We start from the raw sequence: 114506 nt of genomic DNA on the forward strand, positions 1-114506 counted from the left end.
ACTGCCTCAACTCCGTCTACAGCGCCACCCGCCAGGCGACCTTTGAGATCATTTTCGTCGACAACGGCTCGACCGACGATTCACTGGCTTTGGTCAAGGGGCAGTTCCCGGCGGTCAGGATCATCGCGAACCGGACCAACCTCGGCTTTGCCCCGGCCAACAATCAGGGGCTCAAGGTTTCCCAGGGCCGTTACGCCGTTCTGCTCAATACCGACACCGTCGTCCGCGACGGCGCCTTCGACCAGATGCTGAAGTTCCTGGACAAGTCGCCCAAGGCCGGCGCCTGCGGGCCGAAACTCCTGAACCGCAACGGGACGCCGCAGCACCAGGGGGGATTGTTCGCCCGCCGTTTTTGGCTGTCCGCCGAACCGGTCAAGGTCGATTACGTGATCGGCGCCTGCCTGATGGTCCGCCGCGAAGTGATCGACATCGTCGGCGGCCTCGACGAGAACTTTTTCTTCAGCAACGAAGACCTCGATTGGGGGCGCCGGATCAGAAAAGCCGGCTGGGACATCTATTTTCTGCCCGAAGCGGAGGTCGTCCACTACGGCGGGTTCACTATAAATAAGTTCGACCGCCGGCTCTTCGTCGAGGGGTTCCGCGGCGGCCTCTATTTTTGCCGGAAGCATTACGGCAACCTGGTTTACCAATTTTACCGCTGGCTTCTGGCGGCCACTATGGCGCTGTCCGTCCTCCTAGTCATACTGCCGTCCTTCCTCCCCGCCTACCGGGAAAAACTGGCCGCTTACTGGCAGATCTTCTGGTTAGCCGTCCGTAACGACCTCCTCCCCCCTTACCGGACGCGCCAAAGGGTCTTGCTGGTCAGCAACGGCCACGCCGAGGACCTGGCCGCGGCGGCGATCGGCGCCGGGCTCAAGGATTGCGAACTGGCAGCGCTCCCCCTGGTCGGACTGGGACAAGCTTACGACCGGGAGGGGATCGAGAATCTCGGCTTGAAAAAGATCCTGCCGAGCGGCGGCTTTGCGAAGGAAGGGACCTCCTTCCTCCTCAAGGACCTGCTGGGCGGGCTGCTCGGCTTGACCTGGAAACAGGCCGGCATTCTCCGCCGCGCAGGGCGGGACGCCGACCTCGTCGTCGCCGTCGGCGACGCTTACGTCGTCGCCCTCTGCGGCCTGTTCGCCCGCCGCCCGCTCATTTTTGTCGACGGGCCCAAGTCGGTCAAGATCGAAGGTTATCAGCCCCTGGAGCTCTGGCTAATGCGGCGGTACTGCCGGGAGATCGTGGTCCAGGACCGGGAAACGGCCGATTATCTCGTTGAGCAAGGGTTACCCGCCCGTTTTCTCGGCAACTGGGTCATGGACTACGTCCCGGTGACCGGCGAGAAGTTCGACCTGCCGCCGGCGGCGACGGTGATCGGTATCCTCCCCGGGACGCGGGGCGAAGCCTACGCCAATCTGGGGCTGATCCTGGAGATCCTGGAAAAACTTTACCAGACCGACCGCAACCTGGTCGGCCTGATCGCCTCCACCCTCGACCGCCACAAGATCAAGGTGCCGGGTTGGGAACTGGCGGGCGACAAATTGACCTCGGCCGGCGGTGCGACCGCCCTCTTGGTGGAAGGGAAGTTCGCCGACGTCTGCCTTAATTCCAAATTGATCATCGGCCTGGCGGGGATCGCCAACGAACAGGCGGTCGCGTTCGGCAAGCCGGTCGTCTGTTTTCCGGGGAGCGGCCCCCAGACAACGCTCCGCCGCTGGCAGGAGATCCAGAAGATCACCGGCCATTCGATGGAGATCGTCCAAGGGGACGCCGCGGCCAAAGCCGAGCAGATCGCGGCGCTGCTCCGCAATGAAGACCGCTTGAACGCCATGGCCGCCATCGGCCGGGCGAGTAAACCGCAATGGGGGGGCGTCGGCCGGATCACCGCGCTGGTCAAGGATGTTCTGGACCGGCAAAAATAAGCGGCTGGTCTGGCTGATCATCGTTTTCACCCTTTTCTTCGGGGCGTTCCGGCTGATGCAGCATTACACCTTCACCAACAACGCGCTCGACGACGGCTTCAACGATAACCTGATCTGGAACACCCTGCACGGCAACTTTATGCAGAGCGACATCAAAGGCTACGTAACGCTCGGCGACCACCTGGAGCTAGCCACCCTGATCTTCGTCCCGTTCTACGCCCTCGGGCTCGGCCCCTGGGTCCTGTTCCTCCTCCCGCCGCTCCTCACGGCGCTCGGCGCCCTGCCGCTTTACTGGCTGGCGCGGGAGCAGCTTGGCGACGATCACCCCGGCACCCGGCTGATCCCGGCCGCGTATCTTGGCTCGATCCCGATCGTCAACATGACCTTTCAGGGTTACTACCCGGTGGCGCTCTGCATGACCCCGCTCCTCCTGGCGTTCTATTATCTGACGCACGACCGGTACCGGCCTTTCCTTTGCTGGCTGGCAGCGGCCATGCTCTGCCAGGAGAATATCTACCTGGTCGCCGCCTTCTTCGGGCTGTACATCGCAGCGGTCAAGGAACGAAAGCTCTTCGGTCTCTCCCTGTTCGCCGCCGGGATCGCTTTGTTCATCCTGGCCGTTGCGGTCGTGATCCCGCATTTTAACGGCGGCGGCCAATACGCTTATTACGATCGTTACGCTTATCTGGGGAGCAGTATCCCGGCGATCGTCACCACCCTGGCGACCCGCCCGTTCTTTGTCCTGGCGCACGTTTTGACCGGCGACAAATTGCTTTACCTGTTCGGCCTGCTGCTGCCGGTCGCCTTTCTCGCCTGCCTCAGCCCGCTCGCGCTCCTCCCCGCCCTGCCGGTCGTCGGTTTAAATCTTTTAAGCACTTACCGCGACATGTACCAGCTCGGCACCCGTTATCCGGCGGCGATCGTTCCGTTCGTTTTCGCGGCCGCCGTTCTCGGCTGGCAGCGGTTGGGCCCGCGGGCGGACCTGCGCCTGATCAGGCGGACGGTCGTCTTTTGCCTCGCTCTTTCCCTGCTCTACTTTTTTCTCGGCTTCTTTCTCCGTTATACCTGGATCACGCCGGCTGTCCGGGAAGGGCATGAGCTGCTGCGGCTGGTCCCGCCGGACGCCGCGGTCTGCGCCGTCGGCAATATCTATCCGCACCTCTGCCACCGGCGGAACATCTGGCTCTTCCCGAAGAACCGGGAACGGGCGGATTACCTTGTCCTCTGCAAGCTTGACCCGGCCTGGCCGGTCGACGGCGACTACGCGCCGGCTTTAGCGCAACTGCGCGACCGAAAAGAATACGGCAAGATAATGGAATATATTTTTATCGGCGAGGCGCCGACCCCGGGCCCGATGCGGAAAAAGGACTATGCCCCACTGTACGAGCTGATCCGGCGTGACCGGCGCTTTCGGGTCGTGCGGGAAGGAAAACATTATCTGCTCTTGCGGCGGACGCCGTTAGGCTATTCAAACGCGTTATCCTTGAGGTATAATTAAAACATGGCCGAAACCCTGGGCAGCATCATCGATAAATTGATCATTAAAAGGATCCGTCTGCACCATCTGGAGCAGATGGCCCGGTCGCCCAAAGTCGCCCTGGCTATCCGCCTGGTCAACGGCCAGATCGCCGCTTATACGGCTGAGGTGGAAGATTTCCTGAAAAAAGCGGTTAAAGGGCGGGTCGTGATCAGGGAACCGAAAGTTAAGCTGTATAAAAATCCTCCGTCGCAACTGGCCTTACACCGGATCAACAAGCTTGGCCAGCTGATCGATGTCCTGGCCGCGACCAATCTCCACCTCTGGGGGCTGGAAGACCAGGTCCGGGTCAAGGGGACCAGCGACCGCCGGGTCGCGCAGCTCAAGCACGGTATCGACCGTGACAATCAGGAGCGGAACGACGCGATCGACCGGATCGACGAACTGTTGGCCAAGAAAATAAAACGGTGCCGGTCCTAGATCTCACCTCGCTCAAGAAGATCCTGGTGATCCGCCCCGACGCGATCGGCGACATGGTAACCGCTACCCCCGCGCTCGCCGCTCTCCGGGAAAAGTTCCCGCAAGCCGAGATCGTCGTCTGGGGCCGCCGCTATAACCGGCCGGTCATTGAGAACAACCCCGATATTGACCGGATCATCGAAGATGATCTTTATCCCCTGATCCGCCAGCGCCAGGCGATCGGCTGCGGCCGCTATTGGCGCTGGGCCCGGGCGATCAGGCAGGAGCGTTTCGACCTGGCGATCAACTTTAGCGGCGAGTTCGCCTATGCCCTGATCATGTTCCTCGCCGGCATCCGCTACCGGATCGGGGATAAAGGCCGCCTGCTCTACCGCTGGCTCTACAATTTCCCCGTGCTTCAGCGCTTTAACAGCTGGGCGATCCACGAAGTGGAGCATCATTTTGAATTACTGGCGCCGCTCAGGATCAAGCTCAAACCGGACGCGAAATTAAAAGTCATCCCGGCCGCCGCGTCGGTGCAGGCGGGACAACGGCTCATTGCCGCCAACGGCCTGACCGGCAAACCCCTGATCGCCTTTAACATCGGGACTAGCGGCAGCGACAAACCGTGGGCGATCGAGCAGTTCCGTGATTTGCTCAAGCTGGTGGCCGCACAATATCAGACCAAGGTCATCGTTCTGGGAGGGCCCAACGAACGGCCGCTGCTCGAAAAGATCGCCCCGCAGATCGCCGCTCAGGCCGTTATTTTGCTTGATCTCTCGCTGGCCGATCTGATCGGCCTGCTGAGCCAGATGCACGTTTATGTCGCCAATAACACCGGGCCGGCCCACCTGGCCGCAGCGTTGCAGGTCCCCTCGGTCATTCTTTACACGTCCAAATTCCAGAAACCGGGGCGCTGGGCTCCCTGGGCAAATCGGCACAAGATCATCAAAGCGATCTCCGCTTGCCCCTTCCCCTGCCATCCGCCGACCTGCCGGCGCGACCTCTGCACCAGCGAGATCAGCACGGCGCAGGTCGCGCAAGCGATCAGCGAGCTGCTTAGCGGACAAGGCGCGTTGACTGCCGTCGAGGAAAAAAGCGAGCGGCTCCGGCTAAGCCTTAATATCCTGGTCTGCGGAGATCATGAGCGGGCAAAGCAGGCGGTCAAGGTTTTACAAAGTCGGAATTGGCGCGTTTGGTATCTTTCCGAGGCGGAACTAAAACGCATGTCCCTCAGCGTGCTCCGGGATTACTATCACTTATACGACATCAACCTGATCCAGGCTTTCGCCAATACCCCGTTCAAGGTCAGGCTTTCGGCCCTGCTGACCAGCCTGACCATGACTTTTCCCGTCTACTATTTCACGGACGACGGCCGGGACCTGCCGGGCGGCGAAGCGCTGCTCGACTATTACTCCGGCATAGCTAACCGGCGCTCTTTTTAAGCTCGCGGTCGACCGCCCGGAAAACGCTCTCGACCGTCAGCTCGTCCATGCAGTTCGGCTGCCGTTCGCACCCTTTTTTATAACAGGCCAGGCAATCCAGTGGCGCGCTCAGTTTTGTGCCCAGGCCGTAGAGTTCGATCTCCGCGGCCGAGGTCGGGCCGAAGAAAACGACCAGCCGCTTGCCGAGCGCGATCCCAAAATGCATCGCCAGGCTGTCGCTCGACAGCAGTACCGGGCACTGGTCGATAACGGCGGCAAACCCGCGCAGGGAATGGAGGCCGGCGTCGGGCATACCGGTCTCTTTGGCGATCGCTAAATTCCGTTCCCGCTCGTCGCTCCCGCCCAGGATCAGGGAGGCCACGCCAAGCTCGTTTTTCAGCCGCTTGACCAGGTCGATCGTCTGCTCCGCTCTCCAGCTCTTCTGCGGCCAGCGGCGGCCGGCCCCGGTGTTGATCCCGACCACCTTTTCCCCCTTGCCGAGCCCCAGATCGCGGACCGTTTTGCGCCCCGCCTCGCTCTCGTCGGCGGTCAGTTTAAAAACATACGGGGAGACCTTGATGCCGAGCAGGTCGGCCATGTGCTGCTGATAGGTTTTTTTGTTCGTTTTTTTCAGCGCGTTGGCCCGCTCCAGCCCGAACTGCGAGATCAGCGCCATGTCGAACCAGGCGGACGGAGTATATGTCACCTTGCCATGGTCGAGATAAGCGCCGACGATCCGGTCGCTTTTCACCCCGGTCGCGAACCGGCAAACGTCCTTTTCGTCCTCCAGGCAGATCACCAGGTCGTAATCAGCGCCCTGGTCGCGCTCTTCCCAGGTCAACACCCGGTTCAGGTAGCGGTTCCAGTCCAGCAGCTCCCGGGAGGCGGCCGAGGTCAACCAATCAATGGCGGCCGGCTCGTATTTTTCGGCCAGGCCGGGGAGGAGCGACGTCGTGCGGAGCACGTCGCCGATCGCCCCGATCTTGACGATCAAGACCTTTACCATGTGATGTACTTATGCCCCCTCAACCAGCGGCGCAATAACGAACCCTGGTCCTTGATCTCGAACTCGTGGAACGAGCCGTCATACTTTCTCGCCTGTTTGTAGTTGGGCAGGATGTCGACGAAACAAGCGTCGGCGCCCGAGTATTTTTCGTAGCTCTCCGAGAATCCCGACCGGACGTTCTGCTCCTTTTTCCTCAGCATCTGCCGGACCGAGCGGTACGGATAATGTTTGTAGATCGGAAAATGCTTGTAGATCTGCCAGCCGATCCCTTTGGGAAGCGTTTCGTGCCGCTGCGCCAGCTCGTAATGGATCCCCGGCTTGTTACGGAACGAGCGGATCTCCAGGTAGCCGGGGCAATACCACAGGACCCGTTCCTGGACCGACTTGATCGCCGCCAGGTCGCGCCCCTTGTCCGAAGTATGGAGAAAAAAGTTCATGACGTACCAGTTGACCTTCTCCGCCCGCGCCTTTTCCGCCTGCGCGGCGACCCAGTTCGGGTCGTCGTGCCAGATCTCGTCGCCGTGCAGCAGGGTGAACCACCCTTCCACCGGGTACATTTCCTGCGCCTTGGCCAGCAGGAACTGCCGGGCGCCGTCCTCGAACTTGCGGCCGGGCAGCTTGTCGATGATCTCCCGGTCCTTGAGGAAATACTTGACGCAGTCGTAGCTCCGAACGATCTCTTCCGTCCGGTCGTCGGAACCGTCCAGGACGAGGATCTTGTCGAAATACTTTTTGTTGGCGTCCATGACCTCGGCAATGACGTCTTCCTCATTGCGGGTCAGCAGCAGGCCGATATTTTGGACGGCGGACATGTTATAATTTTACCATGTATTTCGTGATTTTCCTGGTCGCCATCAACCTCTTCAAGCTGGCGACCGCCCGCTTCTTCCCGCTGATCGGCGACGAAGCGTATTACTGGCTCTGGTCGCAGCATCTCGACCTTTCCTACGTCGATCATCCGCCCATGATCGCTTACGTCAACCACCTGCTGACGTTTTTGTTCGGCCAGAACGAAATGGCGGTCCGGCTGGGGGCGATCCTGATCGTTTTGCTGATCAGCTGGATCATCTACCTGACCGGCCGGGCGCTGCATGGCGAACGCTTTGGCCAGCTCTCCGCCGTCCTGTTCAACCTGGTGCCGACCTTTTTCGGCGGCGGGATGTTCCTGGTGCCGCAAACCGTCCTCTTCCTTTTCTGGTCGCTCAGCTTCTATCTAATGGTCAAGCTGATCAAGACCGGTAAAAGTTATTACTGGTACCTGCTGGGCCTGAGCGCGGGGCTCGGTTTACTAAGCGACTACGTTATGGCGCTCTTCTTCGTCGGCACGGTCGTTTACTGCGCCGTTAATAAAGAACAACGCTACTGGTTGACCCGCAAAGAGCCGTACCTGGCGGTCTTGTTATCCCTGCTGATCTTCTCACCGGTCCTGCTCTGGAATTTAAGGCTCGGCTTCACTCCCCTCTTCTACTGGGGCGGGAAAATGGGGGCCGGGCCGCGGATCGGCGACAATTTGCTCAATTTCTTCGGCTTGCAAATGCTCCTTTATACTCCGCCGGTCTTCTTTTTGACTTTTTATCTGATCTTTAAGGGGAAGGACCTGCTCGCCAAACTCTACGCGGCGGCAGTGTTCCTCCCCTTCCTCTTGATCAGCCCGCTGATCAACGTCGGCGGCCACTGGCCGTCAACCTCCTACCTGCCGGCGCTGATCGAGATCTCGCGCTCGAAAAAATGGGTGATCTGGACGATGGTCGGTTTCGCCCTGTTCGTCAACAGCGTCGGTTTCGCCTACTATCTCTGGCTCTACCCAACCCCGGCCGAGCTGAAAGGGAAAGAATTTACGATCAACCAGCAGCTGCCGCAATTCATCAAAGATTCAGCGCCTAAAACCGGCCGGACCTGGGTCTTCGCCAACGATCTTGGGATGGTCGGCCTGGTCACTTTCCACGGTAAAACCAGGGCTTACATGGCGCCGGGACGGCTAAAGCAAGTCGACCTGTGGGGTAAACCAGAGCTGCAAAAAGGGGATAACATCATCTATTTCGCGCTGAACGAAACGCCGCTTTATGATAAGCTCAAACTCTCATTCCGGAAAGTCTGGATCGAACCCAATAAAAGGATATTTAACAAGGACGCCAATCTCCCTACCCTGACACAGATCTACCACGCCGCAGGTTATAAAGGCGGATTGATCCCGTGACGCGAAAGTTACTTGCCGGCTTCCTCTTCCTGCTCATAATTGTCAGCTTCATCACCCTCCCGCGCAACCCGTTGCAGAACGACGACGCCGCGCTCTACGCGCTCGCCGCCAAGAACGCGGTCGTCCATAACATGTGGCTGGCGCAATTCATCACCCCGGGGGATCCCGACTCTTTCCTGGACAAGCCGCCGCTCGGCATCTGGCTCCTCGCCTGGCCGCTCAAGGTTTTCGGCGTCAGCGAGCTAAATATCCATATCCCGAACGTCCTTTATTTTGCGTTGCTGCTTTGGCTCATGTACTGGTCGCTTTTAAAGTTAGCCGGCAAAAAGCTGGCGTTCAACGCCACCTTGCTGGCGGCGTCCAGTTTGTGCCTGGTCGTCTACTCTCGTGCCCCCAAACTTGACGTTCTGCTGACGCTGTTCGTCTTCACTGCCCATATCTCGCTTTACGCTTTCCTGAAAAAGGACAAACCGGCCTATCTTATCCCCTTTACTTTGTCACTGGCCGCCGGGTTTCTCGTCAAAAGCGGTTTCGGTTTGCTGCTGCCGGCGTTAACCGTACTGTTCCTGCTCATCTTCAACGCTCAGGCCCGCCAAAAGTTGTTGGCCATTTTCGTTACCCGTTACTCGTTACTGAACGCCGTCCTATTTTTAGCGCTTATTGGCGGAGTGCTTGCCATGCAAAGCATTCCCCTCGGCCCCCAGTTCCTCCCCTACCTCAAGTCGATCACTATCCAGAGCAAGTACAATACCAGTTACACCGGCTTTGGCTTTTATTCGTCAGTTTTCGGTTACCTGCTGATCACCATCTTCCCCTGGACGCCGCTTTTCTTTTCGACGCTCAAGCTCCGCTGGCAAAAGATCAACCTGAACACCTTCTGCAACATCTGGTTCTGGTCGAACATCCTTTTCCTGCTGTTCTTTTACCGGCAGAACGACCTGCGGACCTTTACCGTTTTCGTCCCGCCGCTGGCGATCCTGGCCGGTTTGCGCCTGCTGAACCTGAAGCGTTCCGCCTGGTTGATCGGCTGGCAGCTCTTTTTTGTCGGCGTCTTTTCGCTTTTATTGGTCACGGGGATAATGAAGCCGGTCAATCAGGAGGGGTTCAGCCTGGCGGACGCGATCCTCCCTTTCGCCTTGTTCACCGCCGCCCTCATCCCGCTCACCTCATACCTGTGGCAGCCTAAGCGTTATAAATTCGTCGCCACATACGCCTTGATCGTTCTCGCTTATGGCGCCCTTTTCTATAACACCAGACCGATCGCCGACGCGTTCAATCCCGACGTTAAATGGCCGGGGATGATCAAACAGGAACAGGCAAAGGGGAAAAAGTTTTATATCTACCGGCCGCCGGACCGCCAGCTCTTCTACAGCCCCGACCTCTTCTGGGTCGACTTCCTGGCCGGCCCGGCTGACAGGTATTTCTGGAACGGTCAGGAGTTAAGGAAGATTTTAAAAGCAGGCAGTGCGGTCGTTTTAAGCGACACAAAAAGCTGGAAGAAGCTCGCGCTGACTGGCAAAGCTAAACTGCTGGCCAAAGATAATTATTCCGGATTATTTCTGGTCCGCTGAACGCCTTACGGCCAGACCCGGTGATCTTCGACCGGATATTTCCCTTCCAGATTAATGCTATCCATCTTCGCGGTCAGGTAGCTGATCGGCAGACCGAGCGGGCTCAATAAAGCTCTTAAGCCGACCAGCAGTTCGGCCTTGCGGCCGGCGCTGGCGCCGAAAGCGGTCAGCTTTTGGCCCGCTAAAGTCACGTTGATCTCCAGGAGTTCGCACTCGGTGGCTTTCTTCAGCAGCTGGTTGGTTTCCGCCAGTAGGTCCAGGTCGCGGCCCAAATTGACGTTGCGAGCGGCGACCGCCCGCAGGTCGAGGACGTCGAACTCCCAGGCAGCCAGCGGCTCATTGTCCTGGTGCCAGTCGACGATCTTTTCCAGGATCAAGCTGAGCGATTTCGGCGTCAGATCGGCGGACCGCAGCGACTCTTCCACCTGGCCGGAGCTCGCTTCGTGCAGCGTCCGGTTCCCCAGGCGCAGGGTCAAGCCGCAAGTGGTTTTCAGGCCGGTCGCCACTCTTTTCAGGTCGCTGATGCTCCCGCTGGCCTTGAAAACCTTTAAAACTGATTTAACCACGGACAAACCGGTAACTCCCATTTTTACTCCCCCTCTTTGGTCGAAAACGCACTCCCCATGTTCTCGGCGTTGTCGGCGGAGAATTTCAATGTTTTTTCCGGCAAAATGCCTTATAATGAAAAGGTCATGGAACGCAGAATGATCATCTTTTTAGCGGTCGCTTCGGCCGTCCGCCTCCTCCTGGCCTGGCTTTTCCCGCTCACCGCCGACGAGTCGTACTACTGGCTCTGGTCCAAGCACCTGAGCCTCTCTTACGTCGACCACCCGCCGGTGATCGCTTACGTCAATTATCTCTTCACCCTGGGGATCGCCAATTTGTGGACCCTCCGGCTCGGCGTGGTGCTGATCACCCTCGGCGTCAGCGTTGTCCTCTACCGGATCGCCCGGGAGCTGTTCAACGAACAGGTCGCTTTCTGGTCGGTCGTCCTTTTCCAGATCATCCCCCACTTTGTCGTGGTCTGGCTGACCCAGTTCGTCGAGCTCCCGCTCGCCCTCTGCTGGGTCAGCGCCCTCTGGCTCATGGTCCGGATCGTCCGGACTAAACAGGGTTACTGGTGGTACGCGCTGGCGCTCGCGATCGGCCTCGGGACCTTAAGCAAATACACGATGTTCCTCTTCTGGCCGTGTCTCTTGGTCTTCTTTTTCCTCTCCCCGGAGAACCGTTTCTGGTTAAAACGGAAAGAGCCCTATCTCTGCCTCCTCCTGAGCCTTGGCCTTTTCCTGCCGGTCATTATCTGGAACTACCAGCATGCTTGGGTTTCCTTTACTTTCCACGGCACCAAAGCGACCAGCGAACCGTGGGCCAAACACCTCCTCCCGTTCATCGCCGACCAGCTGGTCCACTTCACCCCGTTCCTGGTGTTCGCTCTGTACAACGTTTTCCGGTTCTCCCGGCGCAAGTCGACCGAGACCAAATTGCTTTATGCCTTCTCCGGGCCGATCCTGCTCTTCTTCTTCCTCCTCCCGCTCAAGATCAAGGTCTGGGCGCACTGGCCGTCGATCGGTTACCTGGCCGCTTATCCGCTGGCGGTCTATTACCTGCTGGAGAACGGCAAATCGCTGAAAAAGTTCCTTACCTGGATCGGCCTGTTCACCGGGTTGATCCTGGTCATTCTCTTCTTCGTTTCGCCGGGCGTGCTGCTGCACCAGGCCGATTACGCGAAAAACCGGCAACTGGCCAAATTGATCCCGTCGGAGTACAAGCTCTTTGCCAAAACGAACGTTGCCGCCTCCTTGCTTGAGTTCTACGCCGGCCGGCAGACATATCTGGCGACCGGCGCGATGAAGATCGGCCAGCCGTGGGGCGAAAAACAGTACGAGCTCTGGGGGATACCGACCGTGCAGAAGGGAGAAACGGTCCTCTATTTCGGCGACGACAATCCGCAGTTCGCGGAAAAAGCGGCCGCTAACTTCAACCTGGTCAGGGAGTTACCGAGCGTTAAACTTTACCTGGTCGAAGACTATATCACCAATAGCTACAAAATGTACCTGCTCGAAGGTTATAAGGGAACGGCCCCGCACCCCTAAGCCCAAACCCCGTCCGCCGCGGCGTCGCACTTGGGACAACGCCCGCTCTTCAACTGATTATCTTTGACCGTGAAACCGGACCGGACGATCAGCGGTTGCCGGCACTGGCCGCAATAAGTATCCTCCGCCCCCGGTACCAGCACGTTGCCGGTATAGACGTATTTCAGGCCGGCTTTCAGGCCGATCTCCCGCGCCCGGAGGAGGCTTTCCGGCGGCGTCGGCGGCCGGTCGGCCATCTTATATGTAGGGCGGAAAGCGGAAACGTGCCAGGGGGTATCCGCGCCAACCTCGTTCTTGATAAAACCGGCCAGTTCGGTCAACTCCTCAACCGTATCGTTCAGGCCGGGGATGACCAGCGTCGTCAGCTCGATCCAGACCTTCCGCTGCTTGAGCAGCTTGATCGTCTGAAGGACCGGCGCCAGCCGGCCGCCGCACACCTTTTGGTAAAACTCCTCCCGGAAAGATTTGAGGTCGATATTGGCCGCGTCGAGGTACGGGGCGATCTGCTCCGCGACCGGCGGGTTCATGTAGCCGTTGGTGACAAAGACGTTCTTTACCCCTTTTTCCCGGGCCAGCTTCGCGCAATCGTAAGCGAACTCAAAATAGATCGTCGGTTCGGTATAGGTGTAAGAGATGCTCCGGCATTCATTCTCCAGCGCCGCCGCCACCACCTGATACGGCAGCTGTTCCATGCCCGGCATCCCTTTCCCTCCCAGGCCCTCAGCCCCCTTAGCCCCTTTCCCCATCATCGAGATCTGCCAGTTCTGGCAAAAATCGCAGCGGAAATTGCAGCCGGCGGTCGCGATCGAGTAGGAAAAAGAACCGGGAAGAAAATGGAAGAGCGGTTTCTTTTCGATCGGGTCGATCGCCGAGGAGATCACCTTACCGTAAACCAGGCTATATAACTTGCCTTGCTGGTTCTCCCGCACGCCGCAAACCCCGCGCTGGCCGGCGGCGATCGTGCAGTTATGCGGGCAGAGGGAACATTGGACCTTGTCGTAGTTCAGTTGCTGGTAAAACGCGGCTTCTTTCATGCGCAGCGGCAGCCGTCATCAGAACAGCCGCAGGACGACTCGGATACGGCCAACAGCTGGTCGAACGGCACCTCTTTTTGTTCCGCGGTCCGCATGTTCTTGAGCAGGCCGGCGCCCTTTTTCAGCTCGTCTTCGCCGATAATGTAAACGTGGGCCGCTTTCTGCCGGTCGGCCGCTTTCAACTGGGCCTTGAGCGATTTGCCCAGGTAATCGAGATCGGCGCTCAACCCCTTGGCCCGCGCCTCGGCCAGCATTTTCACGCCGACCTTCCTCGCCGCGTCGCCGATCGTCGCGATAAAGAGCTCGACCCCCGTCTCGGGACGCTCCAGGTTCAGTTTGTTCATCACTTCAATGACCCGCTCGAGGCCCAGCGCGAAGCCGATCGCCGGCGTCGGTTTGCCGCCCAGCTCCTCCACCAGATTGTCGTAACGCCCGCCGCCGCAAAGCGCGTTCTGCGCGCCCAGCTGCCGGGAAACGACCTCAAAAGCGGTCCGGGTGTAGTAATCGAGCCCGCGCACCAGGCGGTCATTGACCCGGTATTTGACCCCCAGGGTATCCAGCCAGCCGGTCACCTGGTCAAAATGCGCTTTGCATTCCGGGTCCAGGGAATCGAGCGCCGCCGGCGCTTTCTCAATGTATTTCTGGCACGGCGCTTCCTTGCAATCGAGGATCCGGAGCGGGTTTGCCTCCAGGCGCGCGCGGCAATCTTCGCACATCGCGTTGCTATGCTGTTTAAAGTACTGCTGGATCGCCGCTTTATATTTAGGCTGGCAGTTCCGGCAGCCGACCGAGTTGATGTTGACCTCCAGTTCCTTCAAGCCGAGCGCCGTGAACAGGTCGACGCTTAGCTTGACGACTTCCGCGTCGAGCAGCGGGTCGCCGGAGCCGAACGCTTCGACCCCCGCCTGGTGGAACTGCCGCTGGCGGCCGGCTTGCGGCCGTTCGTAGCGGAACATCGGTCCGAGGTAATACAGCTTGGCCAGGTTATCGGTGGAGATCAGATTGTTCTCCAGCCCGGCCCTGACCACCGCCGCCGTCGCTTCCGGCCGCAGGGTCAGGCTCCGCCCCTTCCGGTCGGGAAAAGTGTACATCTCTTTCTTGACGATATCGGTCGTGTCGCCGATCGAACGGGTGAACAATTCGGTCGCTTCAAAAAGCGGGGTCCTGATCTCCTGGTAATTGTTGAGGGCGAAAAGATGGCGGCAGACTTGTTCGACCAGCTGCCAGAGCGCTGTTTCCGCCGGTAAAATGTCTTTCGTCCCGCGCGGGGCGGCGTATTTCATAGCGATTTAGTATAGCATATTTTCCGGTGTGATATAATGAACCCCAATGCGTTCAATCATGCTCTCCCTCGCCCTGGCCTCGCTCCTCTTCGGCGCGGCGCAAGCAGCTGACCCCGAAGTCCTGAAACAGCTCTGGGAGGTGCCGACCGGCGAGGTCAAATATCAGGTCGTTAAAGCTTACGAGCGCGGCGGCGTCCGGATCGAAGAAGTCCGTTACCAGAGCCGCTCTTTTAAACGGAAACCGGTCCAGATCTTCGGTTATTTCTGTTACCCTCAAAAACACCAGGCCAGGTTGCCCGGCATCCTGCTCTCCCACGGGGGCGGCGGCAGCGCCAGCCTCCCCCGCGCTTTCGGCTGGGCGAAAAAAGGGTTCGCCGTCCTGGCGATCGATCTCCCCGGCAAGGGGGAGAACCGCGCCGGCTCGCGCTCCAGCGGCCCCGACATGGACGTCGTCAACCTGCTCAGGACGCAGCCGGACCCGAGCTACAATTACCTGGTCCACGCGGTCGCCGCCGCCCGGAACGGGATCAGTTTTCTCGCCCAGCGGCCGGAAGTCGATCCCGACCGGCTCGGAATGATCGGCCTCTCCTGGGGCGGCGTCCTGACGCTCCTGACCAACGGCCAGGATAACCGGTTAAAGGCGGCGGTCAACGTTTTCGGCGCCGGCTACATCCCGGAAGGCTGTACCTGGGAAGACTGGTTCAATGCCATGCCGGCGCAGGACAAGGAGCTCTGGAGCGAATACCTCGACCCGAAGAACTTTCTTCCGACCCAGCACGCCCCGATCCTCTTTATTACCGGGACCAACGACCATTGCTACTATTTGACGATCTTCCAGAAAAGTTACGCGGCGGTCACCGCCCCGAAACATTATTACCTGATCCCCAATTTAAAGCACCGGTTCCTCGCTGCGGCGACCGATCCCGCGTTCGCCTGGCTAAACTTGTACTTAAAGAAGGGCAAACCGTTCCCGCAGATCGAGAACCTGACCCCTTACCAAAAAACGGCCGACCGGATCATTATCCCGGTCAAAGTCCGGTCCGCGGCGGCGATCAAGAGCGTCCGGCTCTATTACACGCTCGGCGGCCCGCAGGAATGGACCAAAAAGCGCTGGCTCGCCGTCAAGCCGCACCAGGCGGACGGTCTTTATTATTTCGCCCTGCCGGCCAAACTGCTCCAGCCCGACCTGCTGTTCTACTCTTCGGTGCTCGACGCGAACCGCGGGGCCGCTTCCACGCAGGTCCGCTCCCTGTTCGCCGTCCGGTATCCGGACGGGCAAAGGACGGTCGCCCTCTCTTCCCCGGTTTGCCAGCTTTACCGGCACAGTCCGCCCTTCTTCCTCCTCAACGGCCTGTTCAGCAACACGATCCGCTTCCAAAAGCTCCGGGCGGAAAAAGTCTACCAGCCGTACAATCTTGATTGACCGATGAAACATTTTATTTATGGCCTCTGTCTGGTCCTGTTCTCAACCGCGGCCGTTGCCGAAACGCTCCCCCAGGGGATCACCGCCATGAAACAGGCGGTACTCAAAGGTGATGTCGGCGCGTTTTACCGCCGGGTGGCCGTCGGCTCGATCGTCGCCGCCGAGGTTAACCGGGCGGTCTTCCCCCACTCGACCAATCTGGCGGCCAAAGCCGCCCGGCAAACGGTCAAGACGGCAGCCAATGCTTACCTGGCCTGGGAGATCAGGCGGATGTTCCGGACCGGCGCGGGGACCCGCCGGGCGGCGGTCAATAATTTCCGGGTCCACAAGTTAACGCAAAAAGGCCGGCAGGCGACCGCTTCGGCCTCCTATTCCGTCCCCGGCGCCGCCGAGACCGTCGGTCTCTTTTTAACGCAGAATAAACAGGCTGAGTGGGTGATCGTCGGGGTAAGCTCGCGCAACCTCCGCCGGGCGGTCGACCGTTTAGCCCGCCGCTGAAAAGGGGTCGTCTCTTCGGAAATCGGGTAAAAACACCTCGCTGCTCTCCAGTTCCTGGACGTAAACGTTGCTCAATCCTAAGCTTTCGGCCGCCGCGACGACTTGCCGGTATTCCTCCGGCTGGAGCGGCCGGGCGAGTTCGGGGCGCTCTTTGGCGCGGTGCTGCGGATTATATTGCGCCATTAAACTGATCCAGAGCTCGGTCGAGAGCGCGGCGAGAAAGCCGAGGATCTTGGCGCTGTCGGCCAGGCCGTTGGGCAAGACCAGCTGCCTGACCAATAATCCCTTTCCCGCTACCCCCTCGTCATCCAAAACAATATTGCCGACCTGGCGGAACATTTCGGTTATCCCCTGCCGCGCTACTTCCGGATAGTTCTCCGCCCGGGAATATTTGGCCGCGTTGTCATTATCCCAATATTTAAAGTCCGGCAAATAAATATCGATCAGGCCGTCGAGTTCGCGCAACAGCTCGAGGCTATCATAACCGCCGGTGTTATAAACGATCGGCAGCTTTAATCCTTGCCGCCTGGCCGATTTTAAAGCTTCTACGATCGGCGGCGCGTAATGCGTTGGCGAAACCAGGTTGATGTTGTGCGCTCCTTTGGCTTGCAACTCCAGCATGATCCTGACCAGCTCTTCTTTTCCGGCTTCCTTACCTTTGCCCTTTTGACTAATTTCGTAATTCTGGCAATAGACGCATTTCAGGCAGCAATTGGCAAAGAAGATCGTGCCGGAGCCGCGCGAGCCGGAGATCACCGGTTCCTCGCCCCAGTGCAGGCAAGAAGAGGCGACGACCGGTTCCCGCCCGGCCCGGCATTGCCCGGTTTGGCCGGCAGTCCGGTCGACGCCGCAGCGGTGGCCGCACAGAACACACGATTGCAAAAACCCGGAAAGCATAATATCATTATACCGTGGAATTGCAGCAGTTGGACAACACAGGCATACTCTACCGGCGCTGGGGGCCGTCCTCTCCCAAAGCGATCGTCTTGCTTGTCCACGGCCTTGGCGCCCACACCGCCCGCTGGGATTTTCTCGCCGATTTCTTCGCCGCCCGGGAGATCGCTTCTTACGCGATCGAGCTGAAAGGGTTCGGCCAGACGCCCGACCGGCCGCGCGGCCATATCGACTCATTTAACATCTGGCGCCAGAATATCCTGGCCCTCCTGGCGGCGATCAAGCGGCAAAACCCCGGCCTGAAGGTCTTTATCCTGGGGGAGAGCCTCGGCGGCCTGGTCTCGTTTCTCATCGCCGACAAGTTCGCCGGGCAGGTCCTGATCTCGCCCGCCTTCGCCAACGCCATGAAGTTCCCGCTCACGGCGTACCTGACGCTGCTCAACAATATTTTGTTCAATCCGCGCAAGACGATCCCGGTCCCGTTCACCGCCGAGATGTGCACCCGGGACGCCGCTTACCAAAAAGTCATGAACGACAACCCGGACGAGCTCCGCGTCGCCAGCGTTAAACTGCTGATCAACACCCTCTTCGCCCAGCTCGGGGCCAAGCGTTGGGGGAACCAATTAAAGACCCCGACCCTTTTCCTGCTCGCCGGCCATGACCTGCTGGTCGACGCGAACGCCAGCCGCGCCGCTTTCCGCGGCCTGGCGGCGCCGGACAAGACCAAGATCGAATATCCCGAAATGTACCACGCCCTGTCGATCGAACAGGGGCGGGAAAAAGTCTTTGCCGATATCCTCGCCTGGCTCGACAAGAGGATCTAAATGAAGTACATACTGGCGATCGACCAGGGAACGACCGGGAGCCGGGCGATCGTTTACGACCAAAAAGGGCGGCAGGTCGCCAGCGCTTACCAGGAATTCCCCCAGTATTTCCCCAAACCGGGTTGGGTCGAGCACGATCCGGCCGAGATCTGGCAGAGCGTTTACCGAACTATCCAGAAAGTCTTGACCAAAGTCCCTCCTTCGTCCATCGCGGCGATCGGCATCACCAACCAGAGAGAGACCACGGTCGTCTGGGACCGGAAAACCGGCAAGCCGGTCTACCGCGCGATCGTCTGGCAATGCCGGCGGACCGCCGCCCGCTGCGACCAGCTGAAGCGGCAATGGTGGGGGAACTTTATCCGCCGGCGGACCGGCCTGCCGATCGACGCCTATTTTTCCGCTACCAAGATCGAATGGATACTCCGCAACTCGCGACTCGTGACCCGCAACTCGCAACTCTGTTTTGGCACGACCGACAGCTGGGTATTATGGAACCTGACCGGCGGGAAAAGCCACGCCACCGATTACACCAACGCCTCGCGGACGATGCTCTTCAATATCAACAAACTTGATTGGGACCCGCGGCTCTTAAAGCTCTTTAATGTTCCCCGCTCCATCTTGCCCAAGGTCCAACCCTCTTCCAGCGACTTTGGCCGGACCGTTAAGCTCGGTAAGCTGCCGGCCGGTATCCCGATCGCCGGGATCGCCGGCGACCAGCAGGCGGCGCTCTTCGGCCAGGCTTGCTTTGAGCCGGGAACGATCAAGAACACCTACGGGACCGGCTGTTTCATTCTGCTCAACACCGGCCGCCAACGGGTCGCTTCCCGGCACGGGCTGATCACCACCCTCGCCTGCGGACCGGAGGGGAAAGTCGCCTACGCGCTCGAGGGCTCCGTTTTCATCGCCGGCGCCGCCATCCAGTGGCTGCGCGACCAGCTTGGGCTGTTAAAGAGCTCGGCCGACTCGGAAAAGATGGCGCTGGCCGTCAAGGATAACGGCGGCGTCTACTTTGTCCCCGCTTTTGTCGGCCTCGGCGCCCCCTACTGGGACCAGCACGCCCGCGGGACGATCGTCGGCTTGACCCGCGGCACCAGCAAGAACCATCTCGTCAGGGCGGCCCTCGAAGCGATGTGTTATGCGACCAAAGATGTGCTGGATACCATGACCCGCGACTCGCGACTCGCGACCCGCGACCTGAAAGTCGACGGCGGCGCGGTGGCCAACAACTTCCTCTGCCAGTTCCAGGCCGATGTTCTTGGCGTCAAGCTCCTCCGACCGAAGATCATCGAAACAACTTCGCTCGGGGCCGCCTATCTCGCCGGCCTCCGGGTCGGGTTCTGGAAGAACAGCGCCCAGATCAAGCGTTTCTGGTCGGTCGGCAAGGTCTTTAAGCCGCGCAAAGCCGACCCGCAGCTTTATCAAGGCTGGCTGAAAGCCGTAAAAGCATGCATGACGTTATAATCATCGGCGGCGGAGTGACCGGCGCCACCCTCGCCCGCGAGCTTTCCCGCTACCGGCTGAAGATCGCTCTATTGGAAAAAGAAGCCGAGCTCGCTTTTGGCGTTTCCAAATCCAACTCCGGCATCATCCACCCCGGCACGCAAAACCCGCCCGATTCGTTGAAAGGCAAGCTGTGCGTTGAGGGGAACCGGCTGACCAGAAAGATCGCCCGCGATCTCGGCGTCCATTTCGCGGAGGTCGGCGAACTGATCGTTATTTTTAAGGAAGAAGAGCGGCCCCGGCTGCAGCAGATCAAGGTCGAGGGGGAACGGCTCGGCGTCCCCGGCCTGCGGATCGTCGACCGCGCCTGGCTCCGCGCGCACGAACCGAACCTGAACCCGGACGCCCTCGCCGCCCTTTACGCGCCGACCGCCGGGATCATCTCCCCGTACCGCTGGGTCTACGACCTGGCCGAGAACGCCGCCCGGAACGGCGTGGAGATCAACCTCTCCTGCAAAGTGACCGGGATCAAACCGGCCAATGACGGGTTTGCGGTAACGGCCGGACAAAGAACGTTCCTCACCCGCTACGTCATCAACGCCGCCGGGCTTTATGCCGATGACATCGCCAAAATGGCCGGCATTACCGACTTCGCCGTCAAGCCGCGCAAAGGCGAGGAGTTCCTGCTCGATAAAAAGCGGGAGCATCTCGTCAACCATATCATCTTCCCCCTCCCTACCCCGACCACCAAAGGGGTGCTGGTCATCAAAACTTCGGACGGCAACCCGATGATCGGGCCGACGGCACAGGATATAGATGACAAAGAAGACCGGACAACTTCCGACGCCGGCCTGCAGCAAGTCTTAACGGCGACCCGCCAGCTTGTCCCCTCGCTTAACGAGAACGACATCATCGCCTATTTTGCCGGTCTGCGGCCGGTCGCCGGCCATGATTTTATTATCCGGCACGAAGAGAAAGTCCCGGGGATGATCACCGTTGCCGGGATCCAGTCGCCGGGGTTAACGGCCGGTCCGGCGATCGCTTTAATGGTCGTCGACCTCCTGAAAAAGAACGGACTAAAGCTGAAGAAGAAACTTCTCTTTCACCGTTTTCGGGCCAAGACCATTCACCTCTTCTCGTTTCCCGTTGCCCGCATACCAGCCTTGATCAAACGCGACCCCTCGTACGGCGAGATCGTCTGCCGCTGCGAAATGGTCTCGGCCAAGGAAGTTCGCGACGCGATCCGGCGCGGGGCGCGGACGCTCGACGGGGTCAAGTTCCGGACCCGGGCGCAGGCCGGCCGCTGCCACGGCGGTTTCTGCACCACGCGGGTCATGAAGATCATGGCGGAAGAGCTGAAAATAAAGCCGACCGGGATCACCAAACGCGGCCCGGGCTCGGAGGTAATAAAAGATGAGCGGGCGTGAGCTGGTAGTGGTCGGCGGCGGCCCGGCCGGCATGGCCGCGGCGCTGGCCGCGCAGAAAGCCGGCGTTAAAGATATCCTCCTTTTAGAGCGCGACCAGTATCTTGGCGGCATCCTCAATCAATGTATCCACCCCGGGTTCGGTTTGCATCACTTCAAGGCCGACCTGACCGGCCCGGAGTATGCCGACCGCTTCATCAAGCAAGTTAAGCAAACTAAAGAGATCGAGGTCAGTTTAAAATCATTCGTCGTTAAGCTGACGGCCGACAAAGAGCTCACCTACCTCAAGCCGGGAAAGATGGCAACGGTCAAGGCCAAGGCGCTGATCATGGCGACCGGCTGCCGCGAGCGGACGCGCGAGATGATCCACGTCGCCGGCACCCGGCCGGCCGGCGTCTACCCTGCCGGCCTCGCCCAAAAGATGATCAATATCGAAGGGTGGATGCCGGGGAAAGAGGTCGTCATCATCGGCTCGGGCGATATCGGCCTGATCATGGCGCGCCGGTTCACGCTGGAGGGGGCCAAGGTCAAGGCAGTTATTGAGATCCAGCCGGAATCGCGCGGCCTGGTCCGCAACGTCGTCCAGTGCCTGGAAGATTTCCAGATCCCGCTTTATCTTAAGCACCGGGTCGCTCTGATCCACGGGAAAGACCGGGTGGAAAAAGTGACGGTCGAGAATATTGAGACGAAAGAGACCTTTGAGCTCACCTGCGATACTGTCCTTGTTTCGGTCGGACTGATCCCGGAGAACGAGCTGATCGAGATGGCGGGAGTGCTCGACGTAACGAAGATCGCCCTCCCCGGTCTCTTCGTCTGCGGCAACTCGTTCAAGGTTTACGATCTGGTCGATAACGTGACGCGGGACAGCGAAAAGGCCGGCACCGCGGCCGCGGAGTACCTGAAAAATGCTTAAGAAGCTAACCTGCATCGAATGTCCGGTCGGCTGTCAGCTGGAGATCAATGAGGAAGGCGGTCGTGTTATCAGCCTAACAGGCAATAAATGTGAAAAAGGCCCTGTTTACGCTAAACAAGAGATCGAAAACCCAATGCGTGTCCTGACGACGACCGTTTTGGCCGAGGGGATCGAACCGAAGCTGGTCCCGGTCCGGACGAATAAACCGCTCCCCAAAGCGAGATTATTGGAAGCGATGGCCCTGATCTCCCGCGCCCGCCTCACCCACCCCGTTAAGGTCGATGATGTGGTGATCAAGGATCTGTTGAGCCTGGGAGTGGATTTGGTGGCAACCCGCGAGGCTAACTAAGCAGTTCTTTCAGCGCTTCGGCCCAGACAAAGGCGCTTTCAAAGCCGTTGGGGAGGACGCGTTTGCCGGCGACTTTCTTGAACAGTTCGTACTCTTCGCGCTGGATCGTTGTCGAAGTGACCTTTTCCCCTGCCAGCATTCTACCAACGATGAATCCCAGCACTTCGCGCCGCCGGGCAATGATCTCCGGTCCGCTCAAGGCCGCCCCTCTCGTGCCGACTTCAAACAACATCAGGCCGGAGAGCGCCGGGTTAACGGCGGTCAGCTCCTCATCGGTCAGGCCGGTAAACTCCCGCCAGACATCGTCAAAGCTCTTTTTGGCCGGCTGTTCCGGCTGGACCGCGGCCGAACGCTGCAGCGCGGCGATCGTGTCCTGCGCCCGCCGGAGCGACTCCCGCTGGCTGGCGTTCTCCCCCTCCAGCCGGGCGATCTCCTGCCGGTCCTTGCGCGCCTGTTCCTTTAACTTATCGATCTCTTTCTGCAGTTTGGCTGTCTCCGCGTTCTGGGTCAACGCCTTCAGCTTGGTCACCTGTTCGAGCAGCGCCTCCAGCGCGTCAATGGCCACATTGCCGGAGCTCCGGAACTTTAATCCGGCGAGGGTTGCAGCTGCATCATCATACTCCCCTTTCAGGATCAGCCCGCAAGCCTCGACCAATCCCCGCTCTTTAATGGTCTGGCGCCGGCCGACCTGGATCGTCTCGATCTTGACCACCCGTTTTCCCTGCGGCACGGCCTGCTCCAGTGGCTCGTAAGTCCGGCGCAGTTCATCCGCAATGGCCTGTAACCGTTGTTCTTTGTCATCTAATTCCCTGGTCCGTTCGGCCAATTGTCCGTTTAACCGCGCCAGTTCGGCCGCTCTTTGCTCCAGACCGGACGCTCTGGCAGCCAACTCTCCTTCTCTGGCAGTTAAAGCCCCTTCCCGTTGCGCCAGGCGTTCAGTCGGCGTCGGTTGCGGCGGAGCAGCCGGCGGGACCGGCTTGGGAGCGGCCGCCGCTTTGGCGCGCGCGTTCTCCCCCCGGGCGTCCATCATCTCCTTGAGGACCGCTTGCACCAGATTGGTACTGATCGAGGCCGCCAGGTCGCCGCGACCGCTGTTCCTGGCCGCTTTGAAAGCTCTGTCCGCCAGGTCGTGGGCTTCTTCCAGCAACCGGACCGCCTCCGGCAATTTCCCCTCGGCCCTCACAGCTTGCCCTTTTTGCCAGAGAAACCGGGATTTAAATTGCAGATAATCGTAATTTTTCAGCCCCGCCTCCGTCTCTGGTTTCTTCAAGAGCGCCAGGCCGTCGTCGAACCGTCCGACGTTAAAAAGCATGAACAAACGCATCTTGAGCGACGGCCGATAGAGCCGGTTCGTTTCGCCGATCGATTCGAGCCGGGCCAGTCCCTCTTCGTTCCTTTTCAGCTTGAAAAGGCAGATCGCTTCCTGGTAATCGAGCTCGGTCGTGTTATCCTGGGCAGAAAGTTTACCCCGCGCTTCCGCCAACATGACCAGCGCTTCTTCGTATCTCCCCAGCTCGACCAAAGCCGCGGTCAGCACGGACCGGGCCCGCGCCTCTTCCGGCACGATCGCCAGGATCGCTTTTGCCTGCCGCGCTCTTTCGGCGTGATCGTTGCCGGCCGACTCGAGCTCGCCGCAAAGTTGGCTTAAAACGCTGGTCAGCATCTTTTGGGCGGCCTTATTGGCGGGATCGATCTCGGTCGCCTGCCGCAGTTCCCGGAGAGCGCCAAGCCGATTTTTCAAGACGATCTCCTGCGCTTTTCTCAAGTGGTCCTGGAAACGCTGTTCGGCAGTCCGCGTATCGACCGGCTGGGCTGGCCGTTCCGCCGGTCTCGGCGCCGCCGCCGCCTGACGGGCCGGATTGGTCACCGGCACATTGGCGGAGGGGCGATAGATCGATCTCAGCAGCGCGAACCGGTTCCCCAGTTTTTCCGCCGCTTGCTCCGGCTTTTCCACGATCAGCGTCGCGATCTCTTCCGCCTTTATCCCCCACTGGTCGGCCGCGCCGGAAAAATGGTCGAAGGCGGCGTCGGTCTCGCCGCGCAGCAGGGCAAAAACGCCGGCGTAGAATTTAGCGTACGGGAAGTTTTCTTCGGCTTGTGCTACAGCGGCGGGATGAAGCTTGATCTCGCCCTTTTTCGCGGCGCCCAGCAGTTCGAAATAACCGTTAAAGGTCCGCTCCACCAGGGCCAGGGTCTCTTTATTGATCTGGCCCCCTTCCAGCATGCCGGCCAGGTGATCGTTCTCGCGGTAAAGGGAAACGAGCTGGAAATAAGCGCCGGCGCACTCCCGCGCGGGAACACCGGAAGCGACGATCTTGTGCATTTCTCCGATCGCCACGGTCAAGTTCATCCGCCGGTCGCCGCGTCTGGCCAACAGCGTGTTGACGGTCGTTATCAATTTTGGTATTTGCGCTCTATCGATGGTAGTTCGCATACAAATGTACTATCGGGGCGGATCGGGGCTGATTTCAACGTTTTTTCCCCGGCGGAAAGAGCCGGGCAAGCTCGTTGACCGAGGTGCCGTGCGACCAGCTCTCATTAAAAGCCCGGACCGGTATCCAGGCCAGGTCCGGCATGGTCAAACGGTCGCGCGGATGCTGTTCGATCCGTTCCTTGTTCTGCCGGCCGGAGACGAAATAGAACATCCCTTTCGGGAAGAACGCTCCCGAAACGGAGCGGACCCCGCGCAGGGTCAGCGCGACCTGCCATTCCGGCCCGTCGGAAAAGAGGAAATGGTCGTTCACCAGCGTCACCTTGAAGTCGTCGACCGTGCTGACGAACTGCGTCTCGGTCGCCTGGCAAAGCGTGGCGCCGGAGAGCGCGCTGTAGCGCTGCCCCGGCTCGCGGAACAACGAGAGAACCTGTTGTTTGAGCGGAGAATAATGCCGGTCGGCAAAAACGGGGTGTTTTTTCAGCGGGGCCGGTATCCGGTCCCAGGTCACGCAAGCCATCAGCCAGGCGGCGCTCTCCACCGGCAGGGAACGAAAAGCTTCTGGGTTGAGCGTCAACGACGCCTTGAGCAAGTCGAGCACTTTTGTTTCGGTCGGCCGGAAATATTGCGCGATGTAAGAGAAATATTTATCGCGCAGGATTTGGCCGTATAACGCTACCCGCTCCCGCGCCCGAAAATCCTGCAGCAGCCCCTCGGTGTCGGCCAGCACCAGCCTGGTCGTCAAGCCGTCGCCCCAGCCGATCATTTTCTTGATCAACGGTTTGCGCCGGTCGGGCGGCACCCTCTTCAGCCGTTTCAGCCCGGCCTCCGCTCCCGGAAAAGTACTCGACCGCGCGAAGCGGCTGTACGATCTCACCAGCAGGTCCATATGCCTGCTTATCGGGGAAGTTGTTTACTGATTTCAGTTTAGTATGGCGACCGCCAGGTTAAGGAACGAGGCAAAACTGACCCAGAGAATGTAAGGGACCAGCAGCCAACCCGCCGTCCGGTCCAGCTTAAAGAACCGGATAATGGTCAGCAGGATCAATAGCCAGAGGACAATTATACCCAGATAAGCGCCCCAGAGCGAGTGCCAGACAAAGAAGAGAAAAGACCAGAGCACATTGACCGCCAGCTGCGCCAGAAAAGCCAGCAAGGCGGATCTGACCTCTTTCTTGTTTTGGCCTTTCTCCCAGACCAGCCAGGCGGCTACCGCCATCATGGCATAAAGGATCGTCCAGACCGGGCCAAAGATCCAGTTCGGCGGATTAAAGAACGGTTTATTTATCCCCGCGTACCAGGTCGCGATCTGCGGGGCGGTAGCCAGGGAACCGAGGGCGGCAGCGCCAAAGCAGATGACCAGGGCAATGACCAGACTGATGTACTTTTTCATGGGAACCTCCTTATGGAACCCCCATTATATAACAAAAAGGCCCTGGTTTTCACCAGGGCCTTCTGTTGTTCAACGGTTCTTTTTATTAGAACCGGCTGAAATCGCGTCTGCCACCGCCGCCGCCATTGCGGTCGCGGCTTTCCGACTTGGGCTTGGCTTCATTGACGGTCAGTTCGCGGTCGCCCCATTTCTGCCCGGTCATCCCGGCGATGGCTTTTTCAGCATCCGCATCTTCCATGTCAACAAATCCGAAGCCGCGGGACTTGCCCGTGAACTTGTCGGAAACTACCCGGGCCGAGATCACGTTGCCGAATTCAGCGAACTTCGCTGAAAGCTCGGCGTCCGTGGTGGACCAGGGCAAATTACCTACGAATATGCTCTTCATGTGTCTGTTCTCCTTTTTTAGTATTTTTCTGCTTGATTTAATGGAGGGGACCCGTTGCGGGGACACACCTGAGAAAAAAGACGCAGAGACTTTTAACTGCTAAACCATTAAGTTCGACTGTTCTATCCTACACTGTTATCGCGCGGATTGCAAGCGGATTTCACTTTATTTTTTGGCCAGCTGGGCCTGCAGTTTTTCGATCCTGTCTTCCAGCTCGATCATCTTCAGCTCGCGGCCGACGGCCAGCTTATGGAAGTCCTCCAGCTCTTTGACCTTTTCCTGGAAGCGCGCTTCGGCCTGTTTCCGTTCGGTCACGTCGCGGGAGACAAAAAGGATCTCATCCTGCATCAGATTAACGGTGCTTTCCATGTAATGGTAGCTCCCCTGTTTGTCCCGAAACCGGAAATTAATGCGCTCCGTCAGGTCTACCCGTTTGCCGGTCAGAAGTTTTCTGGTCTGGCTCTCCAGATATTTCCCCATCAGCGGCAGCAGCCGGACCAGGTCATCGGGATGGATAAAATCGGCGCCGGCCTTGCCGACCAGCTCTGCCGGTTCGTAGCCGAACACCCCTTTATGCGAAGGGCTGATGTACGTATAGACCGGATTGGGCGCAAAGGTCGTTACCCCGATCAGCTCGCTGGTGTCCTCGACTATTGCCCGGTAACGCGCCGCCTCTTTTTCCAATTCGGCGCATTTCGCTGCTAATTCTTGCAGACGGCTATCGCTGGCATCCATCGCTTAGGCGATTATAGCAAATTCTGATATAATAATCAGCGATGTTCGACCCCAATCAGGTCCAGGGTTTGACCGAACAAGAAGCCCAAATCCGGCTCAAGGCGGAAGGCTTTAACGAGCTCCCTTCGCAGAAAAAGCTCGGCCTGCTGGTTATCCTCTGGAACGTGGTCCGCGAACCGATGCTCCTCCTCCTGCTCGGGACGGGCTTGATCTACATTATTTTGGGCGAAATGAAGGACGCCCTGATGCTGATGACCTTTGTTTTTGTGGTGATCGGCATCACTTTTTACCAGGAGCGGAAGACCGAACGGGCGCTCGAAGCGCTCCGCGACCTCTCCAGCCCGCGGGCCCTGGTGATCAGAGATGGCCGGCAAAAGCGGATCGCCGGACGCGCCGTCGTCCGCGAGGACATCATCGTCCTGCGCGAAGGCGACCGGGTCCCGGCCGACGCGACGGTGCTCTCCTGCGCCAACCTGTCGATCGACGAATCGCTGCTGACCGGCGAATCGATGCCGGTCCGCAAAACCGAGTGGGACGGACGGGAAGCGGAACGGCGGCCGGGAGGCGACGACCTCCCCTTTGTTTATTCCGGCACGATGATCGTCCAGGGGCACGGCCTGGCCCGCGTGACCGGCACCGGCGTCGGTACCGAGATCGGCAAGATCGGCAAAGCGCTGGAAGGGATCAAGGAAGAAGACACCTTGCTGCAAAAAGAGACCGGCAAGATCGTCCGCAATTTCGCGATTGGCGGCATCATTCTCTGCCTGCTGGTCATTGTCGTTTACACCCTGACCCGCGGCAATCTACTGCAAGGTTTCTTGGCCGGCCTGACCTTGAGCATGGCAATGCTGCCGGAAGAATTTCCCGTCGTCCTGATCATCTTTTTGACCCTCGGCGCCTGGCGGATCTCCAAGAGCCAGGTCTTGACCCGCAACCGGCCGGCGATCGAAACGCTCGGCGCGGCTACCGTGCTCTGCGTCGATAAGACCGGGACCCTGACCATGAACCAGCAGAAACTGACCGGCCTGTTCGCTCACGGCAGCTACCAGGAGATCGACCACCGCGCGAAGCAGGTCCCGGAAAATTTCCACGACCTGATCGAATACGGTATCCTAGCCAGCCAAAAGGACCCGTTCGATCCGCTGGAAAAAGAGGTCAAACAGCTGGGTGAAGAGTACCTGCGGGGCACGGAGCATATCCACCAGAACTGGAAACTGGTCAAAGAATACAACCTGTCCAAAGAACTGCTGGCCCTCTCTCACGTCTGGGAATCGCCGGACAAGGAAAATTACATCATCGCCGCCAAAGGGGCGCCCGAAGCGATCGCCGACCTCTGCCATTTTACCCCGGAACAGACCGCCGGTCTGCTGCGGGAGATCGAAGTGCTGTCCCATCAGGGACAGCGGATCCTCGGCGTGGCCAAGGCGGCGTTCCGCAAGAGCGCTTTGCCGGAAAAGCAGCATGATTTCCAGTTCGCATTCATCGGCTTGCTCGGTTTTATCGATCCGGTCCGGCCCGGCGTTCCCGGCTCGGTCAAAGAAGCGCATGCCGCCGGTCTGCGGGTGATCATGATCACCGGCGACTATCCGGGCACGGCCGAATACGTCGCCCGGGAGATCGGCCTGCATAATCCGGCCGCCAGCATCACCGGCCCGGAGCTGGCAAAGCTTACCGTCGAGCAGCTGGCGGAACGGATCAAAACGGTCAACGTTTTCGCCCGGGTGGTGCCGGAGCAGAAGCTGGCGATCATCAAGGCGCTCAAGGCGAACCGGGAGATCGTCGCCATGACCGGCGACGGCGTCAACGACGCTCCGGCCCTGAAGGCGGCGCACATTGGCGTGGCCATGGGCGAGCGCGGGACCGACGTCGCCCGGGAATCGGCCGACCTGGTCCTGCTGAACGACGATTTCTCTTCCATCGTCGCGGCGGTCCGGCTGGGGCGCCGGATCTTTGAGAACCTGAAAAAAGCGATCGCTTACATCTTTGCCGTCCACGTCCCGATCGCCGGCATGTCGTTTCTCCCGGTCCTCTTTAACCTGCCGCTCGTCCTGCTGCCGGCGCACATCGCTTTTCTGGAATTGATCATCGATCCCGCCTGCTCGACCGTCTTTGAGGCGGAACCGGAGGACCAGGATATAATGAAGCGCCCGCCGCGCAAGTTGCTCGAGCCGCTCTTCAACCGCCGCGCTTTTTTCCTCAGTTTGCTGCAGGGGGTCAGCGTCCTGGCGGTGGTCTTTATCGTTTTTATCTGGTCGCTCTACAGCGGCAAGGGAGAATTAGAGGCCCGCACCCTGTCGTTCACCACGCTGGTGTTCGCCAATATCATGCTGATCGTCAATAACCTTTCCTGGTCGCAATTGCTCTGGAAAACCTTGCAGTCGAAAAATCCGGCCCTCTGGTGGGTCGCCGGCGGCACCATTGCCGCCCTGTTCGCCGTGCTTTATCTCCCGTTCCTGCAATCGCTCTTCCACTTCGAGACGATGCACCTCAATGACGTCCTGATCGCCTTTTTCGGCGCGCTGGTCAGCCTGCTCTGGTTCGAGGGATTAAAGGCCCTGAACCGCGATAGAGCCGCCTGATTTTCCCTGAAATATCCCGCCCCGCCCGGCGATAATCAGTCATGCGGATCAGTTTTCCCCCAGTCCACCAGTTGCGGGCAACGTGCCGGGAGACCGGTTTTGTCGCCCGTTCCGCTTTGCACCACGGCGAGCGCCGGCCCGAACTGGAACTCGACCGGCTGAACAAGCGGCACGTCCTGACCCAGGACTTCGGCTACATCGCCGGTACGGCCGTGCACGTCAATCTCGGCCTGGAGCATTGCACCCAGGTCGCGCTTTTCGATCCGGCCAAAAAGATCGGCGCTTCGTCCCATCTCGAGACGATCCACTACACCGATTCTCTCGCCCATAAAGTGCCGACCCGGCAGGATATCCTGAATGATATCACCGACATGGTGAACACCCTTGAGCTGCTTGGGGCCAATACCAATAGATTGACCGGCTTTTGCGTTTTCGGCGTCGGCAGCGGCCAGCCTGCCGATCTCCCCTGGGTGATCAGGGTGCTGAACGGCCTCGGCATTAAGCTGCCGGCCGTTGCTCCCTGTTTTAATCCGGACGATGCCTACCGGACCGACCTGCAACGCGGGCTGGTCACCTTGAGCGCGGCGGAAGACCCCAAGCCGGTCACGCTCTTCCAGGTAGCCGCCAGGCAAACCGATCTCACCCCTCGGGTGATCGCGGTCCTCCAACAGGCGGAGGCGTACCACCAGCGGATCTGCGGCGTGTTCGGCAAAGAAGAATTCGCGGAATACACCATCCCCCGCTTGGCGGCGGTCCACTTTGATCAGCCTTACATATTATTGGCGGAATTGAAAAAAGCCGTTAAACAGGGGGCGGATCTTTCGCCGACCAGGATCGGGCCTTTTTTGCGGGAATACGGCCTGGCTAGATCAGGACCAGCAGCAGAATAAACGCGAGCAGGTTAAAACCGCCGATCCCCAGATAAGGGAGCAGCGTCCCAAAACTGAACAGCACGCCGCCGACCACCGGTCCCAGGATCCGGCCGAGACTGTCGACCGATTGCATCGCCCCCATCGTCGCCCCCTCCTCCAGCACCGTGTCCTTGGAAATGAGCGAAGCGAGGCTCGGCCGGAGCAATCCCTGCCCCAGCACGGCCAGACAGGCAAAAAACACGATCTCCGGCCGGTTGAACGAAAAGACCGTTAGGCCGCAGCCGAGCGCCGTACAGGCCAGGCCAACCTTGATCACCATTGCTTCGCCCAGCTTTTTGATCATCCGGCCGACCATTAGCCCCTGCACGATCACGCTGGCCAAGCCCATAAAAGTGAAGACGATCCCCATATCAAAAGCGTCGTAGCCGAGCCGCTCCTTGGCGAACAGGGAAAACGTCCCTTCGTACCCGCTGACCGAGAACGAGGTCAGGAAAACCAGGATAAAGACCAGCGCCATAAAGCCGCGCAGGGAGAGCAGGTGGCGGATATTGTTGTAGCGGACCTCGCTGGCAGCGTGCGGTTTCCGGGATTCTTGCAGGAAAAGCGCCGCAAAAATGAAGTTAACGGCCGCCAGGCCGGCGGAGATAAAGAAAGGCAGGCCGAAATGCCAGGCGGAGAACAGGCCGCCGAGCGCCGGTCCGACGATCATGCCGAGCCCCATTGCCGCCCCCATCATCCCCATCCCGTTCCCCCGCTCCTCCTCGCTGGTCACGTCGGCGACATAGGCCATCGCCGTCGGCAGGCAGGCGGAAGAGAGTATGCCGCCGGCGATCCGCGAAGCGAACAGGAGGAACATGTTGTCCGCCAGGCCGAAGAGGATAAAGGTCACCGTAAAACCGGCCAGGCCGACCAGGATGATCGGCTTGCGGCCGTATTTATCGGAGAGGCTTCCCCAGATCGGGGAAAAAATGAACTGCATCAGCGAATAGCTGGCCATCAGCAGGCCGATGTGGAGCGGGGTTGCTCCCAGCTTCAGGGCGAAGAACGGCATGATCGGGATCACGAGGCCGAAACCGGCCATGACCAGGAAGAGCGACGCGAACAATATCAGTACCGGGCGTAATTGCATGGGGTACTCATTTTATCATATAATGGACGGCGTGAGATATATCCTGGCCTCGGCCTCGCCGCGGCGCCAAGTGCTCCTGAAAAAACTGCTCAAAAGCTTCCGGGTCGTTCCCAGCCGGATCGACGAAAGCGCCGTCCGGGGAAAAAGCCCGGAGGCGATCGCCGTCAAGACGGCGCTGGCCAAAGCGCTCGACGTGGCTTGCCGCCACCCCCGGGCGACGGTGATCGGCGCCGATACGATCGTTATCCTCGGGAAAAAGGTCCTCGGTAAGCCGCGGAACGCCCAAGACGCCGTCCGGATGCTCCGCTCCCTGGCCGGACGCTCCCACCGGGTCGTCACCGGGCTGGCGGTGGTCGGCAAAAAGGCCGGCGCCACCTTCGTTACCACCACGGTCAGGATGAAAAAGGTAAGCCCCGGCACGATCCGCGATTATGTCGCCACCGGGCGGCCGCTCGACAAGGCCGGCGCCTACGGCATCCAGGAGATCGAGGAGATCTTTATTGACAGGATCGACGGCGACTACGATAATGTGGTTGGCTTGCCTGTCCAGGCCTTAAAAATACTGCTAAAGGAGTGCCGGAAATGAAAAAAATGCTCTTGCTCGCCGCCGCCTTTTTCGCCGCAGTCGCCCTGACCGGTTGCGTCTCCCTCGATCCCCCCAAGATCGCCCACACCGGGACCGATTTTACCCCGCTCTCTTTCCAGGAGGTCCGGGCTGATTCCCACTTTTCGATCAAGAACAGCAACCCGATCGCCCTGCAGGGAGAGATCGAGTATGAGCTGATCGTCAACGGGCAAAACTTCACGACCGGCCGCTCCTCGCGGATCGAGGTCGGCGGCTCCGGCCAGAACACGTTCACCCTGTCGACCCGGATCGACCTGGTCAAGGTCTTCGGCGTGGCGGCCGACCTGGCCAACGCGATCAGCGCCGGCCGGAAAAGCGTCCCTTACCGGCTCAACGGCAAATTCCGCTCCGAACTGCTGCAGGGGGTGGCCGTGGAAGCGCCGGTCTCGGCCAGCGGCGAGATCCCGCTCCCTAAATCGCCCGATAAAAAAGACGTTGAGGATTTTATCCGCCGGCTGATCAAATAAGCGGCAAGCGCGACTCGCCCATTAAATACTCGTCGACGGCCCGGGCGGCCCTACGCCCTTCCGCCAACGCCCACACGATCAATGATTGGCCGCGCCGCGCGTCGCCGGCGGCAAAAAAACCTTTTCGCGAGGTTTGGTAGTTCGCGTCGGTCTGGAAGTTGCCGCGCTGGTCGAGCGCGATCGCCAGCCCCGGGACCGGCTCCGGATGCAAAAAGCCGAGCGCGAGCAAGACCAGGTCCGCTTCGATCTCCGTCCCGGCTGCCGTTCTGAGTCCCGTGACCCGCGAGTCGCGACCAAGGAATTGCTCGGTCGTGACCGACCAGCGGCGCTCGCAGCCCTCTTCATGGCTGGTCGACGTCTTGAAGATCGCCGGGTATTTCGGCCACGGTTGGTGCGCCGGCCGGTTTTTCGGCGGTTCCGGCAGGAGCTCGATCTGGACAACACAGGCGGCGCCTTGACGATTGGCCAGGCCGACGCAGTCGGCCCCGGTATCCCCGCCGCCGATCACGACGACCTTTTTCCCCTTAGCGTCAATATTATTCGGCTTGATGAGATACTCCAGCGCAAAATGGATCCCTGCGAGCTCGCGACCCGGCACTTTCAGGTCGCGCGGCACGCGCGAGCCGCCGGCCAGCACAACGGCGTCGTACTCTTTTGCCAGCTGGTCGACGCCTATATCGACGCCGACATTAACGCCGCAACGAAACTCGATCCCCTCCTGCCGCCAGAGATCGAGCCGGCGGTCAAGGATGGACTTTTCCAGCTTGAATTCCGGTATCCCGTAACGCATCAGCCCGCCCGGCTGGTCGGCTCTCTCGCAGACCGTGACCAAATGGCCGGCTTTGTTCAGCTGGGCGGCGCAGGCCAGGCCGGCCGGGCCGGAGCCGACGACAGCGACCCTTTTACCGGTCCGCTTCTCCGGCGGCTTCGGCTTGATCAAGCCGTGCCGGAAACCGTGTTCGACGATCGCCAGTTCGTTCTCCCGGATCGTGACCGGATCGTCGTTGATCCCCAGCACGCAGGCGAACTCGCAGATCGCCGGACAGACCCGGCCGGTCACTTCCGGCAGGTTATTGGTCGCCTCGAGCAAATCTATGGCTCGCCGCCAATGGAAGTTATAAGCCAGATCGTTCCATTCCGGGATGTAATTGCCGAGCGGGCAGCCCCAGTGGCAGAACGGCGTGCCGCAATCCATGCAGCGCGAAGCCTGCTCGCGCGTTTGTTCATCGGCGCGCGGCCGCGCGACCGGCGCGTAATCCTTCACCCGTTCGCAGACCGGGCGGTATTCGGTCTTCTCCCTTTTGACTTTTAGGAAACCTTGCGGATTACCCATCGGACACTCCTAACAGGTCGAGCTCTTCCTGGTCCATCGCCGATTCGAGCAGGAGCCGGCGGTATTCGACCGGCATGACCTTGACGAAGCGGCGCTTTTCCCGGCCAATATCTTCCAAGATCGCCTGCGCAACCGTACTGCCGGTCAACTCATGATGTTTTTTCAGCATTTTAATGATCAGGACTTCGTCTTCCGATAACAGGCTTTCTAAGGCGACCATCCCCTGGTTGCAGCGGGCGGCAAAATCGCCGTCCCGGTCGTAAACGTAGGCGATGCCGCCCGACATCCCGGCGGCAAAATTGCGGCCGGTCGGCCCCAGGACGATCACCCGGCCGCCGGTCATGTATTCGCAGCCGTGGTCGCCGACCCCCTCGACCACCGCGTTCAGGCCGGAATTGCGGATGCAGAACCGCTCCCCCGCTTTCCCCCTGATGTAAGCTTCGCCGGCGATCGCGCCGTAAAAGGTCGTGTTGCCGATCACCACATCCTGGTCGTTCCGGCTGTGGACGACGATCTTGCCGCCGGAAAGCCCCTTGCCGACGTAATCGTTGGCCAAACCTGCGAGCTCAAAGGTCATCCCGCTGATCAGCCAGGCGCCGAAGCTCTGGCCGGCGACCCCGGTGAATTTCAGCCAGACCGTGTCTTCCGGCAGCCCTTTTTCCCCGAACTTGCGGCAGAGCTCGCCGCTCAGCATCGCCCCGGTCGTCCGGTCGGAATTCTTGATATTGAATTCGCCTTTGACCGCCGCGCCTTTCTCCAGGGCGGCGTGGCAGGCGGCGATCAGGTTCTTATCCAGCACTTTATCGATCCCGTGGTTCTGTTTGACAGTGCAGCGCTGCGGCGCCGGTTTCCAGAGCATCTTTGAATAGTCTAGGGCTTTTGCTTTCCAGGGGAGGATCGCGGTGTCGACCGCCAGCAGGTCGGTCCGGCCGATCAGCTCGTCGACCGTCCTGATCCCCAGCTCAGCCATGATCTCGCGCAGCTCCTGCGCGACAAAGCGGAGGAAATTGACCACGTACTCCGGTTTACCGGCAAAGCGCCGCGAGAGGCAGTCGTCCTGGGTCGCTACGCCGACCGAACAGTTGTTCAAATGGCAGTGGCGGAGCATGACGCACCCCATGGCGATCAGCGTCGCGGTGGCAAAACCGTATTCTTCCGCGCCGAGGAGCGCGGCAATGGCGACGTCCCGGCCGGTCCGGAGCTGGCCGTCGGTCTGCAGCCGGACGCGGCTGCGCAGGTCGTTGAGCACCAGCGTCTGGTGGGTTTCCGCCAGCCCTAATTCCCAGGGCAGGCCGGCGTACCTGATCGAGCTGAGCGGCGACGCCCCGGTCCCGCCGTCGCCGCCGGAGATCAGGATCATGTCGGCGTGCCCTTTGGCCACGCCGGCGGCGATCGTGCCGACCCCGACCTCGGAGACCAGCTTAACGGAGATCCGGGCGCGCGGATTGACGTTCTTCAGGTCGAAGATCAGCTGGGCAAGATCTTCGATCGAATAGATGTCGTGGTGGGGCGGCGGCGAGATCAGCGTCACGCCCGGCGTGGTAAAACGGGTCTTGGCGATGATTGCGCTCACTTTGTGGCCGGGCAGCTGCCCCCCCTCGCCCGGCTTGGCCCCCTGGGCGATCTTGATCTGCAGTTCGTCGGCGTTGACCAGGTAATTGGTGTTGACGCCGAACCGCCCGGACGCGACCTGCTTGATCGCGCTCCGCTTGGAATCGCCGTTGGCCAGCGGCTGGAACCGGTCGGGGTCTTCCCCCCCCTCGCCGGTGTTCGAGCGGCCACCGAGCCGGTTAAGGGCGACTGCCAGCGTCTCGTGCGCCCCGCGGCTGATCGAGCCGAAGCTCATCGCCCCGGTCGCGAACCGCCGGACGATGTTCTCGACCGGTTCGACCTGCTCCAGCGGGACCGGTTTCCCCGGCTGGAACTTCAGCAGGCTCCGGAGCGTCGTCGGATGCGCCGACTGGTCGTCGATCAACCGGGAGAACTCCTTAAAGCGCCCGTAATCTTCGTTCCTGACCGCGTCCTGCAGCGCAGCGATGCTCTCCGGGTTCCAAAGATGGAACTCGCCGTCGCGCCGCCACTGATAAACGCCGCCGGCCGGCAGCAGGCGGCCGTTGCCAAAGCCCTGCCGGTGCCGGAGCCGGACCTCTTCGGCGATAATGTCGAAACCGATCCCGCCCAGTCGCGAAACCGTGCCGGTAAAACAGCGGTCGATCACGGCCTGGCCGATCCCCACCGCCTCGAAGATCTGGGCGCCGCGGTAGCTGCGCAGCGTCGAGATCCCCATTTTGGAGAGGATCTTTTCCAGCCCGTGGTTAACGGCCGTCCGAAAGTTCCTGACGGCCGTCCGGGCGTCGATATTCAATTCCCGCTGGGTAACCAGCAGTTCGATCGCTTCGTAAGCCAGATAAGGATTGACCGCGTCCGCGCCGTAACCGAACAGGAGCGCGAAATGGTGGACCTCGCGCGGCTCTCCGCTCTGCAAAATAATGCTCGCCCTGGTCCGCAAGGCCTTCCTGATCAGGTGATGATGGACCGCGCCGACCGCCAGGAGCGCCGGCAGAGCGGCCTTTTCCGCGTTGACCCCGCGGTCGGTCAGCAGGAGGAACGTATTCCCCGCTTCGATCGCTTCTTCCGCTTCCTTACATATTCTGTCTAATCCTTCCTCTAGTCCCCCGGTCCCCAGTCCCTTAGCCCCGAAAAGCAGCGAGATCTCCTTGGTCTGGAAACCTTGCTTGTTGACCTGCCGGATCTGCTCCAGTTGAAGGTCGGTCAGGACGGGTTCGGCCAGCCGCAGCAGGCGGCAGTGCTCCGGCGTTTCCTTTAATATGTCCTGCTGCTGGCCAAGGTAACTGTCCAGGCTCATCACGATCTCTTCGCGGATCGGGTCGATCGGCGGGTTGGTGACCTGGGCGAAGAGCTGGCGGAAATAGTCGTATAGGACCTGCGGTTTTTGCGAAAGGACGGCCGGCGGAGTATCGTTCCCCATCGAACCGATCGGTTCCTTCCCCTGCTCCGCCATCGGCTTCAAAATCATCTTCAAGCTTTCCCTGCTGTACCCAAATGCCAGCAAGGCGGCGGCCAGGTCCGGCACCCTGTCCCCCGGTTCGGCAACCCGCGGCAATTCATCGGCCTCGATCAGGTTGGCGGCAAGCCAGGTGCCGTACGGCTGCTGCGCGGCCAGTTCGTTCTTGATCGTTTCATTATCGATGAGCTTCCCTTGTTCGGTGTCGATGAACAGGATCTTCCCCGGTTCCAGCCGGCCGGATTTGACGATCGAGGCCGGATCGATGTCGAGCACGCCGACTTCGGAAGCCATGATAACCTGGTCCTGATCGGTAACGATGAAGCGGGCCGGCCGCAAACCGTTGCGGTCGAGCAGCGCCCCGACCCTGATCCCGTCGGTGATCGCCAGCGCGGCCGGGCCGTCCCACGGCTCCATAAAGCAGGCGTGGAAACGGTAAAAATCCCTGAGCTCCTTACTGATCGCTTGGTCGTGTTCCCAGGCTTGCGGGACCAGCATCATCATGGCCTGCGGCAGGGAGCGGCCGGAGAGCGTGAGCAGTTCCAGGACGTTATCCAGCGCGGCCGAATCGCTCCCGCCGGGGAGAATAACGTCCAGGCCGCGCGCCTTCAGCCAGTTGATGTTGCCGCGCAGCGTGTTGATCTCGCCGTTGTGGGCCAGGCAGCGGAACGGCTGGGCCAGGTCCCAGGCGGGAAAAGTGTTGGTGCTGTAGCGGGAATGGACCAGCACCAGCGCGCTTTTGACCCGGGAGTCCTTGAGCTCGGGATAGAATTTCTCGACCTGGTCGGGCATCAGCAGCCCTTTATAGATCACCGTCCGGGCCGACAGGTTCGTAACGTAAAAACCGTCCACCTGGACCGTCCGTTCGATCTGGCGGCGAAGCTCAAAAAGCCGCAGCTCGAATTCTTCGGGCGAATTGACCTTGTTCCCCTTGCGGACAAAGAGCTGTTCGATGACCGGCTCGCTCTCGCGGGCGCTCTTGCCGATATCGGAATGGTCGACTTTGACCGCCCGCCAGCCGATCAGGTTCTGGCCGGCCTGGGCGACCGCTCCGGCCACAGCCGACTTGCATTTCTCCCGCACCTTTTTATCGCGGGGGAAAAAGATCAGGCCGGTCCCGTAGGAACCGGGCTTGGGCAGGTCCAAAAGCCCGGCATAATAATCGTGGGGGATCTGGATCATGATCCCGGCGCCGTCGCCGGTCTTCGGGTCGGCGCCGACCGCGCCGCGGTGCGCTAAACGCTTAAGGACTTCCAGCCCCTGTTCGACGATCTGGTGGCTGGGGCGCCCCTTGATATCCACGACAAAGCCGACGCCGCAGCTGTCGTGCTCGTATTCCGGATTATATAGCCCCTGCGCTTTCATTTTTGGATCCCCAACCTTTTAAGCTTGGTCCGCAAAGTGTTCCGGTTGATCCCCAGGATCCGGGCCGCTTCCAGCTGGTTACCCCCGGTAAAGTGTAACACTTTTTCCAGCAGCGGTCGTTCTACCGACTCGATCAGCAGCCGGTAAACGTGCCCCCGTTCTTCGGTCAATAACAGATCACTGATCTCTTGTTCCATTTTTTTCATCCTTGCCTAACATTTACGCAGCGCCTGGCAAAAAAGAAGGGAACCGCGGCTTTCGCCGGCAAGCCCCCCGCTCTTTCCCTTTACAAGATCGTTAACAGTTCCTGGTACTTGGCCATCGGCCAGAACTTGTCCGCGACCTGCGTTTCCGCCTGATCAACGCTCGCGCGCAGATCGGCCAAAGCGTTCGCCCCGTTCTTGGCGTAGAGTTTGGCCTTCTTCTCCAAGTTATCTTCCTGCTCGCAAACAACGATCGCTTTTTCCAGCCCCTTGATCGCCGCTTTGATATCGGCATAGAGGGCCGAAGCAACCTTCAGGTCGGCGGCCATGGCGCTGGCCTTGGAAGTTGCCCTGACCGCTTCGCCTAACACCGCGATCTGCTCCAAAACGGCAGGCAGGACCAGCGTTCTGGCAATGTCCAGGCCGGCCTTAAGCTCGACATCCTTGATCTTGATGTAGGCATCCAGCTTGATCTCCACTTTAGAATGGAGCTCGCGCTTAGAAAGGACGCCGTACTTCTCGAACAGCGCCGCGTTATCTTTCTCCAGCATCAGATCGAGCGCGTCCGGGGTGTTCTTGGTATTGGGCAGTCCCCGCTTGGCGGCTTCTTTGTGCCACTCCGCAGAATAATTGTTCCCCTCAAAACGGACCTGCTTGGTCTCTTTCAGGACATCCTTCATGACCAGGATCGCGTTTTCGTTGACGTTCTTCCCTTTTTTCGCGGCCAGCCGCTTGGCTATCTCGTCATAGCCGTAAGCCACGATCAGGTTGAGCGTGGTCGCCGCTTCCGAGCAGTTCTGGGATGAGCCGACGGCGCGGAATTCGAACTTGTTGCCCGTAAAAGCGACCGGCGAGGTCCGGTTCCGGTCGGAGGTATCCTTGGCCACCTTAGGCAAGTTTTTAACGCCCAGGTTAATATGGGAGAGGCTCTTTTCGTCAACTTTATTGCCGATCCCCTCGATGTCATCCATCAACCCGGCCAGATATTCCCCAAGATAGACCGACATGATGGCCGGCGGCGCTTCGTTCGCGCCGAGCCGGTGGTCGTTCCCGGCGTCCGCCACTGCCGCCCGCAGCAGGCCGCCGAACTTGTTCACCCCCAGCAGGATGGCGCCCAGGGTCAGCAGGAAATTGATGTTCTTGATCGGCGAATCGTCCGGTTCCAGGTAATTGGTCCCGCTGTCATCGCCGAGCGACCAGTTGAAATGCTTGCCCGAGCCGTTGACCCCGGCGAACGGTTTTTCGTACAGGATCGCGACCAGCCCATGCTTGTCGGCGACCTTGCGGATGATGTCCATCAATTGCAGATTATGGTCGATGGCCAGGTTAGCTTCCTCATAAAGAGGCGCTATTTCAAACTGGTTGGGGGAAACCTCGTTATGCCGGGTCTTTGACGGGATCCCGTGCCGGTAAAGCTCCATGTCAAAATCTTCCATGAACATCATCACTTTGTCCTTGATGGCGCCAAAGTAATGGTCTTCCAGCTGCTGGCCTTTGGCCGGGGCCGCGCCGAACAGCGTCCGGCCGGTTATTTGCAGGTCCGGCCTCGTGGCATACAGTTCCTTGGAGACCAGGAAATATTCCTGTTCGGGCCCGCCGTAAACTTTCATCTTCTTGACCGAATTGTTCCCCAACAATTTTTGCAGTTTGATCGCCGATTCGGTCAGGGCCTTCATGGAACGGAGGAGCGGCGTTTTCAGGTCCAGCACTTCGCCGGTCCAGGAGAGATAAACGGTCGGGATGACCAGGGTCTTGGTGTCCCCCGCTTCCAGCAAGAACGCCGAGCTGGTCGGGTCCCAGGCGGTATAGCCTCTCGCTTCAAAGGTGGAGCGGATCCCGCCGGAAGGAAAACTGGAAGCGTCCGGCTCCGACTGGATCAACTGTTTCGCGCTGAAACGCTCGATCATCTCTCCGTCCTTGCCGTAGCTGAGAAAGGCGTCGTGTTTTTCCGCCGTGCCGCCGCGCTGCGGCTGGAACCAGTGGGTAAAATGGGTGGCGCCGTTCTCGATCGCCCACTCTTTCATGGCATGGGCCACGTCGCTGGCAATGGTTTCGTCCAAAGGGGCCCCGCCATCCAAAGTGGCTACCAGCTTGGCGTAGACCTCTTTGCTTAATTTTTCCTTCATCACCTTTTTGCTGAAAGTGAGCTCGCCGAAAATTTGACTTGCGGTCTTTACCATGGTGATCATTCTCCTCTTTTTATTCGATCGGGGACCACGGACATATGGGAAATAGCAAGCTTATTGCCAAGGCGGGCAAGAGGGAAACATACAATATTGTAGATACTGCCTATTTTTTATACAATTTTGTGATTAAAAAGCGGGCAATCAGCTGTCGAGGAGGATTGCAGCCTGGTTATTTCTCACTATCAGGAAGCCGCCGGCGCAAGGGGTGCTCGCCTGCTCCCCCTCCTGGAAGCTGTAGACGATCTGGCCGGCCGCCAGCCGGGCTGCCAGCGGGGCGTGATCCGCCAGCACTCCCAAGCTGCCGTCGCTGGCCGGCACGGAGAGGCTGATCACCCGTTCGAGCAAGAACGCTTTTTCCGGCGACCTGATCTCCAAAGCGAAGCTTTTCATTGCTTGTTCCGGACCTCCGCCAGCGTGCCGGCCATGTAGAACGCTTGCTCCGGCAGGTCGTCGGCCTTGCCGGCCACGATCTCCGCGAAGTCGTTGATCGTGTCGGCCAGTTTGACGTAGCGGCCGGGGATCTGGGTGAACCGCTCCGAGACAAAGAACGGCTGGGAAAGGAACCGCTGCAATTTGCGCGCCCGGGAGACCAGGAGCTGGTCCTCTTCCGGCAGTTCGGAGACGCCGAGGATCGCGATTATATCTTGTAATTCCTTATAACGCTGCAGGATCTTCTGGACCGCGCGTGCCGTCGCGTAATGCTTTTCCCCCAAAATATGCGGGTCCATGATCCGCGAAGTGGACGCCAGCGGATCGACCGCCGGGTAGATCCCCATTTCGACCAGGGACCGGGAGAGCACGGTCGTGGCATCCAGGTGGGCGAAGGTAGCGGCGGCGGCCGGGTCAGTTATATCATCGGCCGGGACGTAAACCGCCTGGACCGAAGTGATCGAGCCTTTCTTGGTCGAAACGATCCGCTCCTCAAAGCGGCCGACTTCCGCGGCCAGCGTCGGCTGGTAACCGACCGCCGACGGCATCCGGCCGAGCAGCGTCGAGACCTCCGAGCCCGCCTGGACAAAGCGGAAAATGTTATCGACGAAGAAGAGGACGTCCTTCCCTTCGACGTCGCGGAAATATTCGGCCATCGTCAGGGCCGAGTTGCCGGCGATAAAGCGGGCGCCGGGGAGCTCGGTCATCTGGCCGAAGCACATCACCGTGTTCTTCATCACGCCCGATTCTTTCATCTCCAGCCAGAGGTCGTTCCCTTCCCTCGTCCGTTCGCCGACGCCGCCGAAGACCGAGGTCCCGCTGTGCTGGGCCGAGATGTTATTGATCAGTTCCATGATCAAAACGGTCTTGCCGACCCCGGCGCCGCCGAACAGGCCGGTCTTTCCCCCTTTGACAAAGGGAGCCAGCAGGTCGATCACCTTGATCCCGGTCTCAAAGATCTCGGTCTGGGAAACGATGTCTTCGAAAGGCGGCGGGTCGCGGCGGATCGGCATCCGCTCCGTCTGGCCGATGTCGCCGCCGTCGTCGATCGTCTCTCCCAGCACGTTAAAGACCCGGCCGAGCGTTTTTGGGCCGACCGGCACCTTGAGCGGCGCTCCGGTATCGGTAACTTCGGCCCCGCGGCGCAGGCCGTCGGTCGGCTGCAGGGCGACCGCCCGGACCACTCCTTCTTCCAGCAGCATCGAGACTTCGGCCGTGACCGTCGGGTTTTCGATCCGGAGCGCGTTCCTGATCGTCGGCACCTTATCGATCGGGAATTGGGCTTCGATCACGGCGCCGACCACGGAAACTACTATCCCCTTATTCATAAACACCCCTTACCGCTTCGGCGGCGGAAACGATCTCCAGCAGCTCCCTGGTAATGTTCGCCTGCCGCGCTTTGTTGATCGCCATCTTCAGGTCGCGAGACATGTCGCCGGAAGTATCGACCGCCCCCTTCAGGACCATGAACCGGGCGCCCAGCTCCCCCATTTGCGATTCCAGGACCAGTTTAAAGAACCGGCTCTCCCGGTAATGGTAATAAAGCTGGCCGGGCAGCTCGGCCGGCTCCAGCAGGAAATCGGCCGGATCAGTATCGGCCGGCAAATCATCCAGCGCGTCCACGCGCGGCTCCTGGACGATCGTGCTTTTAAAGGCATTGTAGGCGACGTAGACCTCATCGCCCAGCGCGGCGATCTGCCGGAATAACCGGGCCGCGCTCCGGAAAACCGGTTTCTCGACCGCTGTAACGTCGGTCAGGTCGGCCCGGCGGCCCTGCTTGCCGAACAGTTCTATCCCGGTTTTGCCCAAAACCACTAGTTTAGCGGCGGGATCGGCGCGCAAGAACTTCAGGGCGGCGTTAACGGCCGCCTTGTTAAAATTGCCGCACAACCCCCGGTTGGAAGTAATAACAATAAGTACTTTTTTCCCTTCTTGACCCGTAACCCGTGACCCGTGACCCGATAACACCTGTCGCATCGGCAGCAGATACCGTTCCATTCCGTGGTATTGCTCTTTGACCTTTTTCGTCCTGACCACGGTCACTACCTGCAGGGCGGCAAAGATCGAATGGAGGCTGTTGACCGTCTTTAAACGGTTGCGGAACTTAAGCAGCGACACCGTATGTCTCCTTGAATTGCAGGATCAGGCGCCCCAAACGCTCCTCGCTCTCTTTGCTGAGCTCTTTCAGCAAGGGGACGAGCTCCGGCTCGGTCCGGCGGACAAAGCCGATCAACCGTTTTTCAAAATCGGCCGCCTGGCCGATCGGGATGGTATCCATATAGCCTTGAGTGGCCGCGTAGATCGCGATCACCTGCTCCTCGACCGGCAGCGGCTGGTACTTGTCCTGTTTCAGGACCTCCATCATCAGCGCCCCCCGGTTCAGCTGCCGCTTGGTCTCTTCGTCGACCTCGGTGGCAAAGAGGGAAAACGCCTGTTTCTCCCGGTATTGCGCGAGGTCCAGGCGGAGCCGGCCGGCGATCTTGCGCATCGCCGGGACCTGCGCTTTGCCGCCGACCCGGGAAACGGAGATACCGACGTTAACGGCGGGACGGACCCCGGCGTTGAACAGGTCATTTTCCAAAAATATCTGCCCGTCGGTGATCGAGATGACATTGGTCGGGATGTAAGCGGTAACGTCTCCGAGCTGGGTCTCGATCAGCGGCAAAGCGGTCATCGACCCGCCGCCGAGCGCCTGTTTCAGCTTCGCGGCCCGCTCCAGCAACCGGGCATGCAGGTAAAAGACGTCGCCCGGGTAAGCTTCGCGGCCGGGGGGGCGGCGGAGCAGCAGCGAGATCATCCGGTATGCCTGGGCGTGTTTGGTCAGGTCGTCGTAAATGATCAGGACGTCGCGGCCGGAGAACATGAACTCCTCCGCCATGGCGCAGCCGGCGAACGGCGCCAGGTACTGCAGTGACGCCGGGTCGGAGGCGCCGGCGGTCACCACGATCGTGTAGTCGAGCGCCCCGTACTCTTTTAACGCCTCGATGAACTGGACGACGGTCGACTCTTTCTGGCCGATCGCCACGTAGACGCAAATAACGTTCTGCCCTTTTTGGCTTAAGATCGTATCGATCGTCATCACCGATTTACCGGTCGACCGGTCGCCGATGATCAGTTCCCGCTGGCCGCGGCCGATCGGGATCAGCGCGTCGATCAGTTTATAGCCGGTCTGGAGCGGCTGGGTGACCGGCATCCGGTCGACGACCCCCGGCGCGATCCGTTCCACCGGCCGGAACTTCGCCGTTTTGATCGGGCCCAACCCGTCGATCGGGTTGCCAAGGCCGTCCACGACCCGGCCGATCAGCGCGTCGCCGACCGGGACCTGCATGACGCGGCCGGTCGACTTGGCGGTATCGCCTTCGCGGACCGCGGTGTGCGGCCCGAGCAATACGGCCAAGACGTCTTCCCGCTCCAGGTTAAAGACCATCCCCAGGTACTTGTTGGAGAATTCGACCATTTCGCCGGCCATCGCCGAAGAAAGGCCTTCGATCCGGACAATGCCGTCGAGCGACTCGACGACCCGGCCGACCTCGCCGATCCGCGCCTTGGGCGAGAACGCTTCGATCCGTTTTTTAATTATCGCCGCTAGATCTTCAGACAAGTAAGGCCTCCTTCATTTCCGCCAGGTCGCCGGCCAGCGAGGTGTCGAAATAACGACCATCCTGCCAGCGGAGCCTGACCCCGCCGATCACCGTTTTATCGAGCACGAACCGGACGCGGCAGCCGCTCTCGATCAGGGAAAATATCCTGATCCGCTCGGCTTCGTTCAATTGGTGGGCGTGCCTGACCTCGACATAACAGGCGCCGATCCGCTCCGAGACGACCGCCGAATACCGTTCCGCCAGCCAGGGGAGCTTATTGACCAAACCTTCCCTGGCCAAAAGATCGAGCAGTTGCCGGAACAGCGGCGACGAATCGGTCATCACCGCCGCCAATATCTCTTTTTTCGCTTTCAGCGCCGCATTGCCGGCCAGGAACCGCCGCAGCTCCGGGTGCTTGAGCAGTTTTTCGGCAAAAACCTGGAGCTCTTCTTCCAGAGCGACCGACCTGGCGCCGGCTATTTCATACAGTTTAAGCGCGTCGATCTCTTTCATCCCCTGACCTCCCGCAGGCTTTTCTCGATCATCGCCCGGTCCTGATCGGCGGTCAGCTTTTGCCGCAGGACCTTGCCGGCGGCCGCCGTCACCAGGCCGACGATCTCCTGCTTGGCCTGGCTCATGACCTCTTTTTTCTCCCGCTCCAGATCAATCTTGGCCCGGGCGATCACCCGGTCCGCTTCGCTGTTCGCCTTGGCAACGATCTCGTCCTTCGCCCGGCGGCCTTCCGCCCGCGACTCCGAGAGGATCAGTTCCGCTTTCTGGTGGACCGCCGCCAGCTCCTTTTTATGCTCGGCCAGCACCTGCTCCGACCGCTTTTGGTTCTCCGCGGCCGTCGCCAGCTGGTCGGCGATCTGCCGTTCGCGCTCGGCCAAAAAAGCCAGGATCGGCGGTAAACCGATCTTGTACAAGAGGACAACCAGCAGCAAAAACGAGACCGTTGTCCAGATAAATAAGCCTGGTTCGAACTCGAGCATCGGTTATTAGGCCTTGGTCGCCAGGATCAGGCTGACGACGAGCGCGTAGAGCGCGATCGCCTCGACGAACGCGATCGCCAGGATCATCGCCGTCTGGATCTTACCGGCCGCTTCCGGCTGCCGCGCCATCCCTTCCATCGCTTTGGACGCTAACCAGCCGATCCCGATCGCCGTACCGAACGCCGCCCCCGCCATGCCGATCCCCGCCGCAAAAAACGCCGCTGTCTTTGGGTCCATTTACATCGACCTCCCTTAACTAGTGACCTTCGACCGCCGTCGCGATATACAATGTCGTCAGATAAGTAAAGATATACGCCTGGATAAAGGCAACGAACACTTCGAACAGCAAGACCGCCGTATTGCCGAGCACGGGCAGCGGCAGGATCAGGTAGCTTTTAAAGAGAAAGATCAGCGAGAGGAGCATCAGCATGACGGCGTGGCCGGCGAACATGTTGGCAAAAAGCCGGACCGCCAGGGAGAACGGCTTGGCAAATTGGCTGACGATCTCGATCGGCAGCATGAAAACGGCGATCGGCAGGGGCAAACCGGGCGGGATCAGCGATTTAATATAGCCCAGCGGGCCATGTTTGACGATCCCGGCCGACTGGACCACCAAAAAGACCGCGATCGCCAGAGCGGCCGTGACATTGATATTTCCGGTAGCGCTGGACAAGCCCGGGACCAAGCCGAGCAGGTTATTGGCCAGGATAAAAGAGAAAACCGCGATGATGAAAGGGAGCCAGGCGTCGCGCCCGTGGCCGATCTGCCCGGCGACCTCGTCGCGCAGGAAAAGGATAACGACTTCCGCCAGGTTCTGGACCCGGCCCGGGACCGTCCTCAAGCGGCGGGAAAGCCAAAAATAGAAAGCGCCCACCAGTACGGCGGATAACCAGAGAGTAATTACTCCATTGGTAATGGTCAGATCGACGCCGGCGATCTCCAGCGGGCAAACAGGCTGTTGTTCTAAATGTTCAAGGACGCTCATTGGTTACGGCGATCTTGTACGCGTTCCACATCCCGGCCGCCGCGCCGATCACCAGGCCGGCGACCATCAGCCAGGGCCCGGTTTGGTAACGACCGTCCAGCCAATAACCGAGGCCGGCACCCAGAAAGACCGCGACGGCGATCTCCAGACCGAGCGAAGCCGCTGTGAAATATGCTTTCGCCACTCCGGGCGTATTTTAGCAGGTCTGGGAATAATCGTCTACAAAGCTTTCCGTCATTAGGTTTTTGGCCGTATCTTTACGCCGTTTTTACCACTAAAGGATGAGTTTTTACAACAATTTTATTTGACATAGTAGTACCATTTATTGACCGTCGTTCGGGCGACTTCTGAAATATGGGGAGAGGAAGGTAAAACCATGGACTATCTGATCGGAATAACAGCTATCGCCCTGTTTTTTGGTGTATCATATTTCATATTCCTTGCCCTGGCGGGGCTGATCCAGCTGATCATCGTTAAAATCCATGGGATAAAAGGAAGGGACAAAAGGAAAGAAAGAAAATGGGATTTTTTATTGCGGGGATAATCGCGGGCCTGCTGTTGATCTATCTGGCCTACGCCATGTTCAACCCGGAAAAGTTTTAGGGGGAGGCGAGCCATGGAAGCGACCGATTATTTACAGATAATTATTTTTTGTTTAGCGCTGATCGGCCTGACGCCGCCGCTGGGGCTATACATGGCCAGGGTGTTTACCGGGAAAAAGACGATCGTCTCCCCGGCGCTTGGCTGGCTGGAAGGGGCCCTCTGCCGGACCTGCGGCATTGACCAAAACGAAAAAATGGATTGGAAGGCCTATACCAAATCCTTGCTCTTTTTTAATCTGCTCGGTTTTATCTTTCTCTTCGCCCTGCAGCTGGTCCAGAAGTTTCTCCCGCTCAACCCGGCCAACCTGGCAAATGTTTCCTGGGACTGCGCCTTCAACACCGCCGTGAGTTTTTCGACCAACACCAACTGGCAGTCGTATGCCGGCGAAACGACCATGAGTTACCTCACGCAAATGATCGGGTTGACCGGGCAAAATTTTCTTAGCGCGGCGACCGGCATCACCGTTTTTCTGGCCCTGACCCGCGGCCTGATCGCAAAATCACAAAGCTCGCTGGGGAATTTTTGGGTCGATCTGGTCCGCTCGCTGGTCTACGTTCTCCTCCCCTTGTCGATCATCCTGGCGGTCATTTTAAACAGCCAAGGCGTGGTCCAAACCTTCTCTTCTTACCGGGAAAGAACAACGCTCCAGGGAGCCAAACAAACGATCCCCTTGGGACCGGCGGCCTCGCAGATCGCCATCAAACAACTGGGAACTAACGGCGGCGGTTTCTTTAACGCCAACAGCGCTCACCCGCTCGAGAACCCCACGCCGCTGGCCAATTTTTTGGAGATGCTGGCCATTCTGCTGATCCCGGCGGCGCTGGTCTATGCCTACGGCGTGATGATCGATAACCGGAAGCACGGCTGGCTGCTCTTCTTCGTGATGTTCGTCATCTTCGCCGTCGGTCTGGGGGTCGCGCTCTTTTCCGAATATTCGGTCCCCGGCTCAATTCACGAGGGACAGGAAACCCGGCTCGGCCTGACCAACAGCGTGATCTGGATGACGGCCACCACCTGCGCCTCCAACGGCTCGGTCAACGCCCTGCATTCCTCGCTGACTCCGCTGGCCGGAGCGGTTGCCCTGTTCAACATGATGCTCGGCGAAGTGGTCTTTGGCGGGATCGGTTCGGGGCTTTACGGCATGCTGCATATCGTTTTATTGACCGTCTTTCTGGCCGGGCTGATGGTCGGCCGTTCGCCCGAATATCTCGGGAAAAAGATCGAGCGCAAGGAAGTGCAAATGGTCCTCCTCTCCATTCTGCTGCCCTCGGCGGCGATCTTGATCGGCGCGGGGACCGCCTGCCTCTTGCCGGCCGCTCTTTCGAGTTTATTGCACAAAGGGCCGCACGGCTTCAGCGAGATCCTCTACGCCTTTACTTCGGCCTCGCAAAACAACGGCAGCGCCTTTGCCGGGCTGAACGCCAATACCGCTTTTTATAATGTAACGCTCGGCCTTTGCATGCTCATCGGCCGGTTTGGCGTCATCGTCCCGGCCCTGGTGATCGCGGGAAATATGGCGGTTAAAAGGATCACTCCGGCTTCCAGCGGGACATTTGCCACCGATAATTTTCTGTTCGCCGCGCTGCTGGTCGGCGTGCTGGTCATTGTCGGCGTCCTGACGTTCTTCCCCGCCCTTTCGCTGGGGCCCATCATTGAGCATCTGCTCATGATCAAAGGAAGGGTGTTCTAAAATGACGAGAAAGATCGAAACGGACAACAACAAGATCATTTTGGTAGCCGTCAAGGATTCGTTCCTGAAACTTGATCCGCGGGAAGAAATGCGCAATCCGGTCATGTTCGTCACTCTGGTCTGCTCCGCCATTACGACGGTTTTCTTTTTCCGCCATCTGGCCGGCGGCGTCTTTTCCCTCTTTGAACTGCTGATCAGCGTTTGGCTCTGGTTCACCGTCCTGTTCGCCAATTTTGCCGAAGCGCTGGCGGAAGGCAGGGGCAAAGCCCAGGCGGAAAGCTTGAAACGGTCAAGAAAAGAAGTTACGGCCAGGCTGCTGGACAATAACCGGGAAACGGTCGTTCCGGCGGGAAGACTGAAGAAAAATGATGTTGTCGTCTGCGAAACCAACGACACCATCCCGGCCGACGGCGAGGTGATCGAAGGGATAGCCAGCGTCGACGAATCGGCGATCACCGGGGAATCCGCCCCGGTCATCAGAGAGAGCGGCGGCGACCGCAGCGCAGTGACCGGCGGGACCCGGGTCATCAGCGACCGGGTGGTCATCAGGATCACGGCCGATCCGGGCGGCAATTTCATCGACCGGATGATCCAGCTTATCGAAAGCGCCAAACGGCAAAAGACCCCCAATGAGATCGCCTTAAGCATCGTGCTCTCCGGCCTGACCATTATCTTTTTGTTAGCCGTTACGACGCTTAAATTTTTCGCCGATTACAGCGGCACGGCGGCCGGACAAGACCTTTCGTCGATCGTAACGGTGCCGGTGCTGGTCTCCCTGCTCGTGTGCCTGATCCCGACAACGATCGGCGGCTTATTGAGCGCGATCGGCATTGCCGGGATGGACCGGCTGATCCGGCGGCACGTTATTGCCAAAAGCGGCCGGGCGGTTGAGGCGGCCGGCGATATCGACGTCCTGTTGCTGGATAAAACGGGGACCATCACCCTCGGCAACCGGATGGCCGCCGATTTTATCCCGGCGGCCGGGATCGAACAACAGAAACTTGCCGAGGTCGCCCAACTCTCTTCTCTTTCCGACGAAACCCCGGAAGGCCGTTCGATCGTCGTCCTGGCGAAAGAGCGCTTTGCCTTAAGAGCGCAAAGCCTGCACTCCAGCGAAGCGACGTTCCTCCCTTTTTCCGCCGGCACGCAAATGAGCGGCGTTGATTTTCACGATCAAAACAAAAAAGTCTATCGTTCGATCCGGAAAGGGGCGGTCGAGGCGATCAAAAAGGAGGTGGCAGCGCGCGGCGGCCATTTCCCCGCCAGTCTTGAGGCGGCGGCAAAAACAGTCAGCAGCAGCGGCGGCACGCCGCTGGCCGTGGCCGACGGCAACACCGCGCTCGGCATCATTCACCTGAAAGATATCGTTAAAGGCGGGATCAAGGAACGGTTCCGGGAACTGCGCAAGATGGGCATCAGGACCGTAATGATCACCGGCGATAATCCGATCACCGCGGCGGCGATCGCCGCGGAAGCCGGCGTCGACGATTTTATCGCCCAGGCCACGCCGGAATCCAAGATGGAACGCATCCGCAGCGAGCAGGCGAACGGCCACCTGGTCGCCATGACCGGCGACGGCACCAATGACGCCCCGGCGCTGGCGCAGGCGGACGTCGGCGTGACGATGAACACCGGCACGCAGGCGGCGCGCGAAGCCGGCAACATGGTCGATCTGGAGAGCAATCCGACCAAGCTCATCGAGATCGTCGAGATCGGCAAGCAACTCCTGATGACGCGGGGGGCGCTGACGACTTTCAGCATTGCCAATGACGTGGCGAAGTATTTCGCGATCATTCCGGCGATGTTCGGCCTGCTTTACGCGGGGCCGCACGAAACGCAAGGTCCCCTGGCCGTTTTGAACATCATGCGGCTTCATTCCCCCCTCAGCGCTATTTTAAGCGCGGTCATCTTCAACGCGATCATTATCGTGATCCTGATCCCGCTGGCTTTAAGAGGGGTGGCTTACCACAGCGAGAGCGCGCGTAATTTACTTAAGCGCAACTTGCAGATCTACGGCCTGGGCGGCCTGCTCGCGCCCTTTATCGGGATAAAATTAATCGATCTGCTGGTCGTTTTCTTGCGGCTGGTGAAATAAGATGAAGAACATGATGATCGGCGCCCGGCTCTTTATCGCTTTAACGATCCTGACCGGCTTGTTTTACCCGCTGTTGGTCACGCTGATCGGGCAGCTCTTTTTCTCGCAAAGCTCTAACGGGCGCCTTGAGCTGATCGGCCAGAATTTCGATCAGGCAAAATATTTCTGGTCACGGCCTTCTTCCCAGGGTTATAATCCCCTGCCCTCGGGCGGCAGCAATCTTTCCCCGACCAGCCAACAGTTGGCGCAGGCCGTGGCGGAGCGGAAACAAAGATTGCTCCAGGCCGATCCAGCCAAGACTGAGCCGGAAATACCGGCCGACCTGCTCTACGCTTCCGCCTCCGGCCTCGATCCGCACGTCAGTCCCGCCGCCGCCCTTTTTCAGGTCGACCGGGTGGTCAAGGCCCGCGGGTTTGATTCAGCCAAAAAAGATGAGATAATCAAGCTGATCGGTAAACTAACGGAAGGCAGAGCGCTTGGGATTTTTGGCGAGCCGCGGCTTAATGTCCTGAAATTGAACGCCGAGCTGGATCACATCGTTAAATAATGAGGATTTAATTGGAAGACTTTGCAAGACGGCTCACTCCGGAAGAGGCCTTAAAGATCGCCTCGGAACATCCCCAGAAGGGCAAACTGAAGATCTTTATCGGTTATGCCCCCGGTGTCGGCAAATCGTTCACCATGCTCAACGAGGGCAACCGCCGCCATCAGCGGGGGGAAGACCTGGTCATTGGTTACGTGGAACTGCACGGCCGCCCGGAAACGGAGAAACAGATCGGCGACCTGGAAGTAGTTCCCCGCCAGATGATCGAGTACGGCGGCAAGATCATGGAAGAAATGGACACCGCCGCCATTATCAGGCGGCACCCCACCACCGTACTGGTCGATGAGCTGGCCCACACCAACGTTCCCGGCTCCAAGTACGCTAAGCGCTACGAAGACGTCGACGAAATCCTCCGGGCCGGCATCAACGTCATTACCACGCTCAATGTCCAGCACCTGGAGAGCCTGAACGATGTCATCAAACAGATCACCGGCGTCACGGTCCGGGAAACCATCCCCGACAGCATCGTGGAAAATGCCGATGAGATCGTCGCCGTTGACATCACCGTGGACGCCCTGTTGAACCGGTTAAAGCGCGGCGATATCTATAAAAAGGACAAGATCACGGACGCCCTGGGCAATTTCTTCCGCGAAGGCAATCTTAACGCGCTCCGCGAGATTTCTCTGCGGCAAACGGCCCAGGAAGTCGACGAAGAACTGGAAATGTACATGAAAGCGCACGGTATCAAGGAAAACTGGCAAACTACCGAGCGGATCCTGGTCTGCGTCAGCCCCAGCCCGAACGCGAAAAGATTGATCCGCCGCGGGGCGCTGATCGCCCGGCGGTACCGCTGCGAATGGTTCGTCGTCGCCGTGGAAAGCCCTCTGTTATTTTCGCAGAAATGGACGCAAAAGGAGAAGGAAGAGCTCGGGAACAATTTCACCCTGGCGAAACAGTTGGGCGCGGCGACAACGATCCTGTCCGGCCGGAACATTTCGGACGCGCTGGCGAAATTCGCCCGCGAAAAGAACATCACCCAGATAGTGATCGGGCACTCGGAAAAGAGCCCCTTCCAGGCGATCTTTACCGGCTCGACCGCCAGTAAACTGCTCAGTGGCACGAAGAACATCGCGATCCATGTCATCCCGACCGGCGGCGAGATCACGGCCACGGAAAGCTGGTTCAAATTGATCTTCGGCCCGGAAATACCGCTCAGTGATTTCTGGAAGACCCTCGGCACTATTTTCCTGGTTTCCCTGATCAATTATCTGCTGGCCCCTTTTATCGGTTATGAGGCGATCGGTTTTGTCTTTCTCTTTGCCGTCCTGGTCCTGAGCATGTTCGTCTCCTTCCTTTACATCGTTGTTTTCGCCGTTCTCAGCGTGTTTATCTGGAACTTCTTTTTTATCCCGCCGACCATGACCTTTGTGATCGCTAATTTTACCGACCTGATCATGAGCGTAGTTTATATTATTACCGCGGTCGTTACCGGTTATTTGACCAGCAAGATCAGGCGGGATGAAGGGCTGCTCGCTGTAAGAGAAGCCCGGACCGATACCATGCACCGGATCACCTCGATCATCGCCAACGCGGTCAACCGCTACAACTGCATCGCGGCGATCGAAAAAGAACTGGGCGTGATCCTGCCGGGGAAATGCAAGGTCATCGTCAAGAACGACCGGCAGAGCTTTGACGAGGTTCTGCGCCAGACCATTACCGGCGACGAAAAAGAGCTGTCGGTCGCGGTCTGGGCCTACGAAAAAGGCGAGATCGCCGGCTGGTCGACCGAAACCCTCTCTTTCGCGGGCGCCTTGTACGTCGCCCTCAAAGGTCCCTCCGAAAACATCGGCGTTCTGTTGTACCGCCCCGAACATTACCGCCAGTTGTCCCAGGACGAAAAAGATTTCTTGTACACGGCCGCCAACCAGCTGGCGCTCTACCTGGAGCGGGAGATCCTCAAAGAGCGGGCGCTCGAGTCGGACGAGCTCCGGAAATCCGAAGGGCTGTACCGGACGATATTGGACAGCGTTTCGCATGAGATCCGAACGCCGGTAACCTCGATCGTCGGCATTGCGGCGGCGCTTAAGGACGACCGGATCATCTGCGACCGGCGGAAATTGGCCGACCTGGCCAAGGAACTGTCCGATTCGGCCGAGCGCCTCGATCGGGTCGTCACCAATCTGCTCGACATGTCCCGGCTGGCCTCCGGCATGCTGTCGATCAAAAAGGACTGGCAGGACGTCAACGAACTGGTCCGGTCTAGCCTCCAGCGTTTCAGCCGTAATCTGGAGGGGCGCCGGGTTATCGTCGCAGGCGAAGAAAGCCTGCCGCTGATCAAGATCGATTTTCCCCTGATGGACCAGGCGCTGCAAAACATCATTTGGAACTCCCTCAATTACACCCCGGCCGGTTCGGCGATCGAACTGACGACCGCGCTGGAATACGGCCGCATCGCCCTGACGATCGCGGACAACGGTCCCGGCGTCGACGAGAACGAATTGCCCTATATTTTTGATAAGTTTTACCGCACCAAAGCGGCCTTGCCCGGCGGAACCGGCCTGGGCTTAGCGATTACCAAAGCGATCGTCGAGGCCCACAACGGGTCGATCGAAGCCCGTAACCGGAAAAAGGGCGGGCTGGAGATCAAGCTTACTCTGCCGATCGATACGCTGCCGGAGGTTAAAGCTTCCCCGTATGAATAAAGGCGCCAAAATCCTGGTGATCGACGATGAAAAGTCGATCCGCAAACTGCTTGATATCAGCTTGACTTCCGAGGGCTACAACGTTGCCCTGGCGAAAACCGGCCGGGAAGGATTGCTCCTGCTGGCCAATTTCCGTCCGGACATCGTCATTCTGGACCTGGGCTTGCCGGACCTGCCGGGGCTGGAAGTCATGAAAAAGATCAGGGCCAGAACGGCGACCCCGGTCATAGTTTTGACCGTTAAAGATTCCGGCCAGGATAAGGTTTCCCTGCTTGACGCGGGGGCCGACGATTATTTGACCAAACCCTTCAATATCTCGGAATTATCGGCCCGCATCAGGGTCGCGCTCAGGCACAGTCTGAACCTCAAGGAAGAACCCGTGTTCACCAACGGCCCGCTGAAGATCGATTTCCATCTGCGCGCGGTGGAAGTCTCCGGCGCACCGGTAAAATTGACCAATACGGAGTTTGACCTCTTAAAGCTGCTGGCCCAGCACGCCGGCAAGATCGTCACTCAAAAGCAATTGCTGCAGGAGGTCTGGGGACCGGAGGCGGTCGATCAGTCGCATTATCTCCGGATCTATTTCAGCCAGCTGCGAAAAAAACTGGAAAAACACGGCTTGGCGGACATTATTATCACGGAGCCGGGCATCGGCTACCGCTTAGCAATTTAATTACCGTTACAGCGCTTGCTGCCCGCGTTCGCCGGTCCGGATCCGGACAACTTCTTCCACCGGCGAAACAAAGATCTTGCCGTCGCCGACTTTATTGTTGGAGCAGACCGTCAGGATGATCCCGATCACCTTATCGACCGCTTCGGCATTCACGACCAGTTCAACCTTCACTTTGGGAATGAATTCGACCCGGTATTCGCCGACTCGCCACTCCAGCGTGATCCCCTTCTGCGCTCCCCGCCCCCTGACCTCGGTTACCGTCATCGCCGATAGACCCTGAGCGTCCAGCGCCTCGCGTAAGTCCTCGAGTTTTTCCGACCTGATTATCGCTTCGATTTTTTTCATTTCCGCCCCCCTAGGCAGTTTCCGCGTGCTGTGAGATATCGAGGCCGACCAGCTCCTCGTTCTCTTTGACCCGCAGGCCGACCAGTCCGTCGATCACTTTGGCGATCAGGTAAGTAACGGCAAAAGAAAAGAAAGCGATAAAACAAGCGGCGAACAACTGGACCCAGAATTGGTGCAGGTTGCCGAAGAACAGCCCGTCGGCCCCCGCCGGGTTGACCGTTTTGCTGGCGAACAGGCCGACCGCGACCACCCCCCAGAAGCTCCCCATCCCGTGGCAGGCAAAAACGTCGAGCGACTCGTCGATCCGCAGTTTCATCCGGAGCCAGATCATGTAGTAAGCGATCAGCGAAGCGACTGCGCCGATCAGCATGGCGAACAACGGGGAGACGTAGCCCGAGGCCGGGGTGATCGCCGCCAGGCCGACGACCGCGCCGGTCGCGACCCCCAGCACGCTCGGCCGCCGCTGCATCCAGCTCAAGATCATCCAAACAGCCGCGCCGGCCGCGGCCGAGGCGTTGGTGACGACCACCGCCGTTGTTGCCAAACCATTGGCCGCCAGCGCCGAGCCGCCGTTAAAACCGAACCAGCCGAACCAGAGCAGGACCGCGCCGATCAGGACCAGCGGGATATTGCTCGGTTCCATATTATCCTTACCGTAACCGAGCCGCTTGCCGATCACCAGGGCGATCGCCAGGGCGGAAAACCCGGCCGTGATATGGACGACCAAGCCGCCGGCGAAATCAAGCGCGCCCAGGGCCCGCAGCCAGCCGCCGGCCGACCAGACCCAGTGCGCGACCGGATCGTAAACCAAGGTCGCCCAGACCAGCGAAAAGAAAAGAAAAACGGAGAACCTGATCCGCTCCACAAAGGCGCCGACGATCAGCGCCGGAGCGATGATCGCGAACGCCCCCTGGAAGAACATGAACGCCAGAAAGGGGATCGTCGCCGCGTAAGCCGCGTTGGGCTGCCCTCCCACCCCGACCAGACCGAGCCAATCAAGCCGGCCGATCAGGCCGCGCAGTGACGGGGCGAATGAAAGGGTGAAGCCGACCAGGAACCATTGCAGGCTAAGGACGATCAGTACGGCGAAGCACATCATAACAGTGGATAAAATGTTCTTTTTCCGCACCATGCCGCCGTAAAAAAAGCCGACGGCGGGCGTCATCAGGATCACTAAAGCGGTGGAGATCAAAACCCAGGCGGTATCACCGGCATTTATCATTACGAACCTCCTTGATCAATGTTGCTGGCCAAGAAGGATGAGCAAGAATATTGCCACGCTGGACACAAGGCTACGCGGCCGGGAATTAATACGTTTTTGTATTTTCCAGCCCGATTATCTACAATATTATTGTTTTTCAGCCTATAAAGCGCCGTGTCCCTTTTCTTTTGTCCGGATCCGGATAACTTCTTCCACCGTTGAGACAAAGATCTTGCCGTCGCCGACCTTGCCGGACGAGCAGACCGACAAAATTATATTGATCACCTTATCGACCGCCTCGGCATTAACGACCAGTTCAACCTTGATCTTCGGGATGAACTCCACCCGGTACTCGCCGACCCGCCACTCCAGCGTGATCCCCTTTTGCGCTCCCCGCCCCTTCACTTCGGTCACCGTCATCGCCGATAACCCTTGGGCATCCAGGGCTTCGCGTAAATCCTCCAACTTTTCCGACCTAATGATCGCTTCGATCTTTTTCATGATGCTATCCCCCCTTTAAACGCTTTCCGCGTGCTGGGAAATGTCGAGGCCGACCAATTCCTCGTTCTCGCTGACCCGCAGACCGATAAACAGATCGATCAGCGTCGCCAGGACATAGGTAACGACAAAAGAGAAGCTGGCCGTGACCACGACCGTCACGATCTGGACCCAGAGCAGTCCGGGATTACCGAACAGCAAGCCATTATTACCAGCCGCGTTGATCGCCCGGCTGGCAAAGATCCCGGTCGCGACCGACCCCCAAACCCCGCCCATCCCGTGACAAGCGAAGACATCGAGTGATTCGTCGATCCGCAGCTTCATCCGGAGGACGATCATATAATAGGAGATCACCGCGGCGATCCCGCCGATCGCGAGCGCCGATAAAGGGTCGACAAAACCGGAGGCCGGAGTGATCGCGACCAAACCGACGACCGCACCGGTGGCGACGCCCAGGACGCTCGGTCGGCGGTGGAGCCAGCTCAAGATCATCCAGACCAGTGCCGCTGCCGCGGCCGCCGTGTTGGTCACCACGACGGCGGAAACAGCCAAGCCGTTGGCCGCCAGGGCGGAGCCGCCGTTAAAACCGAACCAGCCGAACCACAACAAAACGGCGCCAATGACGACCAGCGGAATGTTGCTCGGTTCCATATTATCTTTACCGTAACCGATCCGCTTGCCGATCACCAGGGCGACCGCCAGGGCGGCAAAGCCGGCCGTAACGTGGACCACGGTCCCGCCGGCAAAATCGAGCGCGCCCAAAGCCCGGAGCCAACCGCCGACTCCCCAGACCCAGTGGGCGACCGGATAATAAACCAAGAGCGACCAAAGACCGGTAAAGATCAGGAAGGCGCCGAACTTGATCCGCTCGACAAAGCTGCCGACGATCAGGGACGGCGTCACGATCGCGAAAGCGGCCTGGAAAAGCATGAACGCCAGCGCCGGGATCGTTGCGGCATAGTCCGGGTTCGGCGCTTGTCCGACCCCGAGCAAGCCTAACCACTGCAGCCCCCCGATCAAACCGGCCTTACTCGGGCCGAACGATAATGTATAGCCGATCAAGACCCACTGGACGCTGATCAGGAAAAGCGAGGCAAAACACATCATCACGGTCGAGAGCAGGCTTTTCTTCCGGACCATCCCCCCGTAAAAGAAACCGACGGCCGGGGTCATCAGAATGACCAAGGCGGTCGAGATCAGGACCCAGGCCGTATCACCGGAATTTATCATCACCGCACCTCCTGCCCGACAGGAGCAATCTTATTGCCATGAGGGAGCAAAGAAAAGGGGCTACATTTTTGTAACCCCTTTTAAATCTTGTCTACTATTTTGTAGCTATAAACTGGAGGCGACGTTCAGGCTGAACCAAAAAGTGTTTTCCGAGGTCGGCCTGGTGTCTTTGCCGACCACCGTATAGTTCACGGTCGGCGTGACCGTCAGGTTATTGACCGGCAGCGCGGTCGAAAATGCCAGGGTAGCGTCGCTAAAACCCGGTTTGGCCCCGTACTGGCCGCCGTCGTAGCCGGCCGTCAGGGCGGAGTCGATCTGCAGGGCGCCGACCGGGAACGAATTTTTCCCGCCCAGCGAAACGTACGATCCCTTCCCCTGGTCATTGTCGTAAGCAAGGGTCAGGGTCGGCGTCAGCGGCAAACTGTTGCCGGTCAGGGTCAGGAACAGCTCTCCCGTCCGGATGAACTGGCCGGCCGGGTAAGTGTACTGGGAAAAATAAACGGAATAGCTCCAGTCGTCGTTGAACGAGGCGGCGTAGGTCAGCGTGTAATCGATCTCGGTCAGTTCCCGGCCGATATTCCCGCCGGTACCGACGTTGAGATAGTCGGCCCCGATATTATAGTTCCCCCACAGCCCGAGCGAAAAGCCGGTATTGCCCAAATAAAGGGTCGCGCCCGGCTGCAGCGCCGGCTGCCCGCTATCCTGGTCCTGCCCCCGCCAAATATACTTGGAAACGTAAGCGACATTCACGTCCAGGAGCGCGGCCGAGGCGACGGAGACCAGGCAAACGAGGCCCAAAACTACACAAAAGACCTTTTTCATGATCATTCCCCCTTTAACGTCGGACTCAGCAAGGTTATTGCCAGGCGATCTTATATTTCTGGATCTTGTACCCGAGCATCCGTTCCGTCAAGCCGAGCGCTTTGGCCGCCTGACGCTGGGTTTTATAGCGTTCCAGGGCTTCTGTGATCCGCTGCTTTTCGATGCTTTCCACGATCTCCGGCAGGGAAGCCCCCTCGCCCGGCAGATCGAGGTCGGCGCCGCCGCTCAGGTTGGACGGCAGTTCCGCCGGCGTGATCAGCTCTTTCTGGCAGATGACCACCGCCCGCTCCATCGCGTTCTCCAGTTCGCGGACGTTACCCGGCCAGCGGTAGGCCATTAACCGCTCCAGCGCCGCCCGGTTGATCCCTTTGATCTTCTTCTTGTTCTCTAATTTATACTTATGGATAAAATGGTCAGCCAGCAGGGGAATATCTTCTTTCCGCTCCCGGAGAGGCGGCAAATGAACGGGAAAAACGTTGATCCGGTAATAAAGATCTTCGCGGAACTTCCGCTCCTTGATCAGTTCTTCCAGGTCCCGGTGGGTGGCGCAAACGACCCGGACATCGATCTTGACGGTCTGGGTCCCGCCCAGCCGCTCAAATTCTTTCTCCTGCAGGACGCGGAGCAGTTTGACCTGGGTCGGCAGCGTCAGGTCGCCGATCTCATCAAGGAAGATCGTCCCGCCGTTGGCCAGCTCAAAGCGGCCTAGTTTCTTTTCGGTCGCGCCGGTGAACGCCCCCCGTTCATAGCCAAAGAGCTCCGCTTCCAGCAGGTTTTCCGGCAGGGCGGCGCAAGCGACCTTGACGAACGGTTTACCGTTCCGGGGACTGGCATAATGGATCGCGGAAGCGACCAGTTCCTTGCCGGTGCCCGATTCGCCCAGGAGCATCACCGTCGCCTGCGTGTCGGCAACCTGCAGCACTCCTTCCAGCATCGTCTCCATCGCCCGGGAGCTGTAAACGATATTGCCGAATTTATACTTCCCCTGCAGCTCTCTTTTCAGCTTGATATTCTCGGAAACGACCGCCTGCTTGTCCTTTTCCGCCAGTTCGCGGATCCGGACCGCTTGCCCGACCATGGAGGCGATGATCGTCAGCAGCTTAATGTCCTCTTCGTAGGAAATATCGCCGCGAAAAAGATGGTCGACCGACAGCGCGCCGACCACCTTGTTCCCGACCTTGACCGGCACGCAGAGAAAGGCGTAGTTCCGTTCTTTCAATTCCTTGCGCGCTTGCGTCCGGTTCAAAAAGAGCGGCTCCGCCTTGATATCCTTGACGACCATCGGCTGGCCGCTCTCCACCACCTTGCCGGTTATTCCTTCGCCGATCTGGTAGCGCCCCCGTTCCTTTTCGGCCGGCGACAAACCCTGAGCGACCTCAATGTGAAGTTCATTGGTAGCCGGGTCGACAAGGGTGATCGTGCCACGCTGCATCTCCAGCCGTTCGGTCAGGATATTGAGAATGGCGTTAAGAGTGCTTTCGATGTCGAGCGAAGAGGCCAGCGCGCTGCTGATCTCGCTGAGAACTTTAACGGTAACATCTCTGGTCGGGCTCATACTACAATATTGTATCACTATCTACATATTTGTCAACTATGGCATTTGACTTGGTCTCTCCCTGGTGGGAAAATGTCTGGATGAAGCGTTTAGGGTTCCTGGCAGGCGGCGGCTTATTATTCCTGGTCCTGTCAATCGTCCTTACCGGCTGCCAGACGGCTTCTTCCGCCCCCGCCCTGCCCGATCTTTACGTCACCGTCACTTTCGTCAATAATTCAGGAATCGCCGCCAATCGGATCCATGTCGCCCTGCGGGGACAAGACAATGCCGGGGTGGAACGGAACCTCGATCTGACGCAGACCCCGGCTGCCTTCCTGAGCTCGACCAGCGCGGCGGCCGCGCCGGACGTGACCCTGGATACCCTGATCACTGCCGGACCGGTCACCATCCCTTATGTCGTATCCGCCCGGCTATATTTGGGGATCGACCGGCTGGTGGCGGATGAACTTGCCAACTTCACCGAACCGGGCGCGGCCGACGGAACGATCTACGACAAGGTCGAGTTGACCGTGAAAAGCACCGGCAACGTGGTCAACCTGACCCAGGTCGACTATTTTGCCCTGCCGCTCAAGCTCGCCGTCGGCGCCGAGACCCGCGGCTTCAACGACGGCATTACCCGCAAACAGATCTTGGACGCTTACGAAGCGGCGCTCAGCGGCGGCTGGGAAAAGGTCGTCTTGCGCGACGCGGCCGGTAACCGCTTGCGCATCCTCAATCCGGCCAAGATCGCGCCCGGTTACGCCGCCAGTTTCCCGGAGCTTTACGGCTACTGGGACAGTTTGATCAACGAATACTGGGCCGGCGGCAAGACCGTCACCATCCTGACCGACGAGACCGTCCGGCGGCAGATCAGCGGCACGGCCGACGGCAGCAAGCTCGACTTCGGCGCCGACGGCGTTTACCTGAAGCCGACGACCCTCCAGCTGTTCGGGCAGGAGGTCGCGGCCGGCAGCGACGCCAAACTGGTCAAATGGGTGTCCGGCGCGCTCAACCGCGGGGTGATCAAAAACCCGACCGTGACCGATCAGGGCGACAGCGATAAATTTTACACCGCCTCGGCCGCGCATAACGGCGGCGTCTTCAACAAATTCGCCGAGTTCTTCCATAACGGCCTCTACACGATCGACGGCCGGGCCTACGCCCTCGCTTTTGACGACGTCTTCGGGCGGGATTCCTCGCTGGGGGTTCCGAACAAAGGGAACGTCACGATCACGCTGCAGGCGTTCGAATAGGAGGTAATCATGAAAAAGCTAATGACCGGTCTCTTAATTGGTGCGGGGGCGGGATTGATCGATATTACCCCAATGTTGCTGGCCAAAATGAACTGGGACGCGAATCTATCCGCTTTTTCCCTCTGGGTGGTGGTCGGTTTCTTTGTGGCAGCAGTAGACCTGAATATCCAGCCTGTCCTTAAAGGATTATTGATCGCCTTTCTGACCCTGCTCCCCTCCGCCGTCCTGATCGCCGGTATTCAGCCGGTCAGCCTGATCCCGGTCACCGTCATGACGCTGATCCTGGGGAGTTTAGTTGGTTTTCTAGTCGGGAAATACGCCAAATAGTCGTACTGGTAATGTCGGGCGAGATGCTTAAACCGGGCGACAAGAATTATTTCCAGGCTTTGGCCATTGAGTCGGCCCGTTTGCTGAACAATAATAGTCGGGGAGAATACTTCAGCCTGGAACCTTGAAGATCGGGACCGGGCGCCGTTTATGTTCGCTGGCTTGCCGGCGCTGGTCAACGAGCGCCGCTTTCTGCTGGTCGCCGCCCTTGCCGGCTAAGATAGCATCAAGCTCTTCATAAGTGATCCCCATCTCGCCTTCGTCGGTCTGTCCCGCCCACAACCCGGCGCTCGGCGCTTTCTCAATGTATTCCTGGGGAACGGCTAACTCCCCGGCTAAAGCGCGGACCTCCGTTTTGAGCAGGTCGCCAAGCGGGAGGAGGTCGACGCCGCCGTCGCCGTACTTGGTAAAATATCCCATCTCGAGCTCCGACTTGTTGCCGGTGCCGACGACCAGGTAGTTCAGCTTGCGGGCGTAATAATAAAGAGCGGCCATCCGCAGGCGCGGCTTAAGATTGCAAGTCGGCAAGTCGGTTTGCCCGCCATAAGTTTCTCCTTCCAGCGCCTGGTAGAGCTGATCAAAGACCGCGGTAAGGTCGGGGCTGACGAATATCAGCTTAAACCGCTCGGCGAATTGGCGGGCGGAATCCATATCTGCGGGCAGACTATGGCACGGCAGCAGCAGCGTTAAAGTATCTTCAGGAAAAGCCTTCTGGCAGAGGAGCGCAACGACCGCGGAGTCGATCCCGCCGGAGAGGCCGACAACACACCCCTTAGCGCCGGCGCCGGCGACCTGGGCCTTGATCCAGCTTGCTATCTTAGCGGAGAGAGCCATACGGGGGCAATTCTACCACAATCGTCCGCGGGAATAAAACCGGCACCGGGTTAATCGACGATAATGGACCAAAGAGAATTGAGGATATTTCCGCCGGCGGCCGGCCGGCCGACGGCCGAGCAGCCGCAGCCGCCCGCCTGGTCATTATCGACCGCGGCGTCGGCGCCGGCATCATCGTCGCCGCCAAAGAGCCCCGGGTACCAGTAGAAAGTTTGGTCGGCGGTCGGCCGTGATTCGTTCGGGCCGTGGACGGTGACCGCTTTATAGAAATAGATCATCTGGGCGTCGGTCGGGAAACCGGTATCGGTGTAGCTGGTGGTCTGCGGGTCCTGAATATCCGCCAGCAGGGCGTACGGTTGGTTTAATTGCTGGTAGAGGTCGTATTCGCTCGCCCAGCCGCCGTAAGTATCGACCGGCAGCCGGTAGAGACGGTAACCGAGGACCGGAACGCCTTCCGGCCTAACCCAGGACAAAGTGACGCTGTTCCCATCATCGACAAGCGTGAACTCGGTCGGCGTCGCGTCGTAGAGACTGGTCAGGCCGCCGTATGCCCCCTGGTCGAGGATCGTCCCGTCCCGGTCGATCAGGTCCGGGTCCCCCGCATTGATACAGGGCGAAACCGGCACGTCGCCGACCGGCTCAATATTCAGGTTAAAATCATTATCAACATAAGTGAATTCGGTGAACTGCCAGTTGTCGTCAAAAAGCGCTTCCCCTTCCCCGATCAAGACCGGGCTTTGGGCGATATTGTCGAAGATATCCCAGCCGTCGGCGTTGAGTTCGAGCACCCCGGCGGCGCAACCTTCGCACCCCTTGTTGTTCCCCCAGATATCATTGAAGTTGACCGCGGCCTCGCCGGACTCGACCAGCACGCCATAGTAATTACCGGCAATAATATTGTTGGCGATCGCCACCGCGGTGGAATTGGCCACCTTGACCCCCGCGCCGCTGTTCTGCTTGTTATAAACAAGCGTGTTATTAACGACCGTAACGCCGGTGCTGTCACTGATCCGCAGCCCATCGCCCTCGCAGCGGGCGATGATCGTCGCGTTGACCGTGCTCCCGTCGGCGTTAAGCAGTTCGACGCCGGTCCCGGCAATATGGATGATCTTGCAGCCGGTGATCAGGACGTCCGTTCCGTCAAAACTGAGGCCGGCGTCGCCGCCGTCCACCAGCAGGTCGTTGACCGTGATGCCGTCCCCTTTCAGGAATACGGCCGGCGACCCGCCGTTAATGGCAAAATTAGAGATGGTCAGCTGGCCGGCGTCGCCGGAGATGACCGGCAGGGCGGCCTCGGCCGCGCTCAGAGTAGTTTGGTTGGCACCGGCGCCCCGCAGGCTGACACCGTCCTTTAAGATAATGTTTTCCTGGTAGTCGCCGGCCGCGAGAACGATGGTCGAACCGGCCGGAGCGCTGTCGATCGCCGCCTGGATCGATTCGCCCGGCGCGACCGGGATATCACCCGGCAGCGGTTCCGGAGCCGGCCTGACCGGCGGGATAATGACCGGCTGGTAAGAAACGTCGGGGAGGACGCTCTGCTTGGCCGGCGTCACGGTCTGGCGCCCGGGCTGGTAGAGCTCTTGCTTAAGGCTGCTGAGGCGGCTGGCGATCGCTTCTGTTGTCATAACCGATGTTTTATCGCCCCCGTTTCCGGATAATTTCACTTTTTAACATAATCTTCAGGCCAGTAAACTTGCCAGTTCCGGCGGCGGGGGGAAGTTAACGCGCCGGGCGGTGATAAAAGGCGCCGCCAACCGGGCTAATTCATCGAGACAATGCTGGTCGCAGAGCATTGACTCGCTCATTGCCTCGCCGATCAGCGGGCGGACGCGGTTTTGCACGAATTTTCTGGCCGCGTAGGCCTGGCTGTTATGCATCAAGGTGTTATACTCGCTCCGCAGCGTCTCTTTTAGCTCCCGGCGGGCATTCGGCGGCGCCGCCGCCAATAATTGAGCGAGAACTTCCAGGACCATCCGCCGGCTCGCTCCGGGCTTCGCTTCAAAGACCAGGTGGTTAGTGAACACGCCGAGCGTGTTCCCCGCGATATCAGGTAAGCCGGGGGCCAATCTGATCACCGGGTGGTCGTCGCAAGGAGTTAGTCCCGCTTGCCGCAACCGCTGCCACGAGCCGTCCCGGACGGTGTCGGCCCACTGCTGGCCGATGTCCCTGGTGTAGATAAAATAATCGACGTCGCTGGTTTCAACCGTCCCCAGCCCTCTGATCAAACTACCGCCCAGCGCGAGCGAGAGAAAATCGCCGCCCAGAAGCCGGGTCAATTCTTTGGCTTCCTGCGCCAGCGCGGTCAGCGCCGGTCCGGCGTGATCGAGGATAACGGCCTGATTGCCGTAGGTCCGCAGCCAGGAAACGAACGCCGGCTTGATCAGCGGGAGTTTCGCCCGGATCTCCCGGGAGCTGACCGACCAGGTCTTACCGTTATTATCAGGCGGGATCTTCATCGCTAATTGGTCGGCGAAAAGCGGCGGGGATTTCAGTTACTTTGCGAGCAGTTGGTGGATCGCCTTGGCCGCGGTCTTGCCGTCGCCCATGGCGGAGATCACGGTCGCCGCCCCGCGGACGATGTCGCCGCCGGCGTAGACGGCCGGCAGCGAGGTTAACCCTTCGGCGGTCACGATCACCCCGCCCCACTTCTCGGTCTTGAGGCCGGGGGTCCGCAGCGGGATCAGGGGATTGGGCGAGTTGCCGATCGCCACAATTACCGTATCAATTTGCAGTTTGAAGTTTGAGCCTGGGATTTCTACCGGTCGCCGTCTACCGGAAGAATCCGGCTCACCCAGTTGCATTTGTAAACATTCCGCATCCGTTACCCACCCCTCATTATTAGCGTGATAGGCGACCGGTAGTGTCAGGATCTTGAAAATGACCCCCTCCTCCACCGCCCGTTTGATCTCTTCGATCCGGGCCGGCATCTCTTCCTGCGTCCGGCGGTAGAGGATAGTGACTTCGTCCGCCCCCAGCCGCAAAGATACTCGGGCCGCATCCATCGCCACGTTCCCGCCGCCGACCACGGCGACCCGCTTGCCGATCTTGACCGGCGTCAGGCTTTCGGGGAACTGCCACGCTTTCATCATGTTGACGCGGAAGAGATATTCGTTGGCCGAGTAAACGCCGTCCAGGTTCTCCCCCGGGATCCCCATGAACTTGGGCAAACCGGCTCCGGAACCGACGAAAACCGCTTTGTACTCCTTGAGCAGCTCCTCGATCGTGTAGACATTGCCGATCAGCATGTCGGTTTTAACCTCGGCCCCGAGGGTTTTAACATATTCAACCTCCAGGTCGACGATCTTTTTCGGCAACCGGAACTCCGGGATGCCGTAGCGCAGCACGCCGCCGGTCACATGGAGCGATTCGAAGATCGTGACCTGATAACCGAGCCGTGCCAGATCACCGGCGCAAGTTAGCCCCGCCGGGCCAGACCCGATGACGGCGATCTTGTGTGATTTATTTATTGAGATCTTATCTTGAGGTTTGAGGTTGGATGTTTGAAGTTTAACGTTATCCCTCTCCCAGTCCGCCACGAAACGCTCAAGGGTCCCGATCGCCACCGGCTCGCCCTTAACTCCGAGCACGCATTTCAGCTCGCACTGTTCTTCCTGCGGGCAAACGCGGCCGCAAACCGCCGGCAAGGCATTGGTCTCTTTGATCTTCCGGCTCGCTTCGGCAAACTTCCCCTCGGCGACCAGCTTAATGAACTCGGGGATCTTGACCTCGACCGGGCACCCTTTGACGCAGAGCGGGTTCTTGCACTGGATACAGCGTTTTGCCTCTTCTATCGCCTCTTCCGGCGTATATCCGAGCGGCACCTCCTGGAAATCCCGGGTCCTTTCCGCGGCGGACCGTTCCTGCATGTGTAGTCTTTTCTTTTTCTCAGCCATAGTCCCTTAGCCCCCTAGCCCCTTAGTCCCTAGCAGCTTGCATACATGATCATGCGCTTTCTTTTCCACGTCCCGATACCCCTTTAACCGCGCTGTCAGCTCCGCGAAGTCGACCTGGTGCCCGTCGAATTCCGGCCCTTCGACGCAGGCGAACTTGGTTTTCCCCCCGACCGTGACCCGGCAGATGCCGCACATCCCGGTGGCGTCGAGCATCAGCGGGTTGAGCGACACCACGGTCTTGATCCCGTGCGGCCTGGTAACGTCGCAACAGACCCGCATCATCGGGACCGGGCCAACGGCGAAGACCAAGCCGATCTTCTTGCCGGAGGCAATAATATCTTTCAGCTCCTCGGAAACAAAGCCTTTGCGGCCGTAGCTTCCATCGTCAGTAGTGACCCGCAACTCGTGACTCGCGACCCGCAACTCCTGCTCATATATGAGCAAGCCCTTATCCCGCGCGCCGATGATCGTGATGACCTCGTTGCCGGCCGCTTTCAGCGCTTTGACCGCCGGGTAGATCTCGGCGATGCCGACCCCGCCGCCGATCACCACGACCGTGCCGAATTTTTCAATGTGGGAGGGAGCGCCGAGCGGGCCAAGCAGGTGGGCGATCTCCGCCCCCTCCGGCAGCGAATCGAGGACGGTGGTGGTGGCGCCGACGATCTGGAAGATGATCGTGATCGTCCCTTTGCCGGCGTCGGTGTCGGCAATGGTTAACGGGATCCGCTCGGCGTTCTCGGCCGGGATGATGACCACGAACTGTCCCGGCTTGGCGGCGCGGGCGATAGGCGGCGCGTCGACCGTGATCCGGCTGACGCTGGCGTTAAGTTTTTCTTTTTTCAGTATCTTAGACATTGGGCAAAATTATAGCACATCGGTCAAACAGACCAGCCGCTGGGCGGTCAGATCGGCCATCAGCCGGAGCGGCAGGTCGTAGACCCCGATCACCCCGGCGTATTCGCTTTCGTCCGGCAGCAGCGCGCCGAACAGGTTCGGCCGGCCGGCCAGCAGCTGCGGGTCCAGCCCGTCAAACAGGGCGGCGTAAAAGATGTTCGCTTCCACCAGGTCGAGAAAAAAGTGGGAGCCGAACGACAGCTCCGGCATGAAACCGATCGCCGGCACGGCGACTTCGACCAGCGCGGCAAAGTTGTTGATCTCGGCAAAGCTGACCGGCACGCCGAGCGTCGCGTCGCGCGTCCCCCAGCGCCCCGGCCCGATCAGGATCGTCGGCGTTTTTGTCCCGCGGTTAAGCTTGCCGATCAGGCGGGCGACCGTGTATTTCTTGCCGTGCAGCAGCTTGCCGTACGCCTGCGGATCGACGTAAATGACCCGCGGCAAGCGCAAATCGACGCTGCCGCCCATAAAATTCCCGGCGGTCTCGAACAACAACCGCTCCGGGTCGATCCGTTCCGGCAGCCGCACCCGCCCACCCGCCCCTTTCGCCTGCAGCGGCCGGCATTGGAGGAGATTGATCCGCATCTTACCGGCCGCGGTAAAGTTGACCGTGAACTCCACGTCGACCGGATACCGGTAGGTCGCGTCCAGCTTGGCCAGCAGCGCTTTCATCCGGGCGGTAAAATCGGTCCGGCCGAGCAATTGGTCGAAAGTGAGCACCCAATCCCCCTCTCTGGTGCCGGCCAGGTCCAGTTTCAGCTCCGGCTCCGCGGCAACCAGCTCCGCCAGGGGGACGCTCTGCAGCTCGTTGCTCTCGATGTTCAGCAGATCGACGTCGTGCTGGGAATATTTCCGGACGTCGTCGCCGGCGTAGGGGCGAAGGCGCGGCTGGTCAAGCGCGATGATCCGCGGGTAATCGCCTTCGACCCGGTTGACCGCCCGCGTTCCCAGGCCGAAGACCAGTCGGAGCATCCCCGCCTTCGGGTCCATCTCCTCGTGCCAGACGAACGTGTTGTAAGAAACGCCGACCCCGGCCAGGTACGGCAGGAAATTGTGCCGGTAGTGGGTGCCGGAAACGCGCTGGACCAGCAGGGCCATCTGTTCGTCCTGTTCCGCCATGCCGCGCTGGCGCCGGTAGGTCAGCGCGTCCTCGTTCATCGTGCTGGCAAAGACCTGGCGGACGGTCCGGTCGAAATTGGCGTAACGGACGTCGGGCGTCCCCTGGTTGACGCAGAAAATGCTCTCGTACTTGCCGGCAAAAGCGTTGCCGAAACCGTCCTCCAGCAGCGAGCTCGACCGGACAATGATCGGCGACTGACCAAAATATTCGAGCAGCTGGTTGAATTGCTCCTTGATCTCGTCGGGGAATTTCCCGCTCAACAGCTTTTCCTTCAGGTCGGCCGCCTTGGTAAAGAATCCCGCCTCCGTCTTCTGTTCCAGCCAGAGGTCCCACCAGCCGTTCTCCACGACGTAGGAATAGAAGACGTCCGAACCGATAAAGAACGAATCGTGCGGCTCCAGCACTTCTTCCCATTCCCGGCCCAATATTTTACGGGCCAGCAGCATGCCGAGCGCCTTACCGCCGATAAAGCCGGTGCCGATCATCCGTCCTTTGATCTCCAGCAGGTCTTCCAGCGTAATGTACTGCCGGACCAGCTCCAGCATCCGCGGTTCCCGCACCAGCATGATCCGGATCAGTTTATCGCGCATGTCGCCGACTGCCGCGCCCTTGTTCGGCTCCCTGGCCAGCTCTTCCGCCGCCAGGAACAACCGGTCCCAGTAATCCAGGTTGCGCCGGGCGCTCTCCTCGCCCCGGTCGGTCATGTGGGCAAAGAGCCGGGTGGCGTCGACGCTGTTGGTTATCGGCAGGTATTTGCCGCCGCTCTCCGTGTGCGGCAGGAACATCGTCGGGGAATAGCGGTTCCAAACCTTGAGCGGATGGACGTAGATATGCCCGTCGTAGTTATAGACGTCGAGCAGCAGCTGGGTCGTCTCCCTGATCCGGGCGATCGTCTTGTACGAATGGTTATTGCGCAGGATCGCGAAGTAAGCCAGCGTGTCCAGCTTGAAAAGATAGGGACAGGTGACCAGGAAGAAGTTTCCGATCATCAGATCGGTCGCCCAGGCGGAAAGCAGGTCGGAGAGACAGTCGAAAAGATAGAAGGCGCCGGCCCCTTCTTTGGTAATAATGTCATGGATCTGTTTGGAGAACGATTCAAAGCCGGTCGCCGCGTCAAGCTGGTACCTGGTGATGCCGGGCTCGCCTGCGACTACCGGGGGATGCTGCGCGAAGCGAATATAGATGATCCGGCGTTTATCGGCCTTCGCCTGTGCCAGATAAGGTTTGACGAACCGGCGGTAATCTTCCAGGTCGTCGACCTGCCAGACGACGTTGTCACCCAGCCGCAAACCCTGCAGGACCTGGTCCAAGCCGGGCAAGCCGGTACTGACGTAATTGACCGCGGTCATAGGTCGGTAAAGCCGACCAGCTGGTCGGCTTCGATCAGGGCGGACAAAGCCTTGCTGGCGGTCTCGATCCCCGCTTCCTCGACCGCGGCGATCGGGTTCAAGCCGCCCGGGACGACGATCCCGACCCGCTCGACGCCGATCGGGATACCGAGGATCGTCTGGCCCGGCTTGCCGATCACCAGGACACGCCCCAGGCCGGCCGATTCGATCTTGCGGATGATCGCTTCCGCCTCGTGGACCGTCGCGGCCGGGATCTCTCTCAGGCCGGCCAAGATCTTCCCCGCGCCGGCCGCCGCGGCGCTGACGCCGGTCATCCGGCTCTTGATAAAGATCTCGTGGGGATCGAGCGTGGTCCCTTCGTAATTGATGATCTCGGTAAAGCGGACCGGCCGCTCCCCTTCGATCTGCAGCAGGCCGCCCATTTTCGGCTCCAGGGCGATACCGTGCTTAAGCATGATCCCGTTCAAGTTGACGCTGCAGAGCGTGCCGAAACCGACCCAGCCGGCGGGGATCGTGAAAGCGCCAAAATCTTTGCCTGGTTCGACGAGCAGCACCTTGTTGCCGATCGCGAACTGCCGCGCGAAGACCGGGGCCATGATCTTGAGCGCCCCGGCCAGGTCGCTCTGTTTCAGCAGTGAGAGGTTCAGGATGACCCGGCCGCTCTTCTTGTCCAGGTCATAATCCATCTGGTAAGCCATATTGTCGATCCGGGAGTTCATGAAGCCAACTTTATCAAAGGCCATGGCATTGCCGAGCTCTTCGATCCCCTTGTTGGTAATGACCCGGCCCTCTTTCCACAGCCCCTTCATTAGCCCCTTTTCGCTCAGTTCCTTCAGGTGGTAGCGGACCGTCCGCTCCGGCATGTCAAAGCCTTGCGCCTTTAGCTTCTCGGCGATCTCCGCCGACCCGATCGGCTCCTTCGCCTCGGCGACCATCTTCAATATTGCGTTTATTTTTCTGTCTAATTCAGTCATATACTTGACATACGGCAACCACTTGCCGTATAATCTTACCCGGATTCCGAGATCAAATCAAGAGCAAGGAGGTGCGCCTCAAGTCCGACCGGCTCCCTACCCGTCCAATTATATATCATATTAAGAAGGTGTTCACAATGGTAAAACAGATCATCGACGAAGTCATTAAAAGAAACCCGGGCGAAGCCGAGTTCCACCAGGCCGTCCAGGAAGTCGCGGAATCGGTCGCCCCGGTCCTCGAAAAGCACCCGGAGTACAAGCAAGCCAAGATCCTGGAGCGGATCTGCGAACCCGAGCGGCAGCTCATGTTCCGCGTCCCCTGGGTTGACGACGGCGGCAAGGTCCACATCAACCGCGGCTTCCGCATCGAGTTCAACAGCGCGATCGGCCCGTACAAAGGCGGGCTCCGCTTCCACCCCTCGGTTTACATCGGCATCATCAAGTTCCTCGGCTTCGAGCAGATCTTCAAGAACGCCCTCACCACCCTGCCAATGGGCGGCGGCAAAGGCGGCGCCGACTTCGACCCGAAGGGGAAATCGGACGCCGAAGTGATGCGCTTCTGCCAGAGCTTCATGAGCGAGCTCTTCCGCCACATCGGCCCGGACACCGACGTGCCGGCCGGTGATATCGGCGTCGGCGGCCGCGAGATCGGCTACATGTTCGGCATGTACAAGAAGCTGCGCAACGAGTTCACCGGCGTGCTGACCGGCAAGGGGCTCGATTGGGGCGGCTCGCTGGTCCGGACCGAAGCGACCGGCTACGGCCTGATCTACTTCCTGCTGGAGATGCTCAAGGACCAGGGTAAGGAGCTCAAGGGAGCGACCGTCGTCTCGTCCGGCTCGGGCAACGTCTCGATCTACGCGATCCAGAAGTGCCAGGAGCTCGGCGCCAAGGTCGTCGCCTGCAGCGACTCCAACGGCTATATCTATGATAAGGACGGGATCAACCTCAAGACCGTTAAGCAGCTCAAGGAAGTCGAGCGGAAAAGGATCAAGGAGTACCTCAAGTACCATCCGAAAGCGACCTACGAAGAGGGCTGCGACAACATCTGGAAGGTGAAGTGCGACATCGCCCTGCCGAACGCCACCCAGAACGAGATCGACAAGAAGTCGGCCGAGAAGCTGGTGGAGAACGGCGTCTGGGCGGTTGCCGAGGGGGCCAATATGCCCTCCACCCCGGAAGCGATCAAGGTGTTCCAGAAGGCCAAAGTCGCGTTCGGCCCCGCTAAGGCGTCCAACGCCGGCGGCGTTGCCACCTCCGGCCTGGAGATGAGCCAGAACAGCCAGCGGCTCTCCTGGACGTTCGAGGAGACCGACAAGTACCTGAACCGGATCATGAAGGCGATCTACAAGCAGTCGAAAGAAGCGGCCGCCGAGTACGGCCAGGCGGGTAATTTGGTGGTCGGTGCCAATATCGCCGGCTTCCTCAAGGTTGCCCGCTCAATGTACGCGCAGGGGATCGTCTAACGCGGATCTACGGCCCTTATTGCCGCATGTCAAAGGAGCCCCGGGGAAACCCGGGGCTCCTGATTATAGATGTTTCTGCACTATCCCGGCCAGCTTCTCGAGATCGAACGGCTTGCAGACATATTCGCTGGCGCCCAACGCCAGGCCCCGCTCAACGTCCTCTTCCGCCACTTTCACCGTCACGATTATTACCGGGATCCCGGCGGTAACCGGGTCTTTCTTCAATTCCTGTAAAACCGTAAATCCATCCATTCCCGGCAGCATGATGTCCAGCAGGATCAGGTCCGCTCCCCTTTCCCGGGCCCGCCGCAAACCGGCATCCCCGTCATAAGCGCAGGAAACGTCATGGCCTTTTTGGCGCAGGACATTGGCGATCATTTCGGCCGTATCCTTGTAATCCTCGATCAGTAAGATCTTTTTGCCCATTACGTTATTTATATTTCTCCTCCCTCCCCAGCTCCTGCAGCAGCTGGTTCACTTCCTGTTCCAGCGCGATCATCTTCGTTTCCCGGCCGATCGCCGCGTCGCTGATCAGCTTCATCTCCGCCATTTTTTCGGCCAGGTCTTTCTCGATCTTCCGGCGCTCGGTGATATCGCGAATCGTGCCGACCAAGCTGACGACCCGGCCGTTCTCTTTGATCGCCCGGCCCAGGTCCTCGACCTCGATAAACCCGCCGCTCTTGCCGCGCAGGCGGAAAGCGGTCGGGAACTCCCGGCCTGTCTCCATGGTGACCTTAAAATCGGCCAGCACTTTCGGCAGATCGTCCGGGTGGATAAATTCCGCGATATTGCGGCCGACGACCTCTTTGGGCAGGTAGCCGTAGTCGGCAACGCGCTCGCTGACAAAAGAAACGGTCCCGTCCGGTTCAAATATGTAAGCCAGGTCGCGGATATTGGACATAACGCTCGACAGATCAAGATCGGTCATTTATATTTCGTCTCCCTTCCCAGCTCCGTCAACAGCTTGTTCACTTCTTGCTCCAGTTCGATCATCTTCAGCTCCCGGCCGACGGTGGCGTGATGGAATACCTCCAGCTCTTCGATATGCTCCTTAAGCTGCTGGTCCGCCCGCTGCCGCTCGGTGATATCCTCAAAGATCACGCAAAAACGGTCCTTGGTCTCAGAGGGGCGGTAAACCACGCAGTGGTAAAGCTTTTTGGTCGGGTCGTGGTACAGGTCGAACGTCTGGGTAACGCCGGTCACGGCGACCTCGCCGTATCTTTTGATCCATTCCGGCTCGGTCTTGGGCCAGACCTCCTGGACCGTTTTTCCTTTCACCTCTTCGTTCTTGACACCAGTGATCCGTTCATAAGCATCGTTGATATAAACAAAGCGATAGCTGATGAACTTGCCGGCGGCGTCAAAGACTGAGTCAAAGATGACAAAGGCGTTGATCATGCTCTTGAGCGCCATGCGCATCTCGTCCTCCAGCTGCCGGCGCTCGGAAATGTCGCGGATCGTGCCGATGATCATGGTCTCCCCGTTCTCTTTCACGACCGTCCGGCTCAGGTCCTCCACGTCGACGTAGGCGCCGTCCCGTTTCCGCAGCCGGAGGACGGTCGGAAAATCCCGGCCGCTGACCAGCATTTTCTCCATTTCTTTCCGCACCCGCGCCAGATCGTCGGGGTGGACGAACTCGGCCAGGTTGTGGCCGACAATGTCCTGCGGCTGGTAGCCGTATTCGGTCACCCGCTGGTTGATGTAGCTGATCTCGCCGTCCAGCGCAGAAACGTAAGCGATGTCGCGGATATTCTCGACCACGCTCGCCAGGTCGGGCTTGTTCATTTATACTTCGGCTCCCGGCCAAGCTCGGCCAGCAAAAGATTGACCTCTTTCTCCCGCTCGATCACTTTTAATTCGTTGCCGATCGCCACGCCGTTGACCAGCTTCAGCTGTTCCATCGTTTCCGCCAAAGCGTTCTCCGCCTCTTTGCGCTTGGTGATGTCATCGATACTGGACAGGATCCCGGCCCCCTGGCTCAATTGGATCGTCTGAGCGGAGAACAAGCCGGTGATGACGCGGCCGCTCTTCGTCCGGAATTGATACTCCCGGCCTACCACGGCCCGGCCGGCGCTCAGCTCGGCAACCACGCGCTGCCTTTCCGCTTCATTGGCCCACAACTTCAGCCCGACCGACGAGCCGGCCAGCGCTTCTTCTCGGCTGAACCCGGTTATCGAGATAAAAGCGTCGTTGACGTCGATAAATTGGCCGTCGGCCGCGCGGGTGATGGTAATGGCGTACGGCGAGGTCTGAAAAGCCTTGGAAAACTTGTCCTCGCTCTGGCACAGCTCTTCATGCAGCCGTTTGCGCTCGGCGACCTGCTTGCTCGCGGTAACGTCTTCAATGGCCAACAGGATCACGCGCGGCTTGGCCGGCGGCCTTGGTATCCGCCGGGCGTTCAGGAGCATTGTCCGTTTGCCGATAACGGGGAATTCATGTTCGACCTCATAATTATCGAAGCTTTCGTTCCCGGGGATGATCTCTTCCAGCAATTTCCGCAGCGCGGGAATATCCCATTGGCTGTTCCCCAGTTCATAAATGAACTGCCGCTCGGTCTCGGCGGGGTTTACTTTAAAGACCTGATAAAAAGAGCGGCTGGCTGACACCACTTTCAGCTCGCCGTCCAGGATGATCAACGGCTCATGGACGGCATTAATCGTGCTTTCGGCGATCTCTCTGGCGTCTTGCAGCTGCCGGTAATCATTATCCGCGATCTCGATCATGCCGTTCCCTCCTCATGATTCACCGATATTCCGGTCCCCGGCCCAGCTCTTTTAACAAGCCGTTGATCTCTTTTTCCCGCTCGATGATCTTCAATTCGTTGCCGATCGCCGCATTATTGACCAGCTTGAGCTCCTTCATTGCCTGCAACAATGCCTCTTCCGCTTTTTTCTGGTCGGTGATATCCCGGGCGGTGGAAAGAGCGCCGGCCACTTTCCCGTCCGCGTCCTTTAATGTCCGGCACCACCAGGCCAGCAGCCGCGGTTCACCATCGTGCCGTTTTTGCCAGCTTTCAACATAGATCACGTCCTCACTGCCGGCAAAGAGCGGATCAACGATCTGGTAAGTGCTCTGCGGCCCGGCAAAATAAGCGGCCGCCTCCTTACCTACCACCTCCGGCCCAAAGAACATTTTACCAGCTTCATTGGCCCAGGTGTAGACTTTATTCACATCGACTTCCATGATAATGTTCGGGACAGCTTTCAGGATCGCGTCATATTTGGCCGTTATCCCCCTCAGCTCTGCTTCCGTTCGCAGCTGTTCGGTCACGTCGCGCACGACCGCGATGATCCCGAGCGCGAGCCCCTTCGGGTCGTGAAAGATCGAGATCGACATCCGGCTGGGGAAGACCGCGCCGTTCCGATGGACGCGCCAGACGATCCCGCTAAACTTACCGGTCGCCTTGACCTGGCTGATCGCGGCGTCGACCTGGGGCTTTTGCTGGTCGTTGTGGAAAAGATAGACATGCTTGCCGAGCAGGTCGGCGGCCGGATAACCGTGCAGGTCGGCAAACGCCTTGTTCACGTAGAGGATATTTGCTTGCAGGTCGGTGAACGCGATCCCGTCGAGCGTCTGGTCGACCGCCGCCGCGAGCAGCTTAAATTGTTTCAATTCCTGGCCGGAAATCTCAACCATAGTACGCCTCCATTTATCCGGTGATCGGCAAAGTAAAGACGATCTTCGTTCCCAGGCCCAGGCCGGGCGATTCGGCCCGGATCCGTCCGCCGTGGGCTTCGACGATCTCCTTGGCGATCGCCAGCCCTAATCCTACCCCGCCGGTCGCCCGGGTATAGGTCCCGTCAACCTGATAGAACTTCTCAAAGATCCGGGACAGGTTCTCCGGAGCGACCCCGATCCCGTTATCGCGGACCTCGAGGACCACCTGATCGCCGTCCGGTCGGCCGCTGACCTTGACCCAGCCGCCCCGCGGGGCAAATTTCAACGCGTTCCCCAGCAGGTTGGTGAACAGGCGGTGCAGTTTGCTGCTGTCGCCGACGATCGTCGGAAAATCCGCCGGCAGGTCAACCTCTATCTTGATCTGCCGCGCTTCATAATCCGGCTTGAACACCTCCTGCAGGTCCGCCAGCAGCGCCCGGAGCAGGATCGGCTTTTTATCGAGGGACAGCTGGACGCCCTGCTCCAGCCGGGAAACGTCCAGGATGCTGTCGATCAGGCTGAGGAGATGTTCGCTCTCCTTTTTAATGATCCCGGCTTGCTGCAGATATTCCGGCGGCAATTTCCCGAACTGCTCGTTCAGGAACATCCCGACGTAACCGAGGATCGGGGTCAGCGGCGTGCGCAGTTCGTGGGAAATGACCGAGAGGAACTCGGTTTTCATCCGATCGACCGCCTTTAGCCCCTCGAGCGCCCGGGCGAGTTCCACCGCTTTGGCCTTGGCCTCGTCGCGCGCCGCGGTCGTGTCTTCCAGGATCGAGAGCATCCTGTCCTTGTTCTTGGTCAATTCCTCAACCAATTTCTGCTGTTCGGCCAGCAGTTTCTGTTCGGAAGAAATATCATGATAAATAACCAGGCTTCCCACTTCCTCGCCGGCGGAGTCCCTGACCACCATGGCGGAGACATTGGCCGGGACCACTACCCCATCTTTCCTTTTTAGCAAGGTTTGCTGCCCGGCGATCATTCCTTGCCGGGAAAGAAGCTCATGTAATTGTTGGTGGGCTTTTTCATCCGCGTGGAACAGGGAACACGATCGGCCGACTATCTCGTCATTGGAATAGCCAAGGGCTTTCCCGAAACCCAAGTTGACCATCGCAACTTGCTTGCTGGTATCGGCATAAACCAACAGATCGGGCATGGTTTTAACGATGCTTTCCGCCAGGGCGGATGGCGTCACCCTGAGCCCCCCGTATTTCACCATCGCGTAGGCAAAGATGATCACAAATATATTGATGGCCAGCGGGACAAGAGAGCGAATATCCATGCCCAAATACGGCAAGATCACGTCGGAAATAATCCCGAGCGAAAAAGAAAGCGCCAGGGCCAGGAAAATAACCCGCCCTTGTTCCCTTTCTCTTTTGCTTTTCGCTCCCCGCCAGATCGACCAGAGCAGCCACAGCTGCGCCAGCAGGAAACCGACGGTATGCAGGACGAATGCCCAGTAATATTGGCCGAAACCGGGAAAAAAACCAAAGGCAGTCATTTGGGGAATAGTGTAAAACCAGTGCGTGCCGACGCTTAAGCCGGACATGATCGGCAGGGAAAGATAAGCGATCGGCAGTATTATCCGCTTAATAAAGGGCGTTTCCCTGCGGGCAAATATAACGCAGAAATGGAAAAAAACCACGATAAACAGCACCCAAAAGACGTTCGATAACTGATAATATCGATCGGCGCTCAGCGGCCCCCTGCTGATTATCGACAAGAAGGTTAAAAGTTCATTAATGGAGACCGCCAGGGAATAAGCAAAAAAGAGCCGGTTAAGTTTTTCCCGGGGATCGCGCGCCAGGACATAGACCGCCAGGCCACCCGCGGCCAAAAATCCGCTGATCGAAATGACGGCAAAAATGTAATTCATTTGGCCTTGGGTCCCCGTTCCTTCAGGCGCGCTGGCCGCCGCCGGTCCGCCTGATCAGGCATTCCGGCCCTCCTTCTCCAGCGCTGCCAGCTTCCTCTTCAGTTCCAGGATCTTGTCTTCGCGGTCCATCGCCGCTTTGTAGAAGATCTCCGCCTCTCCCAGCTTTTTCTTGAGCTCCTTTTCCACCTGCTCGCGCTTGGCAATGTCATCTTCCAGCTGGACCATTTTATGTTCCAGCTGTTTCACTACCCGCTCATTATAGCCTTTCAAAAATTCCACGCTGGATTGATCAAGCTCTCGATGGCCGGCCACCCCTTCTTTTTTCGTCTTCTCCAGCACTTCGTTTATCGTTCGTATAAATTCGTCCGGCTCGATCGGCCAAACCACCACCTTGCCGGCCCCCAGTTGGAGGCAGAAGTTTTCATCACTTTTTTCGGTATAGGTCGCGGTCGTCATGATAAAAGGGATATTTTTCAGCTTTTCATCATCTTTGCACTTCAGGCAAAGCTGAAAACCGTCCATTTTCGGCATCAGGATATCGGAAATGATCAAGTCGACCGGCCCCTGCTGGAGAATGGCCAAGCCTTCTTCTCCGTTGCCGGCGCTGACCACTTCATACCCCGCATTTTTTAATATGGTTTCCAGCATATTAATGTTCTGCTTGTTATCGTCCACGGCCAATACCTTCATTTTATTCCCCCTTCACATCAAGTGTTTTTCGACCTCGGGGACAAACTTTTCCGGATCGATCGGTTTTTCGATATAGCCGCTGCAGCCCGCCGCCAGCACTTTTTCCCTGTCCCCGGTCATGGCGTAGGAAGTTATCGCGATGATCGGAACCTTACCGGCACTGCCGGAAGCCCTGATCCGCCTGGTTGTTTCATAGCCATCGATGCCGGGCAGCTGGATGTCCATTAAGATCAGGTCCGGCTTCTCCCGTCCGGCCAGCTCGACCCCCTTTTCGCCCGTCTCCGCCTTGACGACGGCATAACCCTTTTTTGTCAGGATAAAGTCCATCAGGTACATGTTCTTGGCATTGTCTTCTACGATCAAAATCTTCTTCACTTTTTACCTCCCTGACGATCTAACGGAAGAATAAAGGTAAAAGTACTCCCCTGCTTAAATTCGCTCTCCGCTTTGATCACGCCCCCCAGTATCCCGGCCAACTTTTGCGACAAGTAAAGGCCCAGCCCGGTCCCTTCCTGTAAAGGTTGGCCTTCCGTAAAGATCCGGCTGAATTGCTGGAACAGTTTGGGCATATCTTCAGCCCTGATGCCGTAACCGGTATCGCTGACCGACACCTCAACCTTGTTCCCCTTGACCGCCGCCCTGATAACGATCTCCCCTTTTTCCATGAACTTGGCTGCGTTGCTGACCAGGTTCATAATGATCTGCTTGACCCGCCGCTCATCGCTTTTGACCGGGAGCTTGGCCGGGATATCAAGCGTCAGCTTATGGCCCCGCTCCTCCAGCGTGGTCAGGAACGTGTCCCTGATCCCCTGAATGGTATCCGGGAGGTTAAACTCTTCGATCGAGAGCTGGATCTTTTCCGCCTCGATCTTGCTGACGTCGATCACGTCGTTGATCAGCGCCAGCAAGTGGCTGGCGCTGCTCTTCACCATGCCCAGCTGTTTCTTTTGCTCTTCGCTCAGCTCGCCGGTCATCCCCATTAACAATATGCCGGTAAAGCCGATGATGGAGTTAAGCGGGGTCCGCAGTTCGTGGCTCATGCTGGCAATGAACAGGCTTTTCATCCGGTCCAGCTCGCGTATTTTTACCAGTTCGATCTCCTTTTCCTCCGCCCGCTTGCGTTCGGTGATATCGGTCAGGAAAACAAGCGTGGCCGGTTTCCCTTGCCACTCGAACCTGACCCCGCTGACCTCGACCCATTTGGTCACACCCGGCGTGGCCATGACCCGAAAAGGATAGGCGGGCACGTTTTCGCCCCGCATCCGTTTAGCGTAATTTTCGGCTACCAGTTTCTGATCGGCCTGATCGACAAAGTCGATGAAAGGCCGGTTCAATACTTCTGCAGGCTGGCGGCCGAAGAGGTCCACGCTTCTGCCGTTGATATACTTGATCTGCGCGTCCTGCAGCACCATGATCAATTGCCCCGCGTTTTCGACCAGGGCGCGGTACTTCCGTTCGCTTTCTTGCAGCTCCTTCGTCCTCAGTTCGACCAGTTGCCGCAGCGCCCTGTTCCAGATCAGGCTGAACAGTCCGATCAAAACAACGACCCCGATCGAGATCAGGACAATCGTCCAGAACTGCCTGCTTGTATACCAGGGCTCGTAAAAACTAGTAATAAAATGCGCGTTGAGCGCCGCGCGTTCGCTCTCCGGGACAGCCGCCAGCGCTTTATTAAGGATAACGGCCAGGATCGGCCAGTCCTTGCGGACGCCGATCGTCAGCTCACTCGGCGGGATGCTCAACCTCCCCTCCAGATCGAGATTGCTGAGGACCTCCTTTTCGATCAGGTAGATCGCCACCGCCCGGTTGCCGGCATAGGCATCGGCCTCTTCCCTGGCCACCGCGTCCAGCGCGTCACCGGTCGAGCCGTACTCCCTGATCTTTACTTCGGGATAATTCTGGCGGAAATGGGTGATATTGTAGTAGCCTTTTTCCAGTGCCACTGTCTTCCCTTTCAGGTCATTCTCCGAGGAAAAATACGGGTCGCCTTTCCGGCCGACGATCACATGCGGGATGGCCAAATACGGCTTGGTGAATTCGAAAAACGCCAGCCGTTCCGGCTTGGGAGTAATATCCATCAGGGCGTCAAGCTGCCGGTTCTTGACCTTCTCGTAGTTATCCCTAAAAGGGGCAGGCTCAATGACCAGCGCGTTGTCAAGGCGCTGATTGATGGCCTTAAGATAATCAACGCCTAGTCCAGCAGGCTGGCCATTGTGAGCCAAATAATTAAGGGGCGGCCAATTGTTCATGATGCCGATCCTGATCGGCGCGTGAGCGGCCAAGAAAGCCTTTTCTTCGGCGGTCAGCTGGATGTTAACTTTGGCAGTATCGGTCTGGCATAAGCCAGCCTGGTTGGCCACTAATAATACGGCAAAGAGGACCACGGTTATTTTTACGATCGATCTCATCACAGGTCCGCCTTTACTTGCAAAAGCATTAAGCCATCCTTGTTCCCGCTGCAGTCCTGATATTCATAACCCGGGCTTACCGTAAGTTTAACCGCTTCGTTATCAACGGTGAGAAAATCAAAAAGGATCCCTATATCCGTCTCTTTGTGACTGCTCGTTAAAAAACTGTCGTACGCGTCATACTGGTAATAGACCTGCGTACAAAAGTTCACGTTTCCTGCTTGAACGGGTTTTTTCAGGGTGAGACGGGCTTTCCCCACACTGGGATCGGCATCCAGCCGGTCATCTTCCCATCTGATCAGCATGGTCGAAGTCAACCCCCACGGAAGCACGCCGGCAAAAGCTGCCGCACTGATGCTCAACAGGACAATAAATATCAGCGTATTTTTTCGCATCAGCATCCCCACCGTCCAAGCCCTGAAGGGATTATAATACTTGTGTAGTTATATTACAACGCTTCGAGATATTTATCGATTTCCCACGGGGTGATCTGCATCCGGTAGTCGTCGAACTCCGCCAGCTTGGCTTCGACGAACTTTTCGAGCGTGTGTTTACCGAGCGCTTCCTGGACGACCTTGTCCTTTTTCAGCTCTTCGACCGCCCGTTTGATGGAGAACGGCAGCATGTCGATCTTCAGTTCGGCCCGGCGCGTTTCGTCAAGCTCGTAAACGTCCTCTTCCACCGGCTTCGGCGGGGTCAGCTCGCGCTTGACGCCGTCCATGCCCGCCTTGAGCATCGCGGCGAAGGCGATGTACGGGTTGCACGACGGATCGGGACAGCGGAGCTCCATCCGGGTAGCTTGTTCGCGGCCCGGGGAGTAGCGCGGGATCCGGATCAGGGCCGAGCGGTTGATCTGCGCCCAGCAAATGTAGACCGGCGCTTCGTAGCCGGAGACCAGCCGCTTGTACGAGTTGACCGTGGGGGCAACGACCGCCGCTAACGCTTTGGCGTGATCGAGCTGGCCGGCCATGAACGAGTACGCCAGCTTGGAGAATTTATACTTATCTTTGGCGTCGAAGAAGAGGTTCTTCCCCTTCTTGTCGAACAGGCTCTGGTGGACGTGCATCCCCGACCCCGCCTGCTTATAGAGCGGCTTCGGCATGCAGGAGGCGAACAGGTCGTGCTTCTGGGCGATCGCCTTGATCGTATATTTGAGCGTAATGGCGTTGTCGGCCGCCGTCAGCGCGTCGGCGTAGCGGATGTCGATCTCGTGCTGGCCGGGTCCGCACTCGTGGTGCGACATCTCGGCCGTCATCCCCATCTGCTCCAGGGCGATAACGATGTCCTTGCGGACATTGCTCGCCATATCGCGGGGCGAATAGTCGAAATAACCGCCGGAGTCTTGCGGCTGCGTGGTGATCTTGCCGTCGACCTTCTTAAAGAGGTAAAACTCGACTTCCGGACCGCAGTTGTAGACATAACCGAGCTTGGCGACTTCGGCCAGGGTCTTTTTTAGGGTTGACCGGGGGTCGCCTTCGAACGGCTGACCGTCCGGGGTGTGCACGTCGCAGAGAAAGCGCGCCGACTTGCGCTCCGGCGGGGTCCAGGGAGTAACGGCGTAGGTCGCCGGATCGGGCCGCAGGATCATGTCGGACTCGCAGATCCGGACGAAGCCGAGGATGCTCGACCCGTCGAACCAGATCCCCTTATCAAGGACGTCGGCCAGGCGCTCGACCGGGATGGCGACCGACTTGATCGCCCCTAAAATATCGGTAAATTGCAGGTTGACGAACCGGACCCCGTCGGACTTCGCTCTCTCCAGAACTTCTTTAGCCGCCGCGCTTAATGCCATGATTATTTCCTCCCATGCTCAGGATTAATTGATTATAGCCGATGCCTAAAGTTTAGGCAAGGAAGGGAACCTACTCCGCCAGGTTGAACTCGAAAACGGCGATAGCGAACATGACCAGGGTGAAACTAACCATGACGGCAACCGACAGGAGGGGATTAAAGGTATTGATCCCGAGCATGACCCGGCGGAGCAGGTCGACGCCGTAGGTCAGCGGATCGATCCGGGTCAGGACCGCCAGCCAGCCGGGGAGCCGGTCGAGCGGGAACAGGGCGCCGGAAAGGAAAAAGATCGGCATAATGACAAAGTTGACGACCATCTGGAACCCTTCCATCTCCTTCATCCGCGCCGCGATAACGATGCCGAGGCCGGTAATGGCAAAAGCGATCAGGAACATCACCAGCACGCTCTGGACCACGATCAGGAGCGTCAACTTGACCCCCACCAGCGGGGCCAGGACCAGCATCAGACAGCCCTGGAGGACCGCGACGGTCGAACCGCCAAACGCTTTACCGATGACGATCGACCAGCGGGAGACCGGCGCGACCAGTACCTCTTTCAGGAAGCCGAATTCCCGGTCCCAAACGATGGAAATGGCGGAAAAGATCGAAGTAAAGAGGACCGTCATGCAGATGATCCCCGGAAAAATGAACTCGGAAAAGTTGATCCCCCCCGGCGTGGCGACCGACGGGCCCAAAGCGGTCCCCAGCACGAAGAGAAAGAGGATCGGCTGGCCGAGCGAAGCGAAGATCCGCGGCTTGTCGTACCAGTACCGCTTCAGGTCGCGCAGCCAGAGGATATAAATGGCCCAGAGATCGCCCATTATGACCGCCTCATCCACTGCGACCAGGCCGATTCCCCCGCCTGCTGGCGGATCTCGCGCCCGGTCACCTTCAGAAAGACCCCTTCCAGGGTCGTCTCGCCGTGCTTCTCCTTCAATTTGGCCGGGGTAGCGATATCGACGATCTTGCCGTGGTCGATGATCGCGATCCGGTCGCAAACCTCGGCCTCCTGCATGTAATGGGTCGTCATAAAGATCGTCAGGCCGTTCTCCTGCCGCATTTTCAGGATATAGTCCCAGATATGGACGCGGGTCTGCGGGTCAAGGCCGAGCGTCGGTTCGTCGAGGAAAAGGAGCTTGGGCTGGTGCAGCAGGCCGCGGGCGATCTCCAGCCGCCGTTTCATCCCGCCGGAGAACTTGCGGACAAATTCTTGCCGCCGGTCGAGCAGTTCGACCAACGACAGGACCGAGACGATCCGCTGCTCGATCTTTTGGTGGTCCATATTGTAGAGATAACCGTGGAAACGGAGGTTATCTTCGGCGGTTAACCGGTCATCGAGCGACGGGTCCTGGAAGATGATCCCGATCTCCTTGCGGACCCGGTTCGGCTCTTTGGCGACCTCGCAGCAGCCGACGCGGGCGGTCCCGCCGGTCGGCCGAAGCAAGGTGCAAAGCATGTTGATCGTCGTCGTCTTCCCCGCCCCGTTCGGCCCGAGGAAACCGAAGACCTCGCCCCGGTTCACCGCGAAGGAGATGCCGTCCACGGCGGTAAGATCGTTGAACTTGCGGGTCAGGCCGTCGACCCGGATGATCTCAGTGGCGGTGTCCATGCTCCCTTGCCGCCGGCTCGGTCCGGCAGATCAGCCCTTCCGGGCACGATTCGCATTCGGTCTGGAAGGTGGCGTGATTGATCTGGTATTTCGCCTGCAAGACCGCCTTCACTTCCGCGACGATCGCCGCCGCCTTGTCCGTCAGGGCGTCGGCAATGACCAGGTGGGCGGAGATCGCGTTCATTCCGGTGGTGATCGTCCAGATGTGGAGGTCGTGCAGGTCTTCGATCCCGTTGACCTGCCTGATCGCGGCCGCCACCTCTTCCAGCTTCGTATCGCGCGGCGTCGCTTCCAGCAGGATATTGACCGATTCCAGCACCAGTCCCAGCGCCCCCCGCAGGATCATGATCCCGATCACGATCCCCAGGAACGGATCGATATAATACCAGCCAAGATAGCGGATCAAGATCCCGCCGATGATGACGGCGACCGAAGAGACGAGGTCCGACAAGACGTGGAGAAAAGCGCCGCGCACGTTCAGGCTGTCGCGGGAGCTTTTCGCCAGGATGACCGCCGCCCCGACATTGGCCAGCAAACCGACCGTCGCCACCAGCAAGAGGATATCGCTCCGGACCGCCACCGGGTGCAGGAACCGGACGACCGCTTCATAGAAAATATACAGGGCGACCAGGGCCAGGAGCGAGCCGTTGAACAGGGCGGAGAGTATCTCCAGCCGGTAAAAACCGAAGGTCCGCTCCTTGGTCGCCGGCCGCGCGGCAAAGAGCGCCGCGAGCAGGGCCAGGCCGAGGGCCATGGTATCGGTCAGCATATGCCCCGCGTCGGAAAGCAAGGCCAAACTGTTGGAGACAAAACCGCCGACCAGCTCGACCAGGAAAATGATCAGGATAATGAACAGGGCCAGGGCTAAGCGGCGCTGATTGTTCATCTGTTTTGTCCTTTCTTCTCCGTCCGCAGATCGGGGACCAGGTATAAGAGGAGCGCAGTGGCAACCATCGCCAGCAGCGCCCCGTAGCCAAAAGCGATGACCGGGCCGTTGACCCGGCCAAAGCGGTCCCAAAGCAGGCCGGCGATCGCCGAAGCCGGCAGGGCGGTGACGCCGATCAGGGTGTAATAAATGCCGTAAGCCGTTCCCCGGACCTCGGGCGCCACCAGGTCGGAAACGATCGCCCGCGGAATGCTCTCGGTAATCGCCGAGACCAGGCCGTAAGCGGCGAAAAGCAGCCAGGCCTGCCAGGTTTGCGTCGCGAAAGCGAAACCGAACAGAATAAAAGCCAGCAGGAGAAACCCTTCGCCGAGCACTCTTTTACGGCCGATCAGGTCGGATAACCGGCCGAAAGGGATGGAAAAGTTGGCGTAGACCAGGTTATAGACCAGGTAAATGATCGGGATCAGGAAGGCGACGACCCCGAGGTCCGACGCCCGCAGGATAAAGAGCGCGTAAGAGAAATTCGCCAGCTGGAAGAACCCCATCACGAGCATGAAAGCGGTAAACCCGCGGCGGTACCCGCCGCTCGCCTTTTTCTCTTCGCACTGCTCGCATTTCCCGGGCAGGTCCTTAACAAAAAAGATGATCGTCAGGACCGACAAGATGCCGGGGATAACGGAGATCCAGAAGATCGTCCGGTACTGGGTCATGATATCCATCTTAAAGTGGGTGGAGAAAATATAAAGTAACAGGGAAGCGAGCAGCGCGCCGCCGACCGCGCCGGCGGTATCCATCATCCGGTGAAAACCGAACGAGACGCCGCGCTCGGACGGCTCGGTCGAATCGGCGATCAAGGCGTCGCGGGGGGCGTTCCTGACCCCCTTCCCGACCCGGTCGGTAAAGCGGACAAAGAGGACGAGCGGCCAGGTGTTGGCCAGGGCGACCAGCGGCTTGGTCAGGGTCGAAAGGCTGTAGCCGAGGCCGATCAGCAGCTTCCGCTTGCCGAGCTTATCGGAGACCCAGCCGGAGATGATCTTGAGAAAGCTGGCCGTCGCGTCGGCCACCCCTTCGATCAGGCCGATCGCCGCCCGGCTTGCCCCGAGCGAAGTGAGGAAAAGCGGCATCAGGACCATGATCATTTCGGAGCTGACATCGGTAAAGAAGCTGGTCAGCCCGAGGGCCCAGACGTTCCGCTTGATCTTGAGCATGATAGGTCAATTTTAGCTCATCTTGACCGGGAAGTAAAATCGTGGTATAATGATAAAAGAAAAGGACTGGAAAAGCCGTCTAGCGGGGCGACACCGGGTTAAGGTAGATCGATCCCACGAGTCACGAGCTCTCCAGTCCTTCTATTTATCGCCTCTTTTGACTAAAAATTTCACCCGTGTTATGCTTTTTACCGACCGGGGCGTAGCTTAGTTTGGTAGAGCGCGTGGTTTGGGACCACGAGGTCGCTGGTTCAAATCCAGTCGCCCCGACCAGTGTGCGGGAGTAGCTCAGATGGTAGAGCGCCACCCTTCCAAGGTGGATGTCGCGAGTTCGAATCTCGTCTCCCGCTTTTGGGCCCGTAGCTCAGTTGGATAGAGCAACAGATTTCTAATCTGTCGGTCGGAGGTTCGAATCCTCTCGGGCCCGAGTTTTTTTGGGCGAGTGGCGGAATTGGCATACGCGCATGACTTAGGATCATGTGCCGCAAGGCTTGGAGGTTCAAGTCCTCTCTCGCCCATTTTAAAAAAATGCGCTATAATAGCATTTCTGCCGCAGTTACGCGCCATTAGCTCAATTGGTAGAGCAGCTGACTCTTAATCAGTTGGTTGAAGGTTCAAGTCCTTCATGGCGCATTTTTATTATGAATCGCTTAAAGACCTTGTTCCGTCTCTGTTGCCCGCCGGTGATCTACGGATCGCTGAGCGCGGTCAAGCGCGCCCTGTTCTCTCCTCCGCCCAAAAGAAAACGCCGCCATTTCAGCAGTGCGTCATCAGGCGCAATGAACAGCCCGGAACATCAGGAACTTGGGATCTATTGGGACGACGACTTCGCCGCTCTTTTGGATACTTGGGGCGAAAAGACCGTCTGGCAAGAGATCCCCCTATTGCTGGCAGCTTGCCGCGGCCGCGTTCTGGACATCGCCTGCGGGACCGGCAAGGTGATCGAGATCCTCGCCCGCACCTCGCCGCAGCTCGAAGTCCATGGCTGCGATATCTCCGACAAACTGATCAAGCGGGCCATTGCTAAAGGGATTCCCGCGGAGCGCCTTAAGATTTGCGACGCGACCAACAGCGGATATACCGACAACGCTTTTGATCACGCGTATTCCATCGGCTCGCTCGAACATTTCACGGAAGACGGGATCGTTAAAACCGTCAAGGAATGTCACCGGACGGTCAAGGGAGCCTCGTTTCACCTGGTCCCGGTCTCGAAAAGCGGCCGGAACGAAGGCTGGTTCGTCACTCCGCTCCAATCGTATTTCAACAACAGCGTCGACTGGTGGCTGAACAAGTTCCGATCGGCTTATGCCACCGTCTATGTCGTCGATTCCGCCTGGGAATGCCCGACTCAGGCCGGCAAGTGGTTTGTTTGCCTCAAGCAGACAGCAAAAACCGACTAATTCTGCTATTATTTAACCCATGACGGTTTGGTCGGAACTGACCCACGAAGCGATCTATAGCGCGGTGGAAACCACGCTGGGCAAGAAGCTGAGCAACGTCCTGCGCCAGCGGAACAGCTACATCAACCGGGTCTATGAGTTGGAAGAGGACGATTCCCGCGAGCGGCTGATCGTTAAATTTTACCGGCCGGGGCGCTGGACCGACGTCATGATCCGTGAAGAGCACGCTTTCCTGCGGGAGCTGGCCGGTAAAGAGATCCCCGTTATCCCGCCGCTGGAGATCAAGGGTGAAACTTTGTTCTATTCCGGCCCTATTCCCTACTCCCTATTTCCCAAAAAGGGCGGCCGCGCGCTCGACGAATTCAGCCCGGACGGCTGGCAGGAGATCGGCCGGCACATCGCCCGGATCCACCAGGTTGGCGCCCTGCACAAAACGTCAACGCGGGTCACCTGGCGCCCGGCGATCGCCACCAAACAGCAGCTGGAAACGTTGAACGCCTCCTCTTTCCTTCTCCCCGATTTCCGTCCGGCCTTTGACCGGGTCATTAACGACTTCACGGCCAAAGCCGACCCGCTCTTCGACGGCCCGGAACAGATCTTATTACACGGCGACCTGCACAAAGGGAATCTGATCCACCGGCCGAACGAGGGGATATTCATCGTCGACTTTGACGACCTCTGCTGCGGCCCGGCCGTCCAGGACGTTTGGATGCTGCTGCCCGGCGGCCTGGAACACGCCGAACAGGAATTAACCTGGCTGCTCAAGGGGTACGAAACGTTCCGGTCGTTCGACCGTAAAACTCTCCGGCTGGTCCCCACCCTGCGCGGGATGCGGCTCGTCCATTTTGCCGCCTGGCTGGCGGTGCAAAGCGGCGAGCCGGACTTCCCGGTCCATTTTCCGGAATCGGGCAACGCGCGCTACTGGAAAGAGCTGATCACCGACCTGCAGGAGGTGACCGCGTCGTTATGAGCAAAAGCCTGTGGAAACCGGGGACGATGGTTTACCCCGTGCCGGCCGTGCTGGTCTCCTGCGGCGACGCGCCGGATAACTACAACCTCTTAACGATCGCCTGGACCGGCACGATCTGCTCGGAACCGGCCATGACCTACATCTCCGTCCGGCCGGAGCGGCATTCGCACGGGATCATTGAGCGGACCGGCGAGTTCGTCATCAACCTGACCACCAAAAAGCTGGCGTTCGCCGTCGACTACTGCGGCGTCAAGTCGGGCCGGGAGATCAACAAGTTCCGGCAGCTCAAGCTGACGCCGCTCACAGGGGCGCACGTTAAGGCCCCGCTCCTCAAAGAGAGCCCGCTCAACATCGAATGCCGGGTCGAGGAGATCAAAAAGCTCGGTTCGCACGACATGTTCATCGCCAGGGTCCTGGGGATCCAGGCGGACAAGGAATATATCGACAAAAAAGGGGCGTTCAACCTTGCCCGGACCGAGCCGATCTGCTATTCGCACGGTAAATATTATCTTTTAGGCAAGGAATTGGGCCGTTTCGGCTTTTCGGTCAAGAAGCGGAAGTGACATTCTGCTATAATTAGGCCGGGTGGTGGGTGTAGCTCAACTGGTTAGAGCACCAGATTGTGGATCTGGGGGTTGGGAGTTCAAGTCTCCTCACTCACCCCATTTTTCCTTCGTTCTCTCCGTCCGGCCACTCCGATCTTGCCGACCTCGCGCCGGTAAACGATGACGCCGTTCGCCGCGTCGGTCAACGACCGGTCCAGCCGATAGCCGTATTCCTGCAGCCGGGCCGCGGCATCAGGCGGCGCGTAATAGTCCGGCAGGTAAACGACATAGTATTTTGTCCGGTCGTCCGCCAGCGCGCGGTAAAAATCTTCGTCGATCGCGCGGACCATCGCCGGATCGCGCTGGAACAGCAGCGCTCCGGCGAACAATTGCCGGCCGAACAGAGAGATCTCCCCGATCCCGCCCCGGACCGTCAGGTAATTCCCCCCGGCCGGCAGCCGCCCGGCATAGAATACCGCGGAGAATAAGCTCTTGGTCAGGATCCGGTCGCGGGGCAAAGTGATCTCACCGAGCCTTGCCCCGAGCCGCCGGGCAAGCTCGTTGGCCGGCGTGCCGTACCGCTGCCGCGCGATCTCGGCGGGGGAATAAACGGTATAAAATTCATACTGGCTGGCGACGATCAGCAAGGTCAACGCGGCCAGCAGGACGCCGAACGCGGCCCGACCCCGCCGGGCGATCTTCAGCTCCGGCCAACCGGCGACCGCGATCCCCGCCAGCAATGACAAGCCGGGAATGAGCGGCAAATAGTAATGGCCGAACGAATAACCGGCGGCAAAAGCGCCGGCCAGCGCGGCCAGCGTCCAGGCCGCCAGCAGCAGCCGTTCTTTAAAAGCCAGGCAGAGGCCGAGCGCCGCCAGCAGCCACAATACCGAGTTCTCGAACAGCATCAGGTAAACGGTCTTGAACAGGAAATAACCAAGCCGGGGATTGACCATCCCCAGGCTGTAGAATAGGTTGCAGTTGATAAAGCCTTCCCCGGCGCCCTGGGACCAGAAATAAAGGAGCGTCAGCAGAGGGAGGCCGGCGCTGCCGGCCAGGAAGAGCGCCGGCCGCCGCCAGCCGGGCTTTCCGCCTGACCAGCAAGCAAAGCCGAGCAGGACCAGGAGCGGAAAAACCGCCACCGGCTTGAACAAAAGCGCCAGGCCGGACAATAATCCCGCCCAAAACAACGCGCCGGAGAAAAAAGCGAGCAGCGCCAACAGTAAGGGCAAGACCATATAGACTTCGGTGTTCGAGCCCGCCCCTTCCACGAACACGCCGCCGGAAAAGACCGCAAAAAACAACGCGGCCAGCAGTCCGGCCCGCTCGTCCCGGCAGCGGCGGCCGAGCAGAAAAACGGCCAGCGTGGATAACAGGCCGAAAAAAGCGGTGAACCACCGGAGCGCCGGCGCGCTCCAGCCGAACAGCTGGTAGACCGAGCGGTAAAGATAAAATATCCCGGGCGGCTTGTTGTCGATCAGGTCGCGGTAAAGCACGTCGCCGTGCGCCAGCCGCGCCGCCACGCAGGAGTAGATCCCTTCATCCTGGGAGAGCGGCTCCGCGATAAAAGGCAGCCGCAGGAGCAGCTGCAGCGCCATGATCAGCAGTAATATAAGCCAAGTCCGCTTCATGGCACCCGCCGGCGGGTCAAAGAACGCCACAGCAGCAGTCCGGCGGCCAGCGCGGCCGTTAAAGCGCTGATCAGGGCGCCGATCTTCAGGCTCCAGGGATCGTACGCATACTCGACCCGGTGGCGGCCCGGTTTTAGGGCGACGGCGCTGAAGACCCCTTGCGGATTAGGCGCGCCGGCGAATTTTCCGTCGACCAGGAACCGCCAGCCGGGATAACTGGCCTCGCTCAAGAAAAGGGTCGCCGCCGTTTCCGCCGTTGCCAGCAGCGTGATGCGGCCCGGCCGGTAAGAATCGATCGTGACCCGCCCTTGGCCGCTGAGCAGATAAGCGCGCGGCTTGGCCAGTTCGTTCCGGTAAAGGAAAAGGGCGTGGCCGTAGGCGTATTTTTGGCGCAATAACTTCAAGCCTCTCTGGCGGAGCGGCTGGTCGGTCAAAATATACCGGACGTTATACTCCCCGAGCGCCCGGATCTCGCCGCCGACCCTGGCGTCGGTAAATCTCTTTTCCATCAACCAGGTCAATTTCAGCGGCCGGATCGATTCGTAGCCGTAAAAATCGAACAAGTGCGCCGGGATATGCCAGTTAGCGGTAAAGTTATCCTTGGCGTTCAGCAGGGCGTCGGCGTAACTTTGGCCGAAGATCAGGCGGTTGTTCTCTTCGACCCGCCGGGTGTAATAGACCCGGCTAAAAGCGTCCTCCCGCTTGATCAACCGGAAAGTTTCCGTTTCCCTGCTGAACACCTCCGCCGTGACGCCAACGGCGATCGAACTGCCGTTGGCCAGCAGGTCCGCCGCCGTGATCAGGATCAGCGCGGCCAGCAGCACCGCCGGGCTGATCCGCCGGCGGACGGCCAGCCAGAGCACAATGAACGCTCCGGTCAGGTAACCGGTCAGGTTATAAGCGCTGGTCAGGTTGAACGCGATGATATTGCGCAAGACGTCGAAAAAGACCCTGGGGATCGACGCCGGGTAACGCGCCAGCAAAAAAGAGTAGATCTGGCTGACAAAGAAAAACCCGAGCAGCGAGATCAGGCACGCCGCCGCGGCCAAAGCGCCGAATATCCTGGCCGCTTTTACCGTCTTTTCCCGGCTGCGCGTTAGCTCCTCCACCCCGAAAGCGCCCAGGATCGCCGCGCAAAAGGTCAGCAGGAAGAGATATTTGACCGGGAACCGGACCAGCGAAATCCCGGGGATGACGTAAAAGACCAGCCGGTAGAACCAGGTGTACCGGCCGCAGGCGAGCAGCAGCGCGACCAGCGCGGCGCCGCCGAAGAACGCCGCCCGTTTGCGGCTGAAAGCGAAAAACGCGCAGATCAGCGGGATAGCGCCGAAATAGATCGAGATCAGCCAGTCCTGGTTGCTTTTGCCGAGCAAGACCTCGTTATATCCGCCCAGCAGACCGGCATTGCCGAAGAAATAAGGGAAAACAAAGTTAATGATCTCGCGCGGCGGGAGCGAACGGAAGCTGATCAGGTCGAACTGGGTCAGCACCAGCCGGTCCGACAGCCGGGCCAGCTCCAGGAACGGTATAAGTTGGACGGCGACCAGTCCGGCCATCCAGACAAAAGCGAGCGCCAGGGCTAACAGGTCGCGTCGGCGATCGGCGGAAAAGACCAGGACATAAGCGGCCAGGAACCAGGCGGAAACGTAAATGATCGTCGGTTCGCCGCCAAGGAACATGAGGGCAAGCACAATGGTTAAAGCGGCCAGCAGCCAACGCCGGGCGTCCCGGCCCGCGTTGATCAGCTTATCCAGGAACAATAAGGCAAGAGGCAGCCAGATCACGGAGGAAAGGGAAGTGTTCATGTTGGAAACCGAGAGCAGATAACCGGAAAAGGCAAAGACCAGGCCGCCGAAAAAGGCCGCCAGCCGGCGGAGCGCGTAGTGCCGGAGGAGCGCGTACATAAAACAGGCGGCCAGGAAATAGTGGCCGATCGTGTAGTAATTAAAAGCCAGCGCGAACGGCAGCAGGTAAAGGATCGCCGTCGGCGGATAGAAAAAGCCGATCTGCAGCGAGGCCAGCAGCGGAAAACCGCAAAAGATGTAAGGGTTCCAGAGCGGCAGGTGGCCGGCCTTGACCTGTTCGACCATCAGCTGGCGCAGCGGGTAGAAATAGCGGGAGAGGTCCTTGAACGACAGGATAACGCTCCCGTCGAGAAATTGCCAGAAGAACGCCAGCGTCAGGAGAAAAAAACCGCCGACCGCCAGCAGGTCGCCGCGGTACTTACGGTAAAAGGACATAGCGGGCTTTCTGGGTGCGGGGGTTTTTCTTCACGGAAACCTTGATCCGGTAAGCTTTCCAGATATTTTCCGGGGTCACGACCTCGTCGGGCGTCCCTTCGGCGATCAGTTCGCCCCCCTTGAGCAGGACCAGGCGGGAGCAGAACCGGGAAGCCAGGTTCAGGTCGTGGAACGTGGCGACCACCGAGCGGTGGCTGCGCAGCCGGCGGAGCAGTTTGCAGATGTTGACCTGGTAACGGATATCGAGGTGGGAGGTCGGCTCGTCGAGCAGCAGGACCTTGGGTTCCTGGGCCAGCGCCCGGGCGATCGCCACCCGCTGGAATTCGCCCCCCGACAGCTCGGTCGTTTGCCGCTCCTTCAGCTCGCCGATCTTGAGCTCCTCGATCGCCCACTTGACCGCCTCGCGGTCGTCCGGCCCGTCGAAAGTGAACCGTTCCAAATAAGGGGTGCGGCCGAGCATGACCAGGTCTTCCACGGAAAAGCCGTCGACCGGCTCCATTAATTGCGGGACAAAGGCGACCCGCCGGGCTAACTCTTTCCGCTCCAGCTGGTCGATCCGGTGCTTGCCGACCAGCACCGCCCCGTGAAAAGCGGGGATCAACCCGGTGATCGCCCGCAGCAGGGTCGTCTTACCGGAGCCGTTCGGCCCGACGATGCCGACGAACTGGCCGTCGCCGACCGCGAAAGAGACGCCTTTGATGACCGGTTTTTTCCGGTCGTAGCCGCAGATCAGGTTCTCGACCTGCAAGATGCTCATCGCCCTTCGGTCCTCCGCCGGCGGAGCAGGTAGAGGAAGAACGGCGCCCCGACCAGCGACATAATGACCCCGATCGGGACTTCCAGCGGGGAAAGCACGGTGCGGGCCAGCGCGTCGGCCACGACCATCAGCAGCATGCCGGAGAGCGCGGCGATCGGCAGCAGATAACGGTGGTTCGGGCCGATCAGCAGGCGGACCCAATGCGGCACGATCAGGCCGACAAAACCGATCAGGCCGGAAACGGAGACCGCCGCCGCAGTCATCAGGGAAGCCGCGGCGATCAGGCTGAAACGGGCGCTCTCTACGTCCACCCCCAGGGTCTGGGCCATGTCCTCGCCCAGGAGGAGCGCGTTCAGCTCTTTGGAGAAAAAGTAAGCGATGCCGGTCCCGAGCACGGCATAAGGGAGGACGGTCAAAACGTTACCCCAGCTGGCGCCCGACAAGCTCCCCAGCAGCCAGAAATAGATCGACTGGAGATTGCCGGTCACGATAATGATAAGCGCGAGCGCCGCGGCGCAGAACGAGGAGAGCGCCACGCCGGCCAGGACCAGCGTCTCCGGCGACGCCTTGCCGCCGATCTCCGCCAGCTTATAAACGACGTAAACGGCCAGCAGCGCGCCGGCGAACGCCAGTAGCGGGACCGAGCTCATCCCCAGCAGGGTGAATTGCAGGCCGAAAGCGATGGCGATCGCCGCCCCCACTCCGCCGCCGGCCGAAACCCCGAGAATGTAAGGGTCCGCCAGCGGATTGCGCAATACCCCCTGCAGGACGACGCCGGGGACCGCCAGGAGCAAGCCGACCAGCGCGGAGAGAATGACGCGGGGGAACCTGATCTGCCAGAAGATCTTGCTCTGCAGCAGTTCGCCCGGCGCCAGGAAAACGGAACCAAGCAGGAGAGAAACGGCCAGCGCCGCGGCCAATGCCAAGCTCAGAACGACGATCGCGGCGGCGCTTTGCTGTTTGTTAAATTTTCTTTTCATGACAAGCTCTGGCGATCGCTTCGACCGCCTCCACGACCCGCGGGCCGGGCCGGGAAACGATGTCCGGGTTCAGATAAATGACCGACCACTCCCCCCGCTTTTCCAATTCCCCCCGCCGGACGACCCCTGCGGGAACAATTATATAGTCTGGCCGCTCTTTTAACAACCGTTCCAGGCTGAAATGCGGATAGGCGCCCCGGGCCGGGGCGGCCAGGTTCTCGACCCCGGCGCGGCCAAGGATATCGTCGATAAAAGTTCCCCCGCCGGCGACGATCAGCGGTTCGTAGCCGACGATCACCAGCACCCGGGGGCGCCGCAAGACCGCCCGCAGATCATTTTCCGGCGGCGCCAGGGACTCCAGCCGCTCCTGCATCGAGCCGACCAGCTCGGCCGCTTCCCTCGTCGCTCCGGTCACCGCCCCCAAACGGAGCAGCGCTTCTTCCACGCCGGCGACCGTGCGCGGCTCGATGGTAAAGACCGGCAGCCCGAATGCCCGCAAGCGCTCGATCTCGCGCGGCTGAGCATCCGCCAGCATGACGACCAGGTCCGGCTTGAGCGAAACGACCTTTTCCAGGTTCAGCGTCAAAGCGCCGACCTTCTCTTTTTTGGCCGCCTCGGGCGGGTAATTGCAGTTGGTCGTTACGCCGACGACCCGGTCGCCAAGGCCCAAGGCGAACAGCATTTCGGTGGCCGAGGGGATACCGGAAACGATCCTTTGGGGAAAAGCGGAGACGGCGGAAACCGCTAAAACCGATAATAACAGGCCAAGAACGAGCTTACGCATTAATTTAAGGCATTATATCATGAAATCCCGGCGGTTTTTCGGCGATATATATCCGGTATGGTCGAACATATCGTCTGGAAATACAGCCTGCGCGCCGGCAAACCGTTCTTTCCCAACGGCCGGGATATCCCCATCCGTAACTTTCAGAACACTTTCCGCCAGTTACTGGGCAAGATCAACGTCTCCCTGAAGATCATCAGGGATTACGGCCTGGCCGACCGGGTCATGCTCGGCAGGCAACCGGTAACCGCGGTCAAAGAGCTGGCCGTCTATCTGTACGACAACACGATCTCGCCGCTCCTCTTTGCCAACGCCCTGCATGCCATCGCCCAGAAAGCCAAAGAGCTGGACGGGCACGTGGTCCAGGTCCAGCTCCGCAACCTGCGGCGCGATCACCTGGCGGATATGATCCGGGCCGGCGCGGCGACCGAAGACCAATTCGGCCGGAACTCCGCCTATTTTGAAAATTTACCGTCGCCCGGCCGGCTGCAGCTGCTGGAAAAGCTCGGGGTGATCACGCTGCGGCCGGGACATCAACTGCCGGCCGACCGGGCCAACCAACCGGCGCCCGACCGGCGCCCGCCGATCGAACGGATCGATTGGGAAAAAAGGCAGATCGAACTTTTCGAGCCTGACGAGAAGGACTAAGAACCGAGGCCGAGCGCTTTGAGGGTTTCTCTGGTAGCGGTGACTCTGCGAACCTTGAGATCGCCTTCCGGCGCGCTGACGATCCCCGCCCCTTCCATCTCGTCCATCAGCCGGGCCGCCCGGTTATAGCCGATCCGGAACTTCCGCTGGACGTAAGAGGTCGACGCCTGGCCGCTTTCGATGATCAGCTGGGCGACCTCGGCGAACAGCGCGTCTTTCCCGCCGCCCGTCTCCCTTTCCCCATTGCCGGAATCCTTGCCGAAATCGATCGGCTTGATCCCGATGATCTCTTCCAGGTACTCCGGCTCGGCCTGCGCTTTGACGTGCTTGATGATCTTTTCGGTCTCCTTGTCGGTCACGAAAGAGCCCTGCGCCCGGGTCGGCTTCATCGCGCCGATCGGGTTATACAGCATGTCGCCCCGGCCGAGCAGGACCTCGGCCCCCGAGGCGTCGAGAATGACCCGCGAGTCGATCTGCGTGGCGACGGCAAAAGCGATCCGCGACGGGATGTTCGCCTTGATCAGGCCGGTGATGACGTCGACCGACGGCCGCTGGGTGGCGATGACCAGGTGAATGCCGGTGGCGCGGGCCATCTGGGCGATCCGGCAGATCGCCGGCTCCACGTGCTTGGCCGCGACCATCATCAGATCGGCCAGCTCGTCGACGATCACCAGGATATAAGGGAGCTTGGGCTCGTCTTTGACCTTTTCATTGTACGCTTCCAGGTGCCGGGCGCCGGCGGCGTGGAACAGTTTATAACGCCGCTCCATCTCCTTGATGACCCATTCTTTTAGCATAACGGCCGCCTTGGCCGCGTCGGTCACGACCGGGGCCAGCAGGTGGGCGATCCCGTCGTAGATCGAAAGTTCGACCATCTTCGGGTCGATCATCAGCATCTTGACCTCATCGGGCCTGGCCCGCATCAAAATACTGGTAATGAGCGAGTTGATGCAGACCGATTTGCCGGAGCCGGTCGTCCCGGCGATCAACAAGTGGGGCATCTTGCCGATGTCGCCGTAGATCGGGTTGCCGGAAAGGTCTTTGCCGAGGCCGAAGACCAGCTTGGACGAATGGTGCATGAACTCGTTGGTATTGATGATCTCTTTCAGGCGGACCGGGGTCACGGTCTGGTTCGGCACTTCGATCCCGATCACCGACTTGCCGGGGACCGGCGCCTCGATCCTGATCCCCTGCGCCGCCATGGCGAGGGCGATATCGTCGGACAAACTGTTGATCCGGCTGACCTTGACCCCCGGCTCCGGCTGCAGCTCGTAGCGGGTGACCGCCGGCCCCTGGAAGATGGCGACGACCGTGGCGGCGATCCCGAAGTTGCGGAGCGACTGTTCCAGGAGCTTGGCCCTTTCCTGGGTCAGGGCCTTTGACTTCTCGGCGGCTGCCCGTTCTTTAACGGTCGAGTCTTCCAGCAGATCAAGCGACGGCAATTCATAGTCCTCATATCTGGCATCAACTGGCGCTTCAGTCTTCGCCTTCTTGACCGGCTCAGCCGGCGTCTTGGGCAGAACGACTTCGACGACCGGCTTCGGCTTGTCCGGTTCAATGGGCGGCGCGGGAATGACCTCTTTATCGACCGGCTTGAGCGGCTTGACCGGCGGCGCGGCCGACTTTTTCGGCGGCTCGACCGGCGCTTTCCGGTCAAAGTGGAGCATCCCGGCGATCAGGTCGATCAGGGTTTGCACGGTAATGTTGAACATTAACAGGGTCGCGATCAACCCCAGGGCCGACAGGAAAACATAGGCGCCGGCCAGGCCGATCGTCTTTTCCAGGGAGAAGGTCACCGCGTAGCCGATCACTCCCCCCGCCCCCTTGGACAGCTCGTGAGTAGTGACATGGGCGAAGTAAGTCGGCGCGGCGAACTGGGCAACGGAGATAAAGACCAAAAACATGACCAGCAGGCCGGTCAACCGGACCGTCAACTCTTTAACTTCGTGCCGGAGGAGCATAATGACGCCGTAGAGGCCGATAAAGGCCGGCAGGAGGTAGATCCCCGCCCCGATCACCGACCGGAGCGCCTTCTTAACGACGAACAGCCCTAATAGCCCGGTCGCCGAGGAAAGGTTGGCAAGCAGGATAAAAATGGCGATCGCGATCAATAAGATCGCGACGATATCCTGTTTGAACTTGGACGGGAGCTTTGACTCTTTGAGCGGTTTACGGGCCGTATTCTTATTCTTTTTCGGCGGCATGACAAAGGAAGTATATCATAATCCGGCAACGACCGTCAAAAAACAGAAGCCCCCGACTTTCGTCGGGGGCTTCCTGCTGACTAATAGAGCGGAAGGTCTTAGTTCTTGGTCCCTTCCGGCGCCGCGAGCGGCGTCAAGCCCAAGACCTTGGTCTGCGGGACCGACGCGCCGGCCGCGACGACCACGCTGATGACCAGGTCGCTGTCGAACACGCCGTCGCCGTCCGTGTCGACCAGGATGTGGATGAACCAGGTCCCGGCCTCAAACGTATAGCTGAAGCGGAACGCGTAGCTGCGGGACAGGATCTCCGAGATCCCCAGCGAGGTCAGGTCGACGTTGCCGCTGGATGCCAGCTCGGCCCAGCGCCCGCCGGTATTGGCTTCCGGCGTGAGGAGCCCGCGGCCTAAACCATCCGCCAGCTGGCGGGTGTCGCCGTACGGGCGGCCGGTCAGAGTGTAATCGTAGGTATAGTCATAGCTGATAACGTGGACGACGCCTTTCCCCTTCAGGGCGTTGACGACCAGGGCAATATTGTAGGCGCTGATCGGCGAACCGGTCAGGTCGTCGTTGGGGTAATTGGCGTTGCCGTACTCATTGGAAGCGACCTGGTGGCAGTTGACGTCGGTGATGACCACGAACACTTTCTGGGCCCCCGACCGCCAAGTAAAGTTGTTGTACGCGTACATCACGCCGTCGAGGGGATTTTCCGGACCGTCGCCGCCCCACCAGCCAGGCAGCACGTTGAGCCAGGCGCCGAGCGAGGTCGCGTTGGTCAGGTCGATATCGTCAAATTCCACGGTCTGGCCTTTCATCGCTTCCTTGGAAACGGAATAATCGCCGAAAGCGACGGCGCCGAAAGTCGCGTCAACGCCGCCCGCCTCAAGGGAAGCGGCAAAAGCGGCGATGCTGTCCTTGACGGCCTTGATCCGGCCCGACATGCTGCCGGTGTTGTCCAGGATAAAAGCGACGTCGATCGGCTTCTTGGTGTCCGAGCCGGGGACGGTAAAGTCGACGCTCTTCCATTCGGAGGTCGCCGTGCCGGACTTGCCGACAAAGATGGAGAACTTGGAGGCTTCCACCGTGATCGCTTCGCCGGAAACGATCAGGGCGCCGAGCGAAATGTCGACCACGCCGCCGGAATAGCTGGCCGATCCGCTGATCGTGACCGCTTCCGTGGTCAATATACCCGGATCAACTTTTCCGCCGGAGCTGGTGGTGGCGCAACCGAACGAGGAGGCAACAACGACCGCGATGAGCAAGAAACCCAGGAACCCAAACAGACCGGACCAAACCTTTTTAGACATAGTTTCCCTCCTAGGAAGAATGAGTCATTTTATGATTAACCGGCTGTTTTGTCAATACCCCGGCAGCCATATTTTAAAACAGGTAACCGGCCGAGACCCGCAGGCCGAGGCAGGTGCTGTAGCCGAGCCGGGCGGACAACCGTTCATTGATCTTCAGTCCGCCAAGCAGCTCGATACCGGCCAGGTTCTTTTCGCTGATATTCCCCAGTCCGGGAATATTCTTGACCAGCTTGGAATACATGGCGTAGTTCAACCCCGCCCCTACATAATAATTCCCCAAGTCGTAACTTACCCTGACCGGATCGAGCACGACAATACCGAATCCGCTGCCAACGGCGTACCCGGCCGCGCCGCTTACATATAGTTTATCGCTGAATTGCTTGCCATAGCCCCCTGTGATCGCCAGCGCTCCGCCGGCTAATCCGCCTTCCGCGAACCAGCCCGCTTTTCCCTCCGGCTTTCTCTCGGGGACAGGCGGCATGATGATCGGCGCAGGCGCCGGTTCCGGCCTGGGCTTTTCTGCGGCCGCGACCGGGAATTTAGGCCGCGAACCTAAAGGGTAATAAGGCCGGCGGACCCGCCGTTTCTTGACCTTTTTCTTGGCCGGGGCTTTCTTCTTGACCGTAACTTTTTTGGCCGGTTTTTTAACCGCCGCCTGAGCCGGAGTGACCAGTGCGCCGATCAGCATGACCGCCAGACCCAGAACGATACAATAATAGGCAAAAACCCGGATGCTGGTCCGCTCGATCAGGGTCATAAAAAGCTTGATCGCCAGCCAGCCCGAGATCAGGGCGGCCAGAAAACCGAGCAGCAGCGGCCAGGCGCCGATCCCGATCGTTCCGGCCTTGAAGATCGCCTTGCTTTGCAGCAAACCGGCTCCGGCGATCGCCGGAATGGCGATAATGAAAGCGAACCGGGCGGCCAGCCGGCGTTCCAGACCGCAGGCCAGACCGGCCGAGATCGTCATGGCCGACCGCGACAGCGACGGAATGATCGCCGCCCCCTGCGCCAACCCGATCAAGCAAGCATCCTGCCAGTTCATCCGTTCTTCTCCCCTGGTCCCCAGCCCCTGGTACCTAGTCCCTAGCCATTCGCCAAGGAGTATCACCATCCCGGTCACGATAAAGAACGGGCCGACGTAGCGAAAATCGGCGAACAAGGCCTCAAAGAAATCCTTAAAGCCGATCCCCAGCACGCCGGTGATCACCGTCGCAACCAGAACCAGGCCAAGCATCTTTCGCGACTCGCGACTCGTGACTCGTAACATCGCCATGAGGTCGCGCCAGAAATAGGCGGCCGCCGCCAGCGCCGTTGCCAGGTGGACGACCGTGTCGAAAGCGAGGTTCTCGGTCAAGCCGAAAAAACGGTAAGCGATCAGTAGATGGCCTTGCGAGGATACTGGCAGGAATTCCGTTAGCCCCTGGACGAGGCCGAGGAAACCGTACTTTAGCGCTTCGATTCCCACTGGTGCCAGATGACCAGAAGCGGCGGGGCGACGAAGATCGAAGAGCACATCCCGAGCGAGAAGCCGATCAGCAGCGTCAGGGAGAATTCGCGCAGCGTCTCGCCGCCGAGCAGCAGGAGGCAAAGGACGATGACGATGACGGTCAACACGGTATTGATCGAACGGGCCATCGTCTCCCAGATGCTGATGTTGACCAGCTCGCCGAACTTTTTCTTGGCCAGCGCCGGCTTTTTCAGGTTCTCGCGGATCCGGTCGAAGATAACGATGGTATCGTTGATCGAATAGCCCATGATCGTCAGGATCGCCGCCACGAAGGTGACGTCGATCGTCCGGAAGAGCAGCGCCATGATCCCGGTAGTAATGATGGCGTCATGGTACAAAGCCAGCAGCGCCGCCAGCGCGTAGCCGAACTCAAAGCGGAACGAGACGTAGATGATGATGCCGATCGAAGCGACCAGCAGCGCCCAGAGCGCCTGGTTCGTCAGCTCGTTGCCGACCGACGGCCCGATGATGTCCGCCTCCAGGATCTCGGAGGTGCCGACCTTGGTCGTCAGGGTGGAGATGATCGCCGCCCGGGTCTCGCTCTCCAGCGGCACGGTCCGGACCAGGATATCGCTGTCGCCCGATTTCTGGATCACGCTCTCCCCCAGCCTGAACTCGTCGAGCACGCCGCGGATCGCGGCGACGTTGACCGGCTTTTCAAAGCGGAGGTTCAGCAGGGTGCCGCCGGTAAAATCGATCCCGAAGTTCATCGGCTTGCCGTGGACAAAGATATTAAAGCCGAAGGCAAAAAGCGCTCCCGCCAGCAAGACGGCTGAGATCAGGAACCAGACTTTAGTGTTCTTAATTATATCCATATTATTTATATAGCAGCTTCGATTCCGGCTTGGTCACGATCTTGGCGTCAACCAGCATGTTCATCATCATGTGCGTGAGCGTCAGCGCCGTGAACATCGAAGCGATGATGCCGACCGTCAGCGTGACGGCGAAGCCCTTGATCGTGCCGGTCCCGACGAAGAAAAGGGTGACCGCGCCGATGATCGTGGTGACGTTGGAATCGAGGATCGCCGCGAACGCCCGCTGGAAAGCGGCTTCGACCGACGCCTTGATCGTCTTGCCGAGCCGGAGCTCCTCTTTTAACCGCTCAAAGATGATGACGTTGGCGTCGACCGCCATGCCGATCGACAACAGGAAGCCGGCAATGCCGGGCAAAGTCAAGGTTGCCCGGAAAAGACAGAGGCCGGCCAGCGTCAGCGGTACATATATTAATAAGGCGATGTCGGCCAGGAAACCGGGCAAGCGGTAATACAGGACCATGAAAGCGATAATGATGGCAAAGCCGATGACGCCGGCGATCTTGCTCCGGTCGATCGAATCGCGGCCGAGCGACGGGCCGACGACCCGGGTCTCGATCAGCCTGACCGGGATCGGCAGGGCGCCCGCCTTCAGCTTGATGACCAGGTCCTGGACGTCCTGCGCGGCAAAACTGCCGGAGATCTGCGCTTTACCGGAGGGGATCGGTTCGCGAACGTTGGGCGCGGAAATGATCTTCCGGTCGAGGATGATGGCGATCGGCTTGTTGACCGAACGGGCGGTCACCTCGCCGAAGATCTCCGCCCCTTTGCCGTTGAACTCGATATCGACGACCGGGTTCCCGTACTGGTCCAGCCCCGGCCAGGCCCCTTTCAGGTCCGCGCCGGTCAAAACGGTCTTTTTAAGGATGATCGGCCGCTCGCTCTCGACCCGGCCGCCCTGCATTTCCTTAACGAAATCGAGCCGGGCGTCCGGCCCGTAAAACTCCTTGATCTTCTCGGCCGACACGGTGCGCGAATCGCCCGGCGACCACTCCGCCTCCACGAACTCAAGGAGAGCGGTATCGCCGATCACCTTGATCGCCCGTTCGGGATCCTTGATGCCGGGGAGCTCTACGATCACCTGGTCTTTTCCCTTGCGCTGGATCGTCGGTTCGGTCACGCCGAGCGCGTCGATCCGGTTGCGGATCACGGCCGCGACGCCGGCCATGGCGTCATCGGAGATCTTGACCTTGGCGGTGTCCTGCCCTTCGAGCACCAGCCGGGTGCCGCCCTGCAGGTCAAGCCCGAGGGTGATCGGCAGCTGCATTATAATGTATACGGAGATCCCGACCGTGGCAAGCAGCGCGAGGAATCTCAGCTGGTTAATGTTCTTCTGCATCGCAGCAGTAATATATCATATAAACTTTTTTCGGTCAAAGGGGGAATGTCAGGCCGTCGCCGGCGGCGAGCACTTTGCGCTTCAGCTCCGCGCCGAGCCGCGCCGCGACCCGTCGCGGACCGGCCTTGATCATCAGCAGGCCAAAATGGGTCAGAATGGTAACCTTGGGCTTGAGCGCCTTGATGATCAGCCGCGCGTCCTCGACCGAGAGGTGATCGAACGGCGTCGGTTGGGGGCTAAGCACGCTGATGATCACGACGTCGGGCCGGTAGCGCCGCGCCAGCTCCGGAAAATATTTCGTGTCGGTGATATAAGAGACGGTGCGCCGCCGCCCTTTGATGATCAGGCCGTAAGTCTCTCCGCCGTGCCGGTGCCTGACCGCTGCCGTGACCGCCAGGTTGCCGATCCGCCGCGTTCGCCGCTCCTTTAGCACGGCGAGCTTTTTCACGTACGAGCGGACGTACTTATAGATGACCGGGTCCGTTCCCCCGAACGCGTCGGCCGGCGCCAGGACCGTCCCCTTCTTCGCCCGGCCGCCCAGGCTCAGCGCTTCCATCATCACGTTGATGTCGGCCGCGTGGTCCAGGTGCTTATGGGAGAGGACGATCCCGTCCAGCGTGGTCGGATCAAGTTTGGGGCGGGAACGGAGGCAGCGGACCAGCGCGCCCGGGCCGGGATCAATTAATAGATTGGTCCCGTCCAGCGACAGCCAGATCCCGCCGGAGGCCCTCAACTGCCTGGCCACGACGATCCGGGCGCCGGCAGTCCCGAGGAATTTGATGAAATCCATGATAAAAAACTTGGGCCCGGCGAGATTCGAACTCGCAACCCTTTGCTTCGGAGGCAAATACGCTATCCAGTTGCGCCACGGGCCCAAGTAAAAGATATTTTAGCATAATTTAACGCAAGTTTTGCGGCTGATCTTGCGAATAAGATAATGTAATGGGTACTGCAACAACTTTCGCCTCCAGTATCGCCGCCCGGGTCCCGGTCTACTTCCATCGCGTCCGCGATGGCGAGACCGTCAGCGCGATCGCCGACCGTTTCAACGTGACCGCCAAGCTTGACGCGACCGACAGCGTGGAACTGCGGGCGGGGAATATCCTGGTGATCGATTTCCGCAACGGGGAATTGAAGGCTAGCTGATCTTAAACGTCTTCCCGGCGACCACTTCGTCCCGTTCGTTTCTCACTTGCATTTGCCAATCCCCTTTTTGCGCCCCGTACAAGCTAATGTAGCTGTAAGTGTCGACCGTCTGCGTCCCCAAATGGAGGGTGATGTCGGCGGCGATCTTGCCGTCCGGCCGCAGCCAGACGTGGCGGACAGCCTGGGCCTTATCGCTCTTGATCCGGGTGGAACAATAAAGAGTGTTGGTGTCGGCCGTGGATAGTTCGCTGAGGTCGTCGCTCGGCTGGTTGTCCTCGTCCAGCTCGGAAGTAAAAGTGATCCTTTCCACCGTGACGCCGCCCAGCGCGCCGGCCGGGCCGACCGCCGCCTTGACCTCGACCGCCGGCTGCGCGACCTTGATCTCCGCCGGCTTCGTTTCGGCGGCTTTCAGCCGCGCGGCGCTGCCGCTCTCGACCCAGCGGTAGAACGCCGACCCGCCGTACAGGAGCGCGGCGATCACGCCCAGCGCCAGCAAGGCCAGCGAAATATAAAGCCAGGTCGGTTCGTCCTGGCGCGCGTAACCGGTTATTTTGCTCATGTGACGTTATTCTCCAATCTGCCGATCCCGGCAATTTCCACCGCGACCGTATCCCCCCGTTCCATCGGGCCGACGCCGGGGGGAGTGCCGGTCATGATAACATCTTCCGGTTCGAGCGTCATCACCTGCGAAACGAACGAGACCAGCTGATCGACGCTGAAGATCATGTTGGCGGTGCTGGAGTCCTGCTTGACCCGCCCGTTGAGCAATAACTTGATCCGCAAGTTGTCCGGATCGACCTCTTTGACGATCCGCGGACCGAGGGCGCAAAAAGTGTCGAACGACTTGGCCCTGGTCCATTGCCCGTCCTGCCGCTGCAGGTCGCGGGCGGTGATGTCGTTGCCGCAAGTAAAACCGAGGATGTGGTTCGCCGCCTCTTCCACGCTGACGTTCTTGCAGCGGTCGCGGATCACGATCGCCAGTTCGGCCTCGTAATGGAGCTCCCGGGTCTGCGGCGGATAGACGACCGCTTCGCCGCTAAAGATCAGGGCGCTCGGCGGTTTCAGGAAAAGGACCGGCTCGGCCGGCAGCGGCATTTTCAGCTCCGCCGCGTGGTCCTTGTAGTTCAGGCCGACGCAAACGATCTTGGTCGGGTTCAACTTCATTTTTGGCACCCCGGGCAGAACGACGACGTCCGTCCGCCGATCTTCTGCCGCTTGACCGTGCCGCCGCAACCGTAGCATTTCTCATCGTAACGGCCGTAGACCCGGAGCTTCTTAGTGTACGCCCCCGCCTCGCCCTGCGCGTTGACGTAATCGCTGATCGAGGTTCCTTCGTACTTGATCGCTTCCGTCAGGATGTTCTTGATCCCCCGGAACAGCAGGGCGACTTCCGGCCCTTTCAGGCTTTTGACCCGGCGGTCGGGCCGGACCCGGGCAAAATAGCAGATCTCGTCGCTGTAGATGTTACCGATGCCGACCACGTGCTTGTTGTCCATCAGGAACTGCTTGATCCGTTCGTTCGGCCGTTTGGCCAGCTCCCGGCGAAAGACCTCGAGCGTAAAGTGGTGGTCGAGCGGTTCCGGCCCCAGGTCGTGGTCAAGCTGTTTCACCAGATCGTCATCGGTAAAAAGCCGGAGCCAGCCGAACTTCCGGACATCATTGAAAAAGAGGCGGCTCTTGTCCCGGAAGGTCAAGGTTGCGTGCGTGAACCGGTTCGGGTCTTTTTCGAATCCCTCTTTGATCGGATGACCGCCGACAACGCTCCGGTGGCCGCCGCGAAAGACCAGCTGGCCGGTCATCTTCAGGTGGCCGAGGATGTTCCAGCCGTCGGTCAATTTGATGATCAGCATCTTGGCCCGGCGGTCGACGCTCTGCACCCGGAGACCGGGCAAGGTTTTCCGGTAGAAAGCGAGCGGCCGGTTCAGCATTTTTTTAGTATCACAGGTAAAAGCGGCGATCGTCTTCCCCACGATGCTCTGCTGCAGGCCGCGCCGGACAGTTTCGACTTCGGGCAGTTCCGGCATCGGTTAAAGGGTCTCCTTGTAGATCTCGATGACGACGTCGAAGATCGTCAGGATGAGCGGGCCGATCAGAATGCCGGGGATACCGAACAGCTGGATGCCGCCCAGGATCCCGAACAGGATGACCAGCGGGTGGATCTTGGCCCGGTCGCCGACGATCTTCGGTTTGAGGAAATTATCGATCAGGCTGATGACGAACGTGCCGTAGATAAAAAGCGCGATCGCCGGCCAGTAGGCGCCGGACATCATCCCGACAAAGACCAGGTAAAGCGCCACCGGCATCCAAACGACGGCCGCGCCGAGCAGCGGGATAATGGAGATGATCGCGGTCAGGAACCCGAGCAGGACCGGGTTGGGGACTCCCAGTGCCCAGAAACCGAGCCAGGCCAGCGTCCCCTGCACCAAGCCGACGACGATCTGCCCCATGATCATCCCCCGGCTCAGATCGTCGAAACGGAGCAATATCTGCTTGTACCGGCCTTCCGGCAGCGGCACCAGCTCGGAAAAGAACTTGTAAAGGTCTTTACCGTGCTTAAGAAAATAATACATCGAAAAGACGGTGATAAAGATATTGAGAATGACCCCGGGAACGCTTTTCAGTACTCCCTGGACCACGCCGATCAGCTGGCCCGCCAGATCGGTCGCCACCTCTTTGAACTGCGGCAGATAGGCCGACCACTGGCTGAGCGCCGGCGGCAAGTTGTTCAGCGGCTGCTGGTCGGTTAAGAAGTTTTGCAGGAATAAATAACCGCTTTTCATCTCCGCGGTCAGCACCACGGTGATAAAAATGGTCGGGATCAGCACTAAAGTAACGATAAAAAGGCAGGTCAGGACCGAACCAAGCTCCTTGGCCCGGATCTTTTTCGGCAGGTAGCGGAGGATGTTCAGGTAAAGCGGGTAAAAGATGTAAGCGAGCGCGGCGGCCGAGAGGATCGCCACCAGGAACGGCCGAACGATCAAAAATGACAGCAGGATGACGACCACGGAAACGACGACGGCGACGGTCCGGCGGTACGACTCGAGGCGCTGGGCTTCCTTGCTCATGATGGGCTAATTATACCAGAATAAACCACCGGTGTAAGCTCGACCGGCAGGACATAAAGGTGGAGTTTCATTTCGTACAGGCGCCGCTGCAGGGCAAAAAGCGTGTGGTTGTGCAAAATGTTCGCGACGATCGCCGTTTTGGGGAAAATTATCTGCCCGCCGAAAAAAGTCGCGTTGGGATAACGCGCTAGCAGTTCGGGCACGAACTTTTCGATCTCTTCGACCGTGTCGATCCCGTAAAGGGCGTGCGCTTCCGCGTGGTAGCCGTGCCTTCTCATTAATTCAACGTAGCGCTGCAGCTCGCCGGAGACCTTGCGCTGGACCCGGTCCAGCTCTTCCGTCCCCTTGAACGCGGCCGAATCGATCAGCCCGACCTGGACAAAAACAAAATTACGGAACGGCGTCAGGAACGACGGAAAAATATGGAAGATCGTCTTCAGCCCCGCGCCGTTAAAATCCTTGACCAAAACGATCGCTGTCCGGTCCTGCCGGTTCACCTCTTTCTTCGCGACCTCGGGGATATCCCGGACCGGCTGACTGGCCTCGACCTCGTCGACGATCTCGTCGAGTTTCTTGATCTGTTCGTCGACTTGCTCGTAGTTCTGTTTGATCAGGACCATCAGCGCCGCCAGGGTACCGGTGATCAGCAGGGTGATCCAGCCCCCCTCAAAGAACTTGACCACGACCACCGAGACCAGGATAAAGCCGGTCAACAGCAGGCCGATCCCGTTGATCGCCAGTTTGGTCCGCCAGTCCTTGACCGTGCGGCGGACTTCCCACCAATGCTTGACCATCCCCACCTGGGAAAGGCAAAAAGTGATAAAAACGTTAATGCTGTAAAGCACGACCAGGTAACCGACCGACCCGCCGGTCGCGACCATCAGGATCAACGCCCCGATCCCCATGATCAATATCCCGTTCATCGAAACCAACCGGTCGGACAATAAAGCGAAACGTTTCGGCACCCAGCGGTCGGCCGCCATATTGGCCAGCACCCGGGGGCCGTCTATAAAGCCTGCCTGGGCGGCGACAAAAAGGATCGCCGCCTCCGACACCAGGGTGACTAAAATAAAGGTCAGGCCGAATATCCCCCAATTGCCGGCGACCCGTTCGAACAGGACCGCGTTGATCGTTTTACCCTCCACCGGTGCAACCTGGTAAAGCGCGTAGGCGAACATCAAACCGAGCACGACCGACGCCAGCGAGATCACCATATACTTCATCGTCTTTTTGGCCGTCTGGACCTTCGGCTCTTTCAGGATCGGTAAACCGTTGCTGACCGCTTCGATCCCGGTGTAAGTCCCCGCCCCCATGCTGTAGGCGCGCAGCAGCAAAAAGACCATCCCGAGAAAACCGAGTTCAGCGGTAGAGCTGCGGACATCGACCGCCGTCGCCCGGGCGACTTCCGGCAGATTGAACAAATGGGTGACCAGGGCGAAGATAATAACGAACGCGTGCGTCAGGACAAAGAGCATGAAGATCGGCATCAGCACCATTACCGACTCCTTGACCCCGCGCAGGTTAAGGACGATCAGGATGACCAAAGCCGCCAGGGCAAAAGGGACCTTCCAGATCAGCCAATCGGGCGGCAGCAGGCTGAACAACGCGTCGGCGCCGCTGGCGATCGAGAGGGTGATCGTCAGAACATAGTCGATCAACAAAGCGCAGCCGGAGAACATGCCGACCACCGGCGTAAGCAAATGGCTGGCGACGATATAACCGCCGCCGCCGGTCGGGAACAGTTCGACGATCTGGGAATAGCTTTCGGCAATGACAAAAATCGTGACCGCGGTCGCCAGGGCGACCAGCAGACCGAGAAAATGGTGTTTACCGAGCGTGATAAAAGCTTCCGACGGTCCGTAGCAGGAAGAAGACAAACCGTCGGCCCCGAGACCGACCCAGGCAAAAAAAGCGATCAGGGAAAGGTGTTGAAAAACCGAGCGGTCAAGCGGGTTGCGCGCTTCACCGATAAAGAGCCGTTTCAACCGACCGGTGATCGAACCAAATAAAGACACCCGCTTTTTCAGCAAACTGGCCATCAAGCGCAGTAGCATAGCACCAAGTTGCTTTCGATACAAATTAGTATTAATATAATCGGGAAATGTTCCATTTGCGGCCGCCCGTTATTATCGCTTTAAGTTTTTTTCTGGTGATCCTGGCCGGCGGGATACTCTTGTCTCTGCCGGTCTCCTCGGCCAAGGGCACGCCGACCGATTTACTGGACGCCTGCTTTACCGCTAACTCCGCCACCTGCGTCACCGGGCTGGTAACGCTCGATACCGGCGTCCATTTTTCCCTTTTCGGGCTGGTCGTACTGATGGGGCTGATGCAGATCGGCGGGCTTGGTTACATGACCTTCTCCGTTTTCATTCTCCTGGTCTTCCGGCAAAAGCTCTTTATTTCCCAGAAGCTGATGATCCAGGAGGCGCTCAACATCTATTCGACCCAGGATGTTTTAAGGGTCCTGCGCAAGATCTTCAGTATCGTCTTTTTGATCGAAGGGGCCGGCGCGCTGGTCCTCTTTCTCCGCTGGCTTCCCGAGTTCGGCTGGAAAAAGGGGCTGCTCTACGGCGTGTTCCATTCCATCTCGGCGTTCAATAACGCCGGTTTCGCCCTGCCGGCCAATTTTGCCAACCTGATGCCGTACGTCACCGACCCGGTCGTCAACCTGACGGTCACTTCGCTGATCATCGTCGGCGGCATCGGTTTTATCGTCATCGCCGACATTCTGCAGCACAAGAAATTATCGCTCCACTCCAAGGTCGCGATCACCGCCACCCTCGCCCTGCTGTTCGTCGGCACGATCCTCATCTTCGCCCTGGAGCAGAGCAACCCCAAGACCCTGGGGCCGCTCAACCTCCAGGGCAAAGTCCTGGCCTCTTATTTCCAGGCGGTAACGCCGCGCACTGCCGGGTTTAACACGATCGATTTCGGCAAGGTCGTGCCGGCCACCGCGCTGTTCACCATGTTCCTGATGTTCATCGGCGCCAGCCCGGGCGGTACCGGCGGCGGCATCAAGACGACGACCTTCGCCCTGATCCTGGCGACGATCTGGGCGACGCTGAAGGGCTTTAAGAACACGACGCTGTTCGGCCGCCGGGTGCCGGCCGAAACGATCCGCCGTTCCTTTGCCGTCGCCTTTCTCGCCCTGACGGTCGTGGCGCTCGCCATCTTCGTCCTGAACAACACGGAGAGCTTCGGCGTGATGGAAGAAGCGTTCGAGGTCTTTTCCGCCTTCGGCACCGTCGGCCTTTCAATGGGGATCACCCCCTACTTGAGTTCCGCCGGGAAACTGATCATAATGCTGGTGATGTTCATCGGCCGGGTTGGCCCGCTTACCCTGATGCTCGCCCTGGCCATGGGCCAAAAAGAACCGAGAGTCGAGTTACCAAAGGAGGGAATTTCGATCGGATGAAAAAGCAATTCGCGGTATTAGGGATCGGCCGGTTCGGGAGCAAGATCGCGCGGGAATTGTATTACAAGAAGCAGGAGATCATCGCCATCGATAAGGACGAAGCGGTGATCGAGGGGATCAAGGACCAGGTGACCCACGCGTTCGTCGGCGACATCACCGACGAGGCGGCGCTGAAGGAGGCCGGCGTCTGCGATTGCGACGTCGTGATCATCGCCGAGTCGACCAACATGGAGAGCAACATCGTCGCCGCCCAGATCTGCAAGAGCATGGGCATCCCCACCGTCATCTGCAAGGCCCAGAACACCGTCCACGGCAAGATCCTGCAGAAGATCGGGGTGGACCAGGTGGTTTTCCCGGAGCAGGATACCGCCATCAAGCTGGTCAACAAGCTGACCAGCCAGGGCGTGCTCGATTATTTCGACGTCGGGGAGAACATCGCCATCATCGGGACCAAGCCGCAGGCCAGCTGGGTCGGGCGGAAGCTGGCCGATCTTGACCTGCGCAACAAGTTCAACGTCACGATCCTGGCGGTCCGCCGGGGGAACGAGAACATGGTGATCCCGGCCTGGAGCACGATCATTGAGGCGAACGACACCCTGGTCCTGATCGGCCGGGAAGAGACGCTAAAAGAGCTGAACCTCGATATCACTCACAAGACTTAGATCTTCGTCCCGCACTCGCCGCAGAACCGGGTCCCGGCCGGGCTTTCCGCGCCGCACTTGGCGCATTTGACCAGCCCCAGGGGCGAGCCGCAGTTCGCGCAAAACTTCCCCTCGCCTGCCGGTTTACCGCATTTGGGGCAGAGGGTCTGCTTGCTTTTGATCTCCCCTTTGAAGACCGTGGTATTTTCCGCCTGCGCTTCGATATCCTTGACCATTTTTTTCGCTTTGGCCGCGGCGACCTCGATCGCCTGACGGGGCGCGTCATCGACGCAGAGGCCTTCTTGCTCGTTCCAGTCGGTCGGGCAAACCCACTTTTTGCATTTGGGGCAGCGGTGGAAATGCTCTTTTGCCTCGTTCTGGGCTAACTCGAACGCCGCGTCGTGTTCCTTTTGCCATTCGGGCGACATCCCGCTGAAGCGCTGCGTCAGCAAGTCCGCTCCCCGTTCCAGGTTATAACCGACGTTATATTTCCCCATCATCGAAGCCGCCATGGAGACGCCGGCCGCCAGCCCTTTCAGGAAACCGGCCTTCTTGGTCGCCTTGCATTCCACGAACTTGGTCTTGTACCCTTCCCGGCAGAGGTCGCAATAAAAAGTGAATTGAAAACCGGCCTCGGTCGAGTTGTCCTGCATGTTATCGGTAAAGGATTGGAGCGCCATCGTTATTTACCCCCCTTGAGCGGTTTCCCGCATTTGGCACAGTTGTCGCCCAGCGGCGGCTGTTCCGTTTTGCACTTCGGGCAGACGACCGTCAGCCGGGCGCCGCACGCCGCGCAGTAATCGTCGAAAAAAGTCTTCTGCCCGCACTTGGGGCAGCTCACTTGCAGTTCCAAACCGCAGTGCTCGCATTTCTGCCACTCTTTTTTTAGCGGGTTGCGGCATTTAGGACAGCGGGGAGAACCGGCCGGGTTCACTTTGCCGCATAACGGGCAGACGTTGGCGTCGGACGAGATCAATTCGTGGCAATACCGGCAGGGGACTTTATAACCGACCATCAGGAGGCCTCCTTATCGCTTTCGATCCCGAGCAATTCTACCACACTTTTTTTCCACTGCTCCGCGTCGGAGTGGATGGCGCGGCCGAGGAAGCGCTCGCGCAGCAGCTTCAGGCCCGGCAGGCGGGCGATCGAGAATTTATAACGCTGGTATTGCGGCTCCTCCAGCTTTTCCGCCGGCAGATAGACCGGTTCGCGGCGGAAATTGATCTCGCACAGCGCCCGGCTAAGCTGCGGCAGGTCGTCTTGGCCGGTCAGGCGGAAAAAGTATGTCGCCCGGCTATCCTCTTCTTCGGCGGACAGGGAGACCGCTTCCAGGGCGACCGCCCGCTGCTTGGGCAGCGGGATCAGCGCCCAGAGATAATCGGCTTCGCCGCCGCCGCCGAGGCCGCGCTTGAGACCGAACAAAACCTGCTCCCGGTCCGCCAAAGAAAATAAATATTGCGGGTCGCCCTGCTCCACGGCGCCGGCCAATTTCTGCTCCAAAACCGGCCAGAGACCGGGCGCCAGCTTTGCCACCTCTTTTTGGGCGGCCGCCCGCCCCTCGCGAAAATGTTCCGCCAGTTGGCGCGTCGCTTCCGGGCTCAAACCGGGCGATAACGCTTTGAGCAGCGCCTGGGCCCGCAAACTGAGCTCCGCCAAAGCGGTTTGCAGCTCCCGGCTGAAAGGCTCGAGCCAGCTCCCCATCATGGTAAAAACATACTGCCGGTTATCTCCGGCCTTGACGGTCAAGCGGAAATCAGCCTGGCGATTTTCCGTGATCTCCGCCAGCGGCACGCGGATCAGCTCGGCCTTGTCGGGCATGATGACCAGGGCGGTTTCGTATAAGCGGAGCTCGCAGGGAACGCCGCCCAGCTCCGCCTTAACGTCGCCCAGCCGGACCTTTTCCTTAATAAGCAGATCCGAGATAATCTGTTCGTTACGCCGTTTGGCCAGGGTGCGGAGAAAGTCCTCATAGTCGTAGCCCAGCTCGCTCAAGGCGAGCT

At 59.3% G+C, this 114506-nt stretch carries 106 protein-coding genes and 7 tRNA genes (2 of these 113 cut by a window edge); 40 read left to right on the forward strand and 73 right to left on the reverse strand.

Annotated features, from left to right (window positions below; genetic code table 11):
* The 4 genes in view from WC529_00590 to WC529_00605 are tightly spaced (at most 3 nt apart) and all read left to right on the forward strand, a layout consistent with a single transcriptional unit that may run on beyond the window.
* Window positions 1-1922 carry the 3' portion of a lipid-A-disaccharide synthase-related protein gene (locus WC529_00590; GenBank protein MFA5112777.1) on the forward strand. The gene continues 55 nt to the left of window position 1, outside the view, so only the last 1922 of its 1977 coding nucleotides appear in the window; the start codon falls outside the window, past its left edge; the stop codon is at window positions 1920-1922.
* Complete coding sequence (locus WC529_00595; GenBank protein ID MFA5112778.1) at window positions 1900-3420, forward strand: DUF2079 domain-containing protein; 1521 nt, start codon at window positions 1900-1902, stop codon at window positions 3418-3420. Before WC529_00590 ends, WC529_00595 begins: the two co-directional genes overlap by 23 nt.
* Window positions 3421-3423: 3 nt before the next feature.
* Window positions 3424-3879: a DUF4254 domain-containing protein gene (locus WC529_00600; protein MFA5112779.1), complete on the forward strand. Its 456-nt coding sequence runs from the start codon at window positions 3424-3426 to the stop codon at window positions 3877-3879.
* Complete coding sequence (locus WC529_00605) at window positions 3867-5303, forward strand: glycosyltransferase family 9 protein (protein MFA5112780.1); 1437 nt, start codon at window positions 3867-3869, stop codon at window positions 5301-5303. Before WC529_00600 ends, WC529_00605 begins: the two co-directional genes overlap by 13 nt.
* On the opposite strand, the gene WC529_00610 is transcribed toward WC529_00605, so the two are convergent.
* A complete protein-coding gene (locus WC529_00610) occupies window positions 5284-6288 on the reverse strand; it encodes a glycosyltransferase family 9 protein (protein ID MFA5112781.1) in 1005 nt (334 codons plus the stop codon). The two genes, WC529_00605 and WC529_00610, sit on opposite strands and share 20 nt — an antisense overlap.
* On the reverse strand, window positions 6282-7100 hold the full coding sequence (locus WC529_00615; GenBank protein MFA5112782.1) for a glycosyltransferase: 819 nt from the start codon (window positions 7098-7100) through the stop codon (window positions 6282-6284). Before WC529_00615 ends, WC529_00610 begins: the two co-directional genes overlap by 7 nt.
* 14 nt (window positions 7101-7114) lie before the next feature.
* On the opposite strand from WC529_00615, the gene WC529_00620 reads away from it, so the two are divergent.
* Together WC529_00620 and WC529_00625 are read left to right on the forward strand one after the other, a co-directional pair.
* On the forward strand, window positions 7115-8485 hold the full coding sequence (locus WC529_00620; GenBank protein ID MFA5112783.1) for a glycosyltransferase family 39 protein: 1371 nt from the start codon (window positions 7115-7117) through the stop codon (window positions 8483-8485).
* Window positions 8482-10056: a glycosyltransferase family 39 protein gene (locus tag WC529_00625; protein ID MFA5112784.1), complete on the forward strand. Its 1575-nt coding sequence runs from the start codon at window positions 8482-8484 to the stop codon at window positions 10054-10056. Before WC529_00620 ends, WC529_00625 begins: the two co-directional genes overlap by 4 nt.
* Before the next feature lie 5 nt (window positions 10057-10061).
* On the opposite strand, the gene WC529_00630 is transcribed toward WC529_00625, so the two are convergent.
* Window positions 10062-10643, reverse strand: a complete 582-nt coding sequence (locus WC529_00630; GenBank protein ID MFA5112785.1) for a hypothetical protein — start codon at window positions 10641-10643, stop codon at window positions 10062-10064.
* A 105-nt stretch (window positions 10644-10748) separates the two neighbouring features.
* Between WC529_00630 and WC529_00635 the strand changes: the two genes are divergently transcribed.
* The gene (locus tag WC529_00635) at window positions 10749-12149 is read left to right on the forward strand and encodes a glycosyltransferase family 39 protein (GenBank protein MFA5112786.1); all 1401 of its coding nucleotides are present in this window, start codon (window positions 10749-10751) and stop codon (window positions 12147-12149) included.
* Here WC529_00635 and amrS read toward each other — a convergent pair.
* Together amrS and hisS are read right to left on the reverse strand one after the other, a co-directional pair.
* Entirely contained in the window at window positions 12146-13183 is a 1038-nt protein-coding gene (amrS, locus tag WC529_00640) for an AmmeMemoRadiSam system radical SAM enzyme (GenBank protein MFA5112787.1), read from the reverse strand. The two genes, WC529_00635 and amrS, sit on opposite strands and share 4 nt — an antisense overlap.
* Window positions 13180-14466, reverse strand: a complete 1287-nt coding sequence (gene hisS, locus WC529_00645; GenBank protein ID MFA5112788.1) for a histidine--tRNA ligase — start codon at window positions 14464-14466, stop codon at window positions 13180-13182. The genes amrS and hisS overlap by 4 nt, the downstream gene beginning before the upstream one ends.
* Window positions 14467-14512: 46 nt before the next feature.
* Here hisS and WC529_00650 point away from each other — a divergent pair, with 46 nt between their 5' ends.
* Together WC529_00650 and WC529_00655 are read left to right on the forward strand one after the other, a co-directional pair.
* Window positions 14513-15889, forward strand: a complete 1377-nt coding sequence (locus tag WC529_00650) for an acetylxylan esterase (protein ID MFA5112789.1) — start codon at window positions 14513-14515, stop codon at window positions 15887-15889.
* Between the two features lie 3 nt (window positions 15890-15892).
* Window positions 15893-16387: a hypothetical protein gene (locus tag WC529_00655; GenBank protein ID MFA5112790.1), complete on the forward strand. Its 495-nt coding sequence runs from the start codon at window positions 15893-15895 to the stop codon at window positions 16385-16387.
* Here WC529_00655 and WC529_00660 read toward each other — a convergent pair.
* Window positions 16373-17284 carry a radical SAM protein gene (locus WC529_00660; GenBank protein MFA5112791.1) on the reverse strand — a complete coding sequence of 304 codons (912 nt, stop codon included), beginning with the start codon at window positions 17282-17284 and terminating at the stop codon, window positions 16373-16375. The two genes, WC529_00655 and WC529_00660, sit on opposite strands and share 15 nt — an antisense overlap.
* A gap of 14 nt (window positions 17285-17298) precedes the next feature.
* Here WC529_00660 and WC529_00665 point away from each other — a divergent pair, with 14 nt between their 5' ends.
* The 5 genes from WC529_00665 to WC529_00685 are packed head-to-tail and all read left to right on the forward strand — an operon-like array spanning window position 17299 to window position 22231.
* The gene (locus WC529_00665; GenBank protein MFA5112792.1) at window positions 17299-18105 is read left to right on the forward strand and encodes an alpha/beta fold hydrolase; all 807 of its coding nucleotides are present in this window, start codon (window positions 17299-17301) and stop codon (window positions 18103-18105) included.
* A complete protein-coding gene (gene glpK, locus WC529_00670; protein ID MFA5112793.1) occupies window positions 18106-19566 on the forward strand; it encodes a glycerol kinase GlpK in 1461 nt (486 codons plus the stop codon).
* Window positions 19551-20972, forward strand: coding sequence for an NAD(P)/FAD-dependent oxidoreductase (locus WC529_00675; protein ID MFA5112794.1), 1422 nt, complete (start codon window positions 19551-19553; stop codon window positions 20970-20972). Before glpK ends, WC529_00675 begins: the two co-directional genes overlap by 16 nt.
* A complete protein-coding gene (locus tag WC529_00680) occupies window positions 20959-21882 on the forward strand; it encodes an FAD/NAD(P)-binding oxidoreductase (protein MFA5112795.1) in 924 nt (307 codons plus the stop codon). The genes WC529_00675 and WC529_00680 overlap by 14 nt, the downstream gene beginning before the upstream one ends.
* Window positions 21875-22231, forward strand: coding sequence for a DUF1667 domain-containing protein (locus WC529_00685; GenBank protein ID MFA5112796.1), 357 nt, complete (start codon window positions 21875-21877; stop codon window positions 22229-22231). The genes WC529_00680 and WC529_00685 overlap by 8 nt, the downstream gene beginning before the upstream one ends.
* On the opposite strand, the gene WC529_00690 is transcribed toward WC529_00685, so the two are convergent.
* The 5 genes from WC529_00690 to WC529_00710 all read right to left on the reverse strand — a co-directional run bounded on the left by WC529_00690 (window position 22224) and on the right by WC529_00710 (window position 27175).
* The gene (locus tag WC529_00690) at window positions 22224-24665 is read right to left on the reverse strand and encodes a hypothetical protein (GenBank protein MFA5112797.1); all 2442 of its coding nucleotides are present in this window, start codon (window positions 24663-24665) and stop codon (window positions 22224-22226) included. The two genes, WC529_00685 and WC529_00690, sit on opposite strands and share 8 nt — an antisense overlap.
* Window positions 24666-24699: 34 nt before the next feature.
* Window positions 24700-25551, reverse strand: coding sequence for a hypothetical protein (locus WC529_00695; GenBank protein MFA5112798.1), 852 nt, complete (start codon window positions 25549-25551; stop codon window positions 24700-24702).
* Between the two features lie 33 nt (window positions 25552-25584).
* Window positions 25585-26055 carry a TspO/MBR family protein gene (locus WC529_00700; GenBank protein ID MFA5112799.1) on the reverse strand — a complete coding sequence of 157 codons (471 nt, stop codon included), beginning with the start codon at window positions 26053-26055 and terminating at the stop codon, window positions 25585-25587.
* Between the two features lie 85 nt (window positions 26056-26140).
* Window positions 26141-26440: an RNA-binding protein gene (locus tag WC529_00705; GenBank protein MFA5112800.1), complete on the reverse strand. Its 300-nt coding sequence runs from the start codon at window positions 26438-26440 to the stop codon at window positions 26141-26143.
* Window positions 26441-26605: 165 nt separating this feature from the next.
* On the reverse strand, window positions 26606-27175 hold the full coding sequence (locus WC529_00710) for a PAS domain S-box protein (protein MFA5112801.1): 570 nt from the start codon (window positions 27173-27175) through the stop codon (window positions 26606-26608).
* 41 nt (window positions 27176-27216) lie between these two features.
* Between WC529_00710 and WC529_00715 the strand changes: the two genes are divergently transcribed.
* Together WC529_00715 and WC529_00720 are read left to right on the forward strand one after the other, a co-directional pair.
* The gene (locus WC529_00715) at window positions 27217-29754 is read left to right on the forward strand and encodes a cation-translocating P-type ATPase (GenBank protein ID MFA5112802.1); all 2538 of its coding nucleotides are present in this window, start codon (window positions 27217-27219) and stop codon (window positions 29752-29754) included.
* A gap of 41 nt (window positions 29755-29795) precedes the next feature.
* The gene (locus WC529_00720; protein ID MFA5112803.1) at window positions 29796-30644 is read left to right on the forward strand and encodes a hypothetical protein; all 849 of its coding nucleotides are present in this window, start codon (window positions 29796-29798) and stop codon (window positions 30642-30644) included.
* Here the strand turns inward: WC529_00720 and WC529_00725 are convergent.
* The gene (locus tag WC529_00725; protein ID MFA5112804.1) at window positions 30619-31755 is read right to left on the reverse strand and encodes an MFS transporter; all 1137 of its coding nucleotides are present in this window, start codon (window positions 31753-31755) and stop codon (window positions 30619-30621) included. The genes WC529_00720 and WC529_00725 overlap by 26 nt on opposite strands.
* Before the next feature lie 31 nt (window positions 31756-31786).
* Between WC529_00725 and WC529_00730 the strand changes: the two genes are divergently transcribed.
* Together WC529_00730 and WC529_00735 are read left to right on the forward strand one after the other, a co-directional pair.
* Window positions 31787-32341: a Maf family protein gene (locus tag WC529_00730; protein MFA5112805.1), complete on the forward strand. Its 555-nt coding sequence runs from the start codon at window positions 31787-31789 to the stop codon at window positions 32339-32341.
* Window positions 32338-32847 (forward strand): LEA type 2 family protein, encoded by a 510-nt coding sequence (locus WC529_00735; GenBank protein ID MFA5112806.1) that lies wholly within the window; start codon window positions 32338-32340, stop codon window positions 32845-32847. Before WC529_00730 ends, WC529_00735 begins: the two co-directional genes overlap by 4 nt.
* On the opposite strand, the gene WC529_00740 is transcribed toward WC529_00735, so the two are convergent.
* From WC529_00740 to WC529_00800, 13 genes are all read right to left on the reverse strand, one after another.
* Window positions 32840-34180 carry a glutamate synthase subunit beta gene (locus WC529_00740; GenBank protein ID MFA5112807.1) on the reverse strand — a complete coding sequence of 447 codons (1341 nt, stop codon included), beginning with the start codon at window positions 34178-34180 and terminating at the stop codon, window positions 32840-32842. The genes WC529_00735 and WC529_00740 overlap by 8 nt on opposite strands.
* The gene (gene gltB / locus WC529_00745; protein MFA5112808.1) at window positions 34173-38570 is read right to left on the reverse strand and encodes a glutamate synthase large subunit; all 4398 of its coding nucleotides are present in this window, start codon (window positions 38568-38570) and stop codon (window positions 34173-34175) included. Before gltB ends, WC529_00740 begins: the two co-directional genes overlap by 8 nt.
* The gene (locus WC529_00750; GenBank protein ID MFA5112809.1) at window positions 38567-38767 is read right to left on the reverse strand and encodes a helix-turn-helix domain-containing protein; all 201 of its coding nucleotides are present in this window, start codon (window positions 38765-38767) and stop codon (window positions 38567-38569) included. Before WC529_00750 ends, gltB begins: the two co-directional genes overlap by 4 nt.
* A gap of 89 nt (window positions 38768-38856) precedes the next feature.
* Window positions 38857-40953, reverse strand: a complete 2097-nt coding sequence (locus WC529_00755; protein MFA5112810.1) for a glutamine synthetase III — start codon at window positions 40951-40953, stop codon at window positions 38857-38859.
* A gap of 147 nt (window positions 40954-41100) precedes the next feature.
* On the reverse strand, window positions 41101-41349 hold the full coding sequence (locus WC529_00760; GenBank protein ID MFA5112811.1) for a hypothetical protein: 249 nt from the start codon (window positions 41347-41349) through the stop codon (window positions 41101-41103).
* Window positions 41346-42716 (reverse strand): F0F1 ATP synthase subunit beta, encoded by a 1371-nt coding sequence (gene atpD, locus WC529_00765; protein ID MFA5112812.1) that lies wholly within the window; start codon window positions 42714-42716, stop codon window positions 41346-41348. The genes WC529_00760 and atpD overlap by 4 nt, the downstream gene beginning before the upstream one ends.
* A complete protein-coding gene (locus tag WC529_00770; protein ID MFA5112813.1) occupies window positions 42709-43506 on the reverse strand; it encodes a FoF1 ATP synthase subunit gamma in 798 nt (265 codons plus the stop codon). Before WC529_00770 ends, atpD begins: the two co-directional genes overlap by 8 nt.
* Window positions 43493-44989 (reverse strand): F0F1 ATP synthase subunit alpha, encoded by a 1497-nt coding sequence (atpA, locus tag WC529_00775; GenBank protein ID MFA5112814.1) that lies wholly within the window; start codon window positions 44987-44989, stop codon window positions 43493-43495. Before atpA ends, WC529_00770 begins: the two co-directional genes overlap by 14 nt.
* Window positions 44982-45482 (reverse strand): F0F1 ATP synthase subunit delta, encoded by a 501-nt coding sequence (locus WC529_00780; protein MFA5112815.1) that lies wholly within the window; start codon window positions 45480-45482, stop codon window positions 44982-44984. Before WC529_00780 ends, atpA begins: the two co-directional genes overlap by 8 nt.
* Window positions 45479-45961: a F0F1 ATP synthase subunit B gene (gene atpF / locus WC529_00785; protein ID MFA5112816.1), complete on the reverse strand. Its 483-nt coding sequence runs from the start codon at window positions 45959-45961 to the stop codon at window positions 45479-45481. Before atpF ends, WC529_00780 begins: the two co-directional genes overlap by 4 nt.
* A gap of 6 nt (window positions 45962-45967) precedes the next feature.
* Entirely contained in the window at window positions 45968-46198 is a 231-nt protein-coding gene (gene atpE / locus WC529_00790) for an ATP synthase F0 subunit C (protein ID MFA5112817.1), read from the reverse strand.
* A 19-nt stretch (window positions 46199-46217) separates the two neighbouring features.
* Window positions 46218-46946, reverse strand: a complete 729-nt coding sequence (atpB, locus tag WC529_00795; GenBank protein ID MFA5112818.1) for a F0F1 ATP synthase subunit A — start codon at window positions 46944-46946, stop codon at window positions 46218-46220.
* The gene (locus WC529_00800; protein ID MFA5112819.1) at window positions 46933-47130 is read right to left on the reverse strand and encodes an AtpZ/AtpI family protein; all 198 of its coding nucleotides are present in this window, start codon (window positions 47128-47130) and stop codon (window positions 46933-46935) included. Before WC529_00800 ends, atpB begins: the two co-directional genes overlap by 14 nt.
* 192 nt (window positions 47131-47322) lie before the next feature.
* On the opposite strand from WC529_00800, the gene WC529_00805 reads away from it, so the two are divergent.
* The 6 genes from WC529_00805 (at window position 47323) to WC529_00830 (ending at window position 55253) form a co-directional block, all read left to right on the forward strand.
* Entirely contained in the window at window positions 47323-47490 is a 168-nt protein-coding gene (locus tag WC529_00805) for a hypothetical protein (protein ID MFA5112820.1), read from the forward strand.
* 72 nt (window positions 47491-47562) lie between these two features.
* A complete protein-coding gene (gene kdpA, locus WC529_00810; protein MFA5112821.1) occupies window positions 47563-49239 on the forward strand; it encodes a potassium-transporting ATPase subunit KdpA in 1677 nt (558 codons plus the stop codon).
* Window position 49240: 1 nt separating this feature from the next.
* Window positions 49241-51334: a potassium-transporting ATPase subunit KdpB gene (kdpB, locus tag WC529_00815; protein ID MFA5112822.1), complete on the forward strand. Its 2094-nt coding sequence runs from the start codon at window positions 49241-49243 to the stop codon at window positions 51332-51334.
* 1 nt (window position 51335) lies between these two features.
* The gene (gene kdpC / locus WC529_00820; GenBank protein ID MFA5112823.1) at window positions 51336-51881 is read left to right on the forward strand and encodes a K(+)-transporting ATPase subunit C; all 546 of its coding nucleotides are present in this window, start codon (window positions 51336-51338) and stop codon (window positions 51879-51881) included.
* An 11-nt stretch (window positions 51882-51892) separates the two neighbouring features.
* A complete protein-coding gene (locus WC529_00825) occupies window positions 51893-54580 on the forward strand; it encodes a sensor histidine kinase KdpD (GenBank protein ID MFA5112824.1) in 2688 nt (895 codons plus the stop codon).
* A complete protein-coding gene (locus WC529_00830; protein ID MFA5112825.1) occupies window positions 54573-55253 on the forward strand; it encodes a response regulator transcription factor in 681 nt (226 codons plus the stop codon). The genes WC529_00825 and WC529_00830 overlap by 8 nt, the downstream gene beginning before the upstream one ends.
* Before the next feature lie 6 nt (window positions 55254-55259).
* Here the strand turns inward: WC529_00830 and WC529_00835 are convergent, their stop codons facing one another.
* From WC529_00835 to WC529_00860, 6 genes are all read right to left on the reverse strand, one after another.
* Window positions 55260-55598: a P-II family nitrogen regulator gene (locus WC529_00835; GenBank protein MFA5112826.1), complete on the reverse strand. Its 339-nt coding sequence runs from the start codon at window positions 55596-55598 to the stop codon at window positions 55260-55262.
* Between the two features lie 10 nt (window positions 55599-55608).
* Window positions 55609-56820: an ammonium transporter gene (locus WC529_00840; protein ID MFA5112827.1), complete on the reverse strand. Its 1212-nt coding sequence runs from the start codon at window positions 56818-56820 to the stop codon at window positions 55609-55611.
* A 141-nt stretch (window positions 56821-56961) separates the two neighbouring features.
* Window positions 56962-57300, reverse strand: a complete 339-nt coding sequence (locus tag WC529_00845; protein MFA5112828.1) for a P-II family nitrogen regulator — start codon at window positions 57298-57300, stop codon at window positions 56962-56964.
* Between the two features lie 15 nt (window positions 57301-57315).
* Window positions 57316-58527, reverse strand: coding sequence for an ammonium transporter (locus WC529_00850; protein MFA5112829.1), 1212 nt, complete (start codon window positions 58525-58527; stop codon window positions 57316-57318).
* Between the two features lie 105 nt (window positions 58528-58632).
* Complete coding sequence (locus WC529_00855) at window positions 58633-59349, reverse strand: TorF family putative porin (GenBank protein ID MFA5112830.1); 717 nt, start codon at window positions 59347-59349, stop codon at window positions 58633-58635.
* Window positions 59350-59383: 34 nt separating this feature from the next.
* Window positions 59384-60904: a sigma 54-interacting transcriptional regulator gene (locus WC529_00860; GenBank protein MFA5112831.1), complete on the reverse strand. Its 1521-nt coding sequence runs from the start codon at window positions 60902-60904 to the stop codon at window positions 59384-59386.
* 80 nt (window positions 60905-60984) lie between these two features.
* Between WC529_00860 and WC529_00865 the strand changes: the two genes are divergently transcribed.
* Window positions 60985-62136, forward strand: coding sequence for a beta-1,3-glucanase family protein (locus tag WC529_00865; protein ID MFA5112832.1), 1152 nt, complete (start codon window positions 60985-60987; stop codon window positions 62134-62136).
* A 9-nt stretch (window positions 62137-62145) separates the two neighbouring features.
* Window positions 62146-62463: a hypothetical protein gene (locus tag WC529_00870; GenBank protein ID MFA5112833.1), complete on the forward strand. Its 318-nt coding sequence runs from the start codon at window positions 62146-62148 to the stop codon at window positions 62461-62463.
* A 111-nt stretch (window positions 62464-62574) separates the two neighbouring features.
* Here the strand turns inward: WC529_00870 and nadE are convergent, their stop codons facing one another.
* Genes nadE through WC529_00905 form a run of 7 tightly spaced genes read right to left on the reverse strand, consistent with a single transcriptional unit; the run spans window position 62575 to window position 71488 of the window.
* Window positions 62575-63297, reverse strand: a complete 723-nt coding sequence (nadE, locus tag WC529_00875; GenBank protein MFA5112834.1) for an NAD(+) synthase — start codon at window positions 63295-63297, stop codon at window positions 62575-62577.
* 50 nt (window positions 63298-63347) lie between these two features.
* Window positions 63348-64922, reverse strand: coding sequence for a right-handed parallel beta-helix repeat-containing protein (locus WC529_00880; GenBank protein ID MFA5112835.1), 1575 nt, complete (start codon window positions 64920-64922; stop codon window positions 63348-63350).
* 54 nt (window positions 64923-64976) lie between these two features.
* The gene (locus WC529_00885; protein MFA5112836.1) at window positions 64977-65753 is read right to left on the reverse strand and encodes a hypothetical protein; all 777 of its coding nucleotides are present in this window, start codon (window positions 65751-65753) and stop codon (window positions 64977-64979) included.
* Window positions 65754-65789: 36 nt separating this feature from the next.
* The gene (gltA, locus tag WC529_00890) at window positions 65790-67190 is read right to left on the reverse strand and encodes an NADPH-dependent glutamate synthase (GenBank protein MFA5112837.1); all 1401 of its coding nucleotides are present in this window, start codon (window positions 67188-67190) and stop codon (window positions 65790-65792) included.
* Window positions 67191-67196: 6 nt separating this feature from the next.
* Window positions 67197-68045 carry a sulfide/dihydroorotate dehydrogenase-like FAD/NAD-binding protein gene (locus WC529_00895; protein ID MFA5112838.1) on the reverse strand — a complete coding sequence of 283 codons (849 nt, stop codon included), beginning with the start codon at window positions 68043-68045 and terminating at the stop codon, window positions 67197-67199.
* A gap of 9 nt (window positions 68046-68054) precedes the next feature.
* Window positions 68055-70553, reverse strand: coding sequence for a PEP/pyruvate-binding domain-containing protein (locus WC529_00900; protein ID MFA5112839.1), 2499 nt, complete (start codon window positions 70551-70553; stop codon window positions 68055-68057).
* Complete coding sequence (locus WC529_00905; GenBank protein ID MFA5112840.1) at window positions 70550-71488, reverse strand: NrpR regulatory domain-containing protein; 939 nt, start codon at window positions 71486-71488, stop codon at window positions 70550-70552. Before WC529_00905 ends, WC529_00900 begins: the two co-directional genes overlap by 4 nt.
* 176 nt (window positions 71489-71664) lie before the next feature.
* On the opposite strand from WC529_00905, the gene gdhA reads away from it, so the two are divergent.
* Entirely contained in the window at window positions 71665-72993 is a 1329-nt protein-coding gene (gdhA, locus tag WC529_00910) for an NADP-specific glutamate dehydrogenase (protein ID MFA5112841.1), read from the forward strand.
* A 63-nt stretch (window positions 72994-73056) separates the two neighbouring features.
* Here gdhA and WC529_00915 read toward each other — a convergent pair whose 3' ends face one another.
* The 15 genes from WC529_00915 to WC529_00985 form a co-directional block, all read right to left on the reverse strand.
* Window positions 73057-73419, reverse strand: coding sequence for a response regulator (locus tag WC529_00915; protein MFA5112842.1), 363 nt, complete (start codon window positions 73417-73419; stop codon window positions 73057-73059).
* A 4-nt stretch (window positions 73420-73423) separates the two neighbouring features.
* Window positions 73424-73921: a PAS domain-containing protein gene (locus WC529_00920; GenBank protein ID MFA5112843.1), complete on the reverse strand. Its 498-nt coding sequence runs from the start codon at window positions 73919-73921 to the stop codon at window positions 73424-73426.
* Complete coding sequence (locus tag WC529_00925) at window positions 73918-74778, reverse strand: PAS domain S-box protein (protein ID MFA5112844.1); 861 nt, start codon at window positions 74776-74778, stop codon at window positions 73918-73920. The genes WC529_00920 and WC529_00925 overlap by 4 nt, the downstream gene beginning before the upstream one ends.
* Window positions 74775-75716, reverse strand: a complete 942-nt coding sequence (locus WC529_00930; GenBank protein MFA5112845.1) for a PAS domain S-box protein — start codon at window positions 75714-75716, stop codon at window positions 74775-74777. The genes WC529_00925 and WC529_00930 overlap by 4 nt, the downstream gene beginning before the upstream one ends.
* A gap of 19 nt (window positions 75717-75735) precedes the next feature.
* On the reverse strand, window positions 75736-76629 hold the full coding sequence (locus WC529_00935) for a PAS domain-containing protein (protein MFA5112846.1): 894 nt from the start codon (window positions 76627-76629) through the stop codon (window positions 75736-75738).
* Between the two features lie 13 nt (window positions 76630-76642).
* Window positions 76643-78526, reverse strand: a complete 1884-nt coding sequence (locus tag WC529_00940) for an ATP-binding protein (protein MFA5112847.1) — start codon at window positions 78524-78526, stop codon at window positions 76643-76645.
* A gap of 54 nt (window positions 78527-78580) precedes the next feature.
* Window positions 78581-79216, reverse strand: a complete 636-nt coding sequence (locus WC529_00945) for a response regulator (GenBank protein ID MFA5112848.1) — start codon at window positions 79214-79216, stop codon at window positions 78581-78583.
* Between the two features lie 12 nt (window positions 79217-79228).
* The gene (locus WC529_00950; GenBank protein ID MFA5112849.1) at window positions 79229-79591 is read right to left on the reverse strand and encodes a response regulator; all 363 of its coding nucleotides are present in this window, start codon (window positions 79589-79591) and stop codon (window positions 79229-79231) included.
* A complete protein-coding gene (locus WC529_00955; GenBank protein MFA5112850.1) occupies window positions 79588-81624 on the reverse strand; it encodes a transporter substrate-binding domain-containing protein in 2037 nt (678 codons plus the stop codon). The genes WC529_00950 and WC529_00955 overlap by 4 nt, the downstream gene beginning before the upstream one ends.
* The gene (locus WC529_00960; protein MFA5112851.1) at window positions 81624-81986 is read right to left on the reverse strand and encodes a hypothetical protein; all 363 of its coding nucleotides are present in this window, start codon (window positions 81984-81986) and stop codon (window positions 81624-81626) included. Before WC529_00960 ends, WC529_00955 begins: the two co-directional genes overlap by 1 nt.
* Window positions 81987-82072: 86 nt before the next feature.
* The gene (glnA, locus tag WC529_00965; protein ID MFA5112852.1) at window positions 82073-83416 is read right to left on the reverse strand and encodes a type I glutamate--ammonia ligase; all 1344 of its coding nucleotides are present in this window, start codon (window positions 83414-83416) and stop codon (window positions 82073-82075) included.
* A 70-nt stretch (window positions 83417-83486) separates the two neighbouring features.
* On the reverse strand, window positions 83487-84236 hold the full coding sequence (locus WC529_00970) for an ABC transporter permease (protein MFA5112853.1): 750 nt from the start codon (window positions 84234-84236) through the stop codon (window positions 83487-83489).
* Window positions 84236-85024 carry an ATP-binding cassette domain-containing protein gene (locus WC529_00975; GenBank protein ID MFA5112854.1) on the reverse strand — a complete coding sequence of 263 codons (789 nt, stop codon included), beginning with the start codon at window positions 85022-85024 and terminating at the stop codon, window positions 84236-84238. The genes WC529_00970 and WC529_00975 overlap by 1 nt, the downstream gene beginning before the upstream one ends.
* Window positions 85008-85910 (reverse strand): cation diffusion facilitator family transporter, encoded by a 903-nt coding sequence (locus WC529_00980; protein MFA5112855.1) that lies wholly within the window; start codon window positions 85908-85910, stop codon window positions 85008-85010. The genes WC529_00975 and WC529_00980 overlap by 17 nt, the downstream gene beginning before the upstream one ends.
* Complete coding sequence (locus tag WC529_00985; protein MFA5112856.1) at window positions 85907-87118, reverse strand: MFS transporter; 1212 nt, start codon at window positions 87116-87118, stop codon at window positions 85907-85909. The genes WC529_00980 and WC529_00985 overlap by 4 nt, the downstream gene beginning before the upstream one ends.
* 196 nt (window positions 87119-87314) lie before the next feature.
* Between WC529_00985 and WC529_00990 the strand changes: the two genes are divergently transcribed.
* The 9 genes from WC529_00990 to WC529_01030 all read left to right on the forward strand — a co-directional run bounded on the left by WC529_00990 (window position 87315) and on the right by WC529_01030 (window position 90153).
* A tRNA-Pro gene (locus WC529_00990) sits at window positions 87315-87391 on the forward strand.
* A gap of 4 nt (window positions 87392-87395) precedes the next feature.
* Window positions 87396-87468, forward strand: a tRNA-Gly gene (locus tag WC529_00995).
* A gap of 3 nt (window positions 87469-87471) precedes the next feature.
* Window positions 87472-87545 (forward strand) — tRNA-Arg (locus WC529_01000).
* Between the two features lie 9 nt (window positions 87546-87554).
* Window positions 87555-87636 (forward strand) — tRNA-Leu (locus WC529_01005).
* A 42-nt stretch (window positions 87637-87678) separates the two neighbouring features.
* Window positions 87679-87751, forward strand: a tRNA-Lys gene (locus tag WC529_01010).
* 8 nt (window positions 87752-87759) lie between these two features.
* Window positions 87760-88518 carry a class I SAM-dependent methyltransferase gene (locus WC529_01015; GenBank protein MFA5112857.1) on the forward strand — a complete coding sequence of 253 codons (759 nt, stop codon included), beginning with the start codon at window positions 87760-87762 and terminating at the stop codon, window positions 88516-88518.
* A gap of 19 nt (window positions 88519-88537) precedes the next feature.
* Window positions 88538-89488, forward strand: a complete 951-nt coding sequence (locus WC529_01020; protein MFA5112858.1) for a serine/threonine protein kinase — start codon at window positions 88538-88540, stop codon at window positions 89486-89488.
* Window positions 89485-90051 carry a flavin reductase family protein gene (locus WC529_01025; GenBank protein MFA5112859.1) on the forward strand — a complete coding sequence of 189 codons (567 nt, stop codon included), beginning with the start codon at window positions 89485-89487 and terminating at the stop codon, window positions 90049-90051. Before WC529_01020 ends, WC529_01025 begins: the two co-directional genes overlap by 4 nt.
* A gap of 25 nt (window positions 90052-90076) precedes the next feature.
* A tRNA-His gene (locus WC529_01030) sits at window positions 90077-90153 on the forward strand.
* Here the strand turns inward: WC529_01030 and WC529_01035 are convergent.
* Genes WC529_01035 through WC529_01055 form a run of 5 tightly spaced genes read right to left on the reverse strand, consistent with a single transcriptional unit; the run spans window position 90132 to window position 96425 of the window.
* The gene (locus WC529_01035) at window positions 90132-91631 is read right to left on the reverse strand and encodes a glycosyltransferase family 39 protein (GenBank protein MFA5112860.1); all 1500 of its coding nucleotides are present in this window, start codon (window positions 91629-91631) and stop codon (window positions 90132-90134) included. The two genes, WC529_01030 and WC529_01035, sit on opposite strands and share 22 nt — an antisense overlap.
* Window positions 91632-91660: 29 nt before the next feature.
* Complete coding sequence (locus WC529_01040; protein MFA5112861.1) at window positions 91661-93904, reverse strand: YfhO family protein; 2244 nt, start codon at window positions 93902-93904, stop codon at window positions 91661-91663.
* Entirely contained in the window at window positions 93888-94661 is a 774-nt protein-coding gene (locus WC529_01045) for an ABC transporter ATP-binding protein (GenBank protein MFA5112862.1), read from the reverse strand. Before WC529_01045 ends, WC529_01040 begins: the two co-directional genes overlap by 17 nt.
* Complete coding sequence (locus WC529_01050; protein MFA5112863.1) at window positions 94658-95641, reverse strand: iron ABC transporter permease; 984 nt, start codon at window positions 95639-95641, stop codon at window positions 94658-94660. The genes WC529_01045 and WC529_01050 overlap by 4 nt, the downstream gene beginning before the upstream one ends.
* Window positions 95625-96425: an ABC transporter substrate-binding protein gene (locus WC529_01055; protein ID MFA5112864.1), complete on the reverse strand. Its 801-nt coding sequence runs from the start codon at window positions 96423-96425 to the stop codon at window positions 95625-95627. Before WC529_01055 ends, WC529_01050 begins: the two co-directional genes overlap by 17 nt.
* A 57-nt stretch (window positions 96426-96482) precedes the next feature.
* Between WC529_01055 and WC529_01060 the strand changes: the two genes are divergently transcribed.
* Window positions 96483-97073 carry a hypothetical protein gene (locus tag WC529_01060; GenBank protein ID MFA5112865.1) on the forward strand — a complete coding sequence of 197 codons (591 nt, stop codon included), beginning with the start codon at window positions 96483-96485 and terminating at the stop codon, window positions 97071-97073.
* Here the strand turns inward: WC529_01060 and WC529_01065 are convergent.
* The 7 genes from WC529_01065 to WC529_01095 all read right to left on the reverse strand — a co-directional run bounded on the left by WC529_01065 (window position 97070) and on the right by WC529_01095 (window position 105114).
* Window positions 97070-99277: a DNA translocase FtsK 4TM domain-containing protein gene (locus WC529_01065; GenBank protein ID MFA5112866.1), complete on the reverse strand. Its 2208-nt coding sequence runs from the start codon at window positions 99275-99277 to the stop codon at window positions 97070-97072. The genes WC529_01060 and WC529_01065 overlap by 4 nt on opposite strands.
* A gap of 98 nt (window positions 99278-99375) precedes the next feature.
* Complete coding sequence (locus WC529_01070; GenBank protein ID MFA5112867.1) at window positions 99376-100581, reverse strand: vWA domain-containing protein; 1206 nt, start codon at window positions 100579-100581, stop codon at window positions 99376-99378.
* Window positions 100582-100654: 73 nt separating this feature from the next.
* Window positions 100655-102046 carry an undecaprenyl-diphosphate phosphatase gene (locus tag WC529_01075; protein ID MFA5112868.1) on the reverse strand — a complete coding sequence of 464 codons (1392 nt, stop codon included), beginning with the start codon at window positions 102044-102046 and terminating at the stop codon, window positions 100655-100657.
* Window positions 102028-102903: a protein translocase subunit SecF gene (gene secF / locus WC529_01080; protein MFA5112869.1), complete on the reverse strand. Its 876-nt coding sequence runs from the start codon at window positions 102901-102903 to the stop codon at window positions 102028-102030. The genes WC529_01075 and secF overlap by 19 nt, the downstream gene beginning before the upstream one ends.
* Before the next feature lies 1 nt (window position 102904).
* Window positions 102905-104239, reverse strand: a complete 1335-nt coding sequence (gene secD / locus WC529_01085; protein MFA5112870.1) for a protein translocase subunit SecD — start codon at window positions 104237-104239, stop codon at window positions 102905-102907.
* A gap of 34 nt (window positions 104240-104273) precedes the next feature.
* Complete coding sequence (locus WC529_01090) at window positions 104274-105029, reverse strand: MBL fold metallo-hydrolase (GenBank protein ID MFA5112871.1); 756 nt, start codon at window positions 105027-105029, stop codon at window positions 104274-104276.
* Window positions 105030-105040: 11 nt separating this feature from the next.
* Window positions 105041-105114: transfer RNA gene (locus tag WC529_01095), tRNA-Arg, on the reverse strand.
* Window positions 105115-105181: 67 nt separating this feature from the next.
* Between WC529_01095 and WC529_01100 the strand changes: the two genes are divergently transcribed.
* The gene (locus WC529_01100; protein MFA5112872.1) at window positions 105182-105385 is read left to right on the forward strand and encodes a LysM domain-containing protein; all 204 of its coding nucleotides are present in this window, start codon (window positions 105182-105184) and stop codon (window positions 105383-105385) included.
* Here the strand turns inward: WC529_01100 and WC529_01105 are convergent.
* Genes WC529_01105 through WC529_01125 form a run of 5 tightly spaced genes read right to left on the reverse strand, consistent with a single transcriptional unit; the run spans window position 105378 to window position 110489 of the window.
* Window positions 105378-105944 carry a DUF2914 domain-containing protein gene (locus tag WC529_01105; protein MFA5112873.1) on the reverse strand — a complete coding sequence of 189 codons (567 nt, stop codon included), beginning with the start codon at window positions 105942-105944 and terminating at the stop codon, window positions 105378-105380. The genes WC529_01100 and WC529_01105 overlap by 8 nt on opposite strands.
* Window positions 105941-106549, reverse strand: coding sequence for a fumarylacetoacetate hydrolase family protein (locus WC529_01110; protein ID MFA5112874.1), 609 nt, complete (start codon window positions 106547-106549; stop codon window positions 105941-105943). Before WC529_01110 ends, WC529_01105 begins: the two co-directional genes overlap by 4 nt.
* Entirely contained in the window at window positions 106546-107409 is an 864-nt protein-coding gene (mutM, locus tag WC529_01115; GenBank protein ID MFA5112875.1) for a bifunctional DNA-formamidopyrimidine glycosylase/DNA-(apurinic or apyrimidinic site) lyase, read from the reverse strand. Before mutM ends, WC529_01110 begins: the two co-directional genes overlap by 4 nt.
* Window positions 107410-107412: 3 nt before the next feature.
* Window positions 107413-108450 carry an AI-2E family transporter gene (locus tag WC529_01120; GenBank protein MFA5112876.1) on the reverse strand — a complete coding sequence of 346 codons (1038 nt, stop codon included), beginning with the start codon at window positions 108448-108450 and terminating at the stop codon, window positions 107413-107415.
* The gene (locus WC529_01125; protein MFA5112877.1) at window positions 108447-110489 is read right to left on the reverse strand and encodes an APC family permease; all 2043 of its coding nucleotides are present in this window, start codon (window positions 110487-110489) and stop codon (window positions 108447-108449) included. Before WC529_01125 ends, WC529_01120 begins: the two co-directional genes overlap by 4 nt.
* 62 nt (window positions 110490-110551) lie before the next feature.
* Here WC529_01125 and WC529_01130 point away from each other — a divergent pair, with 62 nt between their 5' ends.
* Entirely contained in the window at window positions 110552-111865 is a 1314-nt protein-coding gene (locus WC529_01130; protein ID MFA5112878.1) for a TrkH family potassium uptake protein, read from the forward strand.
* Window positions 111862-112527, forward strand: a complete 666-nt coding sequence (locus tag WC529_01135) for a TrkA family potassium uptake protein (protein ID MFA5112879.1) — start codon at window positions 111862-111864, stop codon at window positions 112525-112527. Before WC529_01130 ends, WC529_01135 begins: the two co-directional genes overlap by 4 nt.
* Here WC529_01135 and WC529_01140 read toward each other — a convergent pair.
* The 3 genes in view from WC529_01140 to WC529_01150 are tightly spaced (at most 2 nt apart) and all read right to left on the reverse strand, a layout consistent with a single transcriptional unit that may run on beyond the window.
* A complete protein-coding gene (locus tag WC529_01140) occupies window positions 112524-113186 on the reverse strand; it encodes a zinc ribbon domain-containing protein (protein ID MFA5112880.1) in 663 nt (220 codons plus the stop codon). The genes WC529_01135 and WC529_01140 overlap by 4 nt on opposite strands.
* Window positions 113187-113188: 2 nt before the next feature.
* Window positions 113189-113521: a zinc ribbon domain-containing protein gene (locus tag WC529_01145; protein ID MFA5112881.1), complete on the reverse strand. Its 333-nt coding sequence runs from the start codon at window positions 113519-113521 to the stop codon at window positions 113189-113191.
* Window positions 113521-114506, reverse strand: the 3' portion of a protein-coding gene (locus WC529_01150) for a hypothetical protein (protein MFA5112882.1). 184 nt of this gene lie beyond the right edge of the window; the window shows 986 of its 1170 coding nt (coding positions 185-1170); its start codon lies off the right edge, out of view; its stop codon occupies window positions 113521-113523. Before WC529_01150 ends, WC529_01145 begins: the two co-directional genes overlap by 1 nt.

The sequence above is a fragment of the Candidatus Margulisiibacteriota bacterium genome, from assembly GCA_041650855.1.
Taxonomy (GTDB): domain Bacteria; phylum Margulisbacteria; class WOR-1; order O2-12-FULL-45-9; family XYB2-FULL-48-7; genus JALOPZ01.

Coding starts and splice junctions, on each gene's coding strand:
- WC529_00595 (MFA5112778.1), top strand. CDS start 1,900: ATGTTCTGGACCGGCAAAAATAAGCGGCTGGTCTGGCTGATCATCGTT.
- WC529_00600 (MFA5112779.1), top strand. CDS start 3,424: ATGGCCGAAACCCTGGGCAGCATCATCGATAAATTGATCATTAAAAGG.
- WC529_00610 (MFA5112781.1), bottom strand. CDS start 6,288: ATGGTAAAGGTCTTGATCGTCAAGATCGGGGCGATCGGCGACGTGCTC.
- WC529_00615 (MFA5112782.1), bottom strand. CDS start 7,100: ATGTCCGCCGTCCAAAATATCGGCCTGCTGCTGACCCGCAATGAGGAA.
- WC529_00620 (MFA5112783.1), top strand. CDS start 7,115: ATGTATTTCGTGATTTTCCTGGTCGCCATCAACCTCTTCAAGCTGGCG.
- WC529_00630 (MFA5112785.1), bottom strand. CDS start 10,643: ATGGGAGTTACCGGTTTGTCCGTGGTTAAATCAGTTTTAAAGGTTTTC.
- WC529_00635 (MFA5112786.1), top strand. CDS start 10,749: ATGGAACGCAGAATGATCATCTTTTTAGCGGTCGCTTCGGCCGTCCGC.
- amrS (MFA5112787.1), bottom strand. CDS start 13,183: ATGAAAGAAGCCGCGTTTTACCAGCAACTGAACTACGACAAGGTCCAA.
- hisS (MFA5112788.1), bottom strand. CDS start 14,466: ATGAAATACGCCGCCCCGCGCGGGACGAAAGACATTTTACCGGCGGAA.
- WC529_00650 (MFA5112789.1), top strand. CDS start 14,513: ATGCGTTCAATCATGCTCTCCCTCGCCCTGGCCTCGCTCCTCTTCGGC.
- WC529_00655 (MFA5112790.1), top strand. CDS start 15,893: ATGAAACATTTTATTTATGGCCTCTGTCTGGTCCTGTTCTCAACCGCG.
- WC529_00660 (MFA5112791.1), bottom strand. CDS start 17,284: ATGCTTTCCGGGTTTTTGCAATCGTGTGTTCTGTGCGGCCACCGCTGC.
- glpK (MFA5112793.1), top strand. CDS start 18,106: ATGAAGTACATACTGGCGATCGACCAGGGAACGACCGGGAGCCGGGCG.
- WC529_00675 (MFA5112794.1), top strand. CDS start 19,551: ATGCATGACGTTATAATCATCGGCGGCGGAGTGACCGGCGCCACCCTC.
- WC529_00680 (MFA5112795.1), top strand. CDS start 20,959: ATGAGCGGGCGTGAGCTGGTAGTGGTCGGCGGCGGCCCGGCCGGCATG.
- WC529_00685 (MFA5112796.1), top strand. CDS start 21,875: ATGCTTAAGAAGCTAACCTGCATCGAATGTCCGGTCGGCTGTCAGCTG.
- WC529_00690 (MFA5112797.1), bottom strand. CDS start 24,665: ATGCGAACTACCATCGATAGAGCGCAAATACCAAAATTGATAACGACC.
- WC529_00695 (MFA5112798.1), bottom strand. CDS start 25,551: ATGGACCTGCTGGTGAGATCGTACAGCCGCTTCGCGCGGTCGAGTACT.
- WC529_00700 (MFA5112799.1), bottom strand. CDS start 26,055: ATGAAAAAGTACATCAGTCTGGTCATTGCCCTGGTCATCTGCTTTGGC.
- WC529_00705 (MFA5112800.1), bottom strand. CDS start 26,440: ATGAAGAGCATATTCGTAGGTAATTTGCCCTGGTCCACCACGGACGCC.
- WC529_00710 (MFA5112801.1), bottom strand. CDS start 27,175: ATGGATGCCAGCGATAGCCGTCTGCAAGAATTAGCAGCGAAATGCGCC.
- WC529_00715 (MFA5112802.1), top strand. CDS start 27,217: ATGTTCGACCCCAATCAGGTCCAGGGTTTGACCGAACAAGAAGCCCAA.
- WC529_00720 (MFA5112803.1), top strand. CDS start 29,796: ATGCGGATCAGTTTTCCCCCAGTCCACCAGTTGCGGGCAACGTGCCGG.
- WC529_00725 (MFA5112804.1), bottom strand. CDS start 31,755: ATGCAATTACGCCCGGTACTGATATTGTTCGCGTCGCTCTTCCTGGTC.
- WC529_00735 (MFA5112806.1), top strand. CDS start 32,338: ATGAAAAAAATGCTCTTGCTCGCCGCCGCCTTTTTCGCCGCAGTCGCC.
- WC529_00740 (MFA5112807.1), bottom strand. CDS start 34,180: ATGGGTAATCCGCAAGGTTTCCTAAAAGTCAAAAGGGAGAAGACCGAA.
- gltB (MFA5112808.1), bottom strand. CDS start 38,570: ATGAAAGCGCAGGGGCTATATAATCCGGAATACGAGCACGACAGCTGC.
- WC529_00750 (MFA5112809.1), bottom strand. CDS start 38,767: ATGGAACAAGAGATCAGTGATCTGTTATTGACCGAAGAACGGGGGCAC.
- WC529_00755 (MFA5112810.1), bottom strand. CDS start 40,953: ATGGTAAAGACCGCAAGTCAAATTTTCGGCGAGCTCACTTTCAGCAAA.
- WC529_00760 (MFA5112811.1), bottom strand. CDS start 41,349: ATGAAAAGCTTCGCTTTGGAGATCAGGTCGCCGGAAAAAGCGTTCTTG.
- atpD (MFA5112812.1), bottom strand. CDS start 42,716: ATGAATAAGGGGATAGTAGTTTCCGTGGTCGGCGCCGTGATCGAAGCC.
- WC529_00780 (MFA5112815.1), bottom strand. CDS start 45,482: ATGAAAGAGATCGACGCGCTTAAACTGTATGAAATAGCCGGCGCCAGG.
- atpF (MFA5112816.1), bottom strand. CDS start 45,961: ATGCTCGAGTTCGAACCAGGCTTATTTATCTGGACAACGGTCTCGTTT.
- atpE (MFA5112817.1), bottom strand. CDS start 46,198: ATGGACCCAAAGACAGCGGCGTTTTTTGCGGCGGGGATCGGCATGGCG.
- atpB (MFA5112818.1), bottom strand. CDS start 46,946: ATGAGCGTCCTTGAACATTTAGAACAACAGCCTGTTTGCCCGCTGGAG.
- WC529_00805 (MFA5112820.1), top strand. CDS start 47,323: ATGGACTATCTGATCGGAATAACAGCTATCGCCCTGTTTTTTGGTGTA.
- kdpA (MFA5112821.1), top strand. CDS start 47,563: ATGGAAGCGACCGATTATTTACAGATAATTATTTTTTGTTTAGCGCTG.
- kdpB (MFA5112822.1), top strand. CDS start 49,241: ATGACGAGAAAGATCGAAACGGACAACAACAAGATCATTTTGGTAGCC.
- kdpC (MFA5112823.1), top strand. CDS start 51,336: ATGAAGAACATGATGATCGGCGCCCGGCTCTTTATCGCTTTAACGATC.
- WC529_00830 (MFA5112825.1), top strand. CDS start 54,573: ATGAATAAAGGCGCCAAAATCCTGGTGATCGACGATGAAAAGTCGATC.
- WC529_00835 (MFA5112826.1), bottom strand. CDS start 55,598: ATGAAAAAAATCGAAGCGATAATCAGGTCGGAAAAACTCGAGGACTTA.
- WC529_00840 (MFA5112827.1), bottom strand. CDS start 56,820: ATGATAAATGCCGGTGATACCGCCTGGGTTTTGATCTCCACCGCTTTA.
- WC529_00845 (MFA5112828.1), bottom strand. CDS start 57,300: ATGAAAAAGATCGAAGCGATCATTAGGTCGGAAAAGTTGGAGGATTTA.
- WC529_00850 (MFA5112829.1), bottom strand. CDS start 58,527: ATGATAAATTCCGGTGATACGGCCTGGGTCCTGATCTCGACCGCCTTG.
- WC529_00855 (MFA5112830.1), bottom strand. CDS start 59,349: ATGAAAAAGGTCTTTTGTGTAGTTTTGGGCCTCGTTTGCCTGGTCTCC.
- WC529_00860 (MFA5112831.1), bottom strand. CDS start 60,904: ATGAGCCCGACCAGAGATGTTACCGTTAAAGTTCTCAGCGAGATCAGC.
- WC529_00865 (MFA5112832.1), top strand. CDS start 60,985: ATGAAGCGTTTAGGGTTCCTGGCAGGCGGCGGCTTATTATTCCTGGTC.
- WC529_00870 (MFA5112833.1), top strand. CDS start 62,146: ATGAAAAAGCTAATGACCGGTCTCTTAATTGGTGCGGGGGCGGGATTG.
- nadE (MFA5112834.1), bottom strand. CDS start 63,297: ATGGCTCTCTCCGCTAAGATAGCAAGCTGGATCAAGGCCCAGGTCGCC.
- WC529_00880 (MFA5112835.1), bottom strand. CDS start 64,922: ATGACAACAGAAGCGATCGCCAGCCGCCTCAGCAGCCTTAAGCAAGAG.
- WC529_00885 (MFA5112836.1), bottom strand. CDS start 65,753: ATGAAGATCCCGCCTGATAATAACGGTAAGACCTGGTCGGTCAGCTCC.
- gltA (MFA5112837.1), bottom strand. CDS start 67,190: ATGGCTGAGAAAAAGAAAAGACTACACATGCAGGAACGGTCCGCCGCG.
- WC529_00895 (MFA5112838.1), bottom strand. CDS start 68,045: ATGTCTAAGATACTGAAAAAAGAAAAACTTAACGCCAGCGTCAGCCGG.
- WC529_00900 (MFA5112839.1), bottom strand. CDS start 70,553: ATGACCGCGGTCAATTACGTCAGTACCGGCTTGCCCGGCTTGGACCAG.
- WC529_00905 (MFA5112840.1), bottom strand. CDS start 71,488: ATGGTCGCCGAGGCGAAGGAGCCGATCGGGTCGGCGGAGATCGCCGAG.
- gdhA (MFA5112841.1), top strand. CDS start 71,665: ATGGTAAAACAGATCATCGACGAAGTCATTAAAAGAAACCCGGGCGAA.
- WC529_00915 (MFA5112842.1), bottom strand. CDS start 73,419: ATGGGCAAAAAGATCTTACTGATCGAGGATTACAAGGATACGGCCGAA.
- WC529_00920 (MFA5112843.1), bottom strand. CDS start 73,921: ATGACCGATCTTGATCTGTCGAGCGTTATGTCCAATATCCGCGACCTG.
- WC529_00925 (MFA5112844.1), bottom strand. CDS start 74,778: ATGAACAAGCCCGACCTGGCGAGCGTGGTCGAGAATATCCGCGACATC.
- WC529_00930 (MFA5112845.1), bottom strand. CDS start 75,716: ATGATCGAGATCGCGGATAATGATTACCGGCAGCTGCAAGACGCCAGA.
- WC529_00935 (MFA5112846.1), bottom strand. CDS start 76,629: ATGGTTGAGATTTCCGGCCAGGAATTGAAACAATTTAAGCTGCTCGCG.
- WC529_00940 (MFA5112847.1), bottom strand. CDS start 78,526: ATGAATTACATTTTTGCCGTCATTTCGATCAGCGGATTTTTGGCCGCG.
- WC529_00945 (MFA5112848.1), bottom strand. CDS start 79,216: ATGAAGGTATTGGCCGTGGACGATAACAAGCAGAACATTAATATGCTG.
- WC529_00955 (MFA5112850.1), bottom strand. CDS start 81,624: ATGAGATCGATCGTAAAAATAACCGTGGTCCTCTTTGCCGTATTATTA.
- glnA (MFA5112852.1), bottom strand. CDS start 83,416: ATGGCATTAAGCGCGGCGGCTAAAGAAGTTCTGGAGAGAGCGAAGTCC.
- WC529_00970 (MFA5112853.1), bottom strand. CDS start 84,236: ATGGGCGATCTCTGGGCCATTTATATCCTCTGGCTGCGCGACCTGAAG.
- WC529_00975 (MFA5112854.1), bottom strand. CDS start 85,024: ATGGACACCGCCACTGAGATCATCCGGGTCGACGGCCTGACCCGCAAG.
- WC529_00980 (MFA5112855.1), bottom strand. CDS start 85,910: ATGAACAATCAGCGCCGCTTAGCCCTGGCCCTGTTCATTATCCTGATC.
- WC529_00985 (MFA5112856.1), bottom strand. CDS start 87,118: ATGCTCAAGATCAAGCGGAACGTCTGGGCCCTCGGGCTGACCAGCTTC.
- WC529_01015 (MFA5112857.1), top strand. CDS start 87,760: ATGAATCGCTTAAAGACCTTGTTCCGTCTCTGTTGCCCGCCGGTGATC.
- WC529_01020 (MFA5112858.1), top strand. CDS start 88,538: ATGACGGTTTGGTCGGAACTGACCCACGAAGCGATCTATAGCGCGGTG.
- WC529_01025 (MFA5112859.1), top strand. CDS start 89,485: ATGAGCAAAAGCCTGTGGAAACCGGGGACGATGGTTTACCCCGTGCCG.
- WC529_01035 (MFA5112860.1), bottom strand. CDS start 91,631: ATGGCGCTGCAGCTGCTCCTGCGGCTGCCTTTTATCGCGGAGCCGCTC.
- WC529_01040 (MFA5112861.1), bottom strand. CDS start 93,904: ATGTCCTTTTACCGTAAGTACCGCGGCGACCTGCTGGCGGTCGGCGGT.
- WC529_01045 (MFA5112862.1), bottom strand. CDS start 94,661: ATGAGCATCTTGCAGGTCGAGAACCTGATCTGCGGCTACGACCGGAAA.
- WC529_01050 (MFA5112863.1), bottom strand. CDS start 95,641: ATGAAAAGAAAATTTAACAAACAGCAAAGCGCCGCCGCGATCGTCGTT.
- WC529_01055 (MFA5112864.1), bottom strand. CDS start 96,425: ATGCGTAAGCTCGTTCTTGGCCTGTTATTATCGGTTTTAGCGGTTTCC.
- WC529_01060 (MFA5112865.1), top strand. CDS start 96,483: ATGGTCGAACATATCGTCTGGAAATACAGCCTGCGCGCCGGCAAACCG.
- WC529_01065 (MFA5112866.1), bottom strand. CDS start 99,277: ATGCCGCCGAAAAAGAATAAGAATACGGCCCGTAAACCGCTCAAAGAG.
- WC529_01070 (MFA5112867.1), bottom strand. CDS start 100,581: ATGTCTAAAAAGGTTTGGTCCGGTCTGTTTGGGTTCCTGGGTTTCTTG.
- secF (MFA5112869.1), bottom strand. CDS start 102,903: ATGGATATAATTAAGAACACTAAAGTCTGGTTCCTGATCTCAGCCGTC.
- secD (MFA5112870.1), bottom strand. CDS start 104,239: ATGCAGAAGAACATTAACCAGCTGAGATTCCTCGCGCTGCTTGCCACG.
- WC529_01090 (MFA5112871.1), bottom strand. CDS start 105,029: ATGGATTTCATCAAATTCCTCGGGACTGCCGGCGCCCGGATCGTCGTG.
- WC529_01100 (MFA5112872.1), top strand. CDS start 105,182: ATGGGTACTGCAACAACTTTCGCCTCCAGTATCGCCGCCCGGGTCCCG.
- WC529_01105 (MFA5112873.1), bottom strand. CDS start 105,944: ATGAGCAAAATAACCGGTTACGCGCGCCAGGACGAACCGACCTGGCTT.
- WC529_01110 (MFA5112874.1), bottom strand. CDS start 106,549: ATGAAGTTGAACCCGACCAAGATCGTTTGCGTCGGCCTGAACTACAAG.
- mutM (MFA5112875.1), bottom strand. CDS start 107,409: ATGCCGGAACTGCCCGAAGTCGAAACTGTCCGGCGCGGCCTGCAGCAG.
- WC529_01120 (MFA5112876.1), bottom strand. CDS start 108,450: ATGAGCAAGGAAGCCCAGCGCCTCGAGTCGTACCGCCGGACCGTCGCC.
- WC529_01125 (MFA5112877.1), bottom strand. CDS start 110,489: ATGGCCAGTTTGCTGAAAAAGCGGGTGTCTTTATTTGGTTCGATCACC.
- WC529_01130 (MFA5112878.1), top strand. CDS start 110,552: ATGTTCCATTTGCGGCCGCCCGTTATTATCGCTTTAAGTTTTTTTCTG.
- WC529_01135 (MFA5112879.1), top strand. CDS start 111,862: ATGAAAAAGCAATTCGCGGTATTAGGGATCGGCCGGTTCGGGAGCAAG.
- WC529_01140 (MFA5112880.1), bottom strand. CDS start 113,186: ATGGCGCTCCAATCCTTTACCGATAACATGCAGGACAACTCGACCGAG.
- WC529_01145 (MFA5112881.1), bottom strand. CDS start 113,521: ATGGTCGGTTATAAAGTCCCCTGCCGGTATTGCCACGAATTGATCTCG.